Source organism: Agromyces sp. NPDC058110 (assembly GCF_042884735.1).
Classification (GTDB): Bacteria; Actinomycetota; Actinomycetes; order Actinomycetales; family Microbacteriaceae; genus Agromyces.
The window spans coordinates 344,698-456,615 of the sequence record NZ_JBHVTI010000004.1 but is presented as its reverse complement, the minus strand read 5'-3'; the positions used below and the strand labels follow the sequence as shown (position 1 = coordinate 456,615).

109 protein-coding genes (2 of these 109 cut by a window edge) are annotated in these 111,918 nt (G+C 70.9%); 68 read left to right on the top strand and 41 right to left on the bottom strand.

The window, feature by feature from the left end:
- Positions 1-380: the 5' end (the start) of an FAD-binding oxidoreductase gene (locus ACFVS8_RS12315; protein ID WP_387062328.1), read on the bottom strand. The gene continues 997 nt to the left of window position 1, outside the view; only the first 380 of its 1,377 coding nucleotides appear in the window; its start codon is at positions 378-380; its stop codon lies off the left edge, out of view.
- Between the two features lie 226 nt (positions 381-606).
- On the opposite strand from ACFVS8_RS12315, the gene ACFVS8_RS12310 reads away from it, so the two are divergent.
- From ACFVS8_RS12310 to ACFVS8_RS12295, 4 genes are all read left to right on the top strand, one after another.
- Complete coding sequence (locus ACFVS8_RS12310; protein WP_387062325.1) at positions 607-2,199, top strand: ABC-F family ATP-binding cassette domain-containing protein; 1,593 nt, start codon at positions 607-609, stop codon at positions 2,197-2,199.
- Between the two features lie 137 nt (positions 2,200-2,336).
- On the top strand, positions 2,337-5,093 hold the full coding sequence (locus tag ACFVS8_RS12305) for an AAA family ATPase (RefSeq protein WP_387062322.1): 2,757 nt from the start codon (positions 2,337-2,339) through the stop codon (positions 5,091-5,093).
- Between the two features lie 104 nt (positions 5,094-5,197).
- Positions 5,198-6,022 carry an alpha/beta fold hydrolase gene (locus ACFVS8_RS12300; RefSeq protein ID WP_387062319.1) on the top strand — a complete coding sequence of 275 codons (825 nt, stop codon included), beginning with the start codon at positions 5,198-5,200 and terminating at the stop codon, positions 6,020-6,022.
- Between the two features lie 93 nt (positions 6,023-6,115).
- Positions 6,116-6,949: an alpha/beta hydrolase gene (locus ACFVS8_RS12295; protein WP_387062316.1), complete on the top strand. Its 834-nt coding sequence runs from the start codon at positions 6,116-6,118 to the stop codon at positions 6,947-6,949.
- Between the two features lie 54 nt (positions 6,950-7,003).
- On the opposite strand, the gene ACFVS8_RS12290 is transcribed toward ACFVS8_RS12295, so the two are convergent.
- Positions 7,004-10,153, bottom strand: coding sequence for a VWD domain-containing protein (locus ACFVS8_RS12290; protein WP_387062314.1), 3,150 nt, complete (start codon positions 10,151-10,153; stop codon positions 7,004-7,006).
- Between the two features lie 215 nt (positions 10,154-10,368).
- On the opposite strand from ACFVS8_RS12290, the gene ACFVS8_RS12285 reads away from it, so the two are divergent.
- From ACFVS8_RS12285 to ACFVS8_RS12275, 3 genes are all read left to right on the top strand, one after another.
- Positions 10,369-11,181, top strand: a complete 813-nt coding sequence (locus tag ACFVS8_RS12285; protein ID WP_387062311.1) for an MBL fold metallo-hydrolase — start codon at positions 10,369-10,371, stop codon at positions 11,179-11,181.
- Positions 11,182-11,271: 90 nt separating this feature from the next.
- Positions 11,272-11,748, top strand: a complete 477-nt coding sequence (locus ACFVS8_RS12280; RefSeq protein ID WP_387062309.1) for a GNAT family N-acetyltransferase — start codon at positions 11,272-11,274, stop codon at positions 11,746-11,748.
- 38 nt (positions 11,749-11,786) lie between these two features.
- A complete protein-coding gene (locus tag ACFVS8_RS12275) occupies positions 11,787-12,674 on the top strand; it encodes a hypothetical protein (RefSeq protein WP_387062306.1) in 888 nt (295 codons plus the stop codon).
- 93 nt (positions 12,675-12,767) lie between these two features.
- On the opposite strand, the gene ACFVS8_RS12270 is transcribed toward ACFVS8_RS12275, so the two are convergent.
- On the bottom strand, positions 12,768-13,925 hold the full coding sequence (locus ACFVS8_RS12270; protein WP_387062303.1) for an epoxide hydrolase family protein: 1,158 nt from the start codon (positions 13,923-13,925) through the stop codon (positions 12,768-12,770).
- A 67-nt stretch (positions 13,926-13,992) separates the two neighbouring features.
- Here ACFVS8_RS12270 and ACFVS8_RS12265 point away from each other — a divergent pair, with 67 nt between their 5' ends.
- Positions 13,993-15,042, top strand: coding sequence for a helix-turn-helix transcriptional regulator (locus ACFVS8_RS12265; protein ID WP_387062300.1), 1,050 nt, complete (start codon positions 13,993-13,995; stop codon positions 15,040-15,042).
- A gap of 78 nt (positions 15,043-15,120) precedes the next feature.
- Here ACFVS8_RS12265 and ACFVS8_RS12260 read toward each other — a convergent pair whose 3' ends face one another.
- Positions 15,121-16,158: a LacI family DNA-binding transcriptional regulator gene (locus tag ACFVS8_RS12260; RefSeq protein ID WP_387062297.1), complete on the bottom strand. Its 1,038-nt coding sequence runs from the start codon at positions 16,156-16,158 to the stop codon at positions 15,121-15,123.
- A gap of 112 nt (positions 16,159-16,270) precedes the next feature.
- On the opposite strand from ACFVS8_RS12260, the gene ACFVS8_RS12255 reads away from it, so the two are divergent.
- From ACFVS8_RS12255 to ACFVS8_RS12235, 5 genes are all read left to right on the top strand, one after another.
- Positions 16,271-17,227: a carbohydrate ABC transporter permease gene (locus tag ACFVS8_RS12255; RefSeq protein WP_387062294.1), complete on the top strand. Its 957-nt coding sequence runs from the start codon at positions 16,271-16,273 to the stop codon at positions 17,225-17,227.
- Positions 17,224-18,168 carry a carbohydrate ABC transporter permease gene (locus ACFVS8_RS12250; RefSeq protein ID WP_387062291.1) on the top strand — a complete coding sequence of 315 codons (945 nt, stop codon included), beginning with the start codon at positions 17,224-17,226 and terminating at the stop codon, positions 18,166-18,168. Before ACFVS8_RS12255 ends, ACFVS8_RS12250 begins: the two co-directional genes overlap by 4 nt.
- Before the next feature lie 112 nt (positions 18,169-18,280).
- Positions 18,281-19,627 (top strand): ABC transporter substrate-binding protein, encoded by a 1,347-nt coding sequence (locus ACFVS8_RS12245; protein WP_387062288.1) that lies wholly within the window; start codon positions 18,281-18,283, stop codon positions 19,625-19,627.
- Between the two features lie 142 nt (positions 19,628-19,769).
- Positions 19,770-21,704, top strand: coding sequence for a beta-galactosidase family protein (locus ACFVS8_RS12240; protein WP_387062285.1), 1,935 nt, complete (start codon positions 19,770-19,772; stop codon positions 21,702-21,704).
- 140 nt (positions 21,705-21,844) lie between these two features.
- Positions 21,845-22,243 (top strand): PPOX class F420-dependent oxidoreductase, encoded by a 399-nt coding sequence (locus tag ACFVS8_RS12235; RefSeq protein WP_387062282.1) that lies wholly within the window; start codon positions 21,845-21,847, stop codon positions 22,241-22,243.
- A 94-nt stretch (positions 22,244-22,337) separates the two neighbouring features.
- On the opposite strand, the gene ACFVS8_RS12230 is transcribed toward ACFVS8_RS12235, so the two are convergent.
- The gene (locus tag ACFVS8_RS12230; RefSeq protein WP_387062279.1) at positions 22,338-22,805 is read right to left on the bottom strand and encodes a VOC family protein; all 468 of its coding nucleotides are present in this window, start codon (positions 22,803-22,805) and stop codon (positions 22,338-22,340) included.
- 167 nt (positions 22,806-22,972) lie between these two features.
- Between ACFVS8_RS12230 and ACFVS8_RS12225 the strand changes: the two genes are divergently transcribed.
- The 8 genes from ACFVS8_RS12225 to ACFVS8_RS12190 all read left to right on the top strand — a co-directional run bounded on the left by ACFVS8_RS12225 (position 22,973) and on the right by ACFVS8_RS12190 (position 31,597).
- Positions 22,973-24,004: a proline racemase family protein gene (locus ACFVS8_RS12225; protein WP_387062276.1), complete on the top strand. Its 1,032-nt coding sequence runs from the start codon at positions 22,973-22,975 to the stop codon at positions 24,002-24,004.
- Entirely contained in the window at positions 24,001-25,038 is a 1,038-nt protein-coding gene (locus ACFVS8_RS12220) for an ornithine cyclodeaminase family protein (RefSeq protein ID WP_387062273.1), read from the top strand. Before ACFVS8_RS12225 ends, ACFVS8_RS12220 begins: the two co-directional genes overlap by 4 nt.
- A gap of 57 nt (positions 25,039-25,095) precedes the next feature.
- The gene (locus ACFVS8_RS12215; protein WP_387062270.1) at positions 25,096-25,746 is read left to right on the top strand and encodes a GyrI-like domain-containing protein; all 651 of its coding nucleotides are present in this window, start codon (positions 25,096-25,098) and stop codon (positions 25,744-25,746) included.
- Between the two features lie 79 nt (positions 25,747-25,825).
- Positions 25,826-27,046 (top strand): MFS transporter, encoded by a 1,221-nt coding sequence (locus ACFVS8_RS12210; protein ID WP_387062266.1) that lies wholly within the window; start codon positions 25,826-25,828, stop codon positions 27,044-27,046.
- A 36-nt stretch (positions 27,047-27,082) separates the two neighbouring features.
- Positions 27,083-27,553, top strand: coding sequence for an SRPBCC domain-containing protein (locus ACFVS8_RS12205; protein WP_387062262.1), 471 nt, complete (start codon positions 27,083-27,085; stop codon positions 27,551-27,553).
- Positions 27,550-27,879, top strand: coding sequence for an ArsR/SmtB family transcription factor (locus ACFVS8_RS12200; RefSeq protein ID WP_387062259.1), 330 nt, complete (start codon positions 27,550-27,552; stop codon positions 27,877-27,879). The genes ACFVS8_RS12205 and ACFVS8_RS12200 overlap by 4 nt, the downstream gene beginning before the upstream one ends.
- 169 nt (positions 27,880-28,048) lie before the next feature.
- Complete coding sequence (locus ACFVS8_RS12195; RefSeq protein ID WP_387062256.1) at positions 28,049-28,480, top strand: hypothetical protein; 432 nt, start codon at positions 28,049-28,051, stop codon at positions 28,478-28,480.
- A 174-nt stretch (positions 28,481-28,654) separates the two neighbouring features.
- The gene (locus ACFVS8_RS12190) at positions 28,655-31,597 is read left to right on the top strand and encodes a lamin tail domain-containing protein (protein ID WP_387062253.1); all 2,943 of its coding nucleotides are present in this window, start codon (positions 28,655-28,657) and stop codon (positions 31,595-31,597) included.
- A gap of 61 nt (positions 31,598-31,658) precedes the next feature.
- Here ACFVS8_RS12190 and ACFVS8_RS12185 read toward each other — a convergent pair whose 3' ends face one another.
- Positions 31,659-32,354, bottom strand: coding sequence for a hypothetical protein (locus ACFVS8_RS12185; protein ID WP_387062250.1), 696 nt, complete (start codon positions 32,352-32,354; stop codon positions 31,659-31,661).
- Between the two features lie 99 nt (positions 32,355-32,453).
- Here ACFVS8_RS12185 and ACFVS8_RS12180 point away from each other — a divergent pair, with 99 nt between their 5' ends.
- Positions 32,454-32,936: an NUDIX domain-containing protein gene (locus ACFVS8_RS12180; protein ID WP_387062247.1), complete on the top strand. Its 483-nt coding sequence runs from the start codon at positions 32,454-32,456 to the stop codon at positions 32,934-32,936.
- 113 nt (positions 32,937-33,049) lie between these two features.
- Entirely contained in the window at positions 33,050-35,041 is a 1,992-nt protein-coding gene (locus ACFVS8_RS12175; RefSeq protein WP_387062244.1) for an acyltransferase family protein, read from the top strand.
- Positions 35,042-35,087: 46 nt separating this feature from the next.
- On the opposite strand, the gene ACFVS8_RS12170 is transcribed toward ACFVS8_RS12175, so the two are convergent.
- Positions 35,088-35,543 carry an Lrp/AsnC family transcriptional regulator gene (locus tag ACFVS8_RS12170; RefSeq protein WP_387062241.1) on the bottom strand — a complete coding sequence of 152 codons (456 nt, stop codon included), beginning with the start codon at positions 35,541-35,543 and terminating at the stop codon, positions 35,088-35,090.
- Between the two features lie 81 nt (positions 35,544-35,624).
- Here ACFVS8_RS12170 and ACFVS8_RS12165 point away from each other — a divergent pair, with 81 nt between their 5' ends.
- A complete protein-coding gene (locus tag ACFVS8_RS12165) occupies positions 35,625-36,296 on the top strand; it encodes a LysE family translocator (RefSeq protein WP_387062238.1) in 672 nt (223 codons plus the stop codon).
- Positions 36,297-36,336: 40 nt separating this feature from the next.
- Here ACFVS8_RS12165 and ACFVS8_RS12160 read toward each other — a convergent pair whose 3' ends face one another.
- On the bottom strand, positions 36,337-36,957 hold the full coding sequence (locus tag ACFVS8_RS12160) for a hypothetical protein (RefSeq protein ID WP_387062235.1): 621 nt from the start codon (positions 36,955-36,957) through the stop codon (positions 36,337-36,339).
- Between the two features lie 121 nt (positions 36,958-37,078).
- Between ACFVS8_RS12160 and ACFVS8_RS12155 the strand changes: the two genes are divergently transcribed.
- The 4 genes from ACFVS8_RS12155 to ACFVS8_RS12140 all read left to right on the top strand — a co-directional run bounded on the left by ACFVS8_RS12155 (position 37,079) and on the right by ACFVS8_RS12140 (position 41,977).
- Positions 37,079-38,449, top strand: coding sequence for an NAD(P)/FAD-dependent oxidoreductase (locus ACFVS8_RS12155; RefSeq protein WP_387062232.1), 1,371 nt, complete (start codon positions 37,079-37,081; stop codon positions 38,447-38,449).
- A gap of 51 nt (positions 38,450-38,500) precedes the next feature.
- The gene (locus tag ACFVS8_RS12150; protein ID WP_387062229.1) at positions 38,501-38,953 is read left to right on the top strand and encodes a cupin domain-containing protein; all 453 of its coding nucleotides are present in this window, start codon (positions 38,501-38,503) and stop codon (positions 38,951-38,953) included.
- A gap of 113 nt (positions 38,954-39,066) precedes the next feature.
- Complete coding sequence (locus ACFVS8_RS12145) at positions 39,067-39,537, top strand: DUF1003 domain-containing protein (protein ID WP_387062226.1); 471 nt, start codon at positions 39,067-39,069, stop codon at positions 39,535-39,537.
- Between the two features lie 10 nt (positions 39,538-39,547).
- Positions 39,548-41,977, top strand: a complete 2,430-nt coding sequence (locus ACFVS8_RS12140) for an HAD-IC family P-type ATPase (protein ID WP_387062223.1) — start codon at positions 39,548-39,550, stop codon at positions 41,975-41,977.
- Here ACFVS8_RS12140 and ACFVS8_RS12135 read toward each other — a convergent pair.
- The 6 genes from ACFVS8_RS12135 to ACFVS8_RS12110 form a co-directional block, all read right to left on the bottom strand.
- Entirely contained in the window at positions 41,913-42,368 is a 456-nt protein-coding gene (locus ACFVS8_RS12135) for a hypothetical protein (protein ID WP_387062220.1), read from the bottom strand. The genes ACFVS8_RS12140 and ACFVS8_RS12135 overlap by 65 nt on opposite strands.
- Positions 42,369-42,404: 36 nt before the next feature.
- Positions 42,405-43,208 carry an SDR family oxidoreductase gene (locus ACFVS8_RS12130; RefSeq protein WP_387062218.1) on the bottom strand — a complete coding sequence of 268 codons (804 nt, stop codon included), beginning with the start codon at positions 43,206-43,208 and terminating at the stop codon, positions 42,405-42,407.
- Positions 43,209-43,215: 7 nt separating this feature from the next.
- A complete protein-coding gene (locus tag ACFVS8_RS12125; RefSeq protein WP_387062215.1) occupies positions 43,216-43,983 on the bottom strand; it encodes an SDR family oxidoreductase in 768 nt (255 codons plus the stop codon).
- 81 nt (positions 43,984-44,064) lie between these two features.
- Complete coding sequence (locus tag ACFVS8_RS12120; RefSeq protein WP_387062213.1) at positions 44,065-44,469, bottom strand: hypothetical protein; 405 nt, start codon at positions 44,467-44,469, stop codon at positions 44,065-44,067.
- Entirely contained in the window at positions 44,456-45,337 is an 882-nt protein-coding gene (locus tag ACFVS8_RS12115) for an RNA polymerase sigma-70 factor (RefSeq protein WP_387062210.1), read from the bottom strand. Before ACFVS8_RS12115 ends, ACFVS8_RS12120 begins: the two co-directional genes overlap by 14 nt.
- Positions 45,338-45,602: 265 nt before the next feature.
- Positions 45,603-46,340: an alpha/beta fold hydrolase gene (locus ACFVS8_RS12110; RefSeq protein ID WP_387062208.1), complete on the bottom strand. Its 738-nt coding sequence runs from the start codon at positions 46,338-46,340 to the stop codon at positions 45,603-45,605.
- Between the two features lie 177 nt (positions 46,341-46,517).
- Here ACFVS8_RS12110 and ACFVS8_RS12105 point away from each other — a divergent pair, with 177 nt between their 5' ends.
- From ACFVS8_RS12105 to ACFVS8_RS12080, 6 genes are all read left to right on the top strand, one after another.
- Positions 46,518-47,486: an alpha/beta fold hydrolase gene (locus ACFVS8_RS12105; RefSeq protein WP_387062205.1), complete on the top strand. Its 969-nt coding sequence runs from the start codon at positions 46,518-46,520 to the stop codon at positions 47,484-47,486.
- Positions 47,487-47,626: 140 nt separating this feature from the next.
- The gene (locus tag ACFVS8_RS12100; protein ID WP_387062202.1) at positions 47,627-48,091 is read left to right on the top strand and encodes a GNAT family N-acetyltransferase; all 465 of its coding nucleotides are present in this window, start codon (positions 47,627-47,629) and stop codon (positions 48,089-48,091) included.
- Complete coding sequence (locus ACFVS8_RS12095; protein WP_387062199.1) at positions 48,088-48,939, top strand: alpha/beta fold hydrolase; 852 nt, start codon at positions 48,088-48,090, stop codon at positions 48,937-48,939. The genes ACFVS8_RS12100 and ACFVS8_RS12095 overlap by 4 nt, the downstream gene beginning before the upstream one ends.
- A gap of 194 nt (positions 48,940-49,133) precedes the next feature.
- Positions 49,134-49,778, top strand: a complete 645-nt coding sequence (locus ACFVS8_RS12090) for a carboxymuconolactone decarboxylase family protein (RefSeq protein WP_387062196.1) — start codon at positions 49,134-49,136, stop codon at positions 49,776-49,778.
- Positions 49,775-50,653 (top strand): RNA polymerase sigma-70 factor, encoded by an 879-nt coding sequence (locus ACFVS8_RS12085; RefSeq protein WP_387062193.1) that lies wholly within the window; start codon positions 49,775-49,777, stop codon positions 50,651-50,653. The genes ACFVS8_RS12090 and ACFVS8_RS12085 overlap by 4 nt, the downstream gene beginning before the upstream one ends.
- Before the next feature lie 25 nt (positions 50,654-50,678).
- Positions 50,679-51,767 (top strand): winged helix DNA-binding domain-containing protein, encoded by a 1,089-nt coding sequence (locus ACFVS8_RS12080; protein ID WP_387062191.1) that lies wholly within the window; start codon positions 50,679-50,681, stop codon positions 51,765-51,767.
- Between the two features lie 11 nt (positions 51,768-51,778).
- Here the strand turns inward: ACFVS8_RS12080 and ACFVS8_RS12075 are convergent, their stop codons facing one another.
- The 4 genes from ACFVS8_RS12075 to ACFVS8_RS12060 form a co-directional block, all read right to left on the bottom strand.
- Entirely contained in the window at positions 51,779-52,087 is a 309-nt protein-coding gene (locus ACFVS8_RS12075; RefSeq protein ID WP_387062189.1) for a hypothetical protein, read from the bottom strand.
- Positions 52,087-52,605 (bottom strand): hypothetical protein, encoded by a 519-nt coding sequence (locus ACFVS8_RS12070; protein WP_387062187.1) that lies wholly within the window; start codon positions 52,603-52,605, stop codon positions 52,087-52,089. Before ACFVS8_RS12070 ends, ACFVS8_RS12075 begins: the two co-directional genes overlap by 1 nt.
- Before the next feature lie 95 nt (positions 52,606-52,700).
- On the bottom strand, positions 52,701-53,273 hold the full coding sequence (locus ACFVS8_RS12065; RefSeq protein ID WP_387062184.1) for a DUF1697 domain-containing protein: 573 nt from the start codon (positions 53,271-53,273) through the stop codon (positions 52,701-52,703).
- A 50-nt stretch (positions 53,274-53,323) separates the two neighbouring features.
- Positions 53,324-53,503, bottom strand: a complete 180-nt coding sequence (locus ACFVS8_RS12060) for a hypothetical protein (protein WP_387062181.1) — start codon at positions 53,501-53,503, stop codon at positions 53,324-53,326.
- A 59-nt stretch (positions 53,504-53,562) separates the two neighbouring features.
- Here ACFVS8_RS12060 and ACFVS8_RS12055 point away from each other — a divergent pair, with 59 nt between their 5' ends.
- The gene (locus ACFVS8_RS12055; protein ID WP_387062178.1) at positions 53,563-54,456 is read left to right on the top strand and encodes a TerC family protein; all 894 of its coding nucleotides are present in this window, start codon (positions 53,563-53,565) and stop codon (positions 54,454-54,456) included.
- Between the two features lie 42 nt (positions 54,457-54,498).
- On the opposite strand, the gene ACFVS8_RS12050 is transcribed toward ACFVS8_RS12055, so the two are convergent.
- The 4 genes from ACFVS8_RS12050 to ACFVS8_RS12035 form a co-directional block, all read right to left on the bottom strand.
- A complete protein-coding gene (locus ACFVS8_RS12050; RefSeq protein WP_387062175.1) occupies positions 54,499-55,074 on the bottom strand; it encodes a dienelactone hydrolase family protein in 576 nt (191 codons plus the stop codon).
- A 59-nt stretch (positions 55,075-55,133) separates the two neighbouring features.
- The gene (locus ACFVS8_RS12045) at positions 55,134-55,574 is read right to left on the bottom strand and encodes a VOC family protein (protein WP_387062172.1); all 441 of its coding nucleotides are present in this window, start codon (positions 55,572-55,574) and stop codon (positions 55,134-55,136) included.
- Positions 55,575-55,681: 107 nt separating this feature from the next.
- On the bottom strand, positions 55,682-56,074 hold the full coding sequence (locus ACFVS8_RS12040) for a hypothetical protein (protein WP_387062170.1): 393 nt from the start codon (positions 56,072-56,074) through the stop codon (positions 55,682-55,684).
- 138 nt (positions 56,075-56,212) lie between these two features.
- Positions 56,213-57,097 carry a sigma-70 family RNA polymerase sigma factor gene (locus ACFVS8_RS12035; RefSeq protein ID WP_387062167.1) on the bottom strand — a complete coding sequence of 295 codons (885 nt, stop codon included), beginning with the start codon at positions 57,095-57,097 and terminating at the stop codon, positions 56,213-56,215.
- Positions 57,098-57,215: 118 nt separating this feature from the next.
- Here ACFVS8_RS12035 and ACFVS8_RS12030 point away from each other — a divergent pair, with 118 nt between their 5' ends.
- On the top strand, positions 57,216-57,647 hold the full coding sequence (locus tag ACFVS8_RS12030; protein WP_387062164.1) for a nitroreductase family deazaflavin-dependent oxidoreductase: 432 nt from the start codon (positions 57,216-57,218) through the stop codon (positions 57,645-57,647).
- Between the two features lie 52 nt (positions 57,648-57,699).
- On the opposite strand, the gene ACFVS8_RS12025 is transcribed toward ACFVS8_RS12030, so the two are convergent.
- From ACFVS8_RS12025 to ACFVS8_RS12015, 3 genes are all read right to left on the bottom strand, one after another.
- Positions 57,700-58,953 carry an RNA polymerase sigma factor gene (locus ACFVS8_RS12025; RefSeq protein WP_387062615.1) on the bottom strand — a complete coding sequence of 418 codons (1,254 nt, stop codon included), beginning with the start codon at positions 58,951-58,953 and terminating at the stop codon, positions 57,700-57,702.
- Positions 58,950-59,285 carry a YciI family protein gene (locus ACFVS8_RS12020; RefSeq protein ID WP_387062161.1) on the bottom strand — a complete coding sequence of 112 codons (336 nt, stop codon included), beginning with the start codon at positions 59,283-59,285 and terminating at the stop codon, positions 58,950-58,952. The genes ACFVS8_RS12025 and ACFVS8_RS12020 overlap by 4 nt, the downstream gene beginning before the upstream one ends.
- A 77-nt stretch (positions 59,286-59,362) precedes the next feature.
- The gene (locus ACFVS8_RS12015) at positions 59,363-59,986 is read right to left on the bottom strand and encodes a dihydrofolate reductase family protein (RefSeq protein WP_387062158.1); all 624 of its coding nucleotides are present in this window, start codon (positions 59,984-59,986) and stop codon (positions 59,363-59,365) included.
- Positions 59,987-60,136: 150 nt separating this feature from the next.
- On the opposite strand from ACFVS8_RS12015, the gene ACFVS8_RS12010 reads away from it, so the two are divergent.
- Positions 60,137-60,679: an AAA family ATPase gene (locus ACFVS8_RS12010; RefSeq protein ID WP_387062156.1), complete on the top strand. Its 543-nt coding sequence runs from the start codon at positions 60,137-60,139 to the stop codon at positions 60,677-60,679.
- Between the two features lie 61 nt (positions 60,680-60,740).
- Here ACFVS8_RS12010 and ACFVS8_RS12005 read toward each other — a convergent pair whose 3' ends face one another.
- Positions 60,741-61,688 (bottom strand): aldo/keto reductase, encoded by a 948-nt coding sequence (locus tag ACFVS8_RS12005; protein ID WP_387062153.1) that lies wholly within the window; start codon positions 61,686-61,688, stop codon positions 60,741-60,743.
- A 52-nt stretch (positions 61,689-61,740) separates the two neighbouring features.
- Here ACFVS8_RS12005 and ACFVS8_RS12000 point away from each other — a divergent pair, with 52 nt between their 5' ends.
- The 4 genes from ACFVS8_RS12000 (at position 61,741) to ACFVS8_RS11985 (ending at position 66,845) form a co-directional block, all read left to right on the top strand.
- Positions 61,741-62,142: a MerR family transcriptional regulator gene (locus ACFVS8_RS12000; RefSeq protein WP_387062151.1), complete on the top strand. Its 402-nt coding sequence runs from the start codon at positions 61,741-61,743 to the stop codon at positions 62,140-62,142.
- Positions 62,143-62,460: 318 nt separating this feature from the next.
- Positions 62,461-63,570: a hypothetical protein gene (locus tag ACFVS8_RS11995; RefSeq protein WP_387062149.1), complete on the top strand. Its 1,110-nt coding sequence runs from the start codon at positions 62,461-62,463 to the stop codon at positions 63,568-63,570.
- 119 nt (positions 63,571-63,689) lie between these two features.
- Positions 63,690-64,040 (top strand): metallopeptidase family protein, encoded by a 351-nt coding sequence (locus tag ACFVS8_RS11990; RefSeq protein WP_387062147.1) that lies wholly within the window; start codon positions 63,690-63,692, stop codon positions 64,038-64,040.
- 153 nt (positions 64,041-64,193) lie between these two features.
- On the top strand, positions 64,194-66,845 hold the full coding sequence (locus ACFVS8_RS11985; protein WP_387062144.1) for a fibronectin type III domain-containing protein: 2,652 nt from the start codon (positions 64,194-64,196) through the stop codon (positions 66,843-66,845).
- Here the strand turns inward: ACFVS8_RS11985 and ACFVS8_RS11980 are convergent.
- Positions 66,832-67,800, bottom strand: coding sequence for an EamA family transporter (locus tag ACFVS8_RS11980; RefSeq protein WP_387062141.1), 969 nt, complete (start codon positions 67,798-67,800; stop codon positions 66,832-66,834). The two genes, ACFVS8_RS11985 and ACFVS8_RS11980, sit on opposite strands and share 14 nt — an antisense overlap.
- A gap of 73 nt (positions 67,801-67,873) precedes the next feature.
- On the opposite strand from ACFVS8_RS11980, the gene ACFVS8_RS11975 reads away from it, so the two are divergent.
- A complete protein-coding gene (locus ACFVS8_RS11975) occupies positions 67,874-68,851 on the top strand; it encodes a LysR family transcriptional regulator (protein ID WP_387062138.1) in 978 nt (325 codons plus the stop codon).
- A gap of 48 nt (positions 68,852-68,899) precedes the next feature.
- Here the strand turns inward: ACFVS8_RS11975 and ACFVS8_RS11970 are convergent, their stop codons facing one another.
- The 4 genes from ACFVS8_RS11970 to ACFVS8_RS11955 all read right to left on the bottom strand — a co-directional run bounded on the left by ACFVS8_RS11970 (position 68,900) and on the right by ACFVS8_RS11955 (position 72,725).
- Positions 68,900-69,394: an ASCH domain-containing protein gene (locus ACFVS8_RS11970; protein WP_387062135.1), complete on the bottom strand. Its 495-nt coding sequence runs from the start codon at positions 69,392-69,394 to the stop codon at positions 68,900-68,902.
- A gap of 44 nt (positions 69,395-69,438) precedes the next feature.
- Positions 69,439-70,674 (bottom strand): serine hydrolase domain-containing protein, encoded by a 1,236-nt coding sequence (locus ACFVS8_RS11965; protein WP_387062132.1) that lies wholly within the window; start codon positions 70,672-70,674, stop codon positions 69,439-69,441.
- 123 nt (positions 70,675-70,797) lie between these two features.
- Positions 70,798-72,033: a serine hydrolase domain-containing protein gene (locus tag ACFVS8_RS11960; protein WP_387062129.1), complete on the bottom strand. Its 1,236-nt coding sequence runs from the start codon at positions 72,031-72,033 to the stop codon at positions 70,798-70,800.
- Positions 72,034-72,158: 125 nt separating this feature from the next.
- Positions 72,159-72,725: a helix-turn-helix domain-containing protein gene (locus ACFVS8_RS11955; protein ID WP_387062127.1), complete on the bottom strand. Its 567-nt coding sequence runs from the start codon at positions 72,723-72,725 to the stop codon at positions 72,159-72,161.
- A gap of 70 nt (positions 72,726-72,795) precedes the next feature.
- Here ACFVS8_RS11955 and ACFVS8_RS11950 point away from each other — a divergent pair, with 70 nt between their 5' ends.
- Entirely contained in the window at positions 72,796-73,761 is a 966-nt protein-coding gene (locus tag ACFVS8_RS11950) for an NAD(P)/FAD-dependent oxidoreductase (RefSeq protein ID WP_387062124.1), read from the top strand.
- A 12-nt stretch (positions 73,762-73,773) separates the two neighbouring features.
- Here ACFVS8_RS11950 and ACFVS8_RS11945 read toward each other — a convergent pair whose 3' ends face one another.
- Positions 73,774-74,733, bottom strand: coding sequence for a GNAT family N-acetyltransferase (locus tag ACFVS8_RS11945; RefSeq protein ID WP_387062121.1), 960 nt, complete (start codon positions 74,731-74,733; stop codon positions 73,774-73,776).
- Positions 74,734-74,841: 108 nt separating this feature from the next.
- Between ACFVS8_RS11945 and ACFVS8_RS11940 the strand changes: the two genes are divergently transcribed.
- The 3 genes from ACFVS8_RS11940 to ACFVS8_RS11930 all read left to right on the top strand — a co-directional run bounded on the left by ACFVS8_RS11940 (position 74,842) and on the right by ACFVS8_RS11930 (position 76,720).
- Positions 74,842-75,366 (top strand): dihydrofolate reductase family protein, encoded by a 525-nt coding sequence (locus ACFVS8_RS11940; protein WP_387062118.1) that lies wholly within the window; start codon positions 74,842-74,844, stop codon positions 75,364-75,366.
- A gap of 148 nt (positions 75,367-75,514) precedes the next feature.
- A complete protein-coding gene (locus tag ACFVS8_RS11935) occupies positions 75,515-75,850 on the top strand; it encodes an ArsR/SmtB family transcription factor (RefSeq protein ID WP_387062115.1) in 336 nt (111 codons plus the stop codon).
- A gap of 21 nt (positions 75,851-75,871) precedes the next feature.
- A complete protein-coding gene (locus tag ACFVS8_RS11930; protein ID WP_387062112.1) occupies positions 75,872-76,720 on the top strand; it encodes an alpha/beta fold hydrolase in 849 nt (282 codons plus the stop codon).
- Positions 76,721-76,759: 39 nt separating this feature from the next.
- Here the strand turns inward: ACFVS8_RS11930 and ACFVS8_RS11925 are convergent, their stop codons facing one another.
- The gene (locus ACFVS8_RS11925) at positions 76,760-77,266 is read right to left on the bottom strand and encodes an acyl-CoA thioesterase (protein WP_387062109.1); all 507 of its coding nucleotides are present in this window, start codon (positions 77,264-77,266) and stop codon (positions 76,760-76,762) included.
- A gap of 191 nt (positions 77,267-77,457) precedes the next feature.
- Complete coding sequence (locus ACFVS8_RS11920) at positions 77,458-78,036, bottom strand: TetR/AcrR family transcriptional regulator (protein WP_387062106.1); 579 nt, start codon at positions 78,034-78,036, stop codon at positions 77,458-77,460.
- 71 nt (positions 78,037-78,107) lie between these two features.
- Here ACFVS8_RS11920 and ACFVS8_RS11915 point away from each other — a divergent pair, with 71 nt between their 5' ends.
- Together ACFVS8_RS11915 and ACFVS8_RS11910 are read left to right on the top strand one after the other, a co-directional pair.
- Positions 78,108-78,941, top strand: coding sequence for an SDR family oxidoreductase (locus ACFVS8_RS11915; RefSeq protein WP_387062103.1), 834 nt, complete (start codon positions 78,108-78,110; stop codon positions 78,939-78,941).
- Positions 78,942-79,187: 246 nt separating this feature from the next.
- Positions 79,188-79,928, top strand: coding sequence for a LysE family translocator (locus tag ACFVS8_RS11910; RefSeq protein WP_387062100.1), 741 nt, complete (start codon positions 79,188-79,190; stop codon positions 79,926-79,928).
- 18 nt (positions 79,929-79,946) lie between these two features.
- Here ACFVS8_RS11910 and ACFVS8_RS11905 read toward each other — a convergent pair whose 3' ends face one another.
- Entirely contained in the window at positions 79,947-80,648 is a 702-nt protein-coding gene (locus tag ACFVS8_RS11905; RefSeq protein WP_387062097.1) for an SDR family NAD(P)-dependent oxidoreductase, read from the bottom strand.
- A gap of 155 nt (positions 80,649-80,803) precedes the next feature.
- Here ACFVS8_RS11905 and ACFVS8_RS11900 point away from each other — a divergent pair, with 155 nt between their 5' ends.
- The 11 genes from ACFVS8_RS11900 to ACFVS8_RS11850 all read left to right on the top strand — a co-directional run bounded on the left by ACFVS8_RS11900 (position 80,804) and on the right by ACFVS8_RS11850 (position 92,071).
- Positions 80,804-81,424: a helix-turn-helix domain-containing protein gene (locus tag ACFVS8_RS11900; RefSeq protein WP_387062094.1), complete on the top strand. Its 621-nt coding sequence runs from the start codon at positions 80,804-80,806 to the stop codon at positions 81,422-81,424.
- Positions 81,421-81,648, top strand: a complete 228-nt coding sequence (locus ACFVS8_RS11895) for a DUF6036 family nucleotidyltransferase (protein ID WP_387062091.1) — start codon at positions 81,421-81,423, stop codon at positions 81,646-81,648. Before ACFVS8_RS11900 ends, ACFVS8_RS11895 begins: the two co-directional genes overlap by 4 nt.
- A 203-nt stretch (positions 81,649-81,851) precedes the next feature.
- Positions 81,852-82,241 carry a hypothetical protein gene (locus tag ACFVS8_RS11890; protein WP_387062088.1) on the top strand — a complete coding sequence of 130 codons (390 nt, stop codon included), beginning with the start codon at positions 81,852-81,854 and terminating at the stop codon, positions 82,239-82,241.
- A 706-nt stretch (positions 82,242-82,947) separates the two neighbouring features.
- Positions 82,948-84,450: a family 43 glycosylhydrolase gene (locus tag ACFVS8_RS11885; protein ID WP_387062085.1), complete on the top strand. Its 1,503-nt coding sequence runs from the start codon at positions 82,948-82,950 to the stop codon at positions 84,448-84,450.
- A gap of 137 nt (positions 84,451-84,587) precedes the next feature.
- Positions 84,588-85,871 (top strand): ABC transporter substrate-binding protein, encoded by a 1,284-nt coding sequence (locus ACFVS8_RS11880; protein WP_387062082.1) that lies wholly within the window; start codon positions 84,588-84,590, stop codon positions 85,869-85,871.
- Between the two features lie 70 nt (positions 85,872-85,941).
- On the top strand, positions 85,942-86,823 hold the full coding sequence (locus ACFVS8_RS11875; RefSeq protein WP_387062613.1) for a carbohydrate ABC transporter permease: 882 nt from the start codon (positions 85,942-85,944) through the stop codon (positions 86,821-86,823).
- Between the two features lie 8 nt (positions 86,824-86,831).
- Positions 86,832-87,755 carry a carbohydrate ABC transporter permease gene (locus tag ACFVS8_RS11870; protein ID WP_387062611.1) on the top strand — a complete coding sequence of 308 codons (924 nt, stop codon included), beginning with the start codon at positions 86,832-86,834 and terminating at the stop codon, positions 87,753-87,755.
- The gene (locus ACFVS8_RS11865) at positions 87,752-88,771 is read left to right on the top strand and encodes a LacI family DNA-binding transcriptional regulator (RefSeq protein WP_387062078.1); all 1,020 of its coding nucleotides are present in this window, start codon (positions 87,752-87,754) and stop codon (positions 88,769-88,771) included. The genes ACFVS8_RS11870 and ACFVS8_RS11865 overlap by 4 nt, the downstream gene beginning before the upstream one ends.
- A gap of 35 nt (positions 88,772-88,806) precedes the next feature.
- Positions 88,807-90,348, top strand: coding sequence for a glycoside hydrolase family 32 protein (locus tag ACFVS8_RS11860; protein ID WP_387062075.1), 1,542 nt, complete (start codon positions 88,807-88,809; stop codon positions 90,346-90,348).
- A complete protein-coding gene (locus ACFVS8_RS11855; RefSeq protein ID WP_387062072.1) occupies positions 90,345-91,283 on the top strand; it encodes a carbohydrate kinase in 939 nt (312 codons plus the stop codon). Before ACFVS8_RS11860 ends, ACFVS8_RS11855 begins: the two co-directional genes overlap by 4 nt.
- Positions 91,284-91,396: 113 nt before the next feature.
- Positions 91,397-92,071 (top strand): hypothetical protein, encoded by a 675-nt coding sequence (locus ACFVS8_RS11850; protein ID WP_387062069.1) that lies wholly within the window; start codon positions 91,397-91,399, stop codon positions 92,069-92,071.
- 42 nt (positions 92,072-92,113) lie between these two features.
- Here the strand turns inward: ACFVS8_RS11850 and ACFVS8_RS11845 are convergent, their stop codons facing one another.
- Positions 92,114-92,302 (bottom strand): hypothetical protein, encoded by a 189-nt coding sequence (locus ACFVS8_RS11845; protein ID WP_387062066.1) that lies wholly within the window; start codon positions 92,300-92,302, stop codon positions 92,114-92,116.
- A 426-nt stretch (positions 92,303-92,728) separates the two neighbouring features.
- The gene (locus ACFVS8_RS11840; RefSeq protein WP_387062063.1) at positions 92,729-94,540 is read right to left on the bottom strand and encodes a DUF262 domain-containing protein; all 1,812 of its coding nucleotides are present in this window, start codon (positions 94,538-94,540) and stop codon (positions 92,729-92,731) included.
- Between the two features lie 371 nt (positions 94,541-94,911).
- Here ACFVS8_RS11840 and ACFVS8_RS11835 point away from each other — a divergent pair, with 371 nt between their 5' ends.
- From ACFVS8_RS11835 to ACFVS8_RS11810, 6 genes are all read left to right on the top strand, one after another.
- Positions 94,912-97,524 carry an ATP-dependent Clp protease ATP-binding subunit gene (locus tag ACFVS8_RS11835; protein ID WP_387062060.1) on the top strand — a complete coding sequence of 871 codons (2,613 nt, stop codon included), beginning with the start codon at positions 94,912-94,914 and terminating at the stop codon, positions 97,522-97,524.
- Positions 97,525-97,734: 210 nt separating this feature from the next.
- Positions 97,735-98,151, top strand: a complete 417-nt coding sequence (locus ACFVS8_RS11830; protein WP_387062057.1) for a hypothetical protein — start codon at positions 97,735-97,737, stop codon at positions 98,149-98,151.
- Complete coding sequence (locus ACFVS8_RS11825) at positions 98,148-99,260, top strand: hypothetical protein (protein ID WP_387062054.1); 1,113 nt, start codon at positions 98,148-98,150, stop codon at positions 99,258-99,260. Before ACFVS8_RS11830 ends, ACFVS8_RS11825 begins: the two co-directional genes overlap by 4 nt.
- 255 nt (positions 99,261-99,515) lie before the next feature.
- Positions 99,516-100,133 carry an NADase-type glycan-binding domain-containing protein gene (locus ACFVS8_RS11820; protein WP_387062052.1) on the top strand — a complete coding sequence of 206 codons (618 nt, stop codon included), beginning with the start codon at positions 99,516-99,518 and terminating at the stop codon, positions 100,131-100,133.
- A gap of 136 nt (positions 100,134-100,269) precedes the next feature.
- Entirely contained in the window at positions 100,270-101,127 is an 858-nt protein-coding gene (locus ACFVS8_RS11815; RefSeq protein WP_387062049.1) for a hypothetical protein, read from the top strand.
- Positions 101,128-101,181: 54 nt separating this feature from the next.
- Positions 101,182-101,973: an MBL fold metallo-hydrolase gene (locus ACFVS8_RS11810; protein WP_387062046.1), complete on the top strand. Its 792-nt coding sequence runs from the start codon at positions 101,182-101,184 to the stop codon at positions 101,971-101,973.
- A 109-nt stretch (positions 101,974-102,082) separates the two neighbouring features.
- Here ACFVS8_RS11810 and ACFVS8_RS11805 read toward each other — a convergent pair whose 3' ends face one another.
- A complete protein-coding gene (locus ACFVS8_RS11805; protein WP_387062043.1) occupies positions 102,083-105,127 on the bottom strand; it encodes a hypothetical protein in 3,045 nt (1,014 codons plus the stop codon).
- Between the two features lie 380 nt (positions 105,128-105,507).
- A complete protein-coding gene (locus tag ACFVS8_RS11800) occupies positions 105,508-106,314 on the bottom strand; it encodes a CPBP family intramembrane glutamic endopeptidase (protein WP_387062041.1) in 807 nt (268 codons plus the stop codon).
- A gap of 199 nt (positions 106,315-106,513) precedes the next feature.
- On the opposite strand from ACFVS8_RS11800, the gene ACFVS8_RS11795 reads away from it, so the two are divergent.
- Both ACFVS8_RS11795 and fosX read left to right on the top strand, forming a co-directional pair.
- Positions 106,514-106,879: a cupin domain-containing protein gene (locus ACFVS8_RS11795; RefSeq protein WP_387062038.1), complete on the top strand. Its 366-nt coding sequence runs from the start codon at positions 106,514-106,516 to the stop codon at positions 106,877-106,879.
- Between the two features lie 473 nt (positions 106,880-107,352).
- Complete coding sequence (gene fosX / locus ACFVS8_RS11790; protein ID WP_387062035.1) at positions 107,353-107,781, top strand: FosX/FosE/FosI family fosfomycin resistance hydrolase; 429 nt, start codon at positions 107,353-107,355, stop codon at positions 107,779-107,781.
- A gap of 1 nt (position 107,782) precedes the next feature.
- Here the strand turns inward: fosX and ACFVS8_RS11785 are convergent, their stop codons facing one another.
- Positions 107,783-108,280, bottom strand: a complete 498-nt coding sequence (locus ACFVS8_RS11785) for a DUF427 domain-containing protein (RefSeq protein ID WP_387062032.1) — start codon at positions 108,278-108,280, stop codon at positions 107,783-107,785.
- Positions 108,281-108,383: 103 nt separating this feature from the next.
- Here ACFVS8_RS11785 and ACFVS8_RS11780 point away from each other — a divergent pair, with 103 nt between their 5' ends.
- Positions 108,384-111,347 (top strand): hypothetical protein, encoded by a 2,964-nt coding sequence (locus ACFVS8_RS11780; RefSeq protein WP_387062029.1) that lies wholly within the window; start codon positions 108,384-108,386, stop codon positions 111,345-111,347.
- 47 nt (positions 111,348-111,394) lie between these two features.
- Here the strand turns inward: ACFVS8_RS11780 and ACFVS8_RS11775 are convergent, their stop codons facing one another.
- Positions 111,395-111,918 carry the 3' portion of a class I SAM-dependent methyltransferase gene (locus ACFVS8_RS11775; protein WP_387062027.1) on the bottom strand. It continues 169 nt past the right edge of the window, so 524 of the gene's 693 nt are visible here — the last part of the coding sequence; its start codon lies beyond the right edge, outside the window; it ends in the stop codon at positions 111,395-111,397.

Here is a 111,918-nt window from a genome sequence, read left to right as displayed (position 1 = left end):
AGGCCGATGAGGCCGGAGCCCTCGAGCGCCTGCAGCGCGGCGCCCCAGTTGACGCCGGCTCCGACGCGGAGCACCCGTGCCGGCACGTCGACCGAGACCTCGTCGAACGCCGTCGGGCGCACGAGCACCACGCCGTCGAGGTCGCCTGCGGCGCCGTGTCCGTTCGGCTGGGTCGTCACGCCCAGCCCGGCCTCGGCGGCGGCGAGGACGATCGCCTGCACGTCGGCGACGTCGGCCGGGAAGGCGACCGCGGCCGGCCGTTGCTCCACCGCGAGGTTCCACGGCGACCGTGCGGCGTCGTAGTCGGCGTCGTCTGGGAGCAGCAGCCTGCCCGTGAGGCGCGAACGGAGTGCTTCGAGTGCGGTCGTGGCGTCGGTCATCGGTGGAGCCCCTCTCATCCCGCGCACACGTTACTCGCGGCATCCGACATCGTCACGGGTGGGCTCGACGAGGCCACGGGCGGGCCAAGGCGCGAACTCGCGCGCGGACCCATGGGCTAACCCGCGGCGAACCCACGGTCGGAGCCGCGTACGCTGTGTCAGCCAGCAGTTCCGGCACGCGGCATCCGCTCGGCTGCCCTCGAACGTGCCAGTCGAGAGGACCCCCGTGAGCCTGATCCGCCTGAACGACGTCGCCATCGAGTTCGACGGACGACCCGTGCTGAAGGAGGCGTTCCTGAAGCTCAAGCAGGGCGACCGGGTCGGCCTGATCGGCAAGAACGGCACCGGCAAGTCGAGCCTGCTCGAGGTCGTGCTCGGTCGCCGCGAACCCACGAGCGGCACGCGCGACGTCACGCTCGGCACGACCATCGGGTACTTCTCGCAGTTCTCCGAGCTCGACGGCGAGCAGAGCGTGCAGCAGATCCTGAGCGGGCACTTCGCCGACGTGCACGAGACGCAGGCCCGCATCGACGAGATCGGCCTGGCGCTCGCCGAGCCCATGTCCGACGACGAGATGACGCGGCTGCTGACCGAGCAGGGCGAGCTGTTCGAGCGCATGGACCACATCGGCGGCTGGACCTACGAGACCACCATCGACACCGTGCTCACGCGGCTCGGCTTCGACGACGAGCGTCGCGCGCTGCCGGTCGAGCGGCTGTCGGGCGGATGGCGCAACCGGGCCGCGCTCGCGCAGATCCTGGTGCAGGCGCCCGACGTGCTGCTGCTCGACGAGCCCACCAACTTCCTCGACCTCGACGGCGTCAAGTGGATCGAGAACTGGCTGCAGGGCTTCGCGGGCGCCGTGCTCGTGGTGAGCCACGACCGGCAGTTCCTCGACGGCGTGGTCGACCGCATCATCGAGATCGAGAACTACCGCCTCCAGGAGTACGAGGGCGACTACTCGGCCTACGTGCACGCCAAGCAGTCGCGGCTGAAGATGCTCGAGAAGCAGTTCGCCCATGAGGAGGAGCTGCTCGCCTACGAGCAGGCCGCCTCGGCGGCCCGGCGCGAGGCCGCCCGCAACCCGGCCAACGCGGTCGCGCGCCGCCTCGCCGACATCAAGAAGCGCCAGGCGCCGCGCCCGATCGACCAGATCATCACGGGCATCTACGACGGCCTGCGGGTCAGCAACGACCTGCTCACGGTGACGAACCTCACCAAGGGGTTCGGCGGCGCGCCGCTCTTCGAGAACGTCTCGTTCGACCTGAAGCGCGGCGACCGCGTGGCCGTGCTCGGCTCGAACGGCTCGGGCAAGTCGACGCTGCTCGACGTGCTCACGGAGGAGACCGAGGCGGATGCCGGCAGCGTGCGCTGGGCGAAGGGCGCCAGGTACGTCTCGTACAACCGGGTCTACGCCGAGCTGGATCTCACCGACACCGTCGGCCATGCCGTGAACGCCTACCCCGACTCGCTCGCCTTCACCGCGACGAAGAAGTCGGTGAACCGCTTCCTCGCGATGCTGCAGTTCTCCGAGGCCGACCTGCAGCAGAAGATCGGCACCCTCTCGGGCGGGCAGCGGGCGCGCGTCGCGATCGCGCAGTGCCTGCTCTCCGGCGCGGCCGTCATCGTGCTCGACGAGCCGACCAACCACCTCGACATCACGTCGACCCAGGTCATGGAGCGCGCGCTCACGCACTTCCCGGGCGCCGTCATCGTCGTGTCGCACGACCGCTTCTTCGTCGACAAGCTCGCCGACCGCCTGCTGGTGTTCGAGAGCGCCGGCGTCGTGCGCGAGACGCCGGCGACCGGGGCGCTGTAGCCGGTCTCCGAAATGTCGCGATGAGCGACGGATGCCGCGGCGCGCCGCCCGTGCACGACGGCGTGTTCGCGGCATCCGGTGACATTCGGGACGTCCGCCGAATCCGCCGTGGCGCTCCGTGAGAGCGCTCCACTACGGTGGGCAGCATCGACACGCCACCGCCCGCGCTCCTCGGCCGTGCCGGCGAGCGTGAGCGTCTCGCCGAGCTGGTCGGCTCGGCGCGCAACGGGCGAGGGTCGGCGCTGCTGATCCGCGGTGAGCCGGGCATCGGCAAGACGGCGCTGCTCGAGGCGGCCACGCGCGAGGTCGTCGGAGTCCGCGTCGTGCGCGCGCACGGCTTCGAGGCCGAGCAGGCGATGCCCTATGCCGCGCTGCAGCGGCTCGGCGCCCCGTTCACCGACCTCGTGGTGAGCCTTCCGCCCCGCCAGGCCGCAGCCCTGCGCATCGCCGCGGGCGTCGACGACGGCCCGCCGCCCGACCGCTACCTCGTGGGGCTCGGCATGCTGTCGCTGCTCGCGGCCGCAGCCGAGCGACAGCCGCTGGTCTGCGTGATCGACGATGCGCACCTCGTCGACGCGGAGTCGCTCGAGGTGCTCGCGTTCGTGGGTCGCCGGCTCGAGGCGGAGTCGGTCGCGCTGCTGCTGGCGTCGCGTCCCGACGGCCGGGTCGAGGTCACGGCGGCGGGCGTGGCCGTGCTCGAGCTCGGCGGCCTCGACGGACACGACGCGGTGCAGCTGCTCAATCGCTCGGCGGCCGAACCGGTCGATCCGTTCGTCGCGACGCGGTTCGCCGAGGAGACCGGTGGCAACCCGCTCGCCCTCATCGACCTGGCGACCGAGTTCACCGCGCAGCAGCTCACCGACTCGTCGCTGGGGCTCGGGCCGGTGCCGATCGGCCTTCGGCTCGAGTCCACGTACCTGCGCGCGGTCGAGGCGCTGCCGGCGGAGACCCGTCGCTGGCTCGGCATCGCGGCGGCCGAATCCACCGGTCGGGCCGAACTCATCGACGAGGCGGCCGAACGCCTCGGCTCGCCGGCGGATGCCGCGGCGCCGGCCGAGCGGGCGGGACTCGCGTCGGTGCGGGAACGCGTGCGGTTCAGGCACCCGCTCGTGCGCGCCGCGGTCTACAACGCGATGCCCGCCGCCGAGCGGCGCGAGGTGCACGCGGTGCTGCGCGAAGTCGCCGACGAGCACGGTCGCCCCGACCTCGCGGTCTGGCACGCGGCGGCGGCCGTGGCGGGTGTCGACGACGAGGTGGCCGACCGCATGGAACGGGCAGCGGATGCCGCGGGCGGCCGCGGCGGCACCGCCTCGCGCGCGCGACTGCTCACCGGGGCCGCCGACCTCACGACGCCCGGCCCCCTTCGCGACGCCAGGCTCATGGCTGCGGCCGAGGCCGCGGCATCGGCCGGTGCCGCCCAGCTCGCGCTCGAGCTCCTCGACCGCATCGACCAGGCGACCGCCGACCCGGTCACCGAGGGCCGCCTGCTCATGCTTCGTTCGATGCTCGCATTGTTCGTCGCCGACGCAGACGGGGTGCTGGGCGGCACGGCGAACCTGCTCCGTGCCGCCGAGCTCTTCCACGGTCTGGCACCCGAACTCGAGCAGCGTGCCCTCGTGCGGGCGTTCGAGGTCGAGCTGACCGCCGAATGGGCGGTCAGAGGGGCCACGTTGTCCGAACTCGGCGAACGGCTCGCGGCCGGCGCCGGGGTCGTCGATGGCCCGAGATCGATCGCGTTGCGCGGGCTCGCGGCGCACATCCTGTTGCCGTACGAGGAGGCCGTGCCGCCCATGCGCGAGGCCGTCGACATGCTGCTCGCCTCCGCCGACGACCAGCTGCTCGACCTCGGGTACTTCGGCATCGCGTTGACGATGGGGCTCTGGGACGAACAGGCCTGCGTCGACCTGCTCGAGCGCACTGCGGCCGCCGCCCGCGACGCGGGCAACCTGCGTGTGCTCGACACGACGCTGTGGCTGCTCGGCGAGATCGAGCTCGTGCGCGGCGACCCCGCGGCATCCGCCCGCTACGTCGACGAGGTGCGCGAGCTCCGTCGCGCCATCGGCTACGACGCCGAGCAGGTCGTGAACGCGGCGGTGCTGGCGTGGACCGGTGCGCCCGTCGAAGTGGTCGAGCAGGTCGCGCAGGGCACGCTGGAGAGCGGATTCGTCGGGGCGCACACGATCGCCATGACCGGGCTCAGCACGCGCGACCTCGCCGACGGGCGAGCGGATGCCGCCTACGCCCGACTCGCGCCGATGGTCGCCCGGGACTTCCTGCAGGTCACGTACCAGCAGCTGCCCGAGCTCGTCGAGGCGGGAGCGCGCAGCGGTCGTGGCGACGATCCCGCGGTGCGCGACGCGGCTGCCCGGCTCGCGCGGTACGCCGGGGTGAGCGGCACGCCGTGGATCCGAGGCGTCGCGGCCCGCGCCGCGGCGCTGCTCGCGAGCGACGACGACGCCGAGACCCTCTACCGAGCGGCGATCGGGCACCTCGCTGCGACCGGGGCTCGGGGCGAGCTCGGGCGTGGGCACCTGGTCTACGGCGAGTGGCTGCGCCGCGTGCGGCGTCGACGCGACGCCCGCGAGCAGCTGCGCCTCGCGCTCTCGATCTTCGAACGCGTCGCGGCGCCCGCGTTCGCCGCACGCGCCCGTCGCGAGCTCGAGGCCACGGGGGAGCACGTCGTCGCCCACGCGCCGGGCGAGTCGACCGCCGACGCGCTCACCCCGCAGGAGGCGACGGTCGCCCGGCTCGCGTCGGCCGGCCGCACGAATGCCGAGATCGGAGCCGAGCTGTTCATCAGCGCGAACACGGTCGACTACCACCTACGCAAGGTGTTCCGGAAGCTCGGCATCACGTCGAGGCGACAGCTCGCGGAGCGCTACCCCGCAGGCTGATCCTCACGACTACGCGCACCACGTGATTCGGTGCCGCGTGCCCGCGCGCCAGCATCGAGGCATCCGCGATTCGCACCCGCGATCGCCAGCTGGATGGAGGCGCCATGCCCTACGTCACCGCCGATGACGGCGCGCAGATCTTCTACAAGGACTGGGGGTCGGGCGGCACACCGGTGCTGCTCAGCCACGGCTGGCCCCTGAACGCCGACGCGTGGGAGGCCGCGGCGCTGTTCCTCGCCGAGCACGGCCACCGGGCGATCGCGCACGACCGTCGCGGGCACGGGCGTTCGAGCCAGACGTGGAACGGCAACGAGATGGACACCTACGCCGACGACCTCGCCTGCCTCATCGACGCGCTCGACCTCACCGACCTGACGCTCGTCGGCCACTCGACCGGCGGCGGCGAGATCGCGCACTACGTGGGCCGACACGGATCTGCGCGCGTCGCCAAGCTCGTGCTCGTCTCGGCCGTGCCGCCGCTCATGCTCGAAACCCCCGACAACCCCGGCGGCCTGCCGATCGCGGTGTTCGACGGCATTCGCGCGGGCGAGGCATCCGATCGCTCGCAGCTGTACCGCGACCTCGCCGACGGGCCGTTCTTCGGCAACAACCGCTCGGGCGACGTGTCGCAGGGCGTGCGCGACGCGTTCTGGCTGCAGAGCATGGCCTGCGGACACCGGGCCGCGTACGAGTGCATCGCCGCGTTCTCGGCCACCGACTTCCGGCCCGACCTGGCGAAGGTCGACGTGCCGACGCTCGTGATCCACGGCGACGACGATCAGATCGTGCCGTTCGAGGTCGGCGGCGCACGCTCGGCCGAGCTCATCGACGGCGCGACCCTGCTCGTCTACGAGGGGGGCGCCCACGGCCTGCCAGACACCGACCGCGACCGGCTGCACGCCGACCTGCTCGCGTTCATCGATTCGTGAACGAGCGGATGCCGCGGCGCCCGCCCGCGGCATCCGTCCCGCTCCGTCCGGCTCCGCCCACCTCACCCTCACCGCCCCGAAAGGACACCGCTCATGACCGACGACACCGCCCCCGAGGCCCCCGACACCATCGTGCTCGTGCACGGCCTCTGGATGACCCCGCGCAGCTGGCGCGGCTGGAAGGAGCGCTTCGAGGCGAAGGGCTTCACCGTGATCACCCCCGGGTACCCGGGCTTCGAGATCGAGGTCGAGGCCCTGCGCGAGAACCCCGACGTGATCGCGAACCTCACGGTCCCCGAGACCGTCGACCACCTCGCGGCCCAGATCGAGGCGCTACCGAAGCCGCCGATCATCATGGGGCACTCGTTCGGAGGCACGCTCACGCAGCTGCTGCTCGCCCGCGGCCTCGGCGCCGCGGCGGTCGTCGTCGACTCGGCGCCGACCGAGGGCGTCCGGGTCACGCCGCTGTCGCAGGCGAAGTCGCTGTTCCCCGCGCTGAAGAACCCGGCGAACCTCCACAAGGCCGTCGCGTTCACGCCCGAGGAGTTCCACTACGCGTTCGCCAACACCCTCTCGCGCGAGGACTCCGACGCAGTGTGGGAGGAGTTCGCGATCCCGGCACCCGGCAACTGGATCTGGGCGTACGGCCTGCTCGCGAACTTCACGCCCGGCCACCAGGAGACCTGGGTCGACTACGCGAAGGACCGCGCGCCGCTGCTGTTCATCGGCGGCGAGAAGGACCACATCATGCCGCCGAGCGTGAACAAGTCGAACGCGAAGCACTACGCGAAGTCGCCCGCCCTGACCGAGTACGTCGAGTTCCCGGGCCGTTCGCACTGGATCTGCGCCGAACCCGGCTGGGAGGAGGTCGCCGACCACGCCCTCGAGTGGGCGCTCGCGCATGCTCGCTCGACCGTGGCGGCCTGAGCCCGGGCAGCACCGCCGGTGGGTGCGGTGCGCAGGCGCACCGCACCCTCCCGGTCACTCCGTTGCGGAGAGCTGAACCGCCGTGCGGTCCGGGGTGCGGCTGAACAGCACGACGGGCAGCGGGTCGGGGCCGGTCGCGGAGACGACGATCGGAGGGTTGTGGCGGCAGCTCGGCTCGAGGGCGCTGAACTGCTTCGAGAGCGCGGCGCCGTAGCCGAGGTTCATGCACGCGACCTCGAGGCCGGACGCATCCCACGCCTGCTGCCGGTCCGCGGACTGCGGGAGCAGCACGACGGCGTCGGCCACACCCGCCAGGGCACCCGACCAGCCACGATCGCGAGCGAGCGTCGCCTGGTCGACGAGTGCGGGCGTCGGATCGACGAACACCTCCACGCGTATGTCGGCTTCGCCGACGCTGGAGCTCGCGCGGAGCTCGACCCGGCGATCCCCGGCGGGGCCGACGAGACCGTACCCCTCACCATCGGTGGTCACTCCGCTGCCGTTGTTGAAGGTGAATCGGTTGCCGCAGAGCGCCACAGGGACGCCGTCGTCCTCGTCGTCGAGATCTGCGACGTCGACGCGGATCTCGACACCGACCCCGCAGTCGGAGGTGCGCAGGAGCATGAACGCGCCTCGTGGCACGGCGATCGCACCCGAGTCGATCGGGTCGTTCCCGAAGTCGGGCGTCGTGCCCTCGAGCACGCGGGAGGGCTTCCCGGCCACGGCGTCGACGACGTCGACCTCCGGCTCCGGCACCTCCGGTTCGACGGGCCCCGGGGCGACCGGAACCGGGACCCAGACGAGGTCCTCGTGTTCGACGCGCTCGTCCACGACCGTGCGATACGAATCGATCATCGCGCGGATGCCCGTGACCATGAGGTCGATCGCGCATGCGTCCACCTCGCTGCGCGTCGCGCGCACCCCGAGCGCGGCTGCGCATTCGCGTCGTTCCTCGGAGTCGGCGGCGACCGGGTCGGATGCCGCGCCGCGGTAGCTCTCGGTGGTGCGGCCGCTCTCGTAGTCGAACAGGGACTCGTCCTGCTCGATCCACCAGGCCTGCGCGAAGTCGTCTTCGAGGTCGCCGTCGGGCGGGAGCGACGTGCCGTCGGGCAGGCGCAGGTCGTCGTCGAGGTCGCCGTTGCCCGTTCCGAGGAGCCCGACCGTTCGCGCAGCCCGGTCGTCGGTCAGCGCGAGGTCCACGAAGAACCAGGCGTTCCAGGCAATGGACACGGTGCTACCGTCGGCGAGGGTCACCGTCCAGCGGCGCACGCCCGACGTGTCGTCGAACGCCACCTCCGCGGTGCCCAGCGGGAACGAGCTGCGGGTCTCGACCGCACCGTCGACCCGTACGGTCACGGGAGCCGACACCGTGAACTCCGCCCCCGTCAGCGTCATCCGCTGCCCGCCGACCCGGAGCGCCACGGCGCTGTTGCCGGCGGCGACGTTCGTGCCGGTGCGCACCGGCTCGTGGCGGGTCTGCACCTCGAAGCCGCCCCTCGCGTCGCGCGCGGCGACGAACTCGCCCCGGGTCATCACGTCGAACGAGAGGCCGTCGAAGGTCGCGATGTGCGGATCGCCGTAGGTGCCGGCGGTCTCGGGCTTCCGCTTCTCGCACTGTGCGGCATCCCATTCCTCCGCATTGACCGAGTACATGCCGGGAGTCTCGATCATCGCCCGGGCGATCAGGATCTCGCGCGAGTCCAGGGGGACCGCGTCGGTTCCGGACTCGTCCGGGCACCGACAGCCCGACGCGTCGAAGCAGAACGTGACCGCGCCGCCGTCGCCTACGCTGCGCAATAGACCGTCCGCCTTGAGGGCGACCGGCGTTCCGGTCGGCGCGATCGTCGCGAGGCCGACACCGCGCGTGAAGGTGAGTCGTTCGACGCCGTGCGAGAACGCGTGGTTCGCGGGGGTCCCGTACTCGTACTCCGAGACGCCGAGCCCGATCTCGATGCTCCGGTGGTTGTCGTGCGGCCCGTCCTCGGGCTCGGAAGACGGCCAGGCGAGGTTCCACCGTGTCGGGTCCGTGATCTCCGAGACGCCCCGGTCGGCCGTGCGGGAGGATGCCGTGGCCGCACGCAACTGGAAACGCGCGTCGGTCATCCGGCCGTTCCGGAGGGCAGCTCCGGTCGCCTGCGAGTTCGTCTCGATCATGCGGCGGATGGCGGCGTACGGGTCGCCCCCGGCCTGGCGGAACGTCTCGTAGAGCGCCCACGCGCCGTAGGTGCTCGCCGAGAGCGGCTTGGACTGGTCGGCGAACCAGTCGACGTACATCCCGTTCGTGTGCGCGCGGCGGGTGCGGTACAGGTCCTGAGCCGCGAATTCGGCCGAGCCCTCGACGACCCACGACGGCGAGTACGTCCACGCCGACTTGTTCCACGAGGCCTGCACGCAGTGGAAGTACTCGTGGGCCATCACGGACAACCAGCCCGCGTCGTCGGGCTTCGCGTCCATACCGTGGCGGTAGATCGTGATCTTGCAGGTCGTGAGGCCCGCATCGACGTCCGCGCTCGCGGCGGCCAAGCCGGGTTCGCCGCCGGGCGCGCGCACGAGCGCCTCGGAGTAGAGGATCTGCGGGGTGAACTTGGCGAAGTCGTGGCGGTACGCGACCCAGTCCGCTGCCGCCTCGCCGGCGAGCCGTTCCAGACGGCTCCGTTCCGCCGCCGTCATCGGCTTGCGAAAGCGGGGCGACGGCTCGGCGCGCGCGGCCGTGACCGGGCCGGCTCCGACCGGCGCCGGTGCCGCGTCCGGGCTCGCGTCCGGGCTCGTGTCCAGGCTCGCGGGTGCCGATTCTCCGTCGACCGGATACCCGGATGCCGCGTCGAGCGCCGCCGCCTGTTCAGCGGTCAGCTCCGACCGGTGCGCGCGCATGAGGCCGAGGGCGTAGGTGAGGCCGACGCCGTCGCCCGACGGCAGGTCGGTCGCCGTCGCCCCGGGGACGTCGCCGCCGAAGGTCGCCGCGAACGCGTCGACGGCCTGCTGGCCCGTGGGACCACCTGACGCCGCCGAGGACTCGATCCCGAGCAGCAGCTCGTCCGTCCGGGTGCTCGGCGCCCACTCGCCCGCCTCCACCGGTTCCACGACGGGTGCCGCGGAAGGGTCGGGCGCGGGTGCGTCAGCAGGCGTCGACGTGCAGGAGGCGAGGCCGGAGACGAGGATCGCGGCGACCACGGCGGAGAGAACGGAGACGACCCTACGTTTCATGACCGCAGTCTTCCGGATGCCGCGGCGTGCGGGAATCGGTGCATCCACTGATCTCTGCCGCTCGCCGTCGATCGGCGGGCTCGCACAGCCGGACCACGGTCGGCCGCTCGCTTCGCCGACCCGCACGTCGGACCCGGCAGGCGGGTGGCGGCTCGTGCGGCGTGACCCGAACGGGTCCTCGACGCGAGGCACCCGGCTGGCCTAGTGTCACGGGCATGAAGCTGACGCGCATCGGCGGCCCCACCGTGCTCGTCGAGCTCGACGGATGGCGCCTGCTCGTCGACCCGACGTTCGACCCCGCCGGGCGCCACTACGCGTTCGGCTGGGGCACGGGCTCGACCAAGACGGCCGGGCCGGCCATCGAGGTCGTCGACCTCGGTGACGTCGACGTCGCGCTCGTGAGCCACGACCATCACGCCGACAATCTCGATGAGGCGGGGCGCGCGATGCTGCCCTCGGCCGGGGCGGTCGTCACGACGGCGAGCGGTGCCGGGCGACTCGGACAGGGCGACCCGGGTCGACGTGTGCCCGCCGACCGGCTCCATGGGCTCGCCGCGGGGGAGTCCGTGACCCTGACCGGCCCCCGGCCGGGCCTGCCGACCCTCGTGATCACGGCGACGCCGTGCCGGCACGGCCCACCCCTCACCCACGCGATCGTCGGCGACGTCATCGGGTTCGCCGTGCGGCGCCAGGGCGAGGAGCGGGTGGCGCTCTGGATCACGGGCGACACCGTGATGTTCGGGCCGCTTCGGCGCGTCGCCGAGGAGCTCTCGATCGACGTCATGCTCGCGAACGTCGGCGGCGTGCGCTTCGGGGTGACCGGGCCGCTGCGGTTCACGATGACCGGGCGCGACGTCGTCGATCTCGTCGCCATCGCGGCTCCGCGGGTGGCGACGTTCGCGCACTACGACGGGTGGTCGCACTTCGTCGACGGCGAGGCGGGGCTGCGCGACGCGATCGACGGGTCCGAGCCATCCGTGCACGACCGGGCCGTGTGGCTGGTCGACGGCGTCGCGGTCGAGGTCTGATCGGCGCGAGCGTCCGGAGTGCACGCGGGCCGGGCGGCCGGGTGCGCCCCGCGAAACCTGCCCGACGCACGGGGATGTGAGAATCGTCCGGTGCCTGACCTCGTGATCGCCCCCGGAGACCTCACCGACCCGCGCGTGCTGCGCCTGCTCGAGGACCACCTCGCCGACATGCACGCCACGTCGCCCGCCGAGAGCGTGCACGCGCTCGACGTCTCGGGCCTCGCCGACCCGTCGATCACGTTCTGGGCCGTCGCCGACGGCGACGACCTGCTCGGCTGCGTCGCGCTGAAGCAGCTCTCGCCCGACCACGGCGAGTTGAAATCGATGCGAACGGATGCCGCGGCGCGCGGTCGTGGCCTCGGTCGCCGCCTGCTCGAGCACGTGCTCGACGAGGCCCGCGGCCGCGGCTACGCCCGCATCAGCCTCGAGACGGGCACCGAGCCGTTCTTCGCACCCGCCCGGTCGCTGTACGAGCGGGCCGGATTCGTCGAGTGCCCCCCGTTCGGCTCGTACGCGCTCGACCCGAACAGCGTCTTCTACACGCTCGAGCTCGCGCCGCGCGGCTGACGCGTGCGCCCGTCGCGGGCTCGCGCCATGATGGGGCGATGAACGCCGACGGCCGCCACGCGGCATCCGATCGTCCTGCGGTGCACGATCGCCGCGGCGAGCTGCTCGCCGAGGTGCGGGATGCCGCGGCGACGCGCCGCCCCGCCGGGTTGCTGGAGCAGTGGGCCGATGACTCGCTCGTCGCCGTCTCGCCCGTCGACCTCCGCACGAGCGTGGCGCTCGACGCGATCGCGCTCGACGCGGCATCGGGATACGACGCCCTGCTCCTCTCGCCGGTGGCGCCGCTCGGCTCGACGTCGGTGCTCGCGCCCACCTCGCAGGACCGGGTGCTCTCGACGATCCGGCCGGTCGAGGTCGTGTCGGATCCGACGAACGTGCTCGCCCTCGAGGCGGCGCGGCGGCTCCGCGCCGTGCCGGGCGAGGAGGTGCGGCTGTGCACCGTGCACCAGACGCTCCGCATGCAGGCGGCACCCGCGGGGCGCGCCCGAACGCGGCACTTCCGGATGTTCGCGATGGCCGACGCCGGCCGCGGGCGAGCGGATGACGCCTTCGAGGTCGACGCCGTGCTGGGGCAGTTGGCGGGGTACCGGGGCCTGCTCGATACGGCCGCCCGAGCGGGGCTCGGCGCGGGAACGGCACCCAGGGCGATCGTGCGCGTCGACGGCCCGCGCGAGGTGCTCGGCGATCGGATCGCGCAGGCCGTCGTCGCGCGGTGGCCCGACGTCGAGCTCGTGCGCGAGCCGCTCGAGACCCGCTACTACGACGGGTTGCGCGTGGGCTTCGGCGTGCACGCGCCAGAGGGCGGCTTCGTCGAGCTGGTCGACCTCGGACGCTTCGACTGGGCCGCGCAGCTCACCGGCGACCGGCGCAACCGGTTCGTCGCGAGTGCGATCGGCATCCAGTTGATCCCGCTGCTGCTCGCCTGAGCGTCGGTCGGAACGAGCGGATGCCGCGGACGACCGGGACGAACCCGGTGGCCGCGGCATCCGCTCGCCCTGATGACGGGTCTGCGAGGTCGCTCAGCGGACCCCGGCGAAGAACGTCGCGATGTCGCCCGCGAGCACGTCGGGCACCTCGAGCGCGGCGAAGTGCCCGCCCTCGGCGAACCGGCTCCAGTGCACGATCGCGTCGTTGTCGCGCTCGGCGAAGACCCGGATCGTCTGGAAGTCGTCGGCGAACACGGCGACCCCGGTGCGGGCGTGGTTCACCACGGGTTCGGCCTCGACCTGCGCGTTCTCGTAGTACGCGCGGCTCATGCCGGCCGCCGCGTTCGTGAACCAGGCGATGCTGACGGCCGTGAGGATCGCGTCGAGCGGCACCTTCGAGGTGCCGTTGCCGAACGACTCGAACAGCTCGCTGTAGGCGAGCAGCCCCACGGGGGAGTCGCTGAGCGCGGCGGCGATCGTCTGCGGCCGCGACGCGTTCATGGTGTTGTAGCCGCCGACCTTCTGGAACCACTGCATGTGCTCGAGTCCTGCGTAGTCCGTCGGCTCGAGGCGCTCGAACTCGCTCGGGTCGCCCGACGGGAACGAGAAGAGCTGCAGCACGTGCAGCCCGAGGAACCCCTCGGGCTCGAGCAGGCCGAGTTCGCGGGCGACCATCGCGCCGTTGTCCGATCCGTGCACGCCGTAGCGCTCGTAGCCGAGCCGGCGCATGAGCGTGTCGTAGGCGCGGGCCACCCGGGCCAGGGTCCAGCCCGACTCGCGCACGGGGTTCGAGAAGCCGAAGCCCGGGGCATCCGGGATCACGACGCTGAAGGCGTCCTCCGCGCGCCCGCCGTGGGCTACCGGGTCGACCAGGCGGTCGATGACGTCGAGGTAGTCGGCCGACGAGCCGGGGTAGGTGTGCGCGAGCAGCAGCGGGGTGGCGTCGGGGTGCGGCGACACGACGTGGATGAAGTGGATCGGCTGCCCGTCGACCTCGGTCGTGAAGCGCGGCACGGCGTTGATGCGGGCCTCGACGGCCCGCCAGTCGAACGTCTTCCACTGCTCGACGGCGTCGGAGAGGTAGTGGTTCGGGGTACCGGTGGTCCAGTCGTCGGCGGGGGCGGCCTGAGGCAGGCGGGTGCGGGCGAGGCGCTCGCGCAGGTCGTCGATGTCGGCCTGGGGCACGTCGACGACGAAGGGGCGGATGTCGGTGGCGGACGTGGATGCGGTGGTGTCGGCTGCGCTGTTCATGTCTTCGACGGTACGGTCGATAGCGGAAAGGATCGTTCCTGATGAGCCGAACTCGTGCGAGGGCCTCGTGACCGACACCGCGGGTCGCCTGCTGGCCCTGCTCGGACTGCTGCAGTCGCGCCCCTCGTGGTCGGGTCCCGAGCTCGCCGCGCGGCTCGACGTCACGACGCGCACGATCCGCAACGACGTGGAACGCCTGCGCGCGCTCGACTACCCCGTCGAGGCGACGCGGGGGTCTGTCGGGGGGTATCGGCTCGGCGCGGGCGGGCGCCTGCCTCCGCTGCTGCTCGACGACGAGGAGGCGGTCGCGGTCGCGATCGGCCTGCGAGCGGCGACCGGCGTTGCGGGCGTCGGCGAGTCGAGCCGGCGCGCACTCGCGAAGCTCGAGCAGGTGCTGCCGCCCCGGCTGCGGCCGACCGTCGACGCCTTCGCGACCGTCGTCGACAACGCGCCGGCGAACAACGACACCGACGCTCCCGATCCCGAGGTCGATCCCGAGGTGCTGCGGGCGATCGCGACGGCGATCCGCTCGGTCGAGTGGCTGCGATTCGACTACGCCGACGAGGGCCACGGGAACGGCCGCGCCGACGACACCCGCGACGGCCGCGACGGCGACACCCGCGCCGACGTGCCGCGCCTCGTCGAGCCGTACCGCCTGCTGTCGTGGCTCCGGCGCTGGTACCTCGTCGCGCGCGACCCGGAGTCGGGGGAGTGGGACGTCTTCCGGGCCGACCGCATGCGCCCCCGCATGCCGACGCGGCGCCGCTTCGATCCGCGGCTCGTGCCCGGCGGCGACTACACCGCGTTCGCCATGCGGCAGGTCGCGGTGAGCGGATGGAACGTGCACGCCAGGCTGCGCGTCGCGGCCGCGGCATCCGCGGTGCTCGACCGCATCCATCCGGCCGTCGGCGTCGTCGAGGCCGTCTCGCCCGACGAGTCGGTGCTCATGACGGGAGCCGACAGCCTCGACACGATCGCCGCGTACATCGGCATGCTCGGCATGGACTTCACGGTCGAGTCGCCGCCCGAGCTGCGCGACCTGCTGCGCGTGTACGCCGATCGGTACCTGCGGGCGGCCGCGGCGCCCGCCGTCGCGGGGGCAGACGAACGGGCCTGACCCGCGGGTCGACCTCCGGTCGGAGCAGACCCCCCCGAGCGGATGCCGTGGGCCGGCGTTCGTGCGCCGCTCGACGCTTCAGCCGCGCGGCGGGGCGGTGCTCTGCCGCACCACGAGCTCGACGTCGACGAGCGAGTTGCCGCGACGCTCGCCGACCTCGACCTCGTGCAGGAGGGCCTCGACCGACCGGCGGCCGACCTCGCCGAAGTACTGGTGCACGGTCGTGAGCGGCGGCCAGAAGTTGCTCGACTCGGCCATGTCGTCGAAGCCGACGACGCTGACGTCGGCCGGCACCGCCCGGCCGGTCTCGTGCATGGCGCGCAGCACGCCGAGCGCCATCTGGTCGTTGGCGGCGAAGACGGCGGTCACGGCCGGGTTCGCGGCGAGCTCGAGGCCGAGTTCGTAGCCGGCCTCGGTCGACCAGTCGCCGGTGAGCACGGGGGGAGCGGATGCGCCGTGCTCGGCGAGGGTCTCGGCCCACACGTCGCGTCGTCGTGCGGCGGAGTAGGAGCGCTCGGGGCCGGCGACGTGCCAGACGGTCTCGTGGCCGAGATCGAGCAGGTGCTGCACGGCGAGGCGGGCGCCGTGTGCCTGGTCGGTGTCGACGCCGGGGAAGCGCTCGTCGCCCGACGCGTCGACGATGACCACGGGAAGCCCGTCGGGCAGCTCGACGTCGGACTCGTCGAGCAGGTGCGCCTCGACGACGAGGATGACCCCGTCGACCGCGGCGTCGGCGAGCCGGTCGAACGCGACCGACAGCTCGCCCTTGGTCGGGTGCGGCACGGGGATGAGCGTGAGCGAGTAGCCGGCGTCGCTCGCGGCCGTGGTGATCGCGTCGAGCGTGCGCATGTTGCCGAAGCTCGAGAGGGTGAACATGATGACGCCGATGCTGCGGAAGCGGCCGGTGCGCAGGGCCCTCGCGGCGCTGTTCGGCCGGTAGCCGAGCTTGGCCATCGCCGCGAGCACGCGGTCGCGCGTCGCGGCGTCGACGTTGTCGCGGCCGTTCGACACGCGCGACACCGTCTGCCCCGAGACGTTGGCCTCGCGGGCGACGTCGGCCATCGACGGTGCACGGCGGCGGCCGGGCGCGGCGCCCTGGCCTGTGGTCGTCGTCATGCGGTACTCCCTCGGTGCGCCTCTGCAGAAGACTGGCGCATGTTCACGTCAACATGCTACGGTGTCATCACGAGATGTTGACGTAAACATCTTGCCGAATGGAAAGAATCCGATGACAACGACGTCCACGCACGCGGCGCCCTCCCGCGACGCGGCAACCGCACCGGCACGACCGCCCCGGCGGCCGGGTCGCCGGGCACGCGAGCGAAGCGAATGGAAGGGCCTCGCCTTCGTCGCCCCGTTCCTCGTGGTGTTCCTGCTCGTCTTCATCGCGCCGGTCGCCTACTCGATCTACCTCAGCCTCTACCGCGAGCAGCTCGTGGGCGGCAACGCGTTCGTGGGCTTCGAGAACTACGGCGCCCTGTTCGTCGACCCGCAGTTCTGGGAGGGCCTCGGCCGCGTCACCCTCTTCCTGGTGATCCAGGTGCCGATCATGCTCGGCCTCGCGCTCGTCGCGGCGCTCGCGATCGACAGCGCCCGCCTGCACGCATCCGGCTTCTTCCGCATCGTGATCTTCCTGCCCTACGCCGTGCCCGCCGTCGTGGCCGTGCTCATGTGGGGCTTCATCTACGGCGACAACTTCGGCCTCGCGGCCAACATCAACGACTGGCTGGGCTCGACCATCATCACGCCGTTCGCCCGCGAGTGGATCCTCGTCTCGATCGGCAACATCGTGACCTGGGAGTTCGTCGGCTACAACATGCTCATCTTCTACTCGGCGTTGAAGGTCATCCCGACCGACCTCTACGAGGCCGCCGAGCTCGACGGCGCCGGCCCGATGCGCGTCATCACGGGCATCAAGCTGCCGGCACTCCGCGGCGCCATCGTGATCGCGACGATCTTCTCGATCATCGGCAGCTTCCAGCTGTTCAACGAGCCGAACATCCTGCGCACGCTCGCCCCGAACATCATCACGACCTACTTCACGCCGAACATGTACGCCTACAACCTGTCGTTCAACGGCCAGCAGTACAACGCCTCGGCCACGGTCGCGATCGTCATGGGCGTGCTGACGGCCATCATCGCCTACGTCGTGCAGCTGCGCGGCTCGCGGAAGGAAGAGCGATGAGCACGCTGACCGAAGTGATGACCACCACGGATGCCGAGGGCGGCCGTTCCGGCGGCACCAGGCGTCGCGCCTACCGCCCGAAGTACTCCTCGCCGCTGCGCCCGCGCAAGTCGGTCGCGTTCACGCTGCTCATGGGCATCTTCGTCATCTACAGCCTCGTGCCGCTGATCTGGCTCGTCATCAACGCGACGAAGACCCAGGGCGACCTGTTCTCGAGCTTCGGGCTCTGGTTCGGCGACGACTTCGTGCTGTTCCAGAACATCTGGGAGACGCTCACCTACAACGACGGCATCTTCGTACGCTGGCTCGGCAACACGCTCCTGTACGTCGTGGTCGGAGCCGGCGGCGCGACGCTGCTCGCCACGCTCGCGGGGTACGGCCTCGCGAAGTTCCGCTTCACCGGGCGCAAGGCCGTGTTCGCGGTGGTGCTCGGCGCGATCGCCGTGCCCGGCACCGCGCTCGCCGTGCCGACGTTCCTCATGTTCAGCCAGCTCGGCCTCACCAACACGCCGTGGGCGATCATCATCCCGTCGATCATCAGCCCGTTCGGCCTGTACCTGATCTGGGTCTACGCGGTCGACTCGGTGCCCACCGAGCTGCTCGAGGCCGCGCGCATGGACGGCGCGGGCGAGTTCCGCACGTTCTTCACGATCTCGATCCGCCTGCTCGCGCCCGGCATCGTGACCGTGCTGCTGTTCACCGTCGTCGCGACGTGGAACAACTACTTCCTGCCCCTCATCATGCTGAGCGACCCGACCTGGTACCCCCTCACGGTCGGCCTCAACCAGTGGAGCGCGCAGGCGTCGGGCGTGGCCGCCCAGCCCATCTACAACCTGGTGATCACGGGCTCCCTGCTCACGATCGTCCCCATCGTCGTCGCGTTCCTCGGCCTGCAGCGGTTCTGGCAGTCGGGACTCAGCGCCGGAAGCGTCAAGCAGTGACCGAGCGGCACCGCACGGCGTCAACGCACCAACCGCACACCGCACCATCCGCTCACACCGGAGCGTCCTGCCCCGGACTCACATGGCACACAACGAAGTGAAGGGAAACACCATGAGCATCGCTCGCTCCGCCGTCAGGCGGACCCTCTCGGTGGTCGCAGCCGCGGCACTGATCGGCACGCTCGCCGCCTGCTCGTCGGGCGACGGCGGCAGCAGCTCCGGCGGCTCGGGCTCGGCGGCCGACCTCGACGCCGCCCTCGAGGCCGGCGGCAAGCTCACGTACTGGAGCTGGACCCCGAGCGCCGAGGCCCAGGTCGCCGCGTTCGAGAAGGCCTACCCCAAGGTCGACGTCGAGCTCGTCAACGCGGGCACGAACACCGAGGAGTACACGAAGCTCCAGAACGCGATCAAGGCCGGCTCGGGCGCACCCGACGTCGTGCAGATCGAGTACTACGCCATTCCGCAGTTCGCCCTGTCGGACTCGCTCGTCGACCTGAAGCAGTACGGCATGGACGACCTCGAGGGCAAGTTCAGCGCTTCGACGTGGGGTGCCGTGAACGTCGGCGACCAGCTCGTCGGCCTGCCGCAGGACTCGGGCCCCATGGCCCTCTTCTACAACAAGAAGGTCTTCGACGAGTTCGGCATCGCCGTTCCCACCACGTGGGACGAGTACGTGCAGGCCGCGAAGGACCTCCACGCCGCCGACCCGACGAAGTACATCACGGCCGACACCGGCGACTCGGGCTTCACCACGAGCATGCTCTGGCAGGCCGGCGGCCGCCCGTTCTCGGCCGACGGCACCGACGTGACCATCGACCTCGCCGACGAGGGCACCCAGAAGTGGACCGGCGTCTGGAACCAGCTCATCGAGGGCGACCTGCTCTCCGACACGCCCGGCTGGAGCGACGAGTGGTACAAGGGCCTCGGCGACGGCTCGATCGCCTCGCTCGTGATCGGCGCCTGGATGCCCGGCGTGCTCGAGTCGAGCGTGCCCGACGCGGCCGGCGACTGGGCGGTCGCCCCGATGCCGACCTACGACGGCACCCCCGTCGCCGCTGAGAACGGCGGCGGCGGCCAGTCGGTCACCAAGCAGTCGAAGAACCCGGCGCTCGCCGCGGCGTTCCTCCGCTGGCTGAACAGCGACCCCGCGTCGATCGACGTGTTCCTGCAGTCGGGCGGCTTCCCGTCGACCACGGCGGAGCTCAGCGACCCCGACTTCCTCGCCTACGAGTCGGACTACTTCGGCGGCCAGAAGATCAACGAGGTGCTGACGCAGGCCTCGAAGGACGTCTCGAGCGGCTGGCAGTACCTGCCCTACCAGGTCTACGCGAACAGCATCTACGGCGACACCGTGGGCCAGGCGTACGCCAACGGCACCGACCTGAACGACGCCCTCGCGAACTGGCAGGACCAGCTCGTGTCGTACGGCAACGACCAGGGCTTCAGCGTCAACAAGTAGCACCCTCGGCGGGGTCGGCCGGCATCCGTCGGCCGGCCCCGCCGCGCACCACCAGCACCACCGCACGACCAGCACCACCAGCACCACCAGCACCACCTCCACCGTCGCCGGCCCCGCCGGTCAGATCCAGAACGGATGCCCCGTGACCGCCCAGCCTCCCCAGAGCCGCTTCGCGATCGGCGAGACCGACTTCGAACTCGACGGAGCCCCGTTCCGCGTGCTCTCGGGCGCCCTGCACTACTTCCGCGTGCACCCCGACCTGTGGGCCGACCGCATCCGCACGGCCCGCCTCATGGGCCTCAACACGATCGAGACGTACGTCGCCTGGAATCGGCACGCGCCGCACCAGGGCGAGTGGCACGCCTCCAACGGGCTCGACCTCGGGCGGTTCCTCGACCTCGTGGCCGCCGAGGGCATGCACGCGATCGTGCGCCCCGGCCCCTACATCTGCGCCGAGTGGGACAACGGCGGCCTGCCGGCCTGGCTCTTCCGCGACCGCGGGGTCGGTATCCGCCGATCCGAGCCGCGCTACCTCGAGGCCGTGAGCGAGTACCTGCGCAACGTCTACGAGATCGTCGCCCCCCGGCAGGTCGACACCGGCGGCTCGGTGATCCTCGTGCAGATCGAGAACGAGTACGGCGCCTACGGCTCCGACAAGCGCTACCTCGAGCACCTCGTCGACGTCACGCGCGAGGCCGGCATCACGGTGCCGCTCACGACGATCGACCAGCCCACCCCGCAGATGCTCGCAGACGGCAGCCTGCCGGGCCTGCACCTCACGGGCTCGTTCGGCTCGCGCACGCTCGAGCGCCTCGAGACGCTCCGCGAGTTCCAGCCGACGGGTCCGCTCGTCTGCATGGAGTTCTGGTGCGGCTGGTTCGACGACTGGGGCTCGCATCACCACACGACGGATGCCGCGGCATCCGCCCACGAACTCGACCTGCTGCTCGCCGCCGGGGGGTCGGTGAACATCTACATGTTCCACGGGGGCACGAACTTCGGGCTCACGAACGGCGCCAACGACAAGGGACGCTACGCGCCGATCACGACGAGCTACGACTACGACGCCCCGCTCGACGAGGCCGGGCACCCGACCGAGAAGTACTGGGCGTTCCGCGAGGTCATCGCGCGCTACGCCCCCGTGCCCGACGAGGTTCCGGATGCCGCGGCGCCGGCGCCCGCGCTCGAGGCACCGCTCGTCGCGGGGCCGTCGCTGCTCGCGGCCGTCGCCGGGGGAGCGCTCGGCGACGAGGCGCTGCACGCGCAGGTGCCGACCTTCGATGCGCTCGGCCACTACCGCGGCCTCGCGCTGTTCGCCACGACGCTGGCCGGCGAGGGTGCCGACGGCGACTCGACCGTCGTCCGTCCCGGCGTGCTCACGATCGGCGAGGAGGTGCGCGACCGCGCCTGGGTGCTGCTCGACGGCGTGCCCGTGGGCGTCATGTCGCGCGACGCCCATGAGCGCTCGATCGTGCTTCCCCGCACGCGCGGCGAGCTCGTGATCCTCGTCGAGGACCAGGGCCGCGTCGACTACGGATCGCGTCTCGGCGAGCACAAGGGGCTCATCGGCGGGGTCGCGCTCGACGGCGTCGAGCTCACCGGCTGGAGCGTCCGTCCCATCGACCTCGAGCGCGTGCCCGAGGTCGTTCGGGCGGTCGAGCTCGTCGGCGCGACCGCAGCCCCGGCCGCGGGCTCGTCGGTCGGTTCAGGTCTCGGTGGCGCCGCTGTGACTGGCGGCGGCGTCACCGGGTCGGGCGCGGACGCCGTCGCTCGCCCGGGCGACGGGGCCGACGGCGGGAGCCTCGTCGTCGGACCCTCGTTCGCGACCGCGGTGCTCGAACTCGACCGGCCCGCCGACCTGTTCCTCGACACGCTGCACTGGGGCAAGGGCCTCGTGTGGGTCAACGGGTTCCTGCTCGGGCGCTACTGGCGCCGCGGCCCCCAGCGCACGCTCATCGTGCCTGCGCCGGTGACGCGTGCGGGCGCGAACGAGGTCGTCGTGCTCGAGTTCGAGGGCTTCGCCGAGCCGGTCGTGCGCACGCTGGCGGGGCCCGAACTCGGGCACACCGAGATCTGACGCGTCCGCGAGCGGGCACCACGCTGGAAGCCCATTCTCGCGGCCGAATCCCGAGCGGCGTGGACTCCCTCGCGCGAACGGGACTCCGCCGCGCATACGTCGCGCGGAATGCGAACGGCGCCGCACGGGTTGACCACGTCATGACCAACGAACTCGACGACCACGCCGCCCGCATCCTCGCCGCGCCCGTCTTCGGACACCTCGCGACCGTGCGCCCCGGTGGCGGCGTGCAGGTGAACCCGATGTGGTTCGAGCACGATGCCGAGACCGGCACCATCCGCTTCACGCACACGACGAAGCGCGCGAAGTTCCGCAACCTGCAGGCCGACCCGAACATGACGCTCGAGGCGCTCGACCCCGAGAACCCGCTCCGCTACGTCGAGGTGCGCGGCCGGCTCTCGGAGGTGATCCCCGATCCCGAGGGCGCCTTCTACGTGCGGCTCGGGCAGCGCTACGGCGACCCGCACGCGCAGGCGCCGGCCGACAAGGCCGACCGCGTGATCCTCGTGATGGACATCGAGAAGGTCAACGGGCGCTGACGGCCACGGGGCGCTGAGCGCGGGCGCTGCGAGCACGGACGTCCGCCGCGCCGACCGGTGACGGATGCCACGGGCGGCCGCCCGCGGCATCCGCTCACGCGTTCTCGAGCTCGGCGATGACGACCTTCTTCTGCTGCATCATGACCTGGATCTGCTCGGGCCGCTTCGTCAGCTCGCCCATGTTCGCCGGGATGATCTGCCAGCTGATGCCGAAGCGGTCCTTGCACCAGCCGCACTGCTCCGACTCCGGCACGTGCGAGAGCGCGGCCCAGTAGTGGTCGATCTCGGCCTGGTCGGCGCACGAGACGACGAACGAGATCGCCTCGTCGAACATGAAGAGCGGGCCGCCGTCGAGGCAGGCGAAGTCGACGCCGTTGAGGGTGAACTGCCCGTTCAGCACCCTGCCCGACATGCCCTCGAAGTGCTCGTCGAGCGATTCGTCGGGGTACGGCTCGATCGAGCGGATGCGCGAGTTCGGGAACACCGTGACGTAGTACTCCATGGCCTCGCGCGCCTGGCTGTCGAACCACAGGCAGGGCTGGATCGGTGAGAGCTCGGTCATCGGTGACCCCCTGGTGCGCCGGGCACGGTCGGCCGGATCGCGTCGCCAGCCACGCTACGCCCGCGGGCCGCGGTTGTCACCGGCTGCCGTCGCGCGCTCGAACGGCGTGAGGACGGAGAGTGCTCGTGCGGCGTGACCACCCCGGGTTCGGAGCGCAGAATGGGTGGATGACCCCTGCGCGACCGACGGACGTCAGCACGATCGACTACCACACGGCCGGCGAGCCGTTCCGGATCGTCGTCGAGCCGGGAGTGCCCATCGAGGGTGCGACGGTCGCCGATCGACGCGCGTTCGCGATCAGCGATGCCGCGGTCGACGGCCTGCGCCGACTGCTCTGCTTCGAGCCGCGCGGGCACGCCGACATGTACGGCGGGTTCCTGACCCCGCCCGACGACGACGGCGCGCACCTCGGCGTGCTGTTCTGGCACAAGGACGGCTTCTCGACGGCGTGCGGGCACGGCACGATCGCGCTCGGCGTGTGGGCCGTCGAGACCGGCCTCGTCGCGGTCGACCCGAGTGGGGTCACCGACGTCGTCATCGACGTGCCGTCGGGCCGGGTGACGGCCAGGGTCGCGACCGACGAGGCCGGTGCGGTGACAGGCGTCGACTTCGTGAACGTGCCGAGCCGGCTCGTGGCCGAACGGCTGCGGGTGCAGACCAGACTTGGTGAGGTGCGCGCCGACATCGCGTACGGCGGGGCGAACTACGCGATGCTCGACGTCGCGCAGGTCGGGCTCTCGATCGAGCCGGCAGCCGTCTCGGAGCTCATCGCGCTCGGCCGCGAGGTCAAGTGGCTGCTGAACGACTCGGATGCCGCGCAGCACCCGACCGATCCGCGCCTGAGCGGCATCTACGGCACGATCCTGTTCGAGCGCCTCGGCCGCGACGCCGACGGACGCCTGCACCAGCGCAACGCGACCGTCTTCGCCGACGGCGAGCTCGACCGGTCGCCGTGCGGATCGGGCACCGCAGCCCGCATCGCGGCGCTCACGGCGCAGGGCGAGCTCGCGTTCGGCGAGACGCTGGTGCACGACTCGATCGTCGGGTCGAGGTTCCACGCACGGGCGATCGAGCGGCTCGTCGTCGACGGCGCCGAGGCGGTCGTGCCGGCGGTGACGGGCATGGCCTACCGCACGGGCGCGTCGACGTTCACGGTCGATCCGCGCGACCCGCTGGTGCCCGGATTCGTGCTGCGATGAGCCCCAAGATCGAGGTATTGGATGCCGCGGGCACGCGTTCGCGGCTCGGGTACCGCGCGGCCGTCGAGGCGCTCGAGGCCGCGCTGGGCTCCGGGTTCGATCCCGCGACCGACGCGCCCCGGAGCGCCGTGCCCCTCGGCGCGGCCGAGGCCCTGCTCATGCCGTCGGCCGTGGGCGACGCGATCGGCGTCAAGGTGCTGACGGTCGCGCCCGGCAACCCGGCGCGCGGGCTGCCGCGCATCCAGGGCGTGCACCTCGTGTTCGACCCCGGCACCATGGCGCCCGCGCTCGTGCTCGACGGTGCCGCCCTGACGGGCGTGCGCACGCCCGCGGTGTCGATGGCCGCGATCCGGCGCGAGCTGACGGCTCGGGCCGCGGCTCGTGCGACCGATCGAGCGACCGACCGTGCGACCGCTCCGACGGCCGCCGGGGCCGAGGTCGGCGAGGCGGCCGATGCCGGAGGAGCCGGGGCCGCGCTGCACGTGGTCGTCTTCGGCACGGGCCCGCAGGCCGTCGCGCACGTCGAGGCACTCCGCGAGGTCTGCCCCGACCTCCGGATCGGGTCGGTGACGCACGTCGCTCGTCGCGCACCCGCCGATCACGACGTGCTGCACGGCGCCGGGTTCGTCGCGGCGGCCGACGCGGCATCCGTCGCCCGGGTGCTCGCAGAGGCCGGGCTCGTGATCTGCGCGACGACGGCCAGGGAGCCGCTGTTCGACTCCGCGGTGCTGGCCGACGACGTGGTGGTCGTCGCGGTCGGATCGCACGAACCCGATGCTCGCGAACTCGACTCCGCGCTCATGACGCGTTCGACGGTGATCGTCGAAGACGTGGCGACAGCGCTCCGCGAGGCGGGCGACGTGGTGCTCGCCGCGGGGGAGGGCGAGTTCGACACCGCCGCGCTCGTGCCGCTCGTCGACGTCGTGACCAGCCGCCGGCGTGCGCCCGACGGCGGCGTGCGCCCGTTCGTCGTGAAGACCACGGGCATGTCGTGGGAGGACGCGGTCGTCGGGCATACGGCACTCGGGCGCTGACGCCCGCCCGCGGCATCCGGACGTCTCGTGACCGCAGCCGGGCGTACGCTCGGCGGCATGAGCGGAACGGTGAGCGAGAAGTACGACGTCAAGCGTGCGCACCGAGCGCTCTACGCGCCGTCGGCGAAGGAGTTTGCCGTCGTCGACGTGCCGCCCCTGCGCTACCTCGCGGTCGACGGGCACGGCGATCCGAACACGTCGGCGTCGTACGTGCAGGCCGTGGAGGCGCTGTTCGGCGTGGCGTACGCGGTCAAGTTCGCCAGCAAGCGGGGGCTCGGGCGGGACTTCGCGGTCGCACCGCTCGAGGGGCTGTGGCAGGCCGACGACCCGGCCGCCTTCGTCGGCCGCGACAAGTCGGCGTGGAGCTGGACGATGCTCGTGAACCAGCCCGACTGGATCGACGACGCGGCCGTCGCCGCTGCTCTCGACGCCGTGCGCGCGAAGGCAGCGAAGGCGGGCGCCGAGCCGAACCCGGCGCTCGACCTGCTGCGGCTCGAGCAGCTCGACGAGGGCGTTTCGGTGCAGGTCTTGCATATCGGCTCGTACGACGAGGAGGCGCCCACGCTCGCGCGCCTGCACGACGAGTGGATGCCGCAGCACGGCCTCGCGTTCAACGGGCCGCACCACGAGATCTACCTGAGCGATGCGCGGCGCACGGCGCCCGAGAAGCTCCGCACGGTGCTTCGCCAGCCGGTCCGGCCCGTCTGATCGCCGACAAGATGCAACCCTGAGGTTGCAGATTGCCTTGTGATGTGCAACTCTGAAGTTGCAGATCAGAGGAGTTCGGATGCCCGTCGCCAGCCGCCGCACCACCCGCGTGTTCCCCGTGTTCCCCGTGCCCGTCGTGCTCTCCGCACTCTTCGCCGGCTCGTTCGCCATGGGCTGCGCCGAGATGCTCGTCGTCGGCCTCATCGACGTGATGTCGGTCGACCTCGCAGTGACGGTGCCCGCGGCCGGGGCGCTCGTCACGGCCAACGCGCTCGGCCTCGCGATCGGCGGGCCGCTGCTCGCATTCGCGACGACGCGATTCGACCGACGACCCGTGCTGCTCGTCGCGACGGCGGTGTTCACGCTCCTCACGATGCTGGCGGTGCTCGGGGTCGGCTACGAGGCGCTCGTAGTCGCGCGCGCCGTCGCCGGAGCCGTGCAGGGACTGTTCATCGCCGCGGCCATGGTCACGGCGACCTCCGTCGTGGCGCCCGACCGGGCAGGTCGCGCCATGTCGGTCGTGATCACGGGCTTCGCCTCGGCCAGCGCGTTCGGCCTCCCGCTCGGCACGCTGCTCGGGCAAGCCGTCGGCTGGCGGGGCGCCTTCGGAGCGGTGGCGCTCGTCGGCCTGCTGGTGTTCGTCGCGTGCCTCGTGGTGCTGCCGTCGGTGCCCACCGCAGCGGGGGCGGGCGCTGTCGGCCAGGCGAGGTCGGCGTTCGCCCCGCGCGTGCTCGCCGTGCTCGCCGTCGCGGTGCTGGTCTTCACGTCGATGCAGTCGGCGATCACCTACCTCGTGCCGTTCCTCGACGAGATCGTGGCAGTCTCGGGCGCCGGAGTGAGCGTGTTCCTGCTCGCCTACGGCATCGCCACGACGATCGGCTCGATCGCGGGCGGCCGCTTCGCCGACGCGAACGCCCGGCTCACGCTCGTGGTCGGCGCCGCTGGGGTCGGCGTCGCGCTGCTGGTGATGCTCGCATTCGGGTCGAACGCCGTCGTGACCCTCTGCTGCGTGCTCGGCATCGGCCTGTTCGGCATGGCCACCGGCCCGTCGCTGCAGCACCGGGTCGTGCGCCTCGCCGGGGCCGGCGCGCCGCTCGCGTCGTCGCTGCCCGCATCCGCGGTGAACGTCGGCATCGCCGCCGGCGCGTTCGCGGGCGGGGCGGCCCTGCACTCTGGCGGCCCCGAGGCATCCGTGCTGACCGGAGTCGTCGTCGCGGTCGTCGCGGTCGCCGCAGCCGCCGCGACCGGCGCCCTCAAGCCTGCGGCGGTCGCCGCAGCAGAACCTGCCGCAACCCGCTAGCTGCAGGAGCCATCGAAAGGAAGCAGAATCATGAGCATGACCGACAACCAGGCATCCGTCGTCGACGAGGCCGACTTCACGGTGCGCCGCACCATCCGCATCGCCGCACCGGTCGAGAAGGTGTGGCGGGCCGTCACCGAGCCCGAGCAGATCTCGCGCTGGTTCGGCGTCGTCGAACTCGACGGCACGGGCCCCGGCGCGCAGGGCAGCATCACGTTCGAGGGCTACGGCCGCGTGCCGCTCGCCGTCGATGCGGTCGACGCCCCGCGCAGCATCACCTACCGGTGGGGCAACGACGACGCGCTCGGCCACCTGCGCGACGAGCTCGACGACCACGCGACCGACTTCACGTTCACGCTCGAGGCCGTCGACGGCGGCACGCTGCTCACGGTCGTCGAGCGCGGTTTCGACCGCACCTCGAACCCGCTCCGCAACCTGGCCGAGCACGCCGAGGGCTGGGTGTCCGAGCTCGACAAGCTCGTGTCCCTGCTCGAGGGCGGCGCATGAGCCCTGGCCGTGCCACCGAGACGCTGGTTCCCGTGTTCGCCGCACTCGGCGACGAGACCCGGTGGTCGATCCTGGCCGCACTCGGCGAGGGCGACGCGTCGGCGTCGGCCCTCGCCGGGCGCCTGCCCGTCACGCGCCAGGCCATCGCCAAGCACCTCGCGGTGCTGCAGGAGGTCGGTCTCGTCGAGCCCGTGCGCGTCGGCCGCGAGGTGCGGTTCCGCGTGGTCGGGGCGCAGCTCGGCGAGACCGCGCGCCGCCTCGACGCGATCGGTGCAGCCTGGGATCGTCGCCTGGCCGCGATCAAGGAGATCGCCGAAGGGCTCTGACCCCGGATGCCGGTGGCGGGCGCCCGGCCCTCGCGCGCCTGGGGCTCGGCGTGCGCAACTCCGGATACTGCGTGCGAAACGCCGCGTCGCGGCATCCGGTCCCAGCGCGTCGTGCCGCCGATCCGGAGTTGCGTACGAGAGCCGTGGCACCCGACGCTACGGTGGACGGATGGATGCCTGTGCCGCCCTCGCGGAGTCGATCGAGCGCCTCGCCGCGCGCGAGCACCCGAACCGCCGGTTCCTCAAGGAGCTCGGGCGCATCGGCGGGGTGCGCCGCGGCCCGCTCTGGATCACCGACGCCGGCTCGGGCGGCAGCAACCGCCTGCGGGGCCGCGGGTTCCGGCGCCGTGTCGACGACGACACCGGCGGGCAGGCGCGTCACTTCGCCGGCACCGTCGCGGTCACCGCCCGCGTCGGCGGGCGGTTCTCGCTCTGGCTCACGACGCACGTGCTGCGCGACGGGCCCGACACCGCCGACGGGCGCCTGAGCGCCGAGGCGATCGAGTTCGTGCGGCTGATCCGTTCGGGCGAGCTGGCGCAGGCCGATGCCGCCGACTGGGTGCGGCGCCGGCTGTGCCATGCAGGGTCGCTCGAGGCCTGAGGCCCGACGGAGCACCGGCGCGAACCGGCGCGGAACCGACTGACGGTCGCCTGCCCGCGTCCGCGCCACCTCGACATGGGGCCGCCCCCGGGGGTTCACCATGCCGACACCCTCCGTTCAGCGCCGAACGGTCGAGTGGGCTGCGACCCCTCACTTCTCGTCAGGAGCCCCTCCATGCCCCTCTCCCCATCCATCCGGCGCGCGTCCGCGATGGTCGCGGCGCTCGCCGTGACCTCCGGCGCCGCACTGCTCGCGATGCCCGGTGCGGCGCTCGCCGCGGACGGCGACTCCGGCGTCGTCGTCAACGAGATCGTCTACGACACCGCCTCGCACGGCACGGTCGACTCGATCGAGCTCTTCAACGCCTCATCCGCGGCGGTGGATGTCTCGGGCTGGGCCGTCCTGGACGACAAACGCTCCGAGCGCGGCACCATCCCGGCGGGCACGACGCTCGCGGCCGGCGCGTTCCTCGTGCTCCAGAAGGACGCCTCGCCGCTCGGGTTCCCGTTCGGGCTCGGCAAGGGCGACGAGGTCGTGCTCGTCGACGCGGCCGACGCGGTCGTCGACTCCTACGCGTACGCGGCGACCGCACCGCTCGCCGACTGGTCGCGCTGCGCCGACGGCGGCGAGTGGGCGCCCGCGACGGCCGTCACGCTCGGCGCGGCGAACGTGTGCGCCGAGCCGGAGGAGCCCGCGACGCCCGGATCCGTGCTGCTCAACGAGATCGACTCGGGCCCCGCCGACTGGATCGAGTTCATCAACCCCGGCGCCGAGTCGATCGACCTCTCCGGCTTCGAGGTGCGCGACAACAGCGACGATCACCGCTGGTTCTTCGCGGCGGGCACGTCGATCGCCGCGGGCGAGCGGCTGGTCGTCGAGGCGTCGACCATCGGGGCGGATGCCTCGGGCACGGCGCTCGAATTCCAGTCGGCCATCGGCATCGGTGGCTCCGACTCGATCCGCCTGTTCGACACGACCGGCGCCCTGCTCGACGAGTACTCGTGGAACGGCCACCCGGCCATCGACGGCGACGAGGCCGCCGCCAGCTGGGCGCGTTGCCCCGACGCGACCGGCGACTTCGCCCTGGCGCGCGTGACCCCCGGCGCCGCGAACGACTGCGTGCTGCCCTCGATCGCGATCAACGAGGTCGAGTCGAACGGCGACGCGACCGACTGGGTCGAGGTCGTGAACACGGGCACGACGCCCGTCGACCTCTCGGGCTGGACCGTCATGGACAACGACCCGGTGGGCCACGCCGCTGACGTCGTGCCCGTGGCATCCGGAACCGTGCTCGCACCGGGTGCGCGCTTCGTGTTCGACGGCGCGACGCACTTCACCTTCGGGCTCGGAGCGGCGGATGTCGCGACGGTGCGCACTGCAGCGGGAACCACGGTCGCCGAGTACGCGTGGTCGGCGCACGCCGCGGTGACGTGGGCGCGCTGCCCCGACGGCACGGGCGAGTTCGGCGACAGCACCACGTCGACCAAGGGCGCGGCGAACGCGTGCGGCACCGATCCGACCGACCCCACCGACCCGACCGATCCGACCGACCCGGTCGTCGTGGCGTGGCCGGGCTCGCCCGACGTGCAGGTGATCGATGAGGCGGCGACGTTCCTCAGCGACTCGTCGGGCCTCGACACGCAGCAGACGGCCGACGGCGTGGTGCTCTGGGCCGTCGACAACGGCACCGGCACCTTCTGGAAGCTCGACGTGACCGCCGACGGCGACGCGACCTTCGCCGACGGCTGGGCCGACGGCAAGCGCGTGCGGTTCCAGCGCGACGCGGGCAGTCCGGCGAAGGCCGGCCCCGACGCAGAGGGCATCACGGCGGCGAACGACGGCCGCATCTACATCGCCTCCGAGCGCGACAACGCGAACAAGGGCGTGAACCAGAACACGATCCTCGCGGTCGACCCTGAGACCCCTGGCCCTGACGTCGTCGCCGCGCAGGAGTGGGACCTCACGGCCTCCCTGCCGCAGGTCGCCGCGAACACCGGGCTCGAGGCCGTGGAGTGGGTCGCAGATGCCGACCTGACGGGCCTCGTCGACGCGAACACCGACGCCGCCTACGACCCGGCCGACTACCCGGGCCACGGCGACGGCCTGTTCTTCGTCGCGGTCGAGGACAACGGCGTGGTCTACGCCTACGCGCTGAACGCCGACGGCTCCTTCGCCCAGGTCGCCGCGATCGACCCCGGCCTCGGCGGGGTCATGGCGCTCGACTACGACACCGTGCTCGACCGGCTCTGGGCGGTCTGCGACAACGGCTGCGAGGGCGAGGCCGCGCGCATCGCGTTCACGGGCAGCGAGCCGACCATCGAGCACGTCGCGCGCCCGGCCGGCATGCCGAACCTCAACAACGAGGGCTTCGCGACCTCGCCCGCGTCGCTGAGCTCGGCCGACCCAGCGCCCTCGCTCGTGACGACCCGCCCGGTGTGGTGGTTCGCCGACGGCGAGCGACCGGGAGCGCTGCGCGCGGGCACCCTCCCCGGCCCGACCGTCACGGACCCGACGGATCCGACGGACCCGACGGACCCCACGGACCCGACCGACCCCACGGACCCGACCGACCCCACGGACCCCACGGACCCGACCGACCCCACGGACCCGACCGACCCGACCGATCCGACCGATCCGACGGACCCGGGCACCGCGCCCGCGCCGATCGACGAGTCCTTGCTCACCGATGCCACCCGCGGCGGCGTGACCGCGCCGGCCACCGCGGCCCCCGGCGAGAAGCTCCCCGTGAACGTGGGCGTGCAGCACGCGGGCGAGACCGTGTGGGCGTGGGTCTACTCCACTCCCACCTCGCTCGGATCCGCCTCCGTCGGCCTCGACGGCGTCGTCACGGTGACCCTGCCGGCCTCGCTCCCTGCGGGCGAGCACAAGGTCGTGATCCAGGCGGCCGACGGCACGCTCATCGGATGGGCGCCCGTGACCGTGGCGGCCGCGGCCGACGGCGGCACGACCGCCGTCGTCGGCGACCCGGTCGTCGGCGGCCTGGCCGACACGGGCGCCGAGACCGCCGGTGCCCTCTGGGCCGCCGGCGCGCTGCTCGCGCTCGGCCTCGGTGCCGGAGTCGTCGCACGTCGTCGACGCGGGGCCGCCGCCGAGTAGCCCCGGCGAGCACCAGGCACGCGGATGCCGCGGCAGCACCGGCTGCCGCGGCATCCGTCGTTCAGCTCGTCGATCGAGCGGGAGCGGGCCGATCTGCCGAACCGGCAGCGCCGCCCGGAGCATCGCGTCGAGCTCGGGCGATCGCGGAGAGCCGTCGGAACGGGATGCTCGCCGCCGCGTACAGCGCGAGCAGGAGCGTCAGGTCGAACACGGCGACCCATGCGCCCCGGGGCGTGTCGAGGGCGAGCACCGGACCCCGAACGAGCGGCCCTGCGAGCAGTGCGCCCGCGAGCGCTGAGCCGAGGGCGAGCACGCCGCACACGATGCGCGCCCAGCCGCGCCGCCCGCCGAGGGCGTATCCGCCGGCGATCGCCGCGAGGGCGACGAACGTGGCACCGCCGCCCAACCCGTTCGTGAACAGTGCCGCGACCGCGCCAGGCAGGAGCAGCGGGGCGAGGGCGAAGGCGAGCGGTGCGGCGGTGCACCAGCGGAGCATCCGTCGCTCCGCGGCCGTCGGCGTGCTCGTCCCGACGGTCGCGGCCCAGCCGTACGCTGCACCGACCAGCAGGCCGGGCAGCATCACGCCGACGAAGGTTCCCCAGCTGAACTGCGACTCGTAGCCCGCGAGCTCGGCCATCCACGCGCGCAGGGCGCCGGCCCATGCGAGCCCCGTGACCGCGCCGAGGGCGACGGCGACCCATCGCCCGCTCCGCGTCGCGGTGCGCTCGTCGCCGCCTGTTGCGGTGTGCTCGTGCATGTCGACCCCCTTGCGACCGCTGCGACCGGGGCACACGATACGCCGGGCGGGCGGCCGCGGCATCCGTGCTCTCCCTCGCCGCTCGCGTAGCGTGGGCGCATGGCCACTCCCGAGTTCGTGCTCGAGCTGCGGCGGCACATCGGCCACGCGCCGATCCCACTCGTCGGCGTCACCGCCGTCGTGCTGCGCGGCGACCAGGTGCTGCTCGGGCGGCGCAGCGACACCGGTGCGCTCACGCCGATCACGGGCATCGTCGATCCCGGTGAGGAACCGGCGGATGCCGCGCGCCGAGAGGCCCTCGAAGAAGCCGGGGTGCGCATCAGCGTGGATCGGCTCGTGTGGGTGCACCAGATGCCGCGAACGACCCACGTGAACGGCGACCAGGTCGACTACCTCGACCTCGTGTTCCGCTGCACGTGGATCTCGGGCGACCCGTACCCCGCCGACGGCGAGATGACCGAGGTGGGGTGGTACCCCTTCGACGACCTGGCCGCGGTCTCCGACCGGCACGTCGAGCGCATCCGCACGGCCGCCGCCGGTACCGCCGAGACGCGGTTCGAGGGCGGCGCAGCGCCCGCCTGAGCCGGGTCGGCGGCGCGTCATCCGCCCGTTCGACGGTGCCCGGCGTTCCGCCGGAGCGGGCGGAGACGCCGGGGTTAGCATGAGTGCCCCATTCCCCGACCGACGGGCTCGTCATGGCAGCTGCGGAACCCGGCATCGCCGAAGCCGGCGCCGGCGAAGCGAAGCGCTCCGGGCTGTCGCCGCGCCTGTCGCATCTCGGCGGGCTCGACGGGCTCCGCGCGATCGCCGTCATCGCGGTCGTCGTGTACCACGCGTTCCCGCCGGTCCTGCCCGGTGGGTTCATCGGCGTCGACGTGTTCTTCGTGATCTCGGGATTCCTCATCACATCGCTGCTCGTGCACGAGCACCGCGTGAGCGGAGGCATCCGTCGTCGCGAGTTCTGGAGGCGGCGGGCGCGACGGCTGCTGCCGGCGCTCGCCCTCGTGCTGCTCGTCTGCACGGCGGTCGCGGGGCTCATCGGCGGCGACGTGCTCGTGGGCATCGACTGGCAGTTCCTCGGCGGGGCGACCTTCAGCTTCAACTGGCTCGCGATCGGGGCCGGCACCGACTACTTCGCGGCCACCGCGCCCGAGCTCTTCCGGAACCTCTGGTCGCTCGCGATCGAGGAGCAGTTCTACCTGCTCTGGCCGTTCGCCCTCGTGGCGCTGCTCGCGATGGGCGCCCGAACTCGGGCCGCCCTGGTGGCTGCAGCCGCCGTCGCCTCCGCGGGCGCCATGGCGCTGCTCGCGGGTGCGGGCGCCGACCCGACTCGCGTCTACTTCGGCACCGACACCCATGCGTTCGGACTGCTGTGCGGGGCCGCGCTCGCGCTCTGGCTCGTGGTGCCGCGTCGACGCCGGGCCGAGCCGGGGCCGGTGGCCCGCGTCGGCCTGCCGGCGGCCGCGGCGGTGCTGCTCGCCGGCATCGTCGCCTCGGCCGTGCTCCTGAGCGAGGGCGACCCGATCACCTCCCGCGGCGGGCTCTTCGCCGTGAGCGTCATGACGACCCTGCTCATCTGGGTGCTGGCCGTGGCACCGCGCGTCGGGCGGGTGCTCGACCTCGGCCCCATGCGGTACCTCGGCCGACGGTCATACGGCATCTACCTTTGGCACTGGCCGGTGCTCGTGCTGCTCGCCGCCGTGCTGCCGCGCGCGCAGGCCGGAACGCTGCCGGCGTACGCGATCGGCGTCAACGCGGTCGCGATCACGCTGATCGCCTCGATCGCGTCGTACCGCGTGCTCGAGGTGCCGGTGCGCACGCTGGGGTTCCGCGGGGCGGCGCGGGCGTTCGGCTCGTCGTTCCGTCGTGGCCCCGCGCTCGAGCGCATCGCCGTGGTCATGACGCCCGTGATCGCCTTCGGGCTCGTGGCCGGCACGGCCTCCGCCATGGCATCGGCGCCGGAGCAGACATCGGTCGAGCGCGCGATCGACCGCGGGCAGCAGGCGCTCGATGCGACATCCGCCTCGACGCCGCCCGCACCGTCCTCGGCATCGGGAGATCCCGACTCGGTGCCGGATGCCGCACCCGACGCCGCGCTGGCGCCCGCCCCCGAGCCGGCCCCCGCGCCGGTACCCGAGCCGGCCCCGGCGCCTGCTCCCGCGCCCGAGCCTGCTCCGGCGCCCGCCCCAGCACCCATGGTGGGGGAGGTGCCGGCCGGCGACCAGATCTCGGCGATCGGCGATTCGGTCATGCTCGCCTCGGTGCCCGCACTGCAGTCCACGCTGCCCGGCATCGCGGTCGATGCCGTCGTGTCGCGACAGACCTGGGACGGAGCGGGCATCGTGCAGGCGATGGCCGCGCAGGGCAGCCTGCGCCCCTACGTCGTGATCGCGCTCGGCACCAACGGCGACTGCGCCGACTGGCGGTTCCAGGACATCGTCGATGCCGCGGGCCCGTCTCGACACGTGGTGTTCGTGAACATCTCTGGCCCGATGTCGTGGGCCTCGAACGTCAACGGACGCGTGCAGCGCATGGCCGACGCGAATCCGAACGTGACCGTAGCCGACTGGGCGGGCGCGATCGCCGGTCGCCCCGACCTGCTCGCCGCCGACGGCATCCACCCCGGCCCGACGGGCGGGCAGTTCTACGCCGACGCCGTCGCCGCGGCCCTCGCGCACGCGGGCTAGGCGCCCGGCTCGGCACGCCCCGGGCCTTCGTCGCCCGCTCGTGCGTTCACACCAGCGGCAGCGGCCGTTCGTCGACGATGGTCTTCATCACGAGCGTCGACGCGACCCGCCGGGCGCCGGGCAGGGCCGAGAGCTTCTCGTCCCACAGCCGCTGGTAGGCGGTCAGGTCGGCCACCGCGACGCGCAGCAGGTAGTCGGGATCGCCGAACAGCCGCAGCGCCTGGATCACCTCGGGGATCTCGGCGACCGCCTCGTCGAACGCCGGAACGGTCGCGCGGTTCGCCTGGTCCATGGTCACGAAGACGAGCGCGGTGAACCCGAGCCCGACGGCGTCCGGGTCGATCACCGCGCGGTAGCCGGTGATGGCCCCTGAGGTCTCCAGTGCGCGCAGCCGACGGTGCGTGGGCGAGAGGCTGAGCTGCACGCGATCGGCGAGCTCGGTGAGGCTCAGCCGGCCGTCGCGCTGGAGCTCGGCAAGGATTCGGCGATCGGTGGCATCCATGAAGAATATCCTTCCACCAAGCATCGCCCACAAGGGAGAATTCGGCAGCGGCTTCTGCTGCGACTCGCCTACCGTCGTCTCGTGGACGTACAACTGCTGCTCGCCTGCTCGATCATGATGATCCTCATGGTCGTGCTGCCCGGCCCCGACTGGGCCTACCTGATCGCCGCGGGCACGCGCGAGCGCAGCATCCTGCCGTCGCTCGTCGGCATCCTGATCGGCTACCTCGCGACAGTGGCCGCGGTGGCGCTCGGGGTCGGAGCGGTCGTCGCAGCCCTCCCGTGGTTCATCGTCGCGCTGACGTTCGCGGCCGCCGCGTACCTCATCTGGCTCGGCGTGCGCGTGCTGCGCGAGCCGCCGGCGGTCGTCGCGGGGGAGGCGGCATCCGAGGTCGAGGCGAACGCCCACGGCGAGCCCGGGGCATCCGCTCGACCGTGGCGCCGGGTGCTGCAGGGCGCGGGCGTGAGCGGACTGAACCCGAAGGGGCTGCTCGTGCTCGTGGTGCTGCTGCCGCAGTTCACGGATGCCTCGGGCGTCTGGCCCATTCCGGTGCAGCTCGTGGTGCTCGGCCTCATCTTCGTGGCCGCCTGCGCGCTCGTGTACTCGGTGGTCGGGTACGGCGCCCGCACGGTGCTGCGCATGCGGCCGTCGATGATGCGCGTGGTGTCGCGGGTCTCGGGAGCGGCGATGGTGGTGCTCGCGGTCGTGCTGGTGGTCGAGCAGGTCGGGCACCTCGCCGGCGCGACGGCGTGACGGAGTCACGGACCGACGGGGTAACTCGCCGCTCGCCGGGTCAGCCCGCGGCCGGCTCGAACACGAGGGTGCGCAGCAGCACCTCGAGCGACGCCTGCACGCGCGCGTCGGTCCAGGCCTCGGGGTCTTCGACGGCCTTCACCTCGTAGCCGCGGCAGTAGAGGTACAGGATGTCGGCGATGTGCGCCGCCTGCTCGCGGTCGGCCGGGTCGCTCGGGCCGACCTCGCCGGCCACGACGTGCTCGGCGCCCGCGAGGAACTTGCCGTAGGTGGCATCCGTCACCCCTCGCACCACCTCGTAGGCGCGACGGTTGGCGCCGCGGACGTCGGCGATGACCTCGATCCAGAGACTGCGCAGCACGTTCTCCTCGGGCGAGGAGGTGCACATCCAGCGGCAGAGCTCGGCGAGGCGCTCGACGCCGACGAGGTCGCCGAGGTGGGTCGCGCGCTCGTCGTCCCACTGGGCCCTGGCGTGGTCGAGCGCGTTCGCCATGAGGTGCGCGCGCGAGGGCACGAAGTTGGTGATGAAGGCCGTCGAGCGGTCGAGGCGCTCGGCCACGGCGCGCAGCGTCACGGCGCGGGTGCCGCGCTCGCGCGCGACGTCGACCGTGGCGCGCGCGATGTCGGCGAGGCGCTCGTCGGTGTCGACCTCGACCGGCACGGCGACTCCCTTCGTTCGTCGTTTGACAGCTTGCCACGACGGGCACTACGTTTCAAAACACTGTTTTACAACGTGGCGATCCGGCCGAGCGGATGCCGCGGCGACCCGACGGAGGAAGCGCATGACCGCGAACGGCGGCATCTCGTTCTGGCTGCAGCAGGTCGGCGTCCCGGCCGCGCGCCCCGCCCTGCCGGGCGACCTCGACGTCGACGTGGCCATCGTCGGAGCCGGATACACCGGACTCTGGACCGCCTACTACCTCAAGCGGGCGCAGCCAGACCTCCGCATCGCCGTGCTCGAGCGCCGCTTCGCCGGGTACGGCGCCTCGGGCCGCAACGGCGGCTGGCTCACCAACTCGGTCACCGGCGGCCGCGAGCAGTACGTGAAGACCCACGGCCGCGACGCCGCGATCGCCCAGCAGCGCGCGCTCAACGAGACCGTCGACGAGGTCATCGCCGTCGCGGCGGCCGAGGGCATCGACGCCGACATCCACAAGGGCGGCGAGTTCGAGGTCGCCCTCAACGCGGCACAGCTCGGCCGGCTCCGGGCATCGGCCGAGTCGGAGCGCTCGTGGCCGGCCACCGACGTCGAGGTGCTCGACGCGCGGGCCGCGGCCGAGCGCATCAACGTCGAGGGGGTGCTCGGCGGGGTCTGGTATCCGCACTGCGCGCGCATCCACCCCGCGAAACTCGCGCTCGGGCTCGCGAGTGCCGTCGAACGCCTCGGCGTGCAGATCTACGAGGGCACCACGGTCACCGAGATCGTGGCCGGGGAAGCGCGCACCGACCACGGCACCGTGCGCGCCGCCCATGTGCTGCGCGCCACCGAGGGGTTCACGCCCGACCTGCGCGGCGAGCACCGCACCTGGCTGCCCATGAACTCGTCGCTCATCGTCACCGAGCCCCTCGACGCGGCGTTCTGGGAGCACGTCGGGTGGAACGGCCGTGAGACGCTCGGCGACTTCGCCCACGTCTACATGTACGCCCAGCGCACGGCCGACGACCGCATCGCGTTCGGCGGCCGCGGCGTGCCCTACCGCTACGGATCGCGCGTCGACCAGGACGGTGCCACGCAGCCGCGCACCATCGAGAGCCTCACGGCCCTGCTCACCCGCTTCTTCCCCGCGGCGGCGGGTGCCGCGATCGACCACGCCTGGTCGGGGGTGCTCGGCGTGCCGCGCGACTGGGCCGCGACGGTCGTGCACGACTCGGCGACCGGCCTCGGTTGGGCGGGCGGCTACGTCGGCACGGGCGTCACGGCGACGAACCTCGCCGGTCGCACCCTGCGCGACCTCGTGCTCGGGCACGACACCGACCTCACCCGCCTGCCGTGGGTGAACCACCGCGCGAAGCGATGGGAGGTCGAGCCGCTGCGCTGGCTCGCCGTGCAGGCGATCTACACCGCGTACCACGCGGCCGACCGTGGCGAGCAGCGCGGGCGCGCGACCACCTCCCCGGTCGCGCACGTCGCCGACCTCGTCGCCGGGCGCTGAGCCGGCCCGATCGCCCACGCCCCTCGCACCCCATCCGCCCTGGAGGAACCCATGACCGACGACACCGTGCCAGCGAACCCCGCCGTGCCCGCGAACCCCGCCGTGCCCGCGAACCCCGGCGGGCCCGCGACCGCCGGCGGGCCCGCGACCGCCGCCGTGCCCACCGTCGCCGCGCTCGACGCCCTCGCGCGCGACCTCGGCGCCCGCACGCCCAAGCCCACCGCGCTCACCGAGGGCCAGGTCGAGGCATCCGACACCCTCTGGGCGCGCCTCGGCCTCGACGTCGGCTACTGGGAGGCCACGCCGGGCAGCTTCACCGCGACGCGCGACGGCTACACCGAGATCTGCCAGTTCCTCGCGGGCGGCGTCACGATCGAGGTCGACGGCGAGGAGCCCGTCACGCTCGGCGCGGGAGACACCCTCGTCATGCCGAGCGGATGGCGCGGCACGTGGCACGTGCACGAGACCGTGCGCAAGCTCTACATCACCGTCGACGACGCCTGATCGACCCCGTTCCACCGGGGCCAAGGTCCACGGAGGGGCGCTCGCCGAGGTCGAGGACGCGCCGTGCCGCCGCCCGGCCGGATCGGCGGCGAGCCGGTGCATAGGCTCGACCCATGAGCCGACCCATTGTGAACTGGCACGACCTGGCCGAGCAGCGCCGCAAGTTCGGGGAACGGGCCGCCGACGCCCTGCGCAACGGCATGGGCAGCTGGACGTTCGTCGGCGCCTTCATCGTGTTCATGGTCGTCTGGGCCGTGCTGAACTCGAGCGACGACCTCGCGTGGGACATCTACCCGTTCATCCTGCTGAACCTGTTCCTCAGCATGCTCGCCGGGCTGCAGGGTGCGATCCTGCTCATCGCGGCGAAGCGGCAGGACGCGCTGTCGGCGGCGCTCGCGCAGCACGACTACGAGACGAACGTCGCCGCGGCGGCCGAGATCGCCGAGCTGCGCAAGGCGAACGAGGAGCAGACCGAGATGATCCGCGAACTCGTCGCGTTCATGCGCGACCAGCAGGGCCGCCCGATCGCCGAGGCGCCGCGGCCGTCCGCCGCGCCGCACCCTTCCGACGCGCCGCAGGGGTAGTCTCACGCCCATGAGCGAGACGGATGTCGCGGCGCTGCCCGGTCTCACGACGGCCGAGGTCGCCGAGCGCGTCGCCGACGGCCGCACGAACGCGTTCGACCAGAAGTCCAGCCGCAGTGCGGCGAGCATCATCCGCGCCAACGTGTTCACGCTCTTCAACGGCATCATCGGCGCCTGCTTCCTCGTGCTCCTGCTGCTCGGCCGGTGGCAGGACGCCCTGTTCGGGTTCAGCGCGATCGCGAACACGATCATCGGCTCGGTGCAGGAGTTCCGCGCGAAGGCCGCGCTCGACAAGCTCGCGCTCCTGCACGCCCCGCGCGCCAGGGTCCGCCGCGAGGGCGACGCCACCGAGATCCAGGTCGCCGACGTCGTGCTCGACGACGTGCTCGTGCTGCGCGCCGGCGATCAGGTACCGGCGGACGCGCGCGTCGTGACATCCGCCCACCTGCAACTCGACGAGTCGATGCTCACGGGCGAGTCGGATGCGGTCGACAAGCAGCCGGGCGACGAGGTGCTGTCGGGTTCGATCGTGATCGCCGGGGAGGGCGAGGCCGTCGTGGTGAGGGTGGGCGCGGACTCGTTCGCCAACAAGCTCGCCGCCGAGGCGAAGAAGTTCTCGCTCGTCGCGAGCGAGCTCCGGTCGTCGATCGACCGGGTGCTGCGTGTCGTGAGCTGGATCGTCGGCCCGATCGCGCTGCTCGTGTTCAACGCGCAGATCATGGTCTTCGGCGGCTGGGAGCAGGCCATCGAATCGGGCGACTGGCGTCAGGCCGCCGTCAACACGATCGCGGCGCTCGTCGCGATGATCCCGCTCGGGCTCGTGCTCATGACGAGCATCGCGTTCGCCGTCGGCGCCGTGAAGCTCGCGGGCCAGCAGGTGCTCGTGCAGGAGCTCGCGGCCGTCGAGGGGCTCGCCCGCGTCGACCTCATCTGCCTCGACAAGACGGGCACGCTCACCGAGGGCACCATCGCCTTCGACGCCGAGCACCCCGTCGATGCGGGCGTCACGCCCGACGGGTGGCGTCGGGCCCTCGCCTGGGCCGGCAACGACCCCGACGCGAACGCGACCGCGCGCTGCCTCGCCGAGGCGTACCACGACGTGCCGTCGAGCCGGCCGGTCGCGCGCATCCCGTTCTCGTCGGCGCGCAAGTGGAGCGCGTTCCAGTTCGCGGCGGCGGATGCGACGGCGGATGCCGCGGGCTCGACCGCTGTGGGCAGCTGGGTGCTCGGCGGGCCCGAGATGGTGTTCCCCGACAACCGGCTCGCGGGCGATGCGCGCGAGCTCGCGGCATCCGGACTCCGAACGCTCGTGCTCGCGCATACGACGGAGCCGCTCGACGAGGCGGCCGAGTCGCTGCCCGCCGGGTTGCGTCCGGTGGCGCTGCTGACGTTCCGCGAGCGCATCCGCACCGACGCGGCTGAGACGCTCGCCTACTTCGCCGACCAGGGCGTCGCCGTGCGCATCATCTCGGGCGACAACCCCGACACGGTCGCCGCGATCGCCCGCAGCGTCGGGCTCGACGCACCCTCCGGGTTCGACGCGCGGCAGCTGCCGGAAGACCCGGCGGCGCTCGCCGACGTGCTGGCGGAGCACCTCGTGTTCGGCCGCGTGACCCCGCAGCAGAAGAAGTCCATCGTGGTGGCGCTGAAGGAGGCCGGGCGCACGGTCGCGATGACGGGCGACGGGGTCAACGACGCGCTCGCCATCAAGGAGGCCGACATGGGCATCGCGATGGAGTCGGGGGCGGCGGCGACCAAGGCGGTCGCACGCCTCGTGCTGCTCGACGGCCGGTTCTCGCACCTCCCGCGCGTCGTCGCCGAGGGGCGCCAGGTCATCGCGAACATCGAGCGCGTCTCGATGCTGTTCCTCACCAAGACGGTCTACGCCACGGGTCTCGCGGTGCTGTTCGGCCTGTTCGTGCTGCAGTTCCCGTTCCTGCCGCGGCAGCTCTCGGTCATCGACGGGCTCACGATCGGCATCCCGGCGTTCTTCCTCGCGCTGATGCCGAACGCGCGCCGGTACGTGCCGGGATTCCTGCGTCGGTCGCTGAGCTTCGCGATCCCGACCGGCGTGGTCGTCGCCATTGCGCTCTTCGCCTACAGCTGGCTGGCGACGCAGGCCGGGATCGGGCAGGACGAGCTGCGCACCGGATCGACGCTGCTGCTCACCGTGATCGGGCTCTGGATCCTCGTCGTGCTCTCACGGCCGATCGACGGCTGGAAGATCCTCATCATCGGGTCGATGATGCTCGGGCTGATCCTCGTCTACTCGGTTCCGCTCGTCACGGAGTTCCTGGTCTTCGTCGACCCGACGCTCGTCACAGCCGCACTGGTGCTCGTCGTGTCGGTCGTGAGCATCGCCCTCATCGAGGTGATCAGGTTCGTGCACCTGCGCTACGTGCGAAGAACCGCGCGGTTCGACCCGTCCACAGCACCGTGATCGCGCCGGCCACGAGCACGAGGTCCACGATCACGAACCACTGATCGGGCGAGGCGATCAGGATGACCGCGTCGAGCGCGATCGTCAGTCCGAGCAGGACGGTCACGAGCACGCGGGCGTCGCGCCGTGCACGCGTCAGCCCGGCGGCGATCGTGATCACGAACAGTCCGAGCAGCACGACGCAGGCGCCTACGACGGTGACGACGAAGCGTTCGGTCGCGCTCGTGTCGGGCAGGTAGCGGCCGAACATCACGGCGATGCCCGCGAGGATCTGCACGATGCCCGTGACGTACCCGAGCACGACCGCCACGACGAGCTCTGCGGGCGGGCGGTGCGGCGTTCCGGACGGCTCGCTCGTCGGCTCGACCTCGCGCGCGGGCTCGTCGCTCATACCGGCGACCCTAGCCGCCCGGGGCGTGGTTCGGCATCACCCCCGGGCGACGACCCGGCTCGCGACGGCTTCGGGCGCGGCGGCAGGACGACCTCCCGACGCGATCCATTCCGCGTAGGTGGTCGGCATGATGGTCGCGCCGGGCCCCGGCATCAGCTCGCGCTCCTCGAGATCGGTGCCGAAGTACCGGGCGAGCGGGTCGACCCGCACGTCGCGCAGGTCGCTGCGCTCCCGGAGGTGACGGCCCACGAGCTCCTCGAGCCTGAACTGCTCGGGCCCCGCGAACTCGGCCATGCCGCCGAGCGGCGTCGCGACGGCGGTCGCCGCCACCGCCGCGGCCACGTCGTCGGCCGCCATCGGCTGGAACAGCGCGCGCGAGAGCCGCACGACGTTCGCACGCGTGCCGGCATCCGCGATGTTGGCGATGAACTCGAAGAACTGCGTCGCGTGCACGATGGAGTACGGACGACCCGATCGCACGATCAACTGCTCCTGAGCGGCCTTCGCCGCGAAGTAGCCGCCCTCGGTGCGAGCGAGCCGATCGGTGCCGACGACCGACAGTGCGACGTGGTGGGCGACTCCGGCGGCCGCCCCGTAGGTGAGCAGGTTGAGTGTGGACCCGTAGAAGAACTCGTTCGCGGCCGCCTCGTCGAGGGAGTCGGAGTTCGAGACGTCGATGAGCGTCTCCGCACCGGCGAGGGCCTGCGCGAGCCCCTCGCCGGTGTAGGAGTTGACGCCCGTCGCGCGCGAGGCGACGACGACGTCGTGGCCGCCGCGCGTCAGTTGCCCGACGAGGCGCGTGCCGATGAGTCCGGTGCCGCCGATGACCGCGATGCGCATGACGGGCCTACTTCGCGGAAGCCGGCGCGGCCTGCGCCGCGAGCCACTCGGCGAACGTGGTCGTCGACAGCTGCGCGTCGGCGCTCTCGGGCACGAGCTCGGTGCCGGTGAGCTTCGTGCCGAAGTACGGCGCCTCCGGGTCGCCGACGACCGTGCGGGGGTCGCCCTTCGCCCCGAGGCCGACGCGGATGAACTCGTCCTGGCCCATGCGCTCCGGGCCGCCGATCTCGAGCGTGCCGTTGATCGGGTCGTGGGCGGCGACGCGGGCGACGGCGGCCGAGACATCCGCCGCCGCGATCGGCTGCATGAGCCCGGTGCTGAGCGTCACGGTGCCGTCGACGGTGGCCTCGTCGGCGATCCGGCCGGCGAACTCGAAGAACTGCGTGGCGCGCACGATCGAGTAGGGCTGGCCGGATGCCTCGATGAGGTGCTCCTGCGCGACCTTCGCGCGCAGGTACCCGCTGCTCGGAAGGAGCTCTGCGCCGACGATCGAGAGCGCGACGTGGTGCCCGACTCCCGCTTCGCGCTCGGCGGCCAGCAGCGTGTTCGTGGAGGTCGTGAAGAAGGCCAGCACGTCGTCGTCGGCGAACGACGGCGAGTTCGAGACGTCGACGACCACGTTCGCGCCGGCGAGCGCCTCGGCGACGCCCTCGCCCGTGATGGTGTTCACGCCCGAGTTCGGCGACGCGGCGACCGCCTCGTGGCCGTGCTCGCGGAGCAGCTCGACGACCTTCGAGCCGATGAGGCCGGTGCCTCCGATGACGACGATCTTCATGAGTGGTGCCTTCCGTCGTGGCGGCGGCCGATCCGCTGCCCTCATCAACTCAGACCGGGCAGCCGTCGCATCTGTGACGGCTCAGTCGATCTCGGGCCGGCGACGGTTCCAGCCGCTGAGCTTGGCCGGTGCCGTCGAGAGCCAGAGCCGTGCGATGACGGCGTCCGCGCCACCGACCACGAGCGCCCCCGTGCCGGCGTCGTCGGCCTCGATCGCGAGCACGCCGACCACCTCGCCGTCGGATCGGCGCAGGGCGAGGCCCGGTGCGCCGTTGACGTGCACCGGCAGCCACGCGGCATCCGGATGTCGCAGCACGAGGCCCTGCAGGTCGCGGGCGACGACGGCCCGGCCGCGCAGTTCGCCGCCCGTCTCGTCACCCGAGTCGACGACGAGCCGCACGTCGCGGCTCAGCACGCTCGCCAGCGCGACCTCGTTCGATTGATCGAGCGCGAGCCGCAGGCGAGCGGCCGGATCACGACGCGGCACGGGAGGCCACGGCCCCGAGCTTGTGCGGGTTCATCATCCAGAGCACCTGGTCGATGCCGTCGGGACCGACGACGAGCGTGATCACCGCGAAAGTCGTCCCGTCCTTCGACAGCAGCACCGACGGCTGGCCGTTCGTGTCGGCGTCGGCGATCGCGACGCCCTCCCAGAAGTGCGTGTGGAACGCGCGCACGAACTTCGCGACCCGCAGACGGCCGACCACCGGGAACTTCGATGCGCGCACGACGCCGCCTCCGTCGGAGTACGACACGACGTCCTCGGCGAACAGGCGCTCGAGTTCGACCAGGTCGCCGGTCTTGGCGGCGGTCAGGAACGCGGTCAGCAGCCTGCGCTGCTCGCCCGCCGTGGCCTCGCGCCGGCGTTCGCCCGCGAGGTGCTTGCGCGCCCGGCTCACGAGCTGGCGCGCGGCGGGCTCGGAGACCTGCACGATCTCGCAGATCTGGTCGTAGGGGTAGGCGAACGCCTCGCGCAGCACGTAGGCCGCGCGTTCGGTCGGGGTGAGCTTCTCGAGCATCACGAGCACGGCGAACCCGAGGGCCTCGGCCCGCTCGGCGCCGAGCGTCGGGTCTGCACTCGTGTCGACCGGCTCCGGCAGCCACGGCCCGATGTAGGTCTCGCGGCGCACGCGGGCCGACTGCAGCGCGTTGATCGCGAGCCGGGTCGTGGTCGTCGCGAGGAAGGCGGGCGGATCGTCGACGACCGAGCGATCGGTGCCCTGCCAGCGCAGCCAGGCGTCCTGCACGATGTCCTCCGCCTCGGCGGCGCTGCCGAGCATGCGGTACGCGATGCCGAACAGGCGCCCGCGCACGGCTTCGAAGGCGACGAGCGCGTCGTCGAGGTTCCCATGCATGTCGTGATCCCGTCGGTCGGTGGAGGGACCGCAGCCGTCCCCGTGCAAGCTCCGACCGGGCGGCGGCCCGGTGTGTGACGGCGCACGCGAAATCGCCGGCAGACCCTCGCATGCTATGCCCGATGCCCAGGCCGGGCGAGCGATCCATCGGGGTGCGCGGGGGCGCAGCGCGGTGCGGGCGGGGGTGAGTGGATGACGAACGGATGCCGCGGGCCGGCGTGATCGGGAGGTGCGCCGGCCAGCGGCATCCGTTCGATGGCGGCGCCTATGCGGCTGCGCGCTCGCCGGACACGTGCGCGACGGCGTCGAGGATCGCGGCGACGACCGCCTCGGGCTGCGACACGCTCACGGCGTGCGAGGCGCCGGCGATCTCGTTCGTGCCGAGCGAGGAAGCCCGCTCGGCGCCCGCACGCAGCACCGCAGCCGGGATGTTGCGGTCCTCGGTGCCGAAGACGTGCCACGAGGGGCGATCGGTCCAGCCGGGCGCGTCGGCCTGCACGGCGTCCTTCAGCGCCGCCTCGGTCACGGGGCGCTGGGTGGCGCCCATCAGCCCGGCCACCTGCACGGGCACGTCGGCGGCGAACTGGTCGCGGAACACCGAGCGGCGGATGACGAGCTCGACGCCGCCGGTCGAGATCGGGTGCACCTCGAGCGCGTCGCCGAGCGTCGATCCGGGCTCGCTCGCCGAGAGCGAGAAGGCGCTGTCGCCCGGCCGGGGCACGAACGCGGAGACGTAGACGAGGGCCGCGACCCGGTCGTTGTCGGCGGACGCCTCGCTGATGACGAGCCCGCCGTAGGAGTGGCCGACGAGCACGACGGGCCCGTCGATCGACGCGATGACGTCGCGGACGTACGCAGCGTCACCGGCGAGGCTCCGCAGCGGGTTCGCGGCCGCGACCGAGGTCACGCCCTCGGCGTACAGGCGTTCGATGACGCCGTTCCAGCTCGCGGATTCGGCGAACGCCCCGTGCACGAGCACGACGGTCGGCTTCTGATCTGACATGGCGGTGTCCCTTCTCGAATCGTCGACCGCGGAATGCGGGGCGATGTCAGCTCAGACCGGGCGGCGAGGCGGTCTGTGACCGCTCGCGCCACTTCGACGGGTCCGTCACATCCGCGCTCCCCGCCCGGTCGGAGCTCGTGACGGGTGCGCACGGCGCCCGATGCGAAGGAGCACCTCATGAGCGCGATTCCGCGGCTGCAGCCGCTCCGGCACGTCGAGACGGCCCGACTCGACGTCGCGTACTTCGAGGCCGGGCCCGCCGACGGACAGCCGGTCCTGCTGCTGCACGGTTTCCCGTACGACATCCACAGCTACGTCGACGTGGCACCGTTACTGGCCGAATCCGGCTTCCGCGTGATCGTGCCGTTCCTGCGCGGCCACGGCGAGACGAGGTTCCTCAGCACCTCCGAACCGCGCGCCGGGCAGCGGGCCGCACTGGGGTACGACGTGGTCGAGCTGATGGACGCGCTCGGCATCCCGCGGGCGATCTTGGCCGGATACGACTGGGGCGGCCGCGCGGCGTGCGTCGTCGCCGCGCTGCATCCCGAACGGGTCACCGCGCTGGTCGCCGTGAACGGCTACCTCGTGCAGGACGTGGGCGCGTCGATGCAGCCGCTCGCCCCGGAGCTCGAGGCGGGGTTCTGGTACTTCTTCTACTTCCTCACCGAGCGCGGCCGGCTGGGCCTCGCCGGGGATCCGCGCGGCATCGCCCGCGTCATCTGGCGGCGCAACTCCCCGGACTGGGCGTTCGGCGAGGCGGAGCTCGACCGTGCGGCCGAGGCCTTCGAGAACCCCGACTACGTCGACGTCGTGATCCACTCGTATCGGCATCGGCTCGGCCACGCGGACGGAGCGCCCGAGTACGCGCGGCTCGAGGCGCGGCTGGCGCAGCTTCCGTCGATCGGGGTGCCGACCATCACGCTCGACGGCCTCGCCGACGGCAACTTCCCCGCACGGGATGCGGCCGCGGCCGGCGCCCGGTTCACCGGGCCGCACGAGCATCGACGCGTGCCGCACGCCGGGCACGACCTCCCGCAGGAGGCGCCCGAGGCCTTCGCCGACGCGGTCCGCCGGGCGGCGGAACTCGGGAACGCACGGGCGATCCTCGAGCCGGATGTCACAGCCGCGGCATCCGCTCGGTCATGACTGGTTGACAGGTTCGGTCGAGTCGTGAGAGAAGAGCGGGAGTACCGGGTTTCAGGCGGCCTCTCCCCGGGTTGCGCCAAGCAGATCACGGCTGGTCCCACCCGCCACCGAACCTCGCACACGATCGAAGGAGACGGCACATGAGCGCAGACGACGGATTCACGCCGATCGAGTACCCCGACGCGGCCGGCTATCCAGACGGAACCGGGTTCCTCGACGAGGGCACCGAGGCGCTGGTCGACGAGGTGACGGCCGCCGAGGTGCGCGACGTCGACCGGCCCTCCGCCGACTCCGAGGCCGAGATCGAGGTGCATCGTCGCGACGCCGACGGCGGCGGGAGCCGGTACGCCGCGACGATCGACGGCGATGAGATCGCCAGCGTGCGCTACGCCCAGGAGGGCGACGTGATCGACGTGCTCACGACGAGCGTCGAACCCGAGTTCCGCGGGCGGGGCATCGCGGCCGACCTCATCGCCGACGCGCTCGACGACATCAGGGCCAGGGGGCTGCGCCTCGTCGTGCACTGCCCTGTCGTCGCGGCGTTCGTGCGCGCCAACGCCGAGTACGCCGACCTCCTCGAGCCGCGGCATCCGAGCGACGGATGACCCGTTCGCTGCGCATTGCGCGACCCGACGGCGCCGAGATCGCCGCCGAGGTCATCGGCGATGCGGGGCATCCGTTCGTGCTGCTCATCGCCGGAGGCGAGTCGTCGATGGACTGGTGGCGCCCCACGTTCTGCCGGCGCATCGCGGATCGCGGGTTCCGGGTCGTGCGCTACGACCAGCGCGGCATGGGCGAGACCACGCTCGGGCCGGCGGGTTCGCGGCACGACGGACTGCCGGTCGCCGTCGGCGACGTGATCGCCGTGCTCGACGCGTTCGAGGCGCGCACGGCTCGGCTCGTCGGCTTCTCGGCGGGCGGCTGGGTCGCCCAGCTCACGGCCCTCGACCACCCCGAGCGGGTCGACACGCTGACCCTGGTCTCGACCAGCCCGACCATGTTCGAGGCCGACGACGACCTGCCCGAGGCGATCCCTCGCATGCAGCGCGCCTGGGCGAGCCCGGTGCCCGACCCCGACTGGAGCGACCCCGGAGCGGTCATCGAGCACCACGTCGCGATCGACCGCGACTACGCGGGCGACGAGTTCGACGAGGAGCACGATCGCGCGATCTGGACCGACACCGTGCGCCGGTCGCCCGACATGCACCGCGACGAGGGCGGCGCCGACGTCGTCGATGAGGCCCCGCGCTGGCGCGAGCGGCTCGGGCGCCTCGACGTGCCGACCGAGATCGTGCACGGCACGGCCGACCCCGTCTTCCCGATCGGCAACGGCGAGGCGCTCGCCCGCGACATCCCGGGCGCCCGGCTCACGAGGGTTCCGGGCGGCGGGCACGAACTGCCGCCGAGCGCCTGGTCGGCCGTGGTCGACGCGGTCGCGCGCCCCATCGGGTGACCGGTCGGCGATCCGGCACGTCGTGACCCGCTGCGCGATCGGTCACGGCGCGATCCGTCACGGCGCGATCCGTCACGGAACGCCGGATTCGGGCTCCTGCTGAACCGGATGTCACACGCGAGCGCCGGCCGGTGTCTTCATGCCGACGGATCATCCGGGAACCGAACCCCGGACGTCGAACGCAGGAGGACACGATGACCACCCAGACCCGCATCCCGCCGACCGAGCTCACCGGCGTCTTCGGCACCGTCGTGAAGATCGCTGCCAAGCGCATGCTCGGGCAGGTGCCCGACTCGATGGGCGTGCTCGCGCATCACCCCGCGCTCATGCGCGCGTCGATGGGCATCGGCCGCAAGGTCGAGGCGCTGCACGAGCTCGACCGCAACCTTGCGAGCTACGCCGTGATGGCGACGGCCGCGACCATCGGCTGCAGCTGGTGCCTCGACTTCAACTACTACAAGGCGCACAATGAGGGCCTCGACGAGGTGAAGGCGCGCGAGGTGCCGAACTGGCGCGAGTCCACGGCGTTCACCCCGCTCGAGCGCGACGTCATGGAGTACGCCGAGGCGATGTGCCAGACCCCGCCCGCGGTCACCGACGAGCTGTCGGCGGCCCTGCTCGCCGAGCTCGGGCCGACGGCGCTCATCGAGCTCACGGCGAAGGTCGCGTTCATGAACATGAGCTCGCGCATGAACGTCGCGCTGGGCATCCACTCCGAGGGGTACGCCGACGCGTGCGAGCTGCCGCCGCTCGCACAGCGGTCGGGCGCCTCGGCTGCGGCGCCGGCGACGTTCGCGCAGACGGATGCCGCGGCATCCGTCGTAGGCTCGGCGTCATGACCGACGCCGACCCGTTCGTCACCCATCGCGGCCTGCTGTTCACCGTCGCCTACGAGATGCTCGGATCGGCGGCCGACGCCGAAGACGTGCTGCAGGAGTCGTGGTTGCGGTGGGACGCGACCGACCGGTCGGAGGTGCGCGACCCGCGGGCGTACCTCGTGCGCATCGTGACGCGGCAGGCGCTCAACCACCTGCGCGCGATGTCGCGGCGACGCGAGTCGTACGTGGGGGAGTGGCTGCCCGAGCCCCTGCTCACGAGCCCGGATGTCGCCGACGACATCGAGCTCGCCGAGAGCGTGTCGATCGCGATGCTCACGGTGCTCGAGACGCTCGGCCCGACCGAACGCGCCGTGTTCGTGCTCCGCGAGGTGTTCGACGTGCCGTACGACGAGATCGCGTCGGCCGTCGACAAGTCCCCGGCGGCGGTGCGCCAGATCGCGCACCGCGCGAAGGAGCACGTCGCAGCCCGTCGGCCGCGCGTGACGGTCGAGCGCGCGGAGCAGGAGGCGGTCGTCGCCCGGTTCGTCGCGGCCGTGAACTCGGGCGACCTGCAGGGCCTCATGGACGTGCTCGCTCCCGACGTGGTGTCGGTCGCCGACGGCGGCGGGTTCGTGAAGGGCGCCGCGCGCCGACCGATCGTGGGCGCCGACAAGATCGCGCGCTACCTTCTCGGCGGGCTCGCGAAGCTCGGCCTGCCGTTCGAGGCGCGACCGACGTGGGTGAACGGGCATCCGGCGATCCGCGGCGAGGTGGACGGCTCGCTCGCCGGGGCGATCTGCTTCGAGGTCGAGGGCGGGTTCATCACGCGCATCTTCTCGATCGCGAACCCGCACAAGCTCGGCCGGCTCGACGAGGAGGCGTCGTTGATGCGGTGAGCCCGCGTCGCCCTAGGCTGCGGGTATGACCACCGATCGCGACCTCGCCCGCTGGCGGCTGCGCTCGCAGCGCCTCGTCGAGCCCGCCGCCGACGCCGAGGAGGTCGTGCGCACCCTGCTCGCGGTGCAGGCCGAGAACCCGTCGCAGTCGGCGTGGGCGGTGGCGACGCGCACGGTCGCCCCGAACGCCGAAGACCTCGCGGCGGCGCTGGCCGACGGGCGCGTGCTGCGCACCCACGTGCTGCGTCCGACCTGGCACTACGTGCACGCCGACGATGCCGCGTGGCTGCTCGAACTCACCGCGCCCCGGGTGCTGCCGACAACCGACCAGCAGCTCCGCCCGATCGCCGACGACCTGCCGAGGCTCGGCGACCTCATCGTCGCGCTGCTCGCCGAGACCCCCGACCGCACGCGTGCGGAGGTGGCCGCCGCCCTCGTCGAGCGCGGCGAGCACCTGACGGGCCAGCAGCTCATGCTGCTGCTCGCCCACCTCGAGCTGCACCTGCTCGTCTGCAGCGGCGCGCCGCGCGACGGCGAGCACACGTACGCGCTCTTCGCTGACCGGGTGCCTGCGCCCCGCCGCCTCGATCGCGAGGAGGCGCTCGCCGAACTCGCGGTGCGCTACCTGTCGGCGCACGCGCCGGCCACCGATCGCGACCTCGCGTACTGGGCGACGCTCACGCTCACCGACGCGCGCCGCGGCATCGCCGCCGCCGGCGAACGTCTCGCGTCGTTCGAGCACGACGGGCGGACCTTCTGGCACGCGGCCGACGTCGCCGCGGTCGCCGCGGCATCCGCTCCTCCCGAGGCGCCGGCCGCCCACCTGCTGCAGGTGCTCGACGAGATGTACCGCGGCTACCAGGACTCCCGCTGGATGCTCGATGCCGACGGCGTCGTGTCGCGCGAACGCGAGGCCACGATCGGCATGGCCCTCGTCGACGCGCAGCTCGTGGCCGCCATGCGGCGCACGCTCACGGCGAAGGCGGCGGTGTTCGAGATCCGCCCGCACCGGCCGCTCGCCGAGGCGGAGATCGGTGCCGTGCACGACGCCGCAGCCCGGTACGCCGCCTTCCTCGGGCTCGAGCCGCGGGTCGAGTTCGCGTCGGCCGGGTAGCGCCTACCGGCTCAGCGGGCGGCCGTGCGAAGGCGCCCGGCCCCGAACGGCACCGCCGGCGCCCGGTACTCGAGGGCGGGCGGATGCCGCGGCTCCAGCACGAACTCGGCTCGACCGTAGCGCCAGGCGCGGTTGAAGAGGAACACCCCGACCTGCACCGCCTCGTCGGAGGGGACCTGCCAGGTTCCGCGCCCCCATTGCGCCGGCTGGCCGCGGCCGCCGATCACGAGCGTGGGCTTCACGCCCCAGTAGAGCGCGAACCAGGGCTTGTGCAGGGTCAGCTCGATGCGACGAGTGCGGTTCGAGGCGCCATCGGGCATCAGTCGGTGCCGGTCTGCATCGGCGAGACGTCGATGTCGATGTTGCCGAGCACGAAGTCGGGGTACGGGAACGGCCCGACCCCGTTCCATGCCGTCACATCGATCGAGAGGAACGAGACCAGTGAGATCGCGGCCCACGCGGCGGCGACGGCGACGATGAGCACCGCCGCGCGATCGAGCGTTCGCAGCGCGACTGCCTCGGAATCGGCGCGGCGCAGCACCGACGTGATCGCGAGCAGCACGATCGCGACGATCGCGACGTAGACGATGGGGGCCGGTCGCAGCGTGAGGCTCACGCACATCGGGACGGCCTCGGTCGGGTCGCCGTTCGCGTCGAGGAACCCGCCGTCGCCGGTGACGCCGCCCGGGCAGCCGCCCTTGCTCGCCGTGCCCAGCAGCCCGTAGATGAGTCCGGTCGCGGCTGCCGCGACGAGCAGTCGTCGGATGCGGCGGATGATCGGCGCGCCCGGCAGGGTCGCGAGCGACGCGGCGGGCGGGCGTTCGAGGGTCTCGGGCATTCGGGTCTCCGCTCTCGGCATCGGTTGCGTCGGGGCTCCCTGCATGCTGGCAGCCGATGCCCCGCAGGGCAAGGCGCCGCATCGGTCGGTTCGTCTCAGTCGTCGTCGAGCAGTGCGAGCAGCCGGGTCGCCGTCTTCCAACTGCGCACGGTCATCTGCCGGAACACCGGCATCGCCATCAGCTTCTGGATGCGCGTCTTCGTGGCGCGAGCCTTCACCCGCGAGAAGTAGAGCGCGCCCGGACCAGGTGCGATGCTGTCGACGCCCTCGCGCAGTTCGGGCAGTTCGCCGAGCACTTCGTCGGCGGTGAGCGGCGACTTGAGGAAGTAGACGTCGCTGCGCAGCAACTCGGATCCGTGATCGGCCGGGGCCTGCTCGATCGTGGCCGCGAACTCGTCGCGCGAGCGCACGATGCACGGGATCTCGAACCCGAAGCGCTCGCGGAGGGCGTGCTCGATGGCGGCCTCGAGCTTCGAGCCTGACGATGCAACGCGCCCCCGGCCGCCCGAGTCGTTCACGGTGAACAGCACGTTGCCGCTCGACAGGTGCGTGCGCACGTCGCCGAACCCCGCGTGCTCGAAGCAGGCGATGAGGTCGGGCATGGCGACGGGATTGCGGCCGCCGACGTTGATGCCGCGCAGGAGCGCCACGAACCTCCGACCCGTCATCGCGAGCCTGGCCGTTCGACTGCTGGGGTGAGCGTGGCCACGGGCACGCGTCAGATCGCGCGCATGCGGTTGTTGCGCTTCATGCTGCTCCGATCGTCACGACTGGTCGGGGCACGATGATACGCCGGGGCGCCCGACGCGGCCACGACGAACCGAGCCTCGAGCACGTCGAGCTCCTCGAACTCGGTGTCCCAGTCGCTGAGCAGGTCATCGGAATCTGAAACGGCCACGATTCGATTCTCGTCGCACCCACCGACATCCGAACGCTCGTCGCACCTAGCATGAACGCGTGGACTTCTCCTTCGCCTTCACACCCGACCTGATCGCCGTCTTCGTGACCCTGTTCGTGCTCGAGGTCGTGCTCGGCGTCGACAACGTGATCTTCATCTCGATCCTCGCCTCGAAACTGCCGAAGGAGCAGCAGGCCAGGGCCCGCAACCTCGGTCTCACGCTCGCGATGCTGATCCGCGTGGTGCTGGTGTTCTTCGCCGGCTGGATCATCACGCTGAAGGAGGAGATCTTCGAGCTCTGGGGCATGGGCTTCTCGGTCAAGGATATGATCCTCATCGCCGGCGGCCTCTTCCTCGTCTACAAGGCTGTGACCGAGATCCACCACAAGCTCGAAGGGGCCGAAGAGGAGCACGGCGGTGCCCCCAAGCGCATCACCTTCACCTCGGTGCTGCTGCAGATCCTCGCGCTCGACATCGTGTTCTCGCTCGACTCGGTCATCACCGCGGTCGGCATGACCGAGAACCTCGTGGTCATCGTGACGGTCGTCGTGCTCTCGTTCGGCATCATGCTGTTCGCCTCGCGCTTCATCTTCGCGTTCGTGAACGCGCACCCGACCGTGAAGATGCTGGCCCTCTCGTTCCTGCTGCTGATCGGCGTGTTCCTGATCGCCGAGGGCTTCGGCGTGCACATCGACAAGGCGCTGATCTACGCGCCCATGGCGTTCGCGATCCTCGTCGAGGCGCTGAACCTCGTCGCGGCGTCGCGCAAGGCGAAGCGCGAGCAGCGCCGTCGCCAGCCCGTGCAGCTGCGCCCGCAGTATCCGGCCGTCGACGAGACGGTGGCCGTGTCGGCCGCGCTGTCGACGGGCGATGCGAGCGGCTCGGTCGGACTGTCGAGCCGGCCCGTCGAGGGCGAATCGGATGCCGCGCAGGAACGCGCTGGGCTCGGCTGACCCGACTGCCGGTCGGCCGGCGCACCGCACCGATCGGCGCAGTCAGCCCACGCGTGCGAGGAACTCGAGCACGCGCTCGGTCAGCAGCTTCGTCGGGGCCGCGTCGTAGCTCGGCAGGCTCGAGTCGGCGAAGTAGTGCTGGTCGCCCGGGTAGAGGAACAGCTCGACGTGCTCCTCCTGCTCGACGAGTTCGCGGGCGGCGTCGACGTCGCCTTCGTCCATGAAGATGGGGTCGGCGTCGGCGCCGTGGATCTGGGCGGGCAGCCCGGCCGGCCACTCGCCGAACTCCGACGCCGGAACGCACGAGTAGAAGAACAGCGCGCCCTTCGCGCCCGCGCGGGTCTGCGCGAGCATCTGCGCGGGCAGCACGCCGAGCGAGAAGCCCGCGTAGACGAGATCGTTCGGCAGCGCCTCGGCTGCGCGCTCGCCGCGACCGAGGATCTCGCCCCATCCGGTCTCGCGCGCGTAGCCGACCCCGTCTTCGATGGTCTCGAAGGTGCGGCCCTCGAAGAGGTCGGGCGTGTGCACGGTGTGCCCGGCGGCGCGCAGCTCGTCGGCGAAGGCGGTGAGGCCCGCATTGGGCCCGAGTGCGTGATGGAACATCAGGACGTCGGCCATGGTGACTCCGTTCTCTTCGGATCGGTTCGGTTCGGTTCGGTGCGGGATGCGGCGCAGGCTCACCCCACGCGCTGCGCCAGCGCGACGATGATGCCGGCCGGCCCGCGCAGGTAGCAGAGGCGGTAGACGTTCGCGTAGTCGACGACCTCGCCGATGACCTCGCCGCCGTGCGGTCGCAGACGTTCGAGCGTGTCGTCGAGGTCGTCGACGGCGAACATCACGCGGTGCAGTCCGAGCGTGTTCGGCGGCGGCGCGGCCGGCTCCGTCGGAGACGCCGTGGGCGCGTGGTAGTAGGTCAGTTCGAGTCGACCCTGCCCCTCGGAGACGCGCATCATCGCGATCTCGCTGCGCACGCCGTCGAGGCCGACGGTCTGGTCTGCCCAGACGCCCTCGATCGGCTGCCGGTCTTCGAGCTCGAGTCCGATCGCGGCGAAGAACGCGATGGCGGCGTCGAGATCGTCGACCACGATGGCCACGTTGTCCAGGCGGAGCACGGTCATGCGCCAGAGGCTATGCCCGACGGCCGACATCCGCACGGGGGTGTCCGATCGCCGAGTGGCGTGCTAACGGCCCGGATGGGCCGAGCCTGCGACGATCCGTTCGCGGCTCAGTCCGACACGCGCGCGCTCACGACGCGCAGCGACGGGCCGTCGCCGCGCACGACGCAGCGGAGCTCGGCGTAGTCGACCCGACCCGTCGCATCGACCGACGTCACGGAGCCCGAGACGCGTCGGGCGCCGTCGGCCTCGGTCATGCGCAACGACGGGGCCACCTCGACGTCGGTGTGGCCGCGCCCGGCGAGCTTGGCCTCGATCGCCGAGGCGCACAGCGAGTCGACGGATGCCGGCGGCCGGGCGATCGCAGCGACGGCGCCGCCCATGAGGGCCGCTCCGAGGGCGACGATGAGCACGGGAACCGCGACCGGCACCCAGAAGAGGGCGCGTGCGGATCGGACTGTCGGGGGTTCGGGCGCCTCGCGGACGCCGGTTTCTGAGTTCATGTCGAGCACGGTAGGGGCGACGCGGCGCCGCGACATCCGTGCGCCGCACTGAGATCCGCACGGTGCAGCACTGAGATCGACTCGGTGCGGGCCCTGGGAGCGCGCTGGGGAGGCCGGTGCAGGCCCGCCCGGTCGGCCTCATCGAGGCGGTTGCAGGTGGCCGAGCTTCTTCGGGTTGCCGATGCCGTGGATCACCGAGATGCGGTCGTCGGCGAACTCGAGTGCGAGCACCGACACGACGCGCCCGCGGCGGCGTGCCACGATGCCCGGCTCGGCGTTCACCACCGCGGGTTCGAACGAGAGGCCGAGGCCGCCCACGCCCGCGAGCAGCTGCCTGGCGACCGTCTCGGCGCCGACGACCACGTCGGTCGGGGCGTCGGGGTAGACGCCGCCGGAGTCGAAGTGACCCTGCGCGTCGGAGGCGAGCGCGGCGACGAGGCCGTCGAGGTCGCCGTCCGACGCGGCGCGCGCGAACCGCTCGGTGAGCCGCCGCGCGACGACGGGATCGACGGCGAAGCGCGCGTCGCCCTGCGCCGCGATCCGCCTGCGCGCCCGCGACGCCGACTGCCGCGCGCTCGCCGGGCTGACGCCGAGCACCTCGGCGACCCGATCGAACCCGAGGTCGAACACGTCGTGCAGCAGGAACGCCGTGCGCTCGGCGGGCGAGAGCTGCTCGAGCACGACGAGCAGCGCCATGCGCACCGAGTCGTCGAGCGTGACGCGATCCTCGGGCAGCGTGCGGTCGTCGGTGACGACGGGCTCGGGCAGCCACGGGCCGACGTACGCGCGGCGGGAGTGCTCGTGGGCGCGCAGCCGGTCGATCGCGAGCCGCGACGCGACCGTGACGAGCCAGGCGCGCGGCTCGTCGAGCGGGGCGGCATCCGCGTCGTCGAGGCGCGCCAGCAGCCGCACGTACGTCTCCTGCGCGACGTCCTCGGCGTCGGCGACGGAGCCCAGCACGCGGTAGGCGACATCGCGCACGAGACGTCGGTGCTCGATCCAGAGGTCGGCGAATTCGCTCATGTCTAGACGACGATCCACCCGCGCCCGGTGTGACGGCAAGGGCCGAGTCCGACCGAGGCGAGCGGATGTCGGGCGCTTTGCGCTGTCACATCGGAGCAGGCTCGATCGTCCCATGGGCATGAACGAGACCTCCCCTCCTCCCGAACGCGCCGCAGCGGCAGGCGGATCCGCGCACGGCGGACCGCCCCGCCGACTCGTGGCCGCGACGGCGCCGGTGGCGAAGGCGCTCGCAGGCCGGCGCTGGATGCCGGTCTGGGGCGTCGTGCGCCATCGCGGGCGCACGAGCGGCACCGCCTACGAGACGCCGATCGCGGTCGTGCCGACGACCAGCGACACGATCGTGATGATCGGGCTTCCGTGGGGCGCGAAGACGAACTGGGCCCGGAATGTCATGGCGGCCGGCAGTGCGACGCTCAGATTCAGAGGTCGGGATGTCGCGCTCTCGCGGCCGCGGATCGTCGACGGCACCGAGGCGCAGCAGCTCTCGAAAGCCGCCTTCCGGCCCGTGCTGAAGCGGTTCCCGGCTGCGATCGTGCTCGACCGCGCGTGAGGCCTGGCCCGGAGCCGGAGCCGGAGCCGGAGCCGGGGGGCAGGAGGGGGCCCTACCCGAGCTCGCCGCGCCGGCGCTCCAGGTGCATCGTCTCGGCCGTGTTGCCGGCGAGCGCGATCGCCCGATCGTAGGCAGTGCGCGCCTCGTCGAGGCGGTCGAGCCGTCGCAGCAGCTCCGCCCGCGTGACGTGGAAGGCGTGGTAGCCGCCCAGCGCGTCGGCGAGGGAGTCGACGGCCGGCAGCGCGGCATCCGCCCCCTCGAGCTCGCCGACCGCGATGGCACGATTCAGCGCGACGACGGGCGACGGGTCGAGCGCGACGAGCTGGTCGTAGAGGGCGACGACCTGCGACCAGTCGGTGTCGCGCGCGTCGGCCGCGTCGGTGTGCACGGCGTTGATCGCGGCGAGCACCTGGTAGCGGCCCGGGGCGATGCCCGACGCCAGCCGCGAGCGCACGAGGCGGTGGCCCTCGGCGATGCGCGCGGCATCCCAAGCTCTGCGGTCCTGCTCGCCGAGCGGCACGAGTTCGCCGTCGGGGGAGACCCGTGCCGGCCTGCGCGCCTCGGTGAGCAGCATGAGCGCGAGCAGGCCGACGACCTCGCCGTCGTGGGGCAGCAGTTCGTGCACGAGGCGCGTCAGCCGGATCGCCTCGGCCGTGAGTTCCGCGCGCACGGGGTCGGTGTCGGGTCCGCTCGCGAGGTAGCCCTCGTTGAAGACGAGGTACAGCACCGCCAGCACGCCCGCGACGCGTTTGGGCAGATCGGCGGCCGTGGGCACCCGGTACGGGATGCGCGCGGCGGCGATCTTCGCCTTGGCGCGCGTGATGCGCTGCCCGACGGCGCTCTCCTGCGCGAGGAACCCCCGTGCGATCTCGGCGACGGTGAGCCCGCCGACGAGACGGAGGGTCAGCGACATCCGCGCCTCCATCGACAGCGCCGGATGGCAGCAGGTGAAGAGCAGCCGCAACCGGTCGTCGTCGACGGCACCGACCGGGTCGGGGTCGAACGGGTCGTCGAGGTCGTGCCATCCGGGCGAGCCGCCGAGCATCATCGCCTCCCGGTGCTTGTCGTTCCGGCCGCGTTCGCGGCGGATGCGGTCGATCGCCTTGCGGTTCGCGGTCGTCGTGAGCCACGCGCCCGGATTCGGCGGCACGCCGTCGGCCGGCCAGCGCTCGACCGCGATCGCGAACGCCTCGGCCGCCGACTCCTCGGCCAGGTCGAGGTCGCCGAAGCGGCGAGCGAGCGAGGCGACGACCCGCGCCCACTCGTCGCGATGCGCGCGGGTCAGGGCCGAACGCGCCTCGCTCAGGACTCCGGCTCCAGCAGCGGTCGAACCTCGAGCCGCCGGTTGCACGCCCGCGATCCGTCGGCCATGAGGTCGAGGGCGACGTCGAGGTCGGGGGCCTCGATGATCCAGAAACCGGCCATGTGCTCCTTCGACTCGATGAACGGGCCGTCGGTGAACACCGGTCGTTCTCCGCGGCCGTCGATGACGGTCGAGGTGCTGGGCGCTGCGAGTCCGCCCGCGAACACCCAGTGGCCGCCCGCCCTCAGCCGGTCGTTGAACGCGTCGATCGCGACCATCTCCTCGTCGGTGCCCGAGCCGGTCTTGTCGTCGATCACCGAGACCAGGTACTGCATCTCACACCTCCGTGATGTGCGTCGTGACGGATGCCGATTGCCGCCGTCGCGCGTTCGCGTCGACTTCGACGTCTCCCTCATGCATACTGCGGCCGACCGCCCGGGCGGAAGGTCTGCGCCACGATCCCCGACGGGAACGTGCGGCAGTCGAGCAGTTCGAGCGCGAAGTCGCGGCCCGAGTCGGGGAAGAGCCGGGTGCCCGCGCCGACGATCACCGGGCATACGATGAGCACCATCTCGTCGACGAGTTCGCGCTCGAGCAGCCAGCGGATGAGCTGCCCGCTGCCGTGCACCTGCAGTTCGCCGCCCGGCTGCGCCTTGAGTTCCCGGATCGCGGCCTCGAGCCCGCTGCCCTCGCCGTCGGCTCTGCGGCCTGGCAGCACCGTCGTGTCGGCCCACTGCGGGTCAGTGATGGTGTCGGAGGCGACGAACTTCGGACGCGTGTTGAGCGAGCGCACGAACGGGCTGTCGAAATCGGTCTGCACGCCCCAGTAGCCCGCGAACAGGTCGTAGGTGCGGCGCCCGAAGAGGAACGCGTCGGCCCGCAGGTAGCAGTCGCCGATGAAGCCGACCGACTCCTCGTCGCCGAGGGGAATCGCCCAGCCGCCTCGGTCGAACCCTGGGTCGAGCTCGGGGTTGTTCCCTCCGTTCGCCTGCATCACGCCGTCGACGGTGATCTGGGTGTTCGTGACGAGCTTCATCGCTGTTCCTCCTCCGGCAGCCCGCGGTGGGCGACCTCTCACCACTGCTACGAACGAGCCTGCCCGGATCCGACATCCCTCACCGGATTTCTTCGGAACGGTGCGACGGATGCCTCGGGCGCGCCGGGTTCGTCGCCCTAGACTGCCCGCATGCGCATCGTCGTGTCGGGCACCCACGCGAGCGGCAAGACCACCCTGATCGACGATCTCGTCGCCGCGCACCCCGAGTTCGAACGGCTGGGCGATCCCTTCGAGCTGGTCGACGACGCGCTCGACGAGCCCGACGCCTCGACCTTCTTCGAGCAGCTCGTGTCGAGCGCGCGTCGACTGATGACGGATGCCGCGGGCCGCACGATCGTCGCCGAGCGCGGCCCGCTCGACTTCCTGGCGTACCTCGGCGCGCTCGTCGAGCTGCGACGGGGTGGCCGGTCGTCGTCGCTGTTCGAGCGCGGGTTCGCGATCGCGGCGGAGGCGATGCGACGGGTCGACCTGCTCGTGGTGCTGCCGCTGCACCACCGCGATGCCGTGCCGGTCGGCGACGACGAGGACCTCGAACTGCGCGCCGCGATGGACGTCGCGCTGCTCGAGCTCGTCGACGACCCCGACCTCGTGGGCGACCACGTGCGGGTGATCGAGGTGAGCGGCGACTGGGCGGCCCGGCTCGCCGCCGTCGAGCGGGCGCTCGGAGCCTGAACGCCGGGGCGCCGCCCTCCCGACGCGGGCGGCCTGCGCCACCGCGCTACGCCGCCCCGCGCTACGCCACCGTCGCGTCGAGTCGCGCGCGAAGCTCGGCCGGCAACTCGAGGGCGACACCCTGCAGCGCGCTGTCGAGCTGGTGCAGCTTGCTGCCGCCGAGGATCGGCAGGATCGACGGCGTGCCGCCGACCAGCCACGCGAGCACGACCTGCCCGCGCGGCACGCCGAGCTCGGTCGCGACCTCGGTGAGTGCGGTGAGGCGTCGCTCACTGCCGGGGTGCTCGTACGCCGACGGGATCGCCTTGGCCGGGTTGTCGTAGGCGCCGCTCAGCAGCGGCGTGTACGCCCAGAGCTCGATCCCGTTCTCGTGCGCGAAGTCCACCTGCTCGTCGCTCAGCATGCCGAAGCGGTGGTTCTGCCCCTCGGGCTGGGCGCCGGGCCTCGGCGCGAGGTAGCTGCGGCTGAGCTGCATCGCGTCGACCGGTTGACCGCCGGTCGCGATCGCCCTGGCGCGCGCCCGCTCGACCCGCCAGGCGGGGTGGTTCGACATGCCGAGCCGCTCGGCCTTGCCCTCGCGCACGAGGTCGGCGAAGGCATCGGCCGTCTCCTCGACGGGCACGCTGCGGTCCTCCATGTGCGCCCAGAGCAGGTCGACGCGGTCGGTGCCGAGGCGCTCGAGGCTGCCCTCGACGGCGCTCCGCACGGCGGCCGCCGAGAGGCCCTCCCGCGAGGCGGGCCAGTTCGCGGCATCCGTCGGTTCCGCCCCGACCTTCGTCGAGAGGCGCACACGGTCGCGCACGCCGGGTCGTGCTGCGAGCCATCGGCCGAGCAGGAGCTCGCTCTGGCCGCCGTAGCCCGACTCGCTCGCCCAGAAGGAATAGCAGTCGGCGGTGTCGATCCACACGCCGCCGGCCTCCACGAAGCGGTCGAGCAGTGCGAACGAGGTGTCTTCGTCGATCTCGGTGCCGAACATCATGGCGCCGAGCGCGAGTGCTGGTGTGTTCATGCCTCAACGGTGCATGCTGGAGTGCACTCCAGCTCAAGCCCCAGGAGGAAAGATGTCCGATTTCACTCCGGCCGAGGTCGTCGAACGCACCGGATTCAGCCTCGACACGCTCCGCTACTACGAACGCGAGGGGCTCATCGGGCCGATCGACCGCACGGCGGGCGGCCGTCGCACGTACCGCCAGGAGCACCTCGACTGGCTCGGGCTCGTCAAGTGCCTGCGCGACACCGGCATGCCCATCGCCGACCTCAAGCGCTACACGGCGCTCGCCGACGACGAGTCGACGCTCGAGCAGCGCATCGCGTTGCTCGAGAGCCACGATCGCGAGGTGCAGGCCTCGATCGACCTGCTGCTCGCGCAGCAGCGGCACCTGCACGAGAAGATCGCCTGGTACCGCGGGCAGGCGGCCGAGGCGCAGTTCGCCCGCGAGCCCGCATCCGCCGTCGGTCGGTGATCGCTCGCGGCCCAGTGCGCGTGCGGCCCGGTGCGGGTGGGTCGGCGTTGGGGTGGGTCGGGTCGACGTGCCCCCGGTTCTCGGCCCCCGGGATGCTGCCGCGGATCGCTGCATCGGCGCGTCGGGTCGTCCATTTTCTGAATGCCAGTTCCCCCTCATCGATGAGGCGGAACTGGCATTGCGAACGGCGGGGGCCGAGCCGGAGCGGGCGGGACCCCCTGCCGGGCGAGCGTGAGCGCAGCCGACAGTTCGATCCGGCGGCTCGCAACGGTACAGGCCCTGTTCCCTCAGCCCGGCCGCGGCCACTACGCTCGCCCCGTGCATCCGAAACCGGCCGTCGTCGCCACCGCATCACTGCTGCTGCTCGCCGTCACCGGTTGCGTCGCTGACGCCGGTGCCGTGCCGACGCCCAGCCCGACCCCGTCGGTCGCGCCCACGACCCCCGCACCCGAGCCCGCCCTCCTCGAGTGCGACGACCTCGCGCCGCTGAGCCTCGTGGCGACGGCGCTGCAGGGCGCCGACGGCGCGGCCGCTCAGCCCGTGCCCGCGGTGAACGACCTCGACGCCTTCGACGGCGTGCTCCTCGAAGGCGCCGGCGGGCTGCCGTGCTCGTGGCGCGTCGGCGAGGGCATGCCCGAGTACAACTCGCCCAGCGACTGGGCGTACCTGCGCATCGACGTGCTGCCCGGAGCAGCCGACCAGTGGGTGCCGCTCTCGGCGGGCGACGGGCCCTCGACCCTCACGCGCACGGTCGCGGGCATCGAGGCGTCCGTCTCCGGCGGTGATCGCGGCTGGGCGGTCTCGGCGCCGGTCGGCGACAGCTGGGTCGTCGCGAGCATCAGCGCAGCGGGGTTGACCGGCTCGGGCAGTCGCTTCTCGGGACTCGGCGGCGACGTGATGATCGACCGGCTCGCGGATGTCGCGGGCGCGGCGTTCACGACCGTGCAGCAGGCCTCTCCGGCGCAACTCGCCCGGCCGACCGTCGAGCTTCGGCAGACGGACGCAGTGTGCGACGGCGGACTCGACCAGCAGGGCATCCTCGCCGCCGAGCAGATATCGGTCGACGCGGCCGTCGAGTACGACGTCGTGGATCCGACCGCCGCGCCGCCCGCGTACTTCAGCGACGCCGTGCGCGCCGCGGCGCGTACGTTCACGTGCGACCTCTGGGCCGAGGGGCTGCCGGTCGTCACGATCACGGCGGCACGCGGCTTCTCGCCGCTGTTCGATCGCCTGCGGGCCCCCGACGGAGATGTCGGGTTCGCACCGTTCGACCTGGCCGACGAGCCGGCGGACGCCGCGGCGGTCGTCGCCGCGGCCGCCGACGGACCCTCGACGCCGGCGTACCTCAGCATCGGCGGCACGCTCTACGAGATCCAGGGCGACGGCGCCCGGGCGGTCGCCCAGGCGATCGTCGCGCAGACGTACTGAGGTCGCGCCCGCCTGCAAGCGCGCTCGACGTTCCGCCGAGGTGAGCCCCGCGGCATCCGGTGCTCGTGCTCACGGCGAACAGGGGCCCGGTGCGCGGGTCGGCGGCGCAGAATGAACGCATGGTCGAGATCTCGGACGACGACTTCGAGCGCATGGTCGCCGACGAGTTCGATGCGCTGCCCGACGAGATGGTCAGGGGCCTCGAGAACGTCGCGATCCTCACCGCGAACCAGCCGGCGGGTGAGCGCCCGCGCCTCTACGGTCTCTACAGCGGTCGCCCGTTGAAGACGCGCGGCGTCTACGGCTACGGCGAGCTGCCCGATCGCATCACCCTCTTCAAGAACACCATGCAGGAGCACAGCGCCGACCTCGACGCCCTGCGCACCCGCGTGCGCATCACCCTCGTGCACGAGATCGGCCACTACTTCGGCCTCGACGACGCCAGGCTGCGCGAGCTCGGCTGGGCGTAGCCGGGCGCCCGCCTCGCGTTCACCTCCGGTCGTGCGTGTCGTCACCCGCAGGCCATCCGGCCCCGATTCGCTGGCTGGGAACCCACCCTCCGACGTGCTCGTGCGAGCGCGCCGTGCGGGGTGCGTTCCGACCTCGATACCCAAAGGGAGATCATGACGAACACGAAGAGACGATGGGGCCGTCGGGCCGCCGTCGGCGCGACGATCGCCGGCCTCGTCGCCGGTGCGCTCGCGATGCCGACGTCGGCCCTCGCCGCCACCGAGGTGCCGAGCGCCCCGGTGATCGACGCGAACACCACCTGGCGATACCTCGACGACGGCACCGACCCGGCCCGCGGTGACGCGAACCTGCGCGTGTGGACCGGCGCCGGCTACGACGACTCCGCCTGGAAGCAGGCCGCGGGCAGCTTCGGAGCGAAGGGCGGCAAGCTCGCCGCCGTCGGCCCCCGCACGCCGAAGACGCTGCTGAACCAGTACCTGAACGGCACCTCGGCGCCGAACGTGCCCACCTTCTTCTTCCGTTCGAGCTTCACCCTCGAGGCCGGCGTGGCCGACCAGGTCGCCGATGTCGTCGGCGACCTCGTCTACGACGACGGAGCCGTCGTCTGGATCAACGGCCAGCGCGTCGCGGGCTTCCACGCCGACCGCGTGACCGAGACGACGAACCTGCAGTACGCCGGGTCGGGCAACTCCGACCCGACCGCCGCGAACTTCAGCGCCGACGGCGACGTGCTCGTCGACGGCGTCAACACGGTCGCCGTGGCGCTGTACCAGGACCGCGAGACCTCGAGCGACATCTACCTCGACGTGCCCTCGATCCGCCTCGTGGAGGCCGTCGAACCCGGCGAACCCGGCACGGTCGTGCCGACGCCGCCGAGCCGCGTCATCCTGACCCCGACCGAGACGCCCGACGTGAGCCAGTCGTTCTCGTGGCTCGCGGGCGATGCCTCGCACACGTCGGGCCAGGTGCAGATCAAGCCAGCTGCCGGCGGCGAGGTGCGCACGATCGACGCCTACGCCGCGGGCGCCGTGAACGGCAACCCGCTGCAGCACTACTCGGCGACGGTCGACGGCCTCACCGCCGCGACGACCTACGCCTATCGCGTCGGCCTCGAGGGCGCGTGGAGCGAGTGGACCGAGTTCTCGACCGAGAACCCGGCCGACACCGACTTCCAGTTCGTGTACTACGGCGACGCGCAGATCGGCCTCGACTCCACCTGGCCGAAGGTCGTCGCCATGGCGGAGGCATCCGCCCCCGACTCGATCGGCTCGGTGCACGCCGGCGACCTGATCGACACGGCGAGCAACGAGACCCAGTGGGTCAACTGGTTCAAGGGCATGCAGACCTCGGCCGCGACGACGAACGTCATGGCGGCGCCGGGCAACCACGAGTACTCGGGCGACAAGTACCTGAAGTCGTGGAAGGCGAACTTCGAGTACCCGCACAACAACCCGACGACCGAGACCATCGGCGACCTCGCGAACCTCGCGGTCGGTGACACCGACGTCGCGAAGCAGTACGCCGCGTACTTCGCGCACTGGACACAGTTCGCCACCGAGACGGTGTACTTCACCGACTACCAGGGCGTGCGGTTCATCACGATCAACGCGACGCGCGACACCACGTTCCTCACGCCCGACAACCTGCCCGTGTGCGCCGGCGCCGAGTGCCCGTCGACGAAGGTCGCGGCGCTCTGGACCGAGTTCCAGGCGGCGTGGCTCGACCACGTGCTCACCGAGAGCCCCTCGAAGTGGAACGTCGTCACCTTCCACCAGCCGGTGTACTCGGCATCCGAAGGGCGCGACGAGCCCGTGCTGCGCCAGTACTGGGTGCCCGTGTTCCAGAAGCACGACATCGACCTCGTGATGATGGGCCACGACCACACCTACGCCCGCGGCTACAACAACGCCGACGTCACCGAGACGCCCGGCATCACCGACGGCCCGGTCTACATCGTGTCGAACTCGGGCGCGAAGCACTACGAGCTCGAGACCGACGAGAAGAACGTCTGGACGAACAACGGCGCCACCCAGGTGCTGCGCGGCGCCGGCGTCACGACCTATCAGGTCATCGACGTCACGGCCGACTCGCTGCACTACCGCTCCTACCTCGCGGAGAAGACGGCGAACGCGACGACCGACCTTCCTGTCGGCGCCGTGTACGACGAGTTCACTGTCACGAAGGACGACGACGGCGAGAAGTGGGTCACCGAGGCGGGCGTCGTGCCGCCCGTGAAGCCCGACACCACGCGCCCCGAGGTCTCGCTCGTGGCGCCGGTCGCCGCCGGTCCGTTCCGCGAGCTCGCGGTGCAGGTCGACGCGACCGACGACCGCGGCCTGGCCCGCATCGTCGCGAACATCTACCAGGACGGCAAGCTCGTCAAGAGCACGCAGACCAAGGTGACGGATGCCGCGAAGTCGGGCTCGCACACGGCGACGGTGTCGCTGCCCTCGGGCGACTACACGGTCAAGTACAACGCCCAGGACGTCGCGGGCAACATCTCGGAGACGAGCACGTTCGCCGTGACCGTCGACGCGACCAAGCCCACCGCGACGATCAAGGACGGCGTCTCGTACACGGCCAAGAGCGGTGACGCCTACAGCCTGATCAGCTTCAAGCTGTACGACGCGGGCAAGATCGACAAGGTCGTGCTGAACGGCAAGACCAAGGACCTGTCGAAGAACGCATGGTCCGACGTCAACTACGTGAAGCCCGGCGTCTTCGGTGCGGTGAAGGGTGCCAACACCCTCGTCGTGCACGACGTCGCGGGCAACACCTCGACGGTCGAGTTCACGCTCGGCTGACCTGGTCCGCCATTCGGCGCCCCGTCGCTCGACGCACCGTCGGCGAGCGACGGGGCGTCTTGGTCCCCGGATCGGTGGGTCCGCGCCGTCTGCGCGGCGCGTTCGCCACGAGCACGCCCGCCACGAGCAGCACGCCGCCGGTGACCTCCCAGACGTTCGGCACCTGGCCGAGCAGCAGGGCCGCCGACAGCATCGCGACGACCGGTGCGAGCAGCGGCCACGGCACGACCGCCGCGGATCGGTTGCGGGCGAGCAGCCCGTTGAAGATGGCGTAGCCGATGAGGGTGCAGAGCACCGCGGTGTAGAGCGTCGAGAGGATCGGGCGCCATCCGAACGCGGCGATGCCCGCGGCGACCGCGTCGGGGCCCTCGATAGCCGCCGACAGGCCGAGCGCCGGCAGCGGCACCACGAGCGATGCCCACACGGTGAGCGACAGCGCGCCGAGTCGCTTCGCGGGCGCGACCGGGCCCGCCTTGCGCGAGATGACGTTGCCGATCGCCCACGAGAGCGCGCCGAGCAGGCACAGGGCCACGGCGATCGCGGGTGCGTCGCCGCCGCGGCCGAGCGCGACGACGCCGAGCCCGACGGTGCCGACCGCGATGCCGGCGACCTGCAGACGGGTGGGGCGCTCGCGCAGTGCGAAGGCGGCGACGACGATCGTGAGCACGGCCTGCGCCTGCAGCAGCAGCGCGGCGATGCCCGGCTGCAGGCCGAGCGCCATCGATGTGTAGAGCAGGCCGAACTGGCCGAGGCTCATGAACAGGCCCACGCCGACGACGGTCTTCCAGCTCGCGAGCGGTCGCGGTACGACGATCGCGGCGAGGGCGACGACCCCGAACCGCACGGCGACGAAGAAGAGCGGCGGGATGCCCGCCATGCCCCAGTCGATCACGACGAAGTTGAAGCCCCACAGGGTTGCCACGGTGGCGGCCAGCAGCATGTCGCGTCTCGTCATGGGATCCACTCTCGCCCGCGGCATCCGGAAACACCAGCGATCATTTCTGCGCGCAATTCGGTAGCATCGCTGCATGATCGATCTCGAAGCCGTGGTCGCGCTGCGAGCGGTGGCCACCAGCGGAAGCGTCGCCGGAGCGGCCGATGCACTCGGGTTCACGCCCTCGGCCGTGTCTCAGCAGATCAAGCGCCTCGAGCGCGGCACGCGCGTGGCGCTGCTCGAGCGCGCCGGCCGTGGCGTCGTGCTGACGGATGCCGGTCGCCACCTCGTCACCTCGTCGGCGACGGTGCTCGCCGACCTCGAGCGCCTCGAGGCCGACCTGCACCTCACCGGCGGAGCGGCGACCGCCGACGTCGTGGGCGGGCCGCGCCGCCCGGTCACGGGCGAGGTGCGCATCGGCGCATTCTCCACCGCGGTGCGGGGGCTGCTCGTCGACGTGCTGCCGCGCCTGCGCGACGAGCACCCCGACCTGCGCGTGCCGCTGCGCGAGAGCGAGCCGTGGGAGACCATCGCGCTCGTCGCGTCGGGCCAGCGCGACCTCGGCATCGTGCACCGGTGGGGCGGTGTCGCGCTCGCCATGCCCGACCACCTCGTCGAGACGCCCCTCTTCACCGACGTCGCCGACGTGATCCTCCGCCGCGACCACCCGCTCGCGCTCGCCGGGGCGACCGAACTCGAGCCGCTCGATCTGGCCGACGAGGCGTGGATCGCGACCTTCGACTCCACGATCTGCCGTCAGTGGCTGCGGCGGCTCTTCGACGGCGTCTCGAACGCGCCGCGCATCGTGCACGAGTCGATGGAGTTCGAGAACCACCTCGAACTCGTGCGCGCCGGCCTCGGTGTCGCACTCGTGCCGCGCATGGGGCGCCCGCCGCTGCACCCCGACCTCGTGGCCGTGCCGACCGTGCGCCCGGCGTCGACGCGCGGCGTCTCGGCCGTGCACCGGCGCAGCCAGGCCGACTCGCCGGCGTTGCAGGCCGTGCTCGACGCGGTGCGGGCCGTCTCGGCCGGGCGCGAGGCCGAGGCCGAGCATGAGCGCGAGCACGGCTGAGCGCACGCGCCGCCGGCCGAGAGTCCCGCCCGCGGTGAGGTCGTTCGGTCAGTCGCGCACGTCGGGCGGCCACACCACGCTGAAGCGCTCGAAGACGACCTCGAGATCATCGCTCCACTCGATGCCGATGTGCGGCACTCGGCGGCGCCAGTAGTGCGCGTGGTTCTCGCGCCACGATTCGAGGGTGCGGTCGTCTTCGCCCTCGTCGTAGGCGAAGGCGGCATCGACGCTCGTCATCGGCCCGACCCGCAGTTCGGTGCTGCGGAGCACGGCACGCGGGGCACCCGTGGAGTCGCACGCCACCCATTGGCCGCCGATGCGGGGCAGCGGCTGGCCCTCGGCCTCGAACTCGGCCACCAGGGTGGCGGTCGCCCGTTTCGTGCCGTCGAGCACGAGCGCGATCAATGCCTCGGTCAACTCGGGGTGGTCGCCGAAGGTGTCGGCAGGCGGGTCCTCGGCATCGGTCGCCTGTTGCGGATTCGCGGCGCGGTACGCCTCCCACATGGCGTGGGCCGCCGCACGGTCGATGGGTGCGTTCGACATCCGATCAGTCTGGCAGGCCGACTCCGGTCCGCGCGATCAGCCGCTCACCCCCACGGCGCCTCGCACGGCGCGTTCGGGGAGCCGGCGAGCACCGGCCACAGCACCGTGGTGAGCGCCGTCGTGACCTTGGCCGCGGCATCGCCGTCGCCGCCGTCGCCGTTGCCGAGCAGTGCGAGCACCGCCCCGCTCGGCGGGTAGTACGCGACGTTCGTGCCGTACCCGGGCTCGGCGCCGGCATGGGCGACACTGAGCACGCAGTCCGTCTCGGCGTCGTACACGATGCCCGTGCCGAGGCCGTATGCCGAGCTGGTCGCTTCGGAGATGATCGCACGATCCGCGTACCGCTCGGCCTGCAACTCGGGGGTCACGCCGGCTCCGGCGCCGAGGGCGTCGCCCCAGGCGTGCAGGTCGTCGAGCGTCGACACCATGGCGCCGCCGGCCCCGCTCTCGCCGTTCGACCAGCCGACCGTGTCGACCTGGTCGCCGAGCTCGGGGCAGAACAAGGAGTAGCCGTGGGTCACCGGATCGACGACCATGCCGTCGAGCGCGTAGCGGCTGCGGTCCATGCCGAACGGCTCGGTGATGCGGTCGTGGATGAGCGTCTCGAGGTTCTCGCCCGTCACCTGCTCGAGGATGCCGCCGAGCAGGAAGTAGTTGCCGTTCGCGTACTCGAATCCCTCGCCCGGTGCGAAGTCGGCGCGCGGGGTCTGCGCGCTCACCGCGATCAGCTGATCGGGCGACGGGATCGCATGAGGTGCTGCGCAGATGCGGTCGACCTGCGCTCGACCGGCCTCCGCGACGCCGCTCGAGTGGTTCAGCAGCATCCGCACCGTGATCTTCGACGCCTCTGGGAAGTCGGGGTACCAGCGGTCGAGGGTGTCGTCGAGGCTCACGTCGAACCCGTCGCCGATGACCTGCAGCACGACGGTCGAGACGATCGTCTTGGTGATGCTGCCGATCTTCTGCTGGTTCTCGCGGCTCATCGGCGCGCCCGTCTCGGTATCGGCCACGCCCCGCGCCGACACCCACTCGTCTTCGCCCGGGATCCACAGCCCGACGACGACCCCTGGCATGCCGGATGCCGCGAACCCCTCGTCGAGCGCGGCCTCGAGCTGGGTGCGCAGGGCGTCGTCGAGGAGTGGGGCGGATGCCGCGGGCGTGCCCGTCGGCTCCTGCGACGCCGAGGCATCCGATGCCGTCGCGGCGCACCCGCCGAGTAGGAAAACCGCGACGGCGGCGATCGCGGCGACGGTCGCGAGCTTCGATGTGGGGTTCGGCATGACCAGCCTCTCGGCTCGCGCAGGACGCACTTCGGGGAGCCCGTGCCCCTTCTCGCGACCATACGCCGCGGGTGGGCGGCGCGGATGCTTGGGCATCACCCCAGTTCAGGGCGCGCGCGGGCGTCACTCGCTGAGGCAGGCGGTGCTCGAGGTCGCGGCCACCGACTCGGGCAGGGCGCCCACGACCGGCCGGAGCACCTCCGCGAAGACTTCGCCGGTGCCGCCGTCGCCGTTGCCGATGAGGGCGAGCACCGCGCCGGAGCCCTCGAAGTAGTGCACATGGGCGGCGTAGCCGGGTTCGGTGCCGCTGTGGTTGAGTTCGAGGAGGCAGCCGGACTCCGGGTCGAGGCGGACGGCCGCGCCGAGTCCGTACCACCAGCCCGGTGGCGCCTCGACCGGGGCACGGTCGTCGACCCGGGCCGCGCGCATCTCGGGGGTCAGGCCGAATCCCTCGCCGAGCGCGAGCCCCCACGTGTGCAGATCGTCGAGCGTCGAGAGCATGGCGCCGGCCGCCCACGCCTCGTGATTGGTCCAGTCGGTCGTGTCGATCGGATGCGGCCGGCCGGCGCAGAACCCCGAGTAGCCGCGGTTGAACGGCTCCGTGAGCACGGCATCGGGTGCGAAGCGGCTGCGGGCCATGCCGAGCGGTTGCAGCAGGCGCTCGTCGATGAGCGTGGCGAGGTCGGTGCCGGTGGTGCGTTCGAGGATGCGCCCGAGCAGGAACGTGTTGTAGCCCGAGTACGTCTCGCCGTCGCCCGGTGCGTACTCCTCGCGCGGCGTCGTCGCGCCGATCGCGATCACCTCGTCGGGCGTGATCGTCGAGTACGGGTCGCCGCAGATGCGGTCGAGCTGGGCGTCGCCGGGTGGCCCGATGCCGCTCGACATGTTCATGAGCATGCGCAGCGTGATCTGGTCGGCGAGCGGGAAGTCGGGGTACCAGGTGTCGATCGTGTCGTCGAGCGTGAGCCCGCCCAGGCCCTCGCCGATGATCTGCAGCGCGAGCTGCACGACGATCGTCTTGGTCACGCTCCCGATCTTGGACTGGTTCGCGCGGTCCATCGGCGCGCCCGTCTCGAGGTCGGAGACGCCGCGGGCGGCGACCCACTCCTCCTGCCCCGGGATCCACAGCCCGACCACCACCCCGGGCATTCCGGATGCCGCGAAGCCATCGTCGAGCTTCTCCTCGAGTTCGGCACGCAGGGCGGGGTCGAAGGGCGCGGTCGCCGCGCTCGCCGCCGCGCTCGTCGTCGGCTCGGTCGCGGTGCTCGGCGGCGTCTCGCCGAGGCATCCGCTCAACACGAGCGCGGAGACCGCGGCCATGGCCGCTGCCGCGACGATCGAGTGCTGCGAAGCATGCATGCCGAGCCCCCTCGTGCGACATTACGCCGGGAGTCCGGATGGCCCGCGCCCCAGTTCTGGGGGCGGCCGAGGGCATCCGCGCTGCGGTCGGCCGGGCTGCCGGGTCTGCAGGTCGGCCTGATCTCTCAGGCCGAGGCGCGGGTGTGCACCTTCGCACCCTGCGAGTTGAAGAGGCAGAGCACCTCGAGCAGGTCGGGGCCCGGGTTGGCGAAGCCGTGCGGCACGCGGGTGTCGAACTCCGCGGCCTCGCCCGCCTCGATGACGAGGTCGTCGTCGCCGAGCAGCAGGCGCATGCGGCCCGAGATGACGTAGATCCAGTCCCAGCCGGGGTGCACGAACTGGCGGATGGGGGTGTCGGGCGTCGGCGGATGCACCTGCTTGAACGCCTCCCACGGGCCCGACCCGCCCGAGAGGGGCACGGTCACGACCCCGTGCCGCAATTTCGGTCGCGGGTGGATGCGCGGATCGCCGAGCGCGGGCGCACCCACGAGGTCGTCGAGCGGCAGGCGGTAGAGCCGGGCGAGCGGCAGCAGCAGGTCGAGCTGCGCGCGCCGGGCGCCCGACTCGAGGCGCGAGAGCGTGCTCGTCGAGATGCCGCTGGCCTCGCTCACGGCTCGCAGGGTCATGCCGCGCGACTCCCGGATCGCCCGCAGTCGTTCGCCGATGCCGGCCAGTTCGTCGCGCTGTTCCATCGCCGCCTCCACGTTGCTGTTCCAGCAACAAGTATTGCCGATCGGTGCGACGCAGCGCGAGCATTGCCGCATGGAACACAGCGAACTGCAAGATGCCGACGTCGTGATCGTCGGCGGTGGACCGGCCGGCCTCAGCGCGGCCCTCTCGCTCGGGCGCGCCCGGCGGCGCGTCGTCGTCATCGACTCGCGCGAACCGCGCAACCGCTTCGCCGCGCACATGCACGGCGTGCTCGGGCACGACGGCCTGTCGCCGCTCGAGCTGCTCGAACGCGGGCGGGCGGAGGCCGCCGGGTACGGCGTGCGGTTCATCCGCGGGGAGGTGCGGGCGGCCCGCGCCGAGCGCGACGGCATCGAGGTCGAGACGGCGGAGGGTGGCATCCGCACCCGCCGCCTGCTGGTCGCGACCGGCCTGCGCGACGAGCTGCCCGACATTCCCGGAATGCGCGAGCAGTGGGGTCGCGGGGTCGTCGTCTGCCCGTACTGCGACGGCTGGGAGCACCGCGAGGACATCATCGGCATCGTGGCGACCTCGCCGCGCAGCGTCGAGCAGGCCCTGCTGCTTCGGCAGTGGTCGGATCGGGTCGTCTACTTCGAGAACGCGGTCGGCGCGGCATCCGCTGCGGATCCGGAGCGCCTCGCGAGCCGCGGCATCCGCGTCGAATCGGGCGTCGTCACCGGCCTGCTTGTCGATGTCGGCGGCGATGTCGGCGACGACGCGCGCCTGACCGGTGTCGAGGTCGACGGGCGCGTCATCGAGGTCGGCGTGATCTTCACCGGCCCGACCATGCGCCCGCGCGACGGGCTGCTCCGTTCGCTCGGGGCGGCGACGACCGTGAGCGACCTCGGCGACTGGGTCGATGTCGATGACGACGGGCGCACCTCGGTGCCCGGCGTGTGGGCGGTCGGCAACGTCGTGAACGTGCGCGCGAACGTCTCGCTCTCGCTGGGGCTCGGATCGCTCGTCGCGGGCGCCCTCAACGCCGAACTCGTCGCAGAGGATGTCGCGGCGGCCGTCGCCACGATGGTCGCCGCCTGACGGCGGCCCGGATCACTCCCAGACGAGGTTGACGACCCGCTCGATGGTGTCGTATCCGGCGCGGGCGAAGGCGTCGGCCATCGGGAAGTTGCCGACGTCGGTCGAGGCGCGGATGTGCGGTGCACCGGCGTCGGCGAGCACCCGCGTGCCCTCGGCGAGGATGCCGTCGATGTATCCGTTGCCGCGATGCTCGGGCAGCACGGCGATGTAGGCGACGATGTGGTTGTAGGCGTTGCGGGCCGGAACCACGAACCCCAGCGGGCGGCCGTCGGAATCCGTCGCAACTCGCCACCACTCTCGCGGACTGGTGTACTGCACGAACTCCTCGTCGAACTGCGCACGGGCGACCGTCTTCGCTGACGAGTCGGCGAGCTCGCTCCGGCCGTGGGCATCGAGGGTGCCGGTGAGCACGCGAGCGGTGAGGTCGAGGAACTCGTCGTCGGACGCGAACGGTCGGAAGGACAGCCGGTCGTCGGGCTGGGGGATGCCGCTCGCGGGCGTCCAGTGCAAGCGCAGGCGCTCGACGAGGAAGCTCGCTCCGGTCTGCTCGAGCAGCTGGATGCGCCGCTCGATGGCACGCCGGGAGTCCGGGTGATCCCGCCAGTCGGGCGCCAGGTACAGCGACACCTCGGGCGGGGTCTCGAGGGTGGACAGCAGTTCGGCGCGGGCCGCTTCGAGCAGCGCGGCGCCGACGTCGCGCTGCTCGCCCTCGGGCAGCGCGGGTTCGACGTCGAAGAGGTCGAGCTGGCTCGGCGTCACGGCGCCGGCCGGGCTCCACAGCGCGAGGCGGCCGAGCAGGCGACCGTCGCGCACCGCCATCCAGGTCCATTCGAGCCGTCGGCGCCCGCCGGCGAGGTCGTCGGCCATCTCGTGGTTGAGGGCGTATGGGATGCCGCAGAAGAAGTCGACCTGGTCGGGGCCGGTGAGGTGGCGGATGTCGGAGGGCAGGGTCGCATCGGCGGGAGAACTCATCGGGGCGAGGCTAGTTGCCGGGCAGTGGTCGGTCAACCCGGTCGTCGAGCGTCACCGTGAGCCGTGACATCCGCTCGACATGGGCGCATGCTGGAAGGCGTGGGAACCGTGACGATCTCGTTCGAAATGACCCTCGACGGCGTGTTCGACCAGATGGACCTGTGGTTCGATGCCGATGATCCGGGCGTGCAGCGGGCGTCGGACGCGCTCGTGTTCGGCGCCGACGCGGTGCTGCTCGGGCGGGAGAGCTACGAGTTCTTCCGGGAGTACTGGCCCGCGCAGACCGACGACCGGGGCTTCGCCGCCCACTACAACGCGTTGCCGAAATTCGTCGCCTCCACGACGCTCACCGGTCCGCTCGACTGGAACGCGACCCTCATCGAGGGCGACGTCGCCGAAGCCGTGCGCGCCCTGCGCGAGCGCTACGACTCGATCATCTCGCACGGGTACGGCCAGCTCGCGGCGGCGCTCATGGAGGCAGGACTCGTCGACGAGGTGCACGCGGGCATCCATCCGTTCGTCGTGGGCGACGGCGAGATCCGGTTGCGCTCGCCGCAGCCGGTCGGACTTCGGCTGCTCGGGGTGCAGGCGTCGGAGTCGGGTGTCATCGCCGCACGGTACGCGCCGGCCTGACACCGGGCTAGGTGGTCGAGGGCCCGGTCGCCATCGTGCACCCTGCGCCCTGAGTACCGCTCGAATATAGTCTTGTGTATATATACACACAAGTGTATTCTCGTCCCATGGAACGAGTAGCGTGCGCAACGTCGGCCGGGGATGCATCATGAACCCGGCGACGCTCGACCCCGTCGTGCTGACGGCACTGGCGGAACCGAACCGGCTGCGCATCGTCGAGCTGCTGCGCGAGCGGCCGCACGCCGTCGGGGAGATCGCCGAGCGGCTGAGCCTGCTGCAGCCGCAGACGTCGCGGCACCTGCGCATCCTCTCGGAGGCCGGCATCGTGAGCGCCGAGCGCCTGGCCCAGTCGCGGGTGTACCACCTGCTTCCGGCGCCGTTCCGCTCGCTCGAGACCTGGCTCGACAGCTTCGCCCAGCTCTGGGAGGAGCGCATGCAGCGCCTCGACGACGTGCTCGCACAGTCGCCACCAGAGGCCGACTGAACGAATCGAACGGAGACCACCATGTCGCAGACGGATGCCGCGACCACGGCACGCACCGACGCAACCGTCGTCTCGGCCGACGGCACGACCATCGCGTTCGAGCGATCGGGCAGCGGCCCGGTGCTCGTGCTCATCGCGCAGGCGCTGTCGGATCGGAGAGACCACCGCAAGCTCGCCGCCCTGCTCTCATCGAGCTTCACGGTCGTGAACTACGACCGCCGCGGACGCGGCGCGAGTTCGGGCGCGGGGGAGTGGCATCCGCTCGCCGAGGTCGAAGACGTCGAGGCGCTCATCGACGCGCACGGCGGCGCAGCCCTGTTGTTCGGCTCCTCGTCGGGCGCGGTCCTGGCGCTCGATGCGGCGGCCGAACTGCCGTCGAAGGTCGGGGGCGTCATCGCGTACGAAGCCCCGGTGATCGTCGACGACCTGCGGGCGCCGGTTCCGCGCGACCTCCCCGACCGGCTCGCGCAGCTCGTCGCCGACGGACGCCCGAGCCAGGCAGTCACCCTCTTCATGAAGGCGGCGCTCGGCGCGTCGGGCTTCATGGTTGGCACGATGCGGCTCATGGTGCCCGTATGGCGTTCGATGGTCGCGATGGCCGCCACCACCGTCTTCGACGTGCGGCTCTGCGCCGGCCTGCAAGACGGCGTGCCGCTCACGACCGAGCGATGGGCCGCGATCGAGGCGCCCGTGCGCGTGCTCGTCGGCGGCAAGGGCGACCCGTTCATGCAGTCGGGCAGTGCAGCGCTCGCGTCGCTGCTCGGTGCTGAGCGCGAGGTGATCCCGGGAGCGCACCACGCGACGCCGATGATGAAGCCGAGCGTGCTCGTGCCGTTCGTTCGGGAGTTCCTCGGTTCGGTGCGAGGCTAGCGCCCCACCCGCCGCGGGTGCCGCCGTGCGCGGCGGCGCTCACGTCGGGCGAACGTCCGGGTCCTCTCGCGTCGGGTCCGCTGTGCGCACGCCTTCGGCATCCGGGTCTGATCGGTCTGCGAATGCCTCGAAGAACAGCGCCTGGAGTTCGTCGGGCCAGTCGGCGGCCCGCCGAGTGGCGCCGTCGACGTAGGCCACGACCATGACGCAGGTCGAGAGCGTCGTGCCCGCGGCATCCGTCATCGTGCATTCGATGTGGGCGTCGCGACCGCGGAACTCGCGCACGAACGAGGTGACCGTCACCGCCTGGTCGCCGCCGACCGGCCTGATGAAGTCGATCTCGAGCCGCCGCACCCAGGTCATGAAGCCGAGCGTGCCGAGCTTCGCGAGCGTCCAGCCGACGTTCGTCGCGAGCGCCTCCATGCGGTGGTCGGTGAAGTACCGGGCGTAGTTGCCCGTGCTCAGGTGCTGGAACGGGTCGAGCTCCGAGAACGCGACCTGGTGCGTGGTCTCGTAGATGATCGGCCGCTTCGCTTCAGAAGACATGCGAGGACGATAGGTCGCGCGGGTCGTCGACGCATCAGTGAGGGCCATGGAACGGGCTCAGGGCGCAGGCCCATCGCCCTCACGTCGGTTCGCACGGCTCGCTCGACGAGCAGCGCGTCGACCGACGTCGGGCGGATGCCGCGGGCGGTGCTCCGATCGACGTACTCGGGCCGTCGTGCTCCGGCCGGCGGTCACCGTGCGGTGAGCCCCGAGAGCAGCACGTCGGCGAGTGCGTCGAGATGCTCGGTCTGCGGCGGGTTGCGGGCGAGCGCGGTGTAGAGCACGGCGCCGAGGATCGCATCGGCGGCGGCCTCGAGGTCGGCGTCGGCGCGCAGGTCGCCGCTGGCGACGCCGGCTTCGAGGAGCGAGAGGAGTTGACGGCGTCCGGGCCCGGTGAAGGCGGCGTAGAGGCGGGAGGCATCGTCGTCGCTCTCGACGGCGGCCGCCGCGAGTGCACGGATGACGGCGAGGTGCGCGGCATCCGTCAGTTGCATCGCGGCACGGTGCAGCCAGTCGCGGAGGCTCGCCGACGCATCCGTCGGCAGGTCGAACCCGGGGGAGAGGTGGCCGCTGAGCACGGCGTCGGCCACGATGCGGGCCTTGGACGGCCACCTGCGGTACACGGTCTGTCTGGCGACGCCGGCGCGCGAGGCGATCGCCTGCATGGTGAGGCGTTCGTAGCCGTCGGCGACGAGCAGGTCGCGGGTCGCCTCGAGGATCGCCCGGTCGGCGTCGGCGTTTCGGGGGCGCCCCCGCCTGCTGGTCTCCACGCCTCGATTGTAGGGATGCCGATGTTGAATTACGCTACATGGTGTCTCGATAATTGACATGGAGGTCTGAGATGCAGAAGAACGTCGTGGTCGTCATCGGAGTCGGCGGTATGGGACTGGCGATCGCACGCCGAATCGGTAGCGGGCGCAGTGTGCTCCTGGCCGACTTCAACGAGGCCACCCTCGAGGCGGCCGCGACCGTGCTGCGCGGCGAAGGCCACGACGTGATCACCCGCCGGGTGGATGTCTCCGACCGCACGTCGGTCGTCGAACTGGCGGATGCCGCCGCCGCCGCCGGAGCCGTCACGCACGTCGCCCACACCGCCGGCCTCTCCCCGGCGCAGGCACCCACCGCCGCCATCCTGAACGTGGACCTGCTGGGCGTCGCCTACGTGCTCGACGAGTTCCCGCGCGTCATCGCCCCGGGCGGCGCGGGCGTCGTCATCGCGAGCATGGCCGGCCACTTCGCCGCGCCGTCGCTTCCCGCCGAGATGCAGGGCGCGCTCGCCGCGACACCCACCGACGAGCTGTTGAGCCTGCCGTTCCTCGCCGAGGGTGCAGTGCCCGATCCGGGTGCCGCGTACAGCTACGCCAAGCGTTCGAACCACCTGCGCGTGCAGCGTGCCGCCGGCGCCTGGGGCGATGCCGGCGCCCGCATCAACTCGATCAGCCCCGGCGTGATCTCGACGCCCATGGGTCAGGAGGAGCTCGCGAGCGAGTCGGGCGAGCGCATGCGCGGCATGATCGCCATGTCGGCCGCCAAGCGACTCGGCACCCCCGACGACATCGCCGCCGCCGCGGCCTTCCTGCTCGATCCCCAGCAGTCGAGCTTCATCACCGGTACCGACCTGCTCGTCGACGGCGGCACCGTGCCCGCGGTCTTCGCGCGCGGCGGGCTCGGCTGAGCTCTGCGTTCGAACTCGTGCGGAGTCCCGTTCGCGCGGCTGAATCCGTGGGCCCGGGACTCCGCTGCGTGGACGGGACTCCTGGCCTCAGAGCCGCGAGGTCATCGGCCCTGAGGCCCACTCGATTCACCTCATGTTCTGCCGGTGTCGCGCTCGGACGCGCATGCCCGACGTTGGCATGAAATCGTGTGAGCTTGTCCGTCGGTTCGCCCAGGTACGCGGTCGCGCGCTGCCAGCATGGGCGTCGTGACCTCAGACCCGGCTGCCGGCATCATCGCGTTCACCTGGCTCGCCGTGGCCATGACCCTGGCGCCCGGGTCCGACACGGTGTTCGTGATCCGCACGAGCCTGCGTGACGGGTGGCGGCTCGGCGTCGTTGCGGCATCCGGGATCGTCCTCGGCGTGATCGTGTGGGCCGGTCTCGCGGGGCTCGGCGTCGCGCTGCTGCTCGTGCGGCTCCCCGTCGCGTACACGGTCATCGCGATCGCGGGCGGCGTGTACCTCGCCTATCTCGCGGTGCGCACGTTCATCGCGGCCGCGCAGATGTGGCGCGAGCCCGTGTCGGCCTCGAACGCCGTCGCCCTCGCCGTCGCTGAGGCCGGCGTCGAGGTCGATGCCGACGTAGACGCCGATGCTGATGTCCTGCGCGAGCACGGCGCGCCGACCAGCCTCGCGCCATGGAAGACCTTCACGACGGGTCTGCTCACGAACCTGCTGAACCCCAAGATCGGCGTCTTCTACCTCTCGATCATGCCCGGGCTCTTCATCGGCCAGACCCTCACCGTGTGGCTCGGCCTGCTGCTCGGAGGAATCCACGCCGTGCTCGGCATCATCTGGCTCAGCGTGGTCTCGATGCTCGCCGGCTGGGCTCGCGCCCACCTGTTGCGCCCTCGCCCGCGCGCGGTCCTCGAGGCGATCTGCGGGGCGCTGCTGCTCGCATTCGGCGTGTTCGTGATCGTCGAGGTGCTCGCCGATCTGCTCGGGTGAGCGGATGCCGCGGGCGAATCAGCCCAGCAGCTCGACGACCTCGCCTGCGCGCCCACGGTCGAGCAGGTCGATGACGCAGTCGGCGACCTGCTGCGGCGGGATCAGCGGGCCACTCGCTCGCTGCTGCTCCGGACTGAGGGCGGCGAACTGCCGTTCGGCTCGATCGAGTCCGATCCATCCGGGGACCACTGCCATCACCCGCACGTCAGCGCGGTCTCCGAGCGAGCTCGTGAAGCGGCGGATGCCGGCCTTGGCCGCACCGTACTCGGGGGATCCGTAGGGCTCGTCGCCCTCACCGCCGCTCGAGCCGATGTTCACGACGGCACCACTCGCGGCGGCGAGCCGATCCCAGAGTCGCTGGGTCAGCAGCATCGGAGCGAGCAGGCCGAGCGTCATGGTCGCGACCCACTCGTCGGGGTGTGAGCGAGGGTACTGGTCGCCCGCCGACCATGCTCCGGCATTGTTCACGAGGGCAGCGATCTCGAACTCCGGTGCGGTCAGCGCATTAGCCGCGTCGTGGATGCCGGCGAGCGACGACAGGTCGGCGGTGACGATCGGCACCTGCGTGCCATGGCTGCGCTCGAGGCTGTCGGCCGTCGCCAGCGCAGCCGAGCGATCGCGATCGACGAGTGCGACGGGTCGGCCGCGGGCGAGCAGCGTCTCGGCGATCACGGCGCCGAGACCCGACGCCCCACCGGTGACGACGACGTGTGCGCTCATGCGCCCATCGTCGGTCGACCCGCCGACACCGGATGCCGTTCGCACGCGTCCGCGCGTGAGCCAGGCGCCGAACGGCCTTCGACGACAGCAGCTGCTCGGCGCCGACGACCGAGACGCCCGCCCGCGGCATCCGATCGATCCTGACTAAATGCGTTATGATGTTGTCTACCGAATCATACGGTCGGAGGAGCGAACGCATGGCTGAGATCTCAACGCTGGTGCGCTCCGTCCGGCGTTCTCGCAAGTTGACGCAGCGCGAGCTCGCAGGCCGCTCCGGTGTCGCGCAGAGTCGAGTCGCGCTCGTCGAGCGGCAGCAAGAGTCCCCTGGGATCGAAACTGCGACCCGGCTGCTCGCCGGCGCCGGCCATCGTCTCTACGCCGCACCGACGACGCGTGATGACGTCGCCACGATCGCTGCCGACATCCGCACTGCCGTGCAGCGCGACGACTCGCTGCTCGCATTCCGGTACTTCATTCAGATGAACGACAACCTCGTCGCGGAGCAGGGCTTGCTCCGTGGGGTGCTGGCGGTCACCGAGCCCGAATCGACGGGGTCGAAGACGTGGGACTCGGCGATCGCCGCGCTCGTCGCGTACCGGTTGAATGCGCAGCACGTTCCGCTTCCGTCGTGGGTGAACACTCCCGCGCGTCGCCTTGAACGGGCCCGAGTGCTCAACGTCGACCCGGCCGATCCGGTGCCGACCCGCGACGACGTGCCGGAGGAGTTCCTCGAGCACGGTGTGCTGATCTGGCGCGACTCATTGGAGGGCGTGTGATCCTCTTCGACCGCAACGACCTGATCGACGGCCTCCGTGAGTTGGTCGAGGAACTGCATGCCGACGGCGCGCCCGTCGGCCTGCGGATCGTGGGTGGCGGCGCGCTCGTGCTCCGGTACTTCGACCGCCGCACGACCGTCGACATCGACGCGGTGCAGGTGCGCCCCGGCGATGAGCACCACGTCGTCGGTGCCGCCGAGCGCATCGCCGACCGTCGCGGATGACAACGTGACTGGCTGAACTTCAAGGCCGCCGGGCTCGCGCCCTGGTGGGGTCGAGCCGTAAGTTCACGCGCCCAACAGCAGTCCTCCGCCCGACCTCCGAGCTCGGCCTCTACCGCGCGATGATGTGTGCGCCCCCGAAGAGGGCATCGCGGATCCTGAACCGAGGCGGGATGATCGGCCGTGAGGTCAACTGTGGAGGTCGGGTGGATCAACTGCCGAGCCGTAACGACGATTCCGTCGCGCGTCGAATCGCCAGACTGGAGTCAGCGGAGAAACGATGCCGATATGTTGGCACGGGGTTCGCTGGATTGGTCCTGATTCTCAGCATCAACGAGCTTGAAGCGGCGGATTTCGCCCGATCGATCATGGTCACCCTCATTGTCTTCGGGGTCGCGAGTCTGGGGATCTCGGTGGTCAACGTCATCGACGAGGCAGGAAAGCTGCGCGGCCAGGTCATCAATGGAGGCCTTGCCGAGTCTGACCCGGCGGGTGCTTATGACCCCCATCCGCACTTCTGGTACGTCGCTGGCCTCGTGATACTGGCCATCAGCGCAATCGTGTTGATCGCCGCCACATGGGTTGCCGTCCTCTGACCTTTCGAAAGGGCCCGAAGCCTGGTCAATTGGCGTGGCAGAACGCCTTGCACGCGCTTGCGACGCAACTCTGTGGCGCGGCCGCCACGAGAATGCCGAGGGTGACCGAACCGAGAACTCGGCGAAGAATACGTCGCGAAACGATGGACTCCTGCAACCGTCTCGCGGACACGTTAAGGGGCGATTTCACCAGAGTCTCCCGCCTTGCTCGAGTTCTGCTCGGACTCTAGACCTGCGCACAATCGTCGGCATCCCCAATTGCGGGGGACATCAGCCCTCTCGCTGACGAATCAGCAGCTCCTTCCACCCGAACCCGCCGGGCGCGGGCAGGCTCGCGGTCGTCGAGCGGGATGGGGTGGATGAGCTTCTCGCGGAACCCGACCGTCGCGAACACGGGCAGGGTGTGCACGGTGTGGCTGAGGTGGTCGCCGCCGCCGGAGATCATGCCGGCCTTGAGGATCGTGTAGTCGAGGTCTCGCGAACATGCAGGGGGAGTGCGGTGCTTCGGGATCCGATATGCCAGTTCCGCCTCATCGTGAGGCGGAGCTGGCATATCGGATATGGAAGCCCCGCCCACGCGCCCGGGTCGACCCAGCGCACTCTCCCAACACGCGATCGATCTCAATCACGGGCTGATTAACCGTTTGACCAACGCGAAATCGTCGGGTACAGTCCTGCGTAACCGATTAACCAAGCGAGAGTGACGATGAACCAACGAGGGTTTTCCCAGCCGAACGGCGCCTGGATCGGCGACGTCATCCCGTGGCAGGAGGACGGGGTGTTCCACCTCTTCTACCTGCACGAGACGCGCCGCACTCCGAAGGAGGGCATGCCCTGGCGTCGGGTGGTCACCTCGAACCTGGTCGACTTCACGGATGTCGGCGAAGCCATCGCCTCGGGCGGGCCCGCGGCCGATGACTTCAACGTCTACACGGGCAGCATCGTCGTCGCCGACGGCGTGCACCACGCCTTCTACACCGGCCAGAACCCGCGCAACACCGGTGCCGACGGCCTGCCGCTGCAGCTCGTCATGCACGCGACCAGCACCGACGGCATGACGTCGTGGCAGCGGCATCCGGCCGACACGTTCGGCGCGACCGCCGGGTACGAGACCGCCGACTGGCGCGACCCGTTCGTCTTCTGGGACGACGAGGCGCAACTCTGGCGCATGCTCATCACGGCCCGCCACGCCGACGGCCCTGCGCGTCGTCGCGGCGTCATCGCGCAGTGCACCTCGACCGACCTCGTGAACTGGGATGCGGCCGAGCCGTTCTGGGACCCGCGCCGCTACATCGCTCACGAGTGCCCCGAGGTGTTCCGCATCGGCGACTGGTGGTACCTCGTCTCGTCCGAGTTCAGCGACGCGTTCACCACCCGGTACCGCATGGCGCGCAGCCTGCAGGGTCCGTGGATCACGCCCGAGTTCGACTCGCTCGACGGCCGAGCCTTCTACGCGGCGAAGTCGGCCGAGCGCGACGGTCGCCGCCTGTTCTTCGGCTGGATCGCCTCGCGCGACGGCGCGACCGACGACGGCGCCTGGCAGTGGGCCGGCACCATGTCGGTGCTCGAGGCCGAGCAGCGTGAAGACGGCACGCTCGCCTTCCACCCGGCAGCCGAGTTCCGCGAGCTGTTCTCCGAGGAGCGTGGGTCGCTCGCCGCGGGCACGGAGCTCTCCGCACCCGACGGGTACCGCGACATCCTGACCGCCGACGACGCACCGTCGGCGTTCCGCCTCCGGGCCCGGTTCGACATCGCCGACGGCACGACCGAGGTCGGCGTGCTGCTCCGCGCAAGCGCCGACGGCGACGAGGGGTACGTGCTCCGCCTTGAGCCCAAGCGGGGTCGCCTCGTGTTCGACCGGTGGCCGCGCCGGTCGACCGGCACCGAGCAGTGGCAGATCTCGGGCGACGTGCCGTTCGCCGTCGAACTCGAACGCGCCTGCCGCCTCGACGCCGGCGTGCACGAGCTCGACGTGATCGTCGACGGCGACCTCTGCGTCGCGACCGTCGACGACGCCACCGTGCTGAGCACACGACTCTACGACCACGTCAGCGGCCGCGTCGGCGCGTTCGTCGGCGAAGGCACGGTCACGGTCGAGGCGTTCACCGTGTTCGCACGCGAGCAGGCAGAACCCGACGAGTCCGAGACATCCGCACCCGAGACATCCGCCATCGAGACATCCGCCCTCGCAGCCTCCATCACCAGATAGCACTAACCCCGCACACCACCACCACCACACACGCACCACCCCCTGCAGTTCGATCAAAGGAGATTCAGCCCCTGTCCACTCCGACGCGCAGGCGAGGCTTCCTCGCAGCCGCCGCAACGGCCGCCGCAGCCGCACTCGTGCTCACGGGTTGCTCGGGCGGAGCCGCGGGCGGCGCCGACCCGACCGACGTGAACCCCGAGGGCGACATCGTGCCCCGCGAGATCTCGTGGCTGCTGTCGCGACCCGCCGACGGCGGCGTGATCACGGCGATGCAGCAGATCGCCGACGAGTACGCCGACGAGCACCCGGGCTTCTCGCTCAACCTCGTCACGACCCCCGACCGTCCGTCGTACATCCAGAAGTACGAGACGCTCGCGGCCGCGAACAAGCTGCCCGAGCTCTTCGACACGGATGCCACGCCCTTCGCGCAGAAGCTCGCGCAGAAGGGGCAGATGATGGATGTCGATGCGCTGCTCGACGACCTCGGCCTCTCGGACACGTACCGCGAGGCGGCGCTCAACTACCAGCGCTTCGACGACGGCTCGCTCTACATGGTGCCGTTCGAGTTCCAGCTCGAGTTCTTCTGGTACAACAAGGACCTGCTCGCCGACGCGGGTGTCGAGGTGCCCGCAACGCTCGACGACTTCCCGGCGATGTGCGAGGCGCTGCGGGCCAAGGGCATCACGCCGATCGCCCTCGACGGGCAGGACCAGTGGCCGCTCGAGCGGTACATGGCGTACTACCCGTTCCGCATGGCCGGCCCCGAGTACGTGCAGCAGCTGAAGAACGGCGACGCGTCGTTCGCCGACCCGGCGGGCAAGGCCGCGGCCGACTGGTTGTACTCGCTCGGCCAGGCCGGGTGCTTCCAGGAGGGCTTCTCGTCGACCGGCTACGCCGACGCGCAGGCGCTCTTCACCTCGGGCAAGGCCGCGGTCTACAACATCGGCACGTGGGAGCTCGGGCACCTGGCGACCGACGCGCTCGACCCCGCCGTTCGCGATGACGTCGACTACTTCACGCTGCCGACCATCGACGGCGCGGTCACGAACGACAATGAGTACGTGACGCCGTCGGGCATCGGCATGGCCGTGAACGCCAAGACGTACGACCCGCTCGTGCGCGACTTCCTGGCGTTCGCGCTCGAGCGCTACCCCGCGGTCTACGCCGCGACCGGTGCGCTGTCGCCGACCTCCGACGTCGAGACCACCATCCCCGACAACGCGACCGAGCTGTACCCGCGTGCCGTCGAGCAGGCGAACGACGTCGGCCCGAAGATCGCGATGCCGTGGGACACGCAGCTCGACCCCGCGACGAACACGCGACTCCAGCAGGAGCTCACGCTGCTGGTGCAGGGCGACATCACGCCCGACGAGTTCATCGAGACGATGGATGCCACCCTCACGGAGAACCTCGATGGCTGAGACCCTCTCCACCGGGGCAGGCGCGGTGAAGCCGCGCCCGCCCCGGCGGGCCCGCCCGATGTCGACGTCGATGCTGCCGCGTCGCTCGAAGCTGTCGGTGCTGGTCTTCCTCGTTCCACCGCTCCTCCTGTACGGCGTGGCCGTGCTGCTGCCGATCATCCAGTCGCTGGTGCTCAGCGTGTTCCGCTGGGACGGCATCACCGACATGAAGTTCGTCGGCCTCGACAACTACGTGAAGATGCTCACCCGCGACGACGTCTTCTGGACGGCGTTCGGCAACGCGCTCGGCTACCTCGCCATCTGCCTCGTGATCCAGCTCGGCGGTGCGCTCATCGTCGCAGCGCTCCTCACGGCGCTGCCCCGGGCGCGCGAACTCGTGAAGACGGTGTACCTGCTGCCGGCCATCATCTCGACGGTCGCGATCGCGTTCCTCTTCCAGCGCATCTACTCGCTCGAGCCGGTCGGCCTGCTGAACCAGCTCCTCGCCTGGGTCGGCCTCGAGAACCTCCAGAACGCCTGGCTCTCCGATGTGAACACCGTGCTCGCAGCGGTCTCGATCCCCGAGGGCTGGCGTTTCACCGGGCTCTACATGCTCATCATCTACGCGGCCCTCATCGCGGTGCCGAAGGAGCTCGAAGAGGCCGCCCGCCTCGACGGCGCCTCGTGGTTGCAGGTGTTCTGGCGCATCCGCTTCCCGTACATCCGCCCGGTGTGGATCACGACCACGATCATGGCGACGACCTTCGCCCTGCGCGGGTTCGACATCCCGTACCTGCTCACGAACGGCGGGCCCGGCCAGTCGTCGGAGCTGCTCACGACGTACATGTACAAGACGGCGTTCGTGCACACCGACTACGGCTACGCCAGCGCGATCTCGGTCTTCATCGTGGTCGAGTGCCTCATCGCCGTCGGCCTGATCTTCCTGCTCCTCCGTCGAAGGGATGACTCGTGACCGCCCCCGTGCTCACGCAGGCCGCATCGCCTGCCCCGCCTGAGCCGCCAACCCCGCGCGAATCGGGCGGGCCGGAACGGCGCCGCATCCGCTCGCTCTCACCGAAGCTTCGCGTGCAGCGCACCATCCTGACGGTGACGATCGTGCTGATCGTGATCGTGCAGGTGTACCCGCTCGCGTGGCTGTTCATCACGAGCTTCCGCACGGCGTCGGACTTCGCAGGCGGCGATCCGTTCGCGTTGCCGAGCGAGTGGACGCTCGAGAACTACGGCCGCGCGTTCGACACGGGCAACCTGTGGCTGAACATCCTGAACAGCCTCATCGTCACGCTCGGCGCGAGCGTGCTCATCGTGGTCGCGGGCATGATGGCGGCGTACGCGCTCGAGGTGCTCGGCTTCCGTTTCAGCGGCGTCGTGAAGGCGCTGTTCCTGCTCGGCATCATCGTGCCCGTGCAGATCGCACTCGTGCCCCTGTTCATCGACTACTCGCAGATCGGGCTGCTCGACACCCATATGTCGATGATCATTCCGCTCGCAGCGTTCGCGCTGCCGATGTCGATCTACCTGTTCTCGTCGTTCTACGAGTACATCCCGCGCGAGATGTACGAGGCCGCGTCGATCGACGGCGCGGGCCCGTACCGCATCTTCGGCCAGATCACGTTCCCGCTGTCGGCCAACACGATCATCACGGTCGTGCTCGTGAACAGCATCTTCATCTGGAACGACTTCATCTTCGCGAACACGTTCGTGCTCTCCGACGGGCTGAAGACGATTCCGCTGGGCCTGCAAAACTACATCGGAGCGATGGGCAACACCGACTGGACCGCGACGTTCGCCGCGGTGTGCGTGACGGTGACGCCGCTGCTCCTGGTCTTCCTCGTCTTGAACAAGGCGATGATCAACGGTCTCGAGAGCGGAGCAACCAAGGGATGAGCACCTCGGAGCACGGCCGGAACGGCTCGTCGGTCACGATGCGGGATGTCGCGAAGGCCGCGGGCGTCTCGGTGGCGACGGTCTCGCACGTCGTGAACGACAAGCCGGGGGCCCGCATCGGCGACGACGCGAGGCGTCGTGTGCAGGAGGCGGTGATCGCGCTCGGCTACCGGCCGAACGCGCTCGCGAAGACGCTCTCGCAGGGCACGTCGCGGTTCATCGGGCTCGTCGCCGACGCGATCGCCACGACCCCGTTCGCCGGCCAGATCATCCACGGCGCACAAGACGAGGCGTGGAAGCACGGCTACGTGCTGCTCGTCGCCAACACCGACGGCAATGCCGCGGCCGAGAACGACGCGATCGCGATGATGCTCGAGCACCAGGTGCACGGCATCCTCTACTCGACCTGGTACCACCGCGAGATCGAGGTGCCAGAGGCGCTGCACCAGACCGACACGGTGCTGGTCGACTGCTTCGCCGACGGCAGCGGCCTGCCCGCGGTCGTGCCCGACGAGGAGCAGGGCGGCCGCACGGCCACCGAAGAGCTGCTCGCCGCCGGCCACCGCCGCATCGCGTTCATCAACACGACCACGCCGTCGCCCGCGCAGACCGGACGCCTCGCGGGGTATCGTGCCGCGCTCGCCGCGGCGGGCGTCGAGTTCGACGAGTCGCTGGTGTTCCCGGCCGCGCCCGAGCAGGAGGGCGGGTACGCCGCGACATCCGCCGTGCTCGACTCGAAGGCGACGGCCGTGTTCTGCCACAACGACCGCGTCGCGATGGGCCTCTACGACGGGCTGCGCGAGCACGGGCTGCGCATTCCCGAGGACGTGGCGGTGATGGGCTTCGACAACCAAGACGTCATCGCCGCCCACCTGCGCCCCACGCTCTCGACCGTCGCGCTGCCGCACTACGAGCTCGGCGTGGCCGGGGTGCGGCTGCTGCTCGGTCTCGACAGCGCACCCGATTCGGGCCCGCTGCTCGTCGCGTGCCCGCCGGTGCTGCGGCACTCGATCTGACGGCTCTTTCTCGACTTTTCAACCCTGGAGACGACGTGCGAGACACGAACGGCCACGTTCCGCGACCCCGATTCCACTTCACCCCGCAGCGCAACTGGATGAACGACCCCAACGGGCTCGTCTACGACCGCGGCCTCTGGCACCTCTACTTCCAGTACAACCCCGAGGGCGCCGACTGGGGCAACATGAGCTGGGGCCACGCGACGAGCCCCGGCCTGCGGCACTGGACCGAGCACGAGGTCGCGCTGCGGTACCGCGACGGGGAGCAGGTGTTCTCGGGGTCGGTGGTGGCGACGCCCGCTGGCTCTGGCTCTGACTTGGGCGCGGCCGGCTCTGGCTCCGACTCGGCCGACGGCGGCGCCCTGCTCACCGCGTTCTACACGAGCGCCTACGACGACGACCACCAGGCGCAGTCGCGGGCGACGAGTCGCGACGGCGGCTACACGTGGCAGCCCGACCCGCAGAACCCGGTGCTCGACCGCGGCACGAGCGCGTTCCGAGACCCGAAGGTCATCAGGTTCACGGATGCCGCGGGCACCACCCGCTACGTCATGCTCACCGTCGAGGCCGACGACCGCCAGGTGCTGTTCTACTCGTCGCCCGACCTGCGCTCGTGGAAGCACGTCAGCACGTTCGGCCCGCTCGGCGAGACCGGCGTCGTCTGGGAGTGCCCCGACCTCGTGCCCCTCGCCGTGGATGGCGACCCCGACGACGTGCGCTGGGTGCTGCTGCTCAGCACGAACCCGGTCGGCGACGACCCGGACCCCGACGGCTCATCGATGCACTACGTCGTCGGCTCCTTCGACGGGGCTGTGTTCCGGTCGGATGCCGCCGAGCTCACGCGCCTCGACCACGGCCGCGACTTCTACGCCGGCGTGACCTTCGACAGCGCCCCCGGCGGCGAGGCCGTCATGCTCGGCTGGATGAGCAACTGGCGCTACGCCGCCGCCTTTCCCTCGTCGCCCTGGCGCGGCGCCATGTCACTGCCGCGGCGGATGTCGCTGCGCACCGTTGCCGGCGCGGTTCGCCTGGTGCAGCAGCCGGTGGAGTTCGTGGGGGAGTTGCTGGCGGATGCGGCGGGTTCGACTGTCTTCGCGGCGAGCCAGCCGGCCGACTTCACGCTGAGCGGCCACTCGCTGGTCGAGCTAGCGTGGGATCCCGCCGCGACGGGCGCACTTCAGCTACAACTGCGCGGCGACGCCGACGCGCTCGTCGAGCTGACGCACGACCCCTCGTCGAACGTGCTCAGCGTCACGCGCAGCGGGGCCGCGATGGAGGCCGTGCACCCCGACTTCCCCTCGACGAGTACCGTCGCGCTGCCGGGCGCTGCTGCCGCTGATGCCGTCGACGCCGCCGCCGGTCGCGTGCGCCTGCTCATGAGCCTCGACGGCCCACTGCTCGAGGTCTTCGCCAACGACGGCGAGGTCACGGTCTCGAACCTCGTCGTGCTCGGTGCGGGCTCGATCACCGCGACCCTCACCACCGAGCAGCCCGGCCCGATCTCAATGAGCGTCGTAGACTTCCCCGATCACTCGACGCTGGAGCGATCGCGCGAGATGGAAGGTGCCAACCGATGACCGCTTCTGCATCGAAGCCAGACGTCCTCGTCGTCGGCGAGGCATTGGTCGACATCGTCCACCGCGCCGGCGGCTCGATCGACGAGTCGCCGGGCGGGAGCGCCGCCAACGTCGCCTTGGCGCTCGGCCGCTTGGGCCGCAACCCGCGCCTGCTCACCTCGATCGGCGACGACCCCCACGGACGGGCCGTGCGCGAGTGGCTGGCAGCCTCGGATGTCAGGGTGCAGAACCAACCTGCCGCTCGAACCTCGACCGCATCGGCACGCCTCGACGCACAGGGCGCCGCGACCTACGAGTTCGACCTCAGCTGGCAGATCGAGTCCGTGGGCGTCGAACTAGCCGACGCCCTCCACATCGGATCCATTGCCGCGACCCTCGAACCGGGTGCCTCCGCCGTCGCCGAGCTCCTCGACCGCCACCGAGGCCGTGCGCTGATCACCTACGACCCGAACATCCGCCCCAGCCTCATCGACGACCGTGACTCGGTTCGAAGTCGCGTGCTCTCGCTCATCGAGCAAGTCGACGTCGTCAAGGCAAGCGACGAGGACATCGCCTGGCTCCACCCGGGGAAGGACATCGCCGACGTCGCGCGCCGCTGGGTGGCGTCGGGCCCGGCGCTCGTCGTTGTGACCAGGGGGTCGAGCGGATGCCTCGCCGTCAATAAGAGCGTCGAACTCACGGTGCCCGCCGTCAAGGTCGAGGTCGTCGACACTGTCGGAGCCGGCGACACCTTCATGGCCGCTCTCATCGATGGTCTGGTCAGCGAGGTCGCCGTCGGGGCAGAAACATGGGCTGCGCTCGCCGCGGGCGGGGAGCAGCGCCTGACCTCGCTGCTTCACCGAAGCGCTCGCGCCGCCGCGGTGACCGTCTCCCGGCCGGGCGCCGACCCTCCGACGAGCAAGGATATGGTCGTGGGCCTCCTGCTCGGGGCATGACTATCGCGAGAGCGTCGCGCGACCAGAGCGACTGACCTTGAACGTTCGTCCGCCCGAACCCGCTTTGCTTGGGCGAGGCGTAGCCAAGCGCGTTTCGCCAGTACTGTTGCCGAATGACCAATGTGGATCACCGAGATTCAGAGCGGATTGCGATTCGTCGTCTTGCCAGAAGCGATGACCGCCTTGGCTTCTGGCTCACGCGTCTTGCCTTGCTCGTAGTTGTCTGCGCGCTGCTGGTGCTCTTGCTCGGTGGGCCACAAAGCGAGCGCGAAGGAACCGCGGTGTTCGGATTCGTCGCAGGCTTGGCGTTGTTCGCGGTCGTGGGCCTGTCCCTTGCGCTTGCGGGGCTCCACCGGGCACGCCTCAAGCGCGCGGAGGCAGCTTCACCGGACCCGTTCGTGATGCCGCTGATCATCACGAGAGAACTGCCCGACCAAGTGCGGCAGGTGGCCCAGGCGCTCGGTGGTCGCTCGCCGGCGCTGGTCGCTCAGCGTCAGGCAGTACTTTCCGCGGACAGTGACGGCATTCGGCTCGTGTCCGGCAATTCGGCGAATCCTGACTTCGTCGTCTCGAGATTCGCCGTTCGGTCTGTCGCCACTGGAACCATCCAGGTGTCCGGTGGTTCAGCGCCTTGCATCGAGGTCGTGATCGGTACCCCGGTCGGTGCCTACACCCTCCAGTTCTTCGTCATTCGTCAGGCCCGCTTCATCGTCAAGCCTCAGCCACTGCCCGTCCTTGAGCGCATCGCATCTGAACTTCGCGTTACGCTCCGTCTCCAAACGACGTAGCAGCGAGCACCCGAATTTCTGCTCGCCCTGACCGGGAAACCGTCAGCGGCTGACCAGCAGGTCCTTCAATCCGAACCCGCCCGGCGCGGGCAGGCTCGCTCGGATCTGCTCGGCCGTGAACATACGCCGCGGTAGCAGGTCGTCGGGGACGGGGTCGGCGGGCGGCGCGGCATCCGTCACTCCCTCGGCGAGCATGCGCACCTGTGCCTTCGCGACGAGCGGCACAGTCATGCCAAAGATGTACCATCACCTGAGACCCGACCCGCGTTTGGACTAGACGGCTCGAACCAACGGCCGCCACCGGTCAAGGTCGAACTGCTCGATGTCCGTGCGGCCTTGGTCGACATATCCTGCCTCACGGCTAGCCGGTCTACGGGTTGCCGTCGTCAGCACGCAATTTCGCACTCGCACTCGCATTCGCACCCGCACCCGCACCCGGCAGGCTGAGGTGAACCGCGCCGATTCGCCTAGACCAGAGACGTGGCCCATCCTCCGGGGTCAATATACGAAGTCTGCATCGACGTGACGACCCGTCTCCGTCCCAGCGCGACTCGGAGAACCTTCAGGGTCTTCCCTCTCCGACATCTCCGCTCGCCCACCCTCGGTCGCGAGACAGCTCTCGTCGCATGCTTTCGACACGAAGCAGCAAACGCCTCTTCACTTGAACCGAGCAAAAACTCCGAACTGGGCAGGACCAGGTGCTACCTGAACTGTGCTGGAACCCACACGGTCGTAGAGATCGTCTCCGAAAAACACGGGCTCCGATTGTGGTGAGACTTTGAAAACCGCGATTTGGTGCTCTCGATATGGCGCAAGCCGGGCGTCTCTAGCGAGCTGCTGCGCAAATGCAGGTGTTAGGTCCGGATGCGAACTGATGCGCTGAAGTATCCACGCCCAGAGATCATTCATTGATGGTCGTTGAGATTGGGCAACCTCACGCTCGATACCCACGAGGTGAAATCCCCTAACTTCGTATACCTTCACCGAGTCGAGGGCCTTGACGCGATCTGCGTCCGATGCGTCGTCCGCAATTCCAACCATGAGGTAGGACGTTGAAGTCGGGCCGATGTTCGCCATCGCCGTTAGCGTCCTGACGATCTTCCCGAAGTTTCCTTCATCGAACGCACGGGTACCAGGATTGAGCGAGAAGAATCCTTGCTTGCAATCGAACGGTTGTTGCTCCACAAGAGCGTTCGAGATGATGGTTTCAAGGTGAGTCGTGCTGGCGAGTTGCGAGTAGTCGTCGCCGGCGGTCGTTTCGACAGTAAACGGTCGAAGAATGCCCTTGAACGCGTTTACCGTTTGTCTCTTTGGGCCGGCGCCCCAGTCGCCGCCGCTGGTGGTCGACGCTGCATTGGAAATGCCACGGAGGCCGTCGATGGCGGCCTCTGCGTCAGCAATCTTGCGGGGAGGTGCCTCAACGAACATGAGCTCCCACAAGGCTAGAAAGAGCGCGTGGAAGTATCTCCCACCTCGTCCAGAAGCCGCGATGCCGATGATTCGCGAGAATGTTTGAGGGTCGCTTTCAACAACCGTACGGATGATGTCGTAAACAGCAAGGAAGTTGCGCTCGACATTCTCTGCCCCAAGTGCGTCGATTCGGGCGGAGATCATCACTGATTCCTCAGTTTCACCCTCAGCGGGATCAGGCGTGAAGCTATAGAAACTATCGCGTGTCTCACCATTCGAAGTTCGCATCGGCTCGATCAAGCAGTCGATCAAGATGTCAAGAATCGTCTGTTCATCGAGCGATTCGCGGACATCGTCTCGGCGCAAGATGTTCTCTTTGACCCAAAAGATGTCATTTACAGGTATTCCATACTCAAGGTTCTTGCTACTGATACTCAGGAGCGGCATCTTGCGAAGCGGCACCGTGTCCCCTGGGGATGTGTCGCGACGAATCGTGGATGCAATGCGGCGAACCATTGTGGCCAACGGAGAGAGAGTACCCGCTTGCCTCAGCTCCTGCTTTGACAGCCTCCGCCCGCCGGAGTTGATCCGCCGGAACACCTCATCGATCGACCCCTGGTCAGAGGCGCGAAAGACTGAGAGTGCGATCGAGTAGTTCGCAAACGCGACTGAGGAGGCGCGACTCATAACCGGCGTCTTTTGCTTGAGCACGCCAGCGTCCAACTTGTCTTTGGTGTCCGCAAGGGTTTCTAGATTGAAGTAATCGCCGTTGTATGAAAACTCCTGCTCGATAAAGGCGAAGATGGCGTTCAGACGTTGCATCCCATCGATTACCTCGAGGGGGCTATCTGGCTCAGAAGAGATCTCCGCAACGAGGAAGAGCGGGATCGGCAATGCCAGGAGAACCGAATCAACGAGGCGTGCTTTTTCCTCAACTGACCACACGAGCTTCCGCTGATATCTCCGGTTTACGCGGAAACGGTCGGCGCCATACAGTGTGTAAGCCTGCTGGATCGACTCACTTCTTACGGTTAGTTCAACGGGCATAGCTGTCGCCAACGTGGATCCTCTCTAGAGCGTCAGCATGGACTGTATCGGATGGTTGGCAGTGCCAGCAGGGTCCACCGGCGAGCGCGCGGCAGCGAATAGAACGCACACTTACGCGTGGGCTCGCCACTGCCCGGTGCCTCCTTCTCGATCTTCGTGTTCGCAGTCATAGACATCGGCACCGCGAGATGGCTTGATCAACATGACACCTGGTGCGACCCGGACAATGTCGCTCTAGCCCTTGGGCGATGCGGGGGCAGGTCGCGCCTGTCTCCTCAACTCAGAACACCTCTCGCTTTCGAGGAGCGGTTGAGCCCGCGGGAATACAAACGCCGCCGCCGCGTTGAACTTGAGCGTACGCCACTCAAGTTCCAGGAGGATTGGTGCCCGAAGACTTCAACCCCGAAGCCGGTGCGAGCTCGTTCGACGAGTTTCTGAGCCGGTACCTCGCGGGTGAGCAGGCTCGCCAGGCTCGGTCGATCGACCTCAGCCGGTTCCTGACCGCCCGCACGCAGGGCATCCTGCAGCGCGCCGGAAAGTTCGCGCTCGAGCGCGGGCAGACCGAGCTCGACGCCCTGCACATCCTGCGCGTCATCGTCGAGGACGACAGCGTGCAGCAGGCCATCCGCCGCATCGGCGCGAGCCCCGAGCGCATCATCACCGCGACCGAGGCGCGCCTGCCTGCCGCGGGCGAGACCGCTGACATCAACGCGGCCACGATCACGCCGAGCGCCTCCCGCGCGCTGTTCCACAGCTACCAGGTTGCGCGCTCGAGCGGCGCGACCTACATCGACCCCGAGCATCTCTTCTTCGCTCTGGTCCTGGGCCAGGATGCCCCCGCCGGCCAGGTTCTCGCGCGCGCGGGCGTCACGGCCGAGGCCCTCACGCAGCAGATCCGCGAGACGGTCGAGGCGGGGTTCGACGGAGACGGCGACACCGATGCTGACGGCAACCAGGCGAACAACGCCGGCGCCGCGGCATCCGCGACCCCGATGCTCGACAAGTTCGGCATGGACCTCACCGAGCGTGCCGAGAACGGCGAGCTCGACCCCGTGATCGGGCGCGTCGACGAGATCGAGCAGACGATCGAGATCCTGAGCCGTCGCACGAAGAACAATCCCGTGCTCATCGGCGAGGCCGGCGTCGGCAAGACGGCGATCGTCGAGGGCCTGGCCCGCGCGATCGTCGAGGAGTCGGTGCCCGAGGCGTTGCTGGGCAAGCGCGTCATCGCGCTCGACCTGCCCGGCATGCTCGCCGGCACCCGCTACCGCGGCGACTTCGAGGAGCGCCTCACCAAGACCATGGAGGAGATCGCCGCCAACAAGGGCGAGCTCATCGTCTTCATCGACGAGATCCACACGGTCGTCGGCGCGGGCGGCTCGGGCGACGGCGGAACCGACGCCGGCAACATCCTGAAGCCGCGACTCGCGCGCGGCGAGCTGCACCTCGTGGGCGCCACCACGCTCAAGGAGTACCGCACCATCGAGAAGGACCCGGCGCTCGAGCGTCGCTTCCAGCCCGTTCGTGTTGGAGAACCAAGCATCGAAGACGCCGTGCTGATCCTGCAGGGCCTCAAGCCCGCCTACGAGGAGCACCACGGCGTCGAGTACACGGATGCCGCGATCCGCGCGTCGGTCGAGCTCAGCGCCCGCTACCTCAGCGACCGCGTGCTGCCCGACAAGGCCATCGACCTCATCGACCAGGCCGGCGCGCGACTGCGCCTGAAGCTCGGCATGAAGACGGATGTCTCCGCGCTCATCGCGCGACTCGGCGAGCTCGAGGCCGACAAGAACGCCGCCGTCACGGCCGAGCACTACGAGGAGGCCTCGCGCATCCGCGACGAGATCGCCAAGGTGCAGGACAAGCTCGACGAGGTCGCGGCGAGCGGTCGCGGCATGACGTCGGGCGACGGCGCGGCCGAGCGCAGCACCGTCATCGACGAGGCCGAGATCGCCGCCGTGATCTCGCGGGCCACCGGCATTCCGGTGAACCGCCTCACCGAGACCGAGCGCGAGCGCCTCGGCGACCTCGAGGGCGAGCTGCACGCGCGCGTCATCGGCCAGGACGACGCGGTCACCGCGGTCGCGAAGGCCGTGCGCCGCAGCCGCACCGGTATGGGCGACGCACGTCGCCCGGTGGGTTCGTTCCTGTTCCTCGGACCGACGGGTGTCGGCAAGACCGAGCTGGCGAAGGCGCTCGCGTCGAGCCTGTTCGACGACGAGACATCCGTGATCCGCTTCGACATGAGCGAGTTCGGCGAGCGGCACACGGTGTCGCGCCTCGTCGGCGCCCCTCCCGGATACGTCGGCTACGACGAGGCCGGGCAGCTCACCGAGCGCGTGCGGCGCAACCCGTACTCGATCGTGCTGTTCGACGAGATCGAGAAGGCGCACCCCGACGTGTTCAACCTGCTGCTCCAGGTGCTCGACGACGGACGCCTCACCGACGGCCAGGGCCGCACGGTCGACTTCCGCAACACGGTGATCGTGATGACCTCGAACCTCGGTTCGGAGTTCCTCGCGTCGCGCTCGGGTGCGCTCGGGTTCGTCGCGTCGACGGATGCCGCGGCCAACGGCTTCTCGTCGATGAACGACGTGCGCCAGCGCGTCATGGGCAAGGTGCGCGAGGCCATGCGCCCCGAGTTCCTGAACCGCATCGACGAGATCGTGCTGTTCCAGAAGCTCGACCAGCCGCAGCTCGCGCAGATCGTGCGCCTCATGCTCGGTGCGACCTCGGCTCGCCTCGCGGCGCGCGAGATCGACTTCGAGGTGACGGATGCCGCGGTGGCGCTCCTCGCGGAGCGCGGCTACGAGCCCGAGTACGGTGCCCGCCCGCTCCGCCGCGTGATCCAGCGCGAGATCGACGACCGCATCAGCGACCTGCTGGTGAGTGGTGCGCTCGGCGACGGCGAGGGCGTGCGAGCGGATGCCGCAGACGGCGAGTTCGTCGTCACGGCCGTGCCCCGCGCGACGGTGGAGGTGCCGCAGGCGGCGTAATTGCCACTGCAGGGACGCCGTTCGCAACGGAACGCCCGGACTCCTTCACGGAGGCCGGGCGTTCTCGCATCTTGGGCGGATTTCACCCGCGGTCTGCCCATGCCCAGAAGCGCACACCTTCAGCGTGAGTATTGCTCATATCTGGGATCTGCTGTCAGGATGCCGAATGGCGCCGTTCGGCGTGCGAACCATGCGATTGGGAGGTGCTGATTGGACACCGAAGCAGCGACGCGTCTGGTCGCGGATCAACTCTCGACAGAGGTCTACGAGCTCGTTCCGCCTGGTGACTACTTCATCGGGCCGGAGATGATCGATTCGATCGCCAATGCCCTCGTCGCCGCATTCGTATCCGGGCTTGCGGCAGGCCTCAAGAACGACCTGGCCGAATGGGGCAAGTCGGCGGGAAAGGACCTCTCCACTCGCATCCGTCGAATCTTCGACCGGAAGCAGCCGGCTGCATCCTCGGGGGAGGCCGGCGAGCCGGTGCCTCCCGCGGTGGACCTGCCCCGAGCCGACGTCGTCGACACCGTGCAGCGCGAGTTCGTGAACATCCTGAACGAGCGAGGACTGAACCGGGACGATGCCGAACGACTCGCCAGAGTCGTGCGGGAATCGTTGGCGCGATGAAGCTCTCGGAACGTGCTGACGCGGTCTGCCAGGCGCTGCTGGCAGGATCGGCGATCGGGCTCGAAGAGAACATCGCCCTCTCGATCCACCGAGAACGTTGGTTGACCGAGCACGGCGGAACGCTCGTCGAGCGGTGGCACGCGGTCGATCGCCCTGGCTGGCCGAGGCGATACCTCTTCGAGAGCCACAGGATGGGCCGTTCGACGTGGGATGCGCCCGACGAGGAAGTCGTGGCGGTCTTCACGATCGCAGACGACGACTTTCCGGTCCGTACCGCGCTGCTCTCCCTCCGCGAGGAGCTCGCGGAGACGCCGTTCCTTGACCGAGATGTGCAACGGGCGCTCATGGGCATCGATGACGCAGTGCAGGTGGATCGTCGGTCCTGGGAGTGGGAGACGCTCGACTCGCTCTCGGCTGCGGTCATGCCCGCCGCGTGGGGAGTCGAGTGGCCGAGCTCAGGGGCGGCTCCCCTCGAAGAACTCGGCGAGTGGCTCGAGCATCAACGGAGTGCGGTCGCGCTGGATGGACAGTTCTTCGGGGGCGTCGGCGCGGTCTTCGAGATGCTCAGGCGCCTTGGGCCCGGTGCGAATCGCGGCAGCGTCGCCGAGCCGCTGCGAGACGGGGGATCGGGCAGCGCGCTCCGGCTCCTGCGGCAGGTCCTACGCCGATGCATCGAGGAGGGCGAGATCGAGGTCGTCGCGAGGGTTGCCCTCGAATGCTGCGAGTCTCCTCGCGAGCGACTGGTGGCCGCTCCAGACGTCTCGGCGCACGCCGCCGTCGTGTACGAGGTCGTCCCGCAGCTCATCGCGGGCGCCTCCCTTGCGAGTTGGTTCGCTGACCCGCAGAGTCCCCTCAGCGAGCAGGACCGAACAATGTTCGCGAACCGCGCTCGCCGCGCGGAAGAGGAGACGGCGCGCCTCGGCGAGACGAGGCACAACGCGATCCGGGACCTCCTCGGCGGTGGCGCCGCACGGCGGCAGCACGTCAAGGAACTCGCGAGAGTGGAGCTTGCGGATCGCGAACGCGCGCTCGACGACCTCATCGAGCGACGCTTCTTCTACCCTCGCAGCGCTCGAGCTGGACTCCTCGAAGAAGCCGCATGGGCTTGATGGGTAGCGGCCGCCCGTGCGACATTCACGTCGCCTTCGGCGGCGACGGTTTGCTCCTCGCGGTGAGCGCCGAACTATCGGGTCATGTCGTCATGGGTCAAGACCTCCTTCGTTCAGGCGGATCCGTCTTCGCACCCTCCTTTCGTGGCACTTGTCGCTTAAGCGCACGCACGGAAGAGTCCGCTTGACCGGTACAGGTCCTGCGGACGGCAGGTGGAAGGCGGTCCGATGGGTAGATCGGGGTCGACGCCCCACATGCGCAGGGCGGTGCTCTGGACCGCGGGCGCGGTCGCGTCCGCCATCATCGGAGTGCTGATCGGGTGGAAGCTTGAGCCGTTGCTTCCTGCTGATGCCACCTGCGATAACCCTGTCGGGCTCAGCCCGGTCGAGTCGCGGGTCGAGATCGGGTTGGACCTCGGCGAGTATCCGGCCGATCCGGTCACCGGTACCGATTTCGTCGCCGCGAATCTCGTCGACGGCGACCCGACCACGGCCTGGGTGGAAGCGCGGGATGACCGCGGTGAAGGCGGGGAGCTTCGGTTCACCTTCGACGCCGACGATGATGGCGCGTTCGACGACACCATCACCCCGACGCTCGTGTGCGTGCGCAACGGCTTCGTGAAACGACCCGACCTCTTCAGGGCGAATGCCAGGTTGTCGACGGTCGACGTGACGACTGGCGGGCAGACGCACCGCACCACCCTGCCGGTCAAGGGCGCCGATCGGATGCTGCTGATGGATCCGCTCGGCCTGTCTCGGACCCCGACCGCGGCCGTCACCCTCGTGATCGTCGCGACGAATGCCGGAGAGACCGCGTCCGACGCGAACGACCTGGCCATCAGCGACGTCGTCTTCTACACGTCGGGCGGATGAACCGGGGCGCCGTCCTCGGCGTACGGCGGGTGTCGAGAAGGCGCATGAACGGCGACCACGGGGCCGCGTCGAGGGTGCCGCCGCGTTCCGGGCCTTCCCTGAGGCGCCGACCACGCGGCAGGGGGAGACTGCGCGGATGAGCGGAGCCCTGTCCGACGCCGACGACACCGGGACGAACGAACCGGTCGAGTACGAGCGCCCGCAGTTCGACCTGCGGACCCGGGCGATCGAGACCGTCGTGCTCGTGGCATCCGTCGTCGTACTGCGCGCGCTCGGCGTGGTGCTGCTCGTCGCTTCGTCGCAGATCGAGGGCTCGATCGACATCCTGATCCCGTTCGTCGTCATGTTGTTCGACCTGAACCTGCTGGTGTGGATCGCGCTCACCGCAGCCGTGCAGTTCGGGCTGCGGTCGATGGGCCGCGGTGGGCGGTGGACGCTCATCGTGGTCGCCGCGCCGGTCGCGGTGATGCTCGCGCACGCCGTGCGCGGTATCGCGAGCCTCGCGAGCTCCGGCCTCGCCGGGGTGCTGGGCGACCCCGTCTCCTGGACCGACGCCGGGATCCTCACGCTCATCGTCGTGCTCGGTATCGCCTTCACCGGGGCGCTCCTCGGCCGCGAACGGCGCACGTCGGCACGGATCTCCGGCTGGCTGATCGCGGTGAGCTGGCTGCTCGTGATGCTGCTCCTCTGGGAGGCCCTCGCTGCCGGCCTCTCCACGTGGGGTTCGAGCCGATCGCTGATCCCGGAGCAGGAGAATCTGTACGTCGTGACCGCTGTATTGACGTTCGGCACCGTGGTCGCCGGATTCGTGTTCGCCGCGGTCAGCCGTCGGCCTGCGCTCATCATCATCGCGTGCGCCGTCGGACTCCTCGGCCTTGTCATCGCCATCGCGATGCCGGTTCCGGCGGATCGGTTCGACCCGAAACCGCCGCCCGCGACCGTCGACCCCGGCGGGGGCGGTGGCTGCCTCGGAGACAACTGCCTCGGCGGGTAGCGTCGCAGCGGACCTCGCCCGAGACCACGGCGTACCTTGGTGCCGGGAGGGCGCATGAGCGGCATGGCGGACGAGCGCGCGGCGCGCGGCGGCGTGCGGGTCGACCGGGTGAGCGAGCGCATCCACTTCGTGCACACCGAGCACGTGAACTGGGTGATCTACATCGGCCCCGACGGCGTCGCGCTCGTCGACTCGGGCTACGCCGGCCAGCAGGCGCTGCTCGAGGCATCCCTCGCCGAAGTCGGGGTCGGGCCGGGCGACGTCGACGCGGTGCTCATCACGCATGGCCACGCCGACCACCTCGGCGGGGCCGCGTGGCTCGCCGAGCACTACGGCACGACCGTGCACGCCCACCCGCGCGAGCTCGCGAACGTGCGCCGCGAGGTGCTCGAGCAGGCCGGCACCGTTCAGGTGCTGCGCAACGCGTGGCGGCCGGGTGTTGCGCCGTGGGCCATGGCGATCCTTCCGCTGCTCGACGGGCGAGCAGACCTCGGGGTGCCGAGCGCGACGGCACCGCCGGCGCGGGGCGAGCATCTCGATGTTCCGGGGCGGCCCCGCATGCGACTCGTCGACGGGCACACGAGCGGGCACGCCGTGTTCGAGTTCGAGGGCGAGGGCGTGCTCGTCGTCGGCGATGCGCTGGTCACCGGGCACCGCACCTCGCCGTTGCGCGGGCCTCAGGTGCTGCCGTCGATGTTCCATCGCGATGCCTCGCGGGTGCGGGCATCGCTCGACGCCATCGCCTCGTCCGACGCGCACGTGGTGCTGCCCGGGCACGGCGAGGCCTGGTTCGGGCCGGCGCGCGCCGCCGTCGATGCGGCAATCGAGGCTGGCTCGGCCTGGTGAACGGGCCGCCCGGAGGCGAGCGCCCGACAGTTCGAGCGGATGCGTGGCACTGCGCCAACCCGCACGACGAGCTCGCGGCCGGCGCTGCTCGTCCTGGCTCGGGCACGAGTCATTTGCCGGCGCGTTTCGCCCGTCGAGCCGCCAGTTCGGCTTTCGTGACGTTGACGGTGGCAAGGCTCACATCGAGGTTCGATTTGATGAGGTCCACGATCTGGCGCAGCAACTGCCGGGTGTCGACGTGCAGTGGCACCACGACGACCCTCTTGGCGTTGAGGCTCGCTGCGAGGAACTCCCGAACGTTGGCGTGCGTCACGGATTCGATGTCGAAGGGCTTGCCGGAGGCCGCCGACTTCGCCTTCGCGAGCATCGCCCGTGTCGCATCGAACACGGCCATGGCCGGCGGATGCGACGAGGAGGCGTTGACGAGATCGGTGAGCGCACCCTGAGTCCAGTCGTGGCCCAACTGCGTGCCACGGGCGGGCTCGCCCAGCTTGGTGCTCGGATTCGCAGCGCCCCCGGCGGGCTCGCTGCGGAACTTCATCTCGAAGTGGTAGACGGTCATCGTGCCGTCCGCATGCATCACCACCCCGATCCGATCGATCCCGTTGCCGGCGATGTTGTGCTCACCCGAGATCACGAAGTTCATCTTCGGCACCTGGCCGCCGAGTCCGTCCTTCCAGAGCCGCTCGTCGACGTACCGCTCGAACTCGTCGCCGATCTCCTTGTTGCTGAACTTCGGATCGCCCACCCGTTGGACCGGGATCTGCTGCACGGAGGCGTCGGGCAGGGGCGGCGTCAACGTCACCTTCTCGAGCGTGAACGCGGCCTCGGGGAACTGAGCGATGATCTCCTCGAACTGCTCGAGACTGCCCGCCATCGCCACCATCGCGGCGGCCGACCCGGGGAGTGCGCCGACCGCCGCACCCGTGGCCGCGCCGGTGGCGGCGCTCACGATGGCCGCCCGCATGCCCTGATCGAATCCGTCGGCCCAGGTCTTGTCCTGCGACAACGTCTCCACGGCACTCGAGATCCCCGAGGTGGCGGCATTCTCGGTCATCTTCGCGCCCGTGGTGGCGGCGAACTGCGTGAACGACTTGGGCCCGGCGGATCGGGCCGAGGCTTCGGCCATCTCGTGCACCGAGGCCGGAAGCAGGTTCTTGCCGAGTGCCGGTCCGACGACGTTCAATGCCCCGTCGACGGCGCCGGTGACGAACGCGGCTGCGCCGTCGGCGCCGACCACGTCGAAGCGGTCACCCAGCACGAGCTTTCGCGACACCACCTTGGCCATCGCGCTGGCGACGGCCGCGCGGGCGATCGCCGCCAGGACCAACTCGGGCGCCGCTGCGCCCCCGCTGCCGACCGTCAGGAGGAGCCCCACGGCGATGTCGACGGCGGTGCTGACGGCTGCTTCCAACTGGTCCCGGTACTGCACGAACATCGTCAGGGCCGTCGCCGTGCGACTCGCCAACCGGTCGATCTCGGCCTGCTCCTCGGCGGTCGGTTGCTTGCCTCCCGCGGTCGCGCGCTCCTTGGCTGCCTGCAGTTCGCGGTTCTCGTCTTCCAGCGCGGCACCTGCGGCGGTCACGGACCCCACGCCGGTGGCCGTCTCGCGCTTCACCGCCGCGTCGAGCCATACCGCCCGCTCCTGGGGGGTCAGGCTGCTGGGCTCGAGTTGCAGCAAGATCTTGTTCTTCGTCGCTGTTGAGAGGTTCGCGAGGTTCGCACCGAACGAGGCGTCGGTGGCCAGTTGCCGGCGGTCGTTCGCCGTCGTGAACGAGGCGAGCAGGAACAGGATGTACTCGTCGTGACCGGGGTTGGTCATCACGAATTGCAGACGGGATCGGAGGTCGGTGAAGACGTAACTGCGCAGCCAGCCCTTCTGCGGGGCTGTGAGCATCGGATCCATGTACTGATGGAGCGGCCCGGTGTCCGCATCATGTGCGGCCTTGAAGGCGAGGTAGTCGACGCCCGAGGAATTGCGCAGCACATCGAAGATCGCATCGCCGTTGGTGCCGCCCAGACCTCGCAGTTTGACGACGACCGGATCGCCGAGGATTCCACCGTTCGCGCCGACGCCGACGAGCGCGTCGAACCGGCTGCGCTCCTCCTTGCTCATGCCGCCGAACGTGGCGTCCATGTTCCGCAGTCGCGGGTCCTTGTTCTCGACGGCTTTCTTGAAGGCCGCGAGCTGGGCCGCGTCTGCGTGCGCGACCGCATCGAAGATGAAGTCGGCGTCGGCGGTGGTGTAGCCGTCGGTCGCGATCTCGAGCGTTCGGATCAAGCGTTGGTCGTTGGGCTCCTGCAGCAGCATCAGCGCCCGCTTCTTCGTGTGCAGCGAGGTCTCGCGAGTGAGGTAGTCGACGAGCGGCTCCTTGTACGACGCGGCGAACTCCGACGACAAGGTCTTCGGATCCTGGCTCTGCAGCGCAGTGAACAGCAGGGCCTGATCGTTGAAGCCCGCAACGGTCGCGATCTTGACGTCGTCGGCTGGTCGGGTCTTGCCGTACGCCAGCACGGCCGCGGTGCGGAACCGGGTCGCGAAGGTCGCGCTCAGCATCTCCGCCATGAGCGCGCCGCCGATGCGGCTGCTCTCCCCGTTCGGCAGCACGTAGTCGGTGGGGTAGCCCTTCGGCCCGTACGTGGTTCGGAAATCCTCCTCGGCTTTGGCGCACTGACCGCCGATCGATGCGACCACGCGAACCACCGTCGTCTCGTCGGTCAGCGCGCCATGGATGGCGATGTAGATCTTGTCGGCGTCGCGCAATGTGCCGTGCTGCAGGTATGCCTGAGCTCGGATGGTGTCGTTGCCGCCCAACCGTTCGAGGTCTGCCACGAGTGATCTCGTGAACTTCTCGTCGTACGCCCGCCGGAGCTTGCCCTGGTCGGATGGGTCCTTCTGCAGCAGGATCGTGTGCAGGACGCGCTCCGTGTTGACGGCATTGGCGACCAGCCAGCCGTACAGGTCGGATGCCGCCTGATCGAGTCGGCCCGGCGCTGCGTCGCCGTCGCGTTGGATCACGGCCGTGACGGCGCTGTTTCCCGCCGTGCGCTGCAACCAGGCGAGCCGCGACGCCGGCGCGTTCGGTGTCGCGGCAGCGCGCTGCGTCTGCGGAGTCGGCGGTCGCGCCGGTCGCCGGGCGCGACTGGTCTCCATGCTTCGAGTCTGACGATGACGACATGTGGCGACAACGGGCAGCGTCCTCCCGAGCGGGCTGTCAAGGCTGCCCGAACGCGCAGGAGCCGGTTGCGGCGCGAGGTCGGCTCATGCGGAGCGCATGCTCGCACCGGATGCGGGCGGCGCCGTCTCGACATCCGGGGCTGCCGACCCGGTCGTGCACGGTCGCGGGATCTCAAGGTGGATCCGGATGTCTCGCGTCATGATCCGAGGCATCCTGCATCTCTAGGGGTGAGCGGCGACATGCCTCAGCCCATGACCGAGAACAGGATCCGCGCCATGACGACCCACCTGGAGTACGTGACCGGGGCGCTCGGCGAGCGCACCGCGCTTCCGTGCGCCTGCGGACGGGTCTTCGATCACCAGCGGCTGGGGTCGGCCGGGCTCGCCGCGGCATCCGCTCGCTCGTGCGCCCCGCGGATCACGAAGGCGACGACGGCGAGGGCGAGGAAGCCGGCCGTCAGGTAGACCACGTTCGCGAGGTAGACGAGGTCTGCGGGTGTGCCGACCCCGGTCGCGAAGACCGAGAAGTCCCACAGGCCGTGCAGCACCATGGCCCAGATGAGCGAGCCCGTCGTACGGCGCAGGATGTAGAAGATGGTGCCGCCGAGGAACGCCGAGAGCACCTGGATCACCGTGCCGCCGTCGGGCGCGCCGAGCGCGATGTTGATGAGGTGCCCGAGCCCGAACAGCGCCGAGCTGATGAACCACACCCAGCCCTCGTGCAGGCTGCTGCGCAGCGCCACCACGAGCAGGCCGCGGTTGACGAGCTCCTCGGTGAAGCCGACGAGCAGCAGGGCGACGGATGCCGCGAGGAACGCCCCGCTGTAGCTCGCCCAGTCGGTGCCCGCGAGGTTCATCACGACCGCGGTCGCCGCGAGGATCGGCACGAAGATCGGCCACCTGTGCCGGCTGCGCTCGCGTTCGAAGAGTGCCGGGCGCCACCACCCCAGCAGGCTCGTCGTGATCGCGAGCAGCACCGTCGCGATGATGAGCGACAGCCCGCCGCCGAAGAAGAGGTTGCCCGCGCTGTCGCCCCACTCGTCGTAGGGGATGCCGGTCGACACCTGGATCGTGAAGACCAGGGCGAGGTAGCCCACCCAGATGGCGAGGCCGATCCAGATGCGAGGGCGAACCCGCAGTGCGGAGGGGGCGGTCGTGGTCATGAGGTCCTTTCGAAGAACGGCCGGGCTCGAGGTCGACGCTAGCGGTCGGGCGAGCGGATGTCGCGAGCCGATGTCGAGTCCGTGGAGTCGCGAGCGGGCGAACGGAGGTCGACGACCTCTCGTGCGGGACGTGAGGTTCCTGTGATGGAGCACGCGGAGTACCCGCAGAGGCTGGCGCCAAGCGCGTAGGCTCCGCATCATGACCGACGTTCGAAACCTCGCCGACTCGCTCGCCAAGATCCCGGGACCTTGGCAGCCGCACCGGCTCGCGACGGTCAACGACCAGGTCGACATGAAGATCGCGAAGCTGCACGGCGAGTTCGTGTGGCACATGCACCCCGAGACCGACGAGCTATTCCTCGTGATCGACGGCGAGGTCGTCATCCAGTTGCGCGACCGCGACGTCGTGCTGGGCGCTGGCGACCTGTTCGTGGTGCCGCAGGGCGTCGAGCACTGCCCGCGGGCCGAGCACGAGGCATCCGTCATCATGATCGAGCGCACCGGCACCGTGAACACGGGCGACGCCGGCGGCGAGCTCACGGCCGACCTGCGCGAGCTCGACTGAGCGCGGAGCTCGACTGAGGGTCGATCTCAGGGTTCGTCCCGATGTGTCGCGTCATGATCCGCGACATGCTGCATCTCTATGGGTGAGAGCGGATGTCTCCGCTCACGACCGAGAGAGGATGCGAGACCGTGGCGACCCACCTTGAGTACGTGGCCGGACCGCTCGGCGACCGGCTCGCCCTGCCGTGCGCCTGCGCCCGAGGCGTCGACCACGCCCGCCCGGGGTCGTCGGCACTCGTTGAGGCCGCCGGTGCCGCGGCTGTCGTGGCCGGTGCGTCAGACGCGTCTCGTGCGTCTCGTGCGTCTCGTGCATCACGGGCCTCTCGTCGCAGCGTGCCGCACTCGGTCGTGCACCGACTCGGCTCGGGCGCGCGCCGCCTCGAGGCGATGCGCGGCCGGCACGCGGCCTGACCTCCGTCGACGTCGATCAGACGCGGCGCTGCGGGCCCGAGTGCGTGGCCTAGCGTTGGGCGGGTGACCAGCAGCGGCCTCAGCCATGTGACCTTCATCGTGCGCGACCTCGATCGCATGGAGCGGATCCTCACCGAGGTGCTCGGCGCCGTGCGCGTGTACGACAGCGGCGACCGCACGTTCTCGCTCTCGGCGGAGCGGTTCTTCCTCGTCGGCGACGGCGCGACGTCGACCTGGATCGCGATCATGCAGGGCGACGGCGGGCTGCCGCGCAGCTACAACCACGTCGCGTTCCAGGTCGAGCGCGGCGACCTGCCAGCGCTTCGAGCGAAGGTCGCCGAACTCGGCCTCGACATCCGGCCGCCGCGTTCGCGCGTCGACGGCGAGGGCGACTCCATCTACTTCCACGACGACGACGGCCACCTGTTCGAGCTGCACGCCGGGTCGCTGCGCGAGCGGCTCGCGGTGTACCAGCCGACGCTTGCGGATTGACTTACCAGCCGAACGAGCCCGGGCCGCCTTTGAACGGGCCGACGACGTTCGAGGTGATCCAGCCGCCGTAGAACCCGCCGGGCTGAGGCACGACGAGCTCGCCGTCGACCGTGCACTCGTCGACGAGGCCCGCGTAGACGGCGATGCGCCCGGAGAGCGCCTCGAAGCCGGGCGACGGCGACGGGTACTCCCAGGCGGCGTGCACCGCCCGATGCGGCCCGGCGACGAGGTTGTAGTACCGCGCCGAGCCCTTGAACTCGCAGAACGACGACCCCGCGCCCGGCACGACCGTGCCCGGCACGAAATCGTCGATCGGCAGGTAGTACACGGGCGGATGACTCGTCTCGAGCACGCGCAGCACGTCGCCCGTGTCGACGATCGGCGCCCCGCCGAGCGTGATCACCACTCGCGAGTCGACTGCCTCGACGCGCGGCGGCCGCGGGTAGTCCCAGACGGACTCCTGGCCGGGAGCGGTCGGCAGCGGGGTCGGGTGCGTCATGCGCGCCACGTTACGCCGATCGCCCGGCACGGACACCGGGTTGACGGAGCCGCCCTGTTCCGCAACGCGCCTTCGGTAGTCTGCCTGCATCGAAGGGGGTCGAATGCCGAAGGAAGCCGTCGCCGTTCCGCTGATCGACATCGCGGCGATCCTGCTCGCCGGAGTCGTGCCCGAGCCGATCCTGAAGATCGCCGAGATCGTCGCCAAGCGCGTGGTGGACGCGCACGAGCCGCAGATCGCGCGCAGGGTCATCCGGGAATCCAAGCGCGAACTCGTGCAATGGATCGCCGGCGAGGGCATCCCGAACGACGCGCTCGACACCGGTGCCCAGATGGCCGTCGACGCGCTCGCCGAGTGGGGGCCGCTCACCGCCGAACGGGTCGTGCGATTCGAGTCCGACCCTGCGGCGATCGCCGCCGACATCCTGAGCCTGACGGAGCGCGCCCTGCCGTCCGAGGGTGAGCGGGCGGTCTGCCGGCAGATCGTCGAGCGCGTAATCGCCGCGGTGCTCGCCGACGCCGACGCCCGAGCCGAACTGGGCTTCGACCTGCAGGTGGCCACCGCCGTCGCGATCGAGACGCTGGGCGAGAAGATCGACCGGCTGCTCGACGCCGGCGCCCCGAACGAGCGGGAACTCGACCGGCTGCGCACCAGGTCGCGGGTGGGTCTCGACCGCATGGCGAACGCGCAGTTCGGTCGCCATGAGCTCGTCGGCTGGGACGCCTCGGAGCGGCCGGCCGACGTGCTCGCCGATTCGGACTGGTCCGAGCGTGTCGACCGCGCCCTCCGCGAGGTCATCGACGGTGCGAACGGGGTGTTCGACCTCGACGCGCTGCGCCGCATCCGTTCGCACGCCGGACTCCCGTTCGAGAGTCTCCGCGCCAGGCTCGTCGACGCGCGGCTCGGCGACCTGCTCTCCCGTGCAAGCTCGGCGCGGCGGGCGGATGCCGACGCCGTCGGCCCCGACGTGCTGACCTGGCTGCACTGGCTCCTCGAGCAGTGCGCGACGCCCAGGTACCGCATCGTGCTGCCGGTCGTCGGCGGGTGGGGAACCGGCAAGACGACGGTGTCGCGACGTGCTGCTGGCGAACTGTTCGCCCGCGGCCGCTTCGTGATCGTGGTCGCGCCCGTGGCCGGCGCGCGGTTCGAGGACGAGCTCGCACGCGCCGCGTCGGCGGCACTCGGCCGGCCGATCGTCTCGGCCGCCCAGCTCGCGACGGAACTCGGGGAACTGGATCGCCGCGCCGTGGTCGTGGTGGACGATGCCCATGAGTGGCTCGAGGTCGGGTTCGCAGCGGGCTTGCAGTACGCGATCAGTTCGTCGACCGTCGGCGACCGCGTGCGTTGGGTCGTCGCGACGAGTGTCGAGCACTTCGACGCCGTGCACGATCGCCGCAACCCCAGGTTCTGGGAGGAGTACGGCACCGAGGCGCGACCCGACACGTGGCTCGATCTCGATCGCAGCAACGTGACGCAGCAGCTCGGTCGGGACATCCTCGTGACCGCGGCACCCGTCGACGACCGGGCGTCGATCCGTGCCTTCTTCACCCTGCCTCAGGAGCAGCGCGACGGCGGATGGGAACTGCTCTGCCAACCGTTGCCCGCGTGGATCCAGGTCGAGCTGAGCCGGCGAGGGGGCTCCGCCTTCGGTCTGAGCGAAGCGGAGTTCGCCGACGAGTACTGGGACCTCGTGACCGAACGCCTCGGACCGACGACCTGGATGGCCCGTTGCGCGGCCCGGGTGCTGACGCTCCTCGACGAGGCGTTCGCGACGAGCCTCGGTGCGCCGATCCTCGCGGAGGACCTCGAGCGTCGATTCGTCGGCGTACCCGAGACCGAGGAGCGCGTCGGCGTGTTCGGTCGCATCATCGGCGCACTCACCGCGGCCCGCATCCTGCGCCGCGACGGCGCCCGACTGCAGCCCGGAGGGGACGCGCTCTGGGCCTCCCGCCTGCTGGCCGCCGGCTGGGACGGCGATGTCTCGTCGTCGGAGCGCGTCGTCGATGCGATGGCAGCGTGGCGTAGCGACGGCGACCGGAGCGTGGCGAGACTTCGGCAGGCCGTGCTGCGCGAGTGGCTCGTGCGGCTCGACTCCGATGAGGTGGTGACGTGGGATCGCGGCGACGTCATCGATGCGCTCTGGGACCGCAAGGGCGCGAACCCCGTGCTCTGGGGCGCCGCACCTCGGCTCTCCACCGAGACGCAGCGACGTCTCGTGATCCGGGCGAAACGGTCGGTCGCGGCGATCGCCGAGGGGCACGACGTCTACATGTTCCTCCGATGGATGCTCGTCGCCCCCGACGGCGTCTGGGACCCGGTCGTCGCGGTGAAGCTCGCGTGCGCTGTCGCAGGGCAGGTCGCGGCATCCGGACTCTCGCAGTACCTCGTCTCGGTGGTCGACAGATATGCGCGAGAACTGGATCTCTCCGATCTCGAGTCGGTCACCCGTCTGCTCGTGCAGTTCGACGGCGCAGCAGGCGAGACCGGGTTCACCGGTGAGTTCGTCGACGTGTTCATGCGGGCTGCGTATCTCGTGCCCGCGGAGATGCTCGCCGTCTCGGCGCTGCGGCTGCTCGAGCGCGGGGCGGGTGGCGAGTCGCGCCGGAGCACGGGTGCGGCCCCGCAGGGCGAGCCGGGCGGGTCGTCGTTCGCCCGGCTCGTCGTCGACACCATCGCCGCCTCTGTGATGATGGACGACGTCGTCGACGGGTACGAGACGCTGGTCGAGGCGCGCTGGTTCGGCTCGCGCGGCGACTTCGGGCCGTCGCAGCGCACCACCCGGAACGCAGCGCATCGCGCGCTCGGGCACGCCTACACCAGCATGCGTCACTCGGAGCAGGTCGTCGAGATCGTCGACCGGCTGGTCGAGGCACCCGAGCGGATGCGGCTCGAATCGGCGCTCTTCATCGTGCGGCACACCCGCACGACCGGCGGGCTCGCGCGGGTGAAGGTCGATCAGGTCTTCCATCCGGCGCTGCGGGTGATCAGCCGTCGGCGCGGCGAGCTCTCGCCGACCATCGTCGACCGTTGGATGCTGCCGATCCTGGAGGTGAACGGCCTCGAGTGACGCCAGCGCGCGGCGGGCCCGCGCGTTGCGGTCAGCGCAAGCGGCGGTCAGCGCGCGCGGCGGGCGAGCAGCGTCGCGTCCTCGATGTCGACGGTCACGCCGTCGCGCACGGCCCGGCGCGGGCGCTGCTCGGCGACGAGCACCTCGAAGTCGGCGGGCAGGGCCGGCAACAGGTCTTCGGCGAGGAACATCGCGTCACGATGGCTCGCCGACAGGTGCGTGAACACGGGCGACGGCGCGTGCCCGACGACGAGCAGGTGCCCGCCGGGGGCGACGGCCTGCGCGAGCCGGCGGGTGACGTCGACCATGCCCGCCTCGGGCGGGTGCAGGAAGTGCGTCGTCACGAGGTCGAACTCGCGCCCGCCGGCATCGAGGGCGCGCGCGTCGACCTGCCACCAGTCGGTGCGGTCGGCGACTCCTGCCGAGGCGGCGTGCCGGGCGGCACTGGCGAGGCCGTTCGCGGAGAAGTCCGCGCCGGTCACGTGCCACCCCTGCTGGGCCAGCCAGATCACGTCGCCGCCCTCGCCGCAGCCCACGTCGAGCGCGGTGCCGGGGGAGAGGGCGGATGCCT

Excerpts from the sequence above, each read along its gene's own strand:
- ACFVS8_RS12300 (WP_387062319.1), top strand. The coding sequence starts at position 5,198 with ATGCCCTACGTCACCGCCGATGACGGCGCGCAGATCTTCTACAAGGAC.
- ACFVS8_RS12295 (WP_387062316.1), top strand. The coding sequence starts at position 6,116 with ATGACCGACGACACCGCCCCCGAGGCCCCCGACACCATCGTGCTCGTG.
- ACFVS8_RS12290 (WP_387062314.1), bottom strand. The coding sequence starts at position 10,153 with ATGAAACGTAGGGTCGTCTCCGTTCTCTCCGCCGTGGTCGCCGCGATC.
- ACFVS8_RS12285 (WP_387062311.1), top strand. The coding sequence starts at position 10,369 with ATGAAGCTGACGCGCATCGGCGGCCCCACCGTGCTCGTCGAGCTCGAC.
- ACFVS8_RS12275 (WP_387062306.1), top strand. The coding sequence starts at position 11,787 with ATGAACGCCGACGGCCGCCACGCGGCATCCGATCGTCCTGCGGTGCAC.
- ACFVS8_RS12270 (WP_387062303.1), bottom strand. The coding sequence starts at position 13,925 with ATGAACAGCGCAGCCGACACCACCGCATCCACGTCCGCCACCGACATC.
- ACFVS8_RS12260 (WP_387062297.1), bottom strand. The coding sequence starts at position 16,158 with ATGACGACGACCACAGGCCAGGGCGCCGCGCCCGGCCGCCGCCGTGCA.
- ACFVS8_RS12255 (WP_387062294.1), top strand. The coding sequence starts at position 16,271 with ATGACAACGACGTCCACGCACGCGGCGCCCTCCCGCGACGCGGCAACC.
- ACFVS8_RS12250 (WP_387062291.1), top strand. The coding sequence starts at position 17,224 with ATGAGCACGCTGACCGAAGTGATGACCACCACGGATGCCGAGGGCGGC.
- ACFVS8_RS12245 (WP_387062288.1), top strand. The coding sequence starts at position 18,281 with ATGAGCATCGCTCGCTCCGCCGTCAGGCGGACCCTCTCGGTGGTCGCA.
- ACFVS8_RS12235 (WP_387062282.1), top strand. The coding sequence starts at position 21,845 with ATGACCAACGAACTCGACGACCACGCCGCCCGCATCCTCGCCGCGCCC.
- ACFVS8_RS12230 (WP_387062279.1), bottom strand. The coding sequence starts at position 22,805 with ATGACCGAGCTCTCACCGATCCAGCCCTGCCTGTGGTTCGACAGCCAG.
- ACFVS8_RS12225 (WP_387062276.1), top strand. The coding sequence starts at position 22,973 with ATGACCCCTGCGCGACCGACGGACGTCAGCACGATCGACTACCACACG.
- ACFVS8_RS12220 (WP_387062273.1), top strand. The coding sequence starts at position 24,001 with ATGAGCCCCAAGATCGAGGTATTGGATGCCGCGGGCACGCGTTCGCGG.
- ACFVS8_RS12215 (WP_387062270.1), top strand. The coding sequence starts at position 25,096 with ATGAGCGGAACGGTGAGCGAGAAGTACGACGTCAAGCGTGCGCACCGA.
- ACFVS8_RS12210 (WP_387062266.1), top strand. The coding sequence starts at position 25,826 with ATGCCCGTCGCCAGCCGCCGCACCACCCGCGTGTTCCCCGTGTTCCCC.
- ACFVS8_RS12205 (WP_387062262.1), top strand. The coding sequence starts at position 27,083 with ATGACCGACAACCAGGCATCCGTCGTCGACGAGGCCGACTTCACGGTG.
- ACFVS8_RS12200 (WP_387062259.1), top strand. The coding sequence starts at position 27,550 with ATGAGCCCTGGCCGTGCCACCGAGACGCTGGTTCCCGTGTTCGCCGCA.
- ACFVS8_RS12195 (WP_387062256.1), top strand. The coding sequence starts at position 28,049 with ATGGATGCCTGTGCCGCCCTCGCGGAGTCGATCGAGCGCCTCGCCGCG.
- ACFVS8_RS12190 (WP_387062253.1), top strand. The coding sequence starts at position 28,655 with ATGCCCCTCTCCCCATCCATCCGGCGCGCGTCCGCGATGGTCGCGGCG.
- ACFVS8_RS12185 (WP_387062250.1), bottom strand. The coding sequence starts at position 32,354 with ATGCACGAGCACACCGCAACAGGCGGCGACGAGCGCACCGCGACGCGG.
- ACFVS8_RS12180 (WP_387062247.1), top strand. The coding sequence starts at position 32,454 with ATGGCCACTCCCGAGTTCGTGCTCGAGCTGCGGCGGCACATCGGCCAC.
- ACFVS8_RS12175 (WP_387062244.1), top strand. The coding sequence starts at position 33,050 with ATGGCAGCTGCGGAACCCGGCATCGCCGAAGCCGGCGCCGGCGAAGCG.
- ACFVS8_RS12170 (WP_387062241.1), bottom strand. The coding sequence starts at position 35,543 with ATGGATGCCACCGATCGCCGAATCCTTGCCGAGCTCCAGCGCGACGGC.
- ACFVS8_RS12155 (WP_387062232.1), top strand. The coding sequence starts at position 37,079 with ATGACCGCGAACGGCGGCATCTCGTTCTGGCTGCAGCAGGTCGGCGTC.
- ACFVS8_RS12150 (WP_387062229.1), top strand. The coding sequence starts at position 38,501 with ATGACCGACGACACCGTGCCAGCGAACCCCGCCGTGCCCGCGAACCCC.
- ACFVS8_RS12145 (WP_387062226.1), top strand. The coding sequence starts at position 39,067 with ATGAGCCGACCCATTGTGAACTGGCACGACCTGGCCGAGCAGCGCCGC.
- ACFVS8_RS12140 (WP_387062223.1), top strand. The coding sequence starts at position 39,548 with ATGAGCGAGACGGATGTCGCGGCGCTGCCCGGTCTCACGACGGCCGAG.
- ACFVS8_RS12135 (WP_387062220.1), bottom strand. The coding sequence starts at position 42,368 with ATGAGCGACGAGCCCGCGCGCGAGGTCGAGCCGACGAGCGAGCCGTCC.
- ACFVS8_RS12130 (WP_387062218.1), bottom strand. The coding sequence starts at position 43,208 with ATGCGCATCGCGGTCATCGGCGGCACCGGACTCATCGGCACGCGCCTC.
- ACFVS8_RS12125 (WP_387062215.1), bottom strand. The coding sequence starts at position 43,983 with ATGAAGATCGTCGTCATCGGAGGCACCGGCCTCATCGGCTCGAAGGTC.
- ACFVS8_RS12115 (WP_387062210.1), bottom strand. The coding sequence starts at position 45,337 with ATGCATGGGAACCTCGACGACGCGCTCGTCGCCTTCGAAGCCGTGCGC.
- ACFVS8_RS12110 (WP_387062208.1), bottom strand. The coding sequence starts at position 46,340 with ATGTCAGATCAGAAGCCGACCGTCGTGCTCGTGCACGGGGCGTTCGCC.
- ACFVS8_RS12105 (WP_387062205.1), top strand. The coding sequence starts at position 46,518 with ATGAGCGCGATTCCGCGGCTGCAGCCGCTCCGGCACGTCGAGACGGCC.
- ACFVS8_RS12100 (WP_387062202.1), top strand. The coding sequence starts at position 47,627 with ATGAGCGCAGACGACGGATTCACGCCGATCGAGTACCCCGACGCGGCC.
- ACFVS8_RS12095 (WP_387062199.1), top strand. The coding sequence starts at position 48,088 with ATGACCCGTTCGCTGCGCATTGCGCGACCCGACGGCGCCGAGATCGCC.
- ACFVS8_RS12090 (WP_387062196.1), top strand. The coding sequence starts at position 49,134 with ATGACCACCCAGACCCGCATCCCGCCGACCGAGCTCACCGGCGTCTTC.
- ACFVS8_RS12085 (WP_387062193.1), top strand. The coding sequence starts at position 49,775 with ATGACCGACGCCGACCCGTTCGTCACCCATCGCGGCCTGCTGTTCACC.
- ACFVS8_RS12080 (WP_387062191.1), top strand. The coding sequence starts at position 50,679 with ATGACCACCGATCGCGACCTCGCCCGCTGGCGGCTGCGCTCGCAGCGC.
- ACFVS8_RS12075 (WP_387062189.1), bottom strand. The coding sequence starts at position 52,087 with ATGCCCGATGGCGCCTCGAACCGCACTCGTCGCATCGAGCTGACCCTG.
- ACFVS8_RS12070 (WP_387062187.1), bottom strand. The coding sequence starts at position 52,605 with ATGCCCGAGACCCTCGAACGCCCGCCCGCCGCGTCGCTCGCGACCCTG.
- ACFVS8_RS12065 (WP_387062184.1), bottom strand. The coding sequence starts at position 53,273 with ATGACGGGTCGGAGGTTCGTGGCGCTCCTGCGCGGCATCAACGTCGGC.
- ACFVS8_RS12050 (WP_387062175.1), bottom strand. The coding sequence starts at position 55,074 with ATGGCCGACGTCCTGATGTTCCATCACGCACTCGGGCCCAATGCGGGC.
- ACFVS8_RS12045 (WP_387062172.1), bottom strand. The coding sequence starts at position 55,574 with ATGACCGTGCTCCGCCTGGACAACGTGGCCATCGTGGTCGACGATCTC.
- ACFVS8_RS12040 (WP_387062170.1), bottom strand. The coding sequence starts at position 56,074 with ATGAACTCAGAAACCGGCGTCCGCGAGGCGCCCGAACCCCCGACAGTC.
- ACFVS8_RS12035 (WP_387062167.1), bottom strand. The coding sequence starts at position 57,097 with ATGAGCGAATTCGCCGACCTCTGGATCGAGCACCGACGTCTCGTGCGC.
- ACFVS8_RS12030 (WP_387062164.1), top strand. The coding sequence starts at position 57,216 with ATGAACGAGACCTCCCCTCCTCCCGAACGCGCCGCAGCGGCAGGCGGA.
- ACFVS8_RS12020 (WP_387062161.1), bottom strand. The coding sequence starts at position 59,285 with ATGCAGTACCTGGTCTCGGTGATCGACGACAAGACCGGCTCGGGCACC.
- ACFVS8_RS12015 (WP_387062158.1), bottom strand. The coding sequence starts at position 59,986 with ATGAAGCTCGTCACGAACACCCAGATCACCGTCGACGGCGTGATGCAG.
- ACFVS8_RS12010 (WP_387062156.1), top strand. The coding sequence starts at position 60,137 with ATGCGCATCGTCGTGTCGGGCACCCACGCGAGCGGCAAGACCACCCTG.
- ACFVS8_RS12005 (WP_387062153.1), bottom strand. The coding sequence starts at position 61,688 with ATGAACACACCAGCACTCGCGCTCGGCGCCATGATGTTCGGCACCGAG.
- ACFVS8_RS12000 (WP_387062151.1), top strand. The coding sequence starts at position 61,741 with ATGTCCGATTTCACTCCGGCCGAGGTCGTCGAACGCACCGGATTCAGC.
- ACFVS8_RS11990 (WP_387062147.1), top strand. The coding sequence starts at position 63,690 with ATGGTCGAGATCTCGGACGACGACTTCGAGCGCATGGTCGCCGACGAG.
- ACFVS8_RS11985 (WP_387062144.1), top strand. The coding sequence starts at position 64,194 with ATGACGAACACGAAGAGACGATGGGGCCGTCGGGCCGCCGTCGGCGCG.
- ACFVS8_RS11980 (WP_387062141.1), bottom strand. The coding sequence starts at position 67,800 with ATGACGAGACGCGACATGCTGCTGGCCGCCACCGTGGCAACCCTGTGG.
- ACFVS8_RS11975 (WP_387062138.1), top strand. The coding sequence starts at position 67,874 with ATGATCGATCTCGAAGCCGTGGTCGCGCTGCGAGCGGTGGCCACCAGC.
- ACFVS8_RS11970 (WP_387062135.1), bottom strand. The coding sequence starts at position 69,394 with ATGTCGAACGCACCCATCGACCGTGCGGCGGCCCACGCCATGTGGGAG.
- ACFVS8_RS11965 (WP_387062132.1), bottom strand. The coding sequence starts at position 70,674 with ATGCCGAACCCCACATCGAAGCTCGCGACCGTCGCCGCGATCGCCGCC.
- ACFVS8_RS11960 (WP_387062129.1), bottom strand. The coding sequence starts at position 72,033 with ATGCATGCTTCGCAGCACTCGATCGTCGCGGCAGCGGCCATGGCCGCG.
- ACFVS8_RS11955 (WP_387062127.1), bottom strand. The coding sequence starts at position 72,725 with ATGGAACAGCGCGACGAACTGGCCGGCATCGGCGAACGACTGCGGGCG.
- ACFVS8_RS11950 (WP_387062124.1), top strand. The coding sequence starts at position 72,796 with ATGGAACACAGCGAACTGCAAGATGCCGACGTCGTGATCGTCGGCGGT.
- ACFVS8_RS11945 (WP_387062121.1), bottom strand. The coding sequence starts at position 74,733 with ATGAGTTCTCCCGCCGATGCGACCCTGCCCTCCGACATCCGCCACCTC.
- ACFVS8_RS11935 (WP_387062115.1), top strand. The coding sequence starts at position 75,515 with ATGAACCCGGCGACGCTCGACCCCGTCGTGCTGACGGCACTGGCGGAA.
- ACFVS8_RS11930 (WP_387062112.1), top strand. The coding sequence starts at position 75,872 with ATGTCGCAGACGGATGCCGCGACCACGGCACGCACCGACGCAACCGTC.
- ACFVS8_RS11925 (WP_387062109.1), bottom strand. The coding sequence starts at position 77,266 with ATGTCTTCTGAAGCGAAGCGGCCGATCATCTACGAGACCACGCACCAG.
- ACFVS8_RS11915 (WP_387062103.1), top strand. The coding sequence starts at position 78,108 with ATGCAGAAGAACGTCGTGGTCGTCATCGGAGTCGGCGGTATGGGACTG.
- ACFVS8_RS11905 (WP_387062097.1), bottom strand. The coding sequence starts at position 80,648 with ATGAGCGCACACGTCGTCGTCACCGGTGGGGCGTCGGGTCTCGGCGCC.
- ACFVS8_RS11900 (WP_387062094.1), top strand. The coding sequence starts at position 80,804 with ATGATGTTGTCTACCGAATCATACGGTCGGAGGAGCGAACGCATGGCT.
- ACFVS8_RS11885 (WP_387062085.1), top strand. The coding sequence starts at position 82,948 with ATGAACCAACGAGGGTTTTCCCAGCCGAACGGCGCCTGGATCGGCGAC.
- ACFVS8_RS11875 (WP_387062613.1), top strand. The coding sequence starts at position 85,942 with ATGCTGCCGCGTCGCTCGAAGCTGTCGGTGCTGGTCTTCCTCGTTCCA.
- ACFVS8_RS11865 (WP_387062078.1), top strand. The coding sequence starts at position 87,752 with ATGAGCACCTCGGAGCACGGCCGGAACGGCTCGTCGGTCACGATGCGG.
- ACFVS8_RS11855 (WP_387062072.1), top strand. The coding sequence starts at position 90,345 with ATGACCGCTTCTGCATCGAAGCCAGACGTCCTCGTCGTCGGCGAGGCA.
- ACFVS8_RS11850 (WP_387062069.1), top strand. The coding sequence starts at position 91,397 with ATGACCAATGTGGATCACCGAGATTCAGAGCGGATTGCGATTCGTCGT.
- ACFVS8_RS11845 (WP_387062066.1), bottom strand. The coding sequence starts at position 92,302 with ATGACTGTGCCGCTCGTCGCGAAGGCACAGGTGCGCATGCTCGCCGAG.
- ACFVS8_RS11825 (WP_387062054.1), top strand. The coding sequence starts at position 98,148 with ATGAAGCTCTCGGAACGTGCTGACGCGGTCTGCCAGGCGCTGCTGGCA.
- ACFVS8_RS11820 (WP_387062052.1), top strand. The coding sequence starts at position 99,516 with ATGCGCAGGGCGGTGCTCTGGACCGCGGGCGCGGTCGCGTCCGCCATC.
- ACFVS8_RS11815 (WP_387062049.1), top strand. The coding sequence starts at position 100,270 with ATGAGCGGAGCCCTGTCCGACGCCGACGACACCGGGACGAACGAACCG.
- ACFVS8_RS11810 (WP_387062046.1), top strand. The coding sequence starts at position 101,182 with ATGAGCGGCATGGCGGACGAGCGCGCGGCGCGCGGCGGCGTGCGGGTC.
- ACFVS8_RS11805 (WP_387062043.1), bottom strand. The coding sequence starts at position 105,127 with ATGGAGACCAGTCGCGCCCGGCGACCGGCGCGACCGCCGACTCCGCAG.
- ACFVS8_RS11800 (WP_387062041.1), bottom strand. The coding sequence starts at position 106,314 with ATGACCACGACCGCCCCCTCCGCACTGCGGGTTCGCCCTCGCATCTGG.
- ACFVS8_RS11795 (WP_387062038.1), top strand. The coding sequence starts at position 106,514 with ATGACCGACGTTCGAAACCTCGCCGACTCGCTCGCCAAGATCCCGGGA.
- ACFVS8_RS11785 (WP_387062032.1), bottom strand. The coding sequence starts at position 108,280 with ATGACGCACCCGACCCCGCTGCCGACCGCTCCCGGCCAGGAGTCCGTC.
- ACFVS8_RS11780 (WP_387062029.1), top strand. The coding sequence starts at position 108,384 with ATGCCGAAGGAAGCCGTCGCCGTTCCGCTGATCGACATCGCGGCGATC.